The following is a 115,343-nucleotide window of genomic DNA, read 5'->3' as shown; positions in this document are numbered from 1 at the left end:
ATACTGCGCATCATGCAGGGCCTGATGATCGCCCTTCAACCGAGGCGACAGGCGCTCCGTCATTTTGCTCGATCGCGTATCGGCCCAATCGCACCCCGTCGCACCCATGAAAAGCGCCTTGATGTCCAAAGCCGTGAACCCGAATGGATTATCGCCCGTGAACCGATGGAAATAATAATTTACGAATGACCAATCGAACGGCGCGTTGAGCCCGACGAAGACGACCGAGCCGTCTTTTTCAACAAGCGCGTCGAGCCACTGCGCGAAGGCCCGCATCGCCTCCGCCGGTTCGAGCCCGTTCTTGGCAAGCTCATCCAGCGACAGGCCGGAAACCTGCAGGGCTTTCGGATCGGCATTGCGATTGATCGGCTTCAATTCGCAGGAGAAGGTCTTTGCCGGATCGTTGACAACGCAGGCGCCGATCGACAGAAGGCTGTACTCACCGGGGATCGGCCCGGCGGTTTCAACGTCGACTGAGACGAACACTTCGGTTTTACGCCTCATGAGATCAATGGCTCCGCCGGCACGAGCGAGGGTCGCGTGCGGATCGCCTGCCAATGTTCGCGGAAGGCGCGCCGGCGATCCTCGGCCGCGCCGCTGTTCTTCCAATGCAGGCCAGAGAGCGTGGTGATGTCAAACGGCAGGTCCGAGCCCTCACGCGCCGTCACCATAGTAGGCAGCCCGCGACCCAGAGCATATCCCAGCTCGAGGAAACAATTCGATCGTCCGCCGGTAATGTCGGCGATCACGACGGCGCTGCGGTGCAACTTGGCGAAGATTTCCTGATCGATACGGGCATGGTCGTGGGCTTGCCGGCCGTCGATGACGACGAGCCGGTAGCCAAGCTCGTTCTCGATCACCGGCTGCACGACGGTGTCGAAAAAGTCCTGCACGTCGGCATAGTCCGGCAGCGCCGGATTCAGCAGCCGCACCGCGAAGGCCTTTGGTCTTTCCAGGGACTCGAGCAGGTCGACGAGGACCGCGACGCGATCGGGGATGGACTGGCGCGGCGGAAACCGGATCTTGTTGAGCCAGTCATGGGCGTCGCCGTCATCCGCAACCTGGAACAGGCGGCGGGTTTGGCTGCTAGTCAATCCGAAGCTGTAGAGCCGGCGAGCGCCCGCCGTTTCCGGCGACACGGGAAGATTGAGGGGAATGATCGGCTTTCCGGCATCGTGGTAGAGATTTGCGAGGTAGAGGACCCCTTCCGTCCCCCCGAGCGCGACAAGAATATCGCCGAAGCGGGCCTGGGCTTCCATGCGCTTGCTGGCCATGTTCCAGTGCGCGGCGTTCTCGATCTTGACCATTGGCGAGCTGCGCAGCTCGTCCCATAGGTCGGCATACTCAGCCGGGACCTGATCTTCGCTCTTGTGGTGCTGCACGGCGACCGCGAGCGGGCCCGGAACATTCGCCGGGCGTGACGCGAGGCTCTCCCTGAGCGTCTTCCAGATCAGCCAGTCGAAGCAGATCGGAAGCCCGTCGGATTTGCGCAGAGGTTCAGCGTCGACAGGCACGACGAAATTCGCACCGCGACGGGCCAATTCCTTGACCAGCGCAGCAACGAGCTCGCGGGCCTGATTGACGTCGGCGGTCGAGGCGATGGCAAGGTCTTCGACGATGCTGCCGGCAATGTGGATGCGCCGGCCGAACAGAGGGGAGCGCGCCATCAGCGATCCTCCATCACCGGCGACGCGGTGATCGCCGCGGCGGCGAGCTTGAGTTGATCGAAGCGCAGTGGCCCGCTCGGGAAGGCCTTTGCCAGCGCGGCCGGATAGAGCCTCGTCCTGATATCCGAATAGGTCCAGGACGGCTTGCCTGCCCGCGCTCCGGTGGCTTCGACGAGCTGCGATAGCTGAATGGGCGTCAGAGACAACCCGGCCAGATCCATCGTGAGCAATTGGCGGCGCTCGTCGTCCGTTGGACGGCGGAACTCCTCGATGATGGCGGCGCGGCGGCACAAGGCAGGATCCAGGACCGACAGCCGGTTGGTGCACAGGATCACCACGATCCGGCCGCCGTACTGGCGCAGGTCATCGACGCCCTGAATGAGCGTGTTCACCGCTACCTTGTCTTCGTGGTGGCTGTGCTCCTGGGCGCGCGAGGCGGCGAGGCTGTCGCCTTCGTCGATGATCAGGACCGCGCGGCGGTGCTTGCCGGCCGATTGAATGACCTTCTTGAAGGCTTCCGCGATCAATGTTCCCATCTCGCCGACCATGCCGCTGCCGCGGACGCGGTTACTCAGCTTGAACAGGATCGAATCTTCGCTTCTGGCCTCGATTACCAACTTGTTGGCGATGCACTCCGCTGTTGCGGTCTTGCCGGTGCCGACATCGCCGTGAAAGATCACCAGCGGATACTGCTCGGCGACGAGATCGCAGATCGGAAGGCTCTTGCCGTGATTCTTGTGGCTCCAGCCCGCCAGCTCGCGGACATTCAGCAGCAGACGAAGCTGATCGTGGACCCGCGCATATCGGGTATCGAACCCCAGAAGGGTCTTCTCGCGTTTGGCCAGCGTATCGCTGGGCAGCGGCGTCTCGCTGTCGAAGATGCTGGGTTGACTCACGAGGCCCAATCCTTGCGCTGCATGCCATAGGCATTGCTGACATAGTTGCGGCCGCCAGCCGACGAGAGAGCGGCATGGCTGGTATCGTCGTAGCAGGTCACCCAACCGATCTTAAGCTTACCTTTCGTGGCTTCGCGTGCGGCACTGGTGTAGTCGTCGGTGTAGCTCAGCACGACACGAAGCTTGGCCCCTGCGACCTTCGGCCAAAGAACGCCGCCGGGCCGGCTCGTAGACAGCGAGCCGGCGTCGGTATCGACTTCGAACCTGACGGCCTTGATCTCGACCCCACTGCTGATCAGCGTGACGTCGACCCATTTGAGGTAGCCGTCCTTGGCCAGGACCTCGATGTCATGGGCGTAGTTGCGAGCCTCCTCCGGAGTCCAGCAGCCGGTGCTGTCCGCGATCATCACGAGATCGGCGTTGACGCGCCGAACGACGTTCTCGATGTCGACGTAGGTGTAGGTCGCGCTCGCGCTTCTGACCTGGGTCATGCTCATCTTCAGTCCTCCGTCTTGAATCGAGGGCCGAAGATCTCCTTCCAGACCTCATTGTCGTTCTCGGCCGATGCAAAATTGGACGTCTCCCAGGCCTCCTGGGCGGCGGCGACGATCTGTTTCCGCTCGTCCTCGGAAATCCGGCTGGTCACGTTGTTGAGGCTGTAGACCGGATCGAGAATGACCACCGGATCGCAGAACGTCGTGAATGGCGCGACATTCTCGGGAAACTTGATCTCTTCCTTCAACTGCGACTGCGCGACGTAGAGGAGGAAATTGCGAAAGCGCTGTTCGATGCTTGCACCGTTGCCCTGCTTGGCGAGGACATGCGCCATGATCAGCTCGATGGCGAAGGACTTCAGCGGCTTCAGTTCCGCCTGGTTGCGCCACTTCTTGGCCATGCGCACCAAGGTGCGGAAATCCGCGTCCTGGTCCTTGCGATCGCGGACGAACTTGATCTGGCAAGGCGCGCAGGTCTGCGTCTTCGTGCCGTCGTGAATGTCGAACTGCCAACCGTAGCCGGCGCGGTTCTCGTCTTCGATGACCGGCACGATATCAACGCTGAGGCCCGTGCCCACGAAGGTGACGGTCGCCGCCTTGCGCTGGATCTCAAAATCCTCGACCGACTTGTTCGGATACTGCTTGATCAGCAGCGCGTAGATCGTGTCGTTCAGGCTATCCAGCGTCTCCTTGCTGACGTCTCGGCCAGAAATGTAAAAAACGACATCGACATCGACCGGATCGACAGCGGTCTTCCGCAGAATCGTGTATTTGGCGAAGGCCGGCCTTCACGACCTTAGTGATCTTGATCTCGGTCTTGTCGCGAACGGTCTTGCGGAGTTCATCGATCAAGCGATCGACCTGCTCGTGGTATTCCTTGCGCTTGTCGGCAGGCAGGCGCAGCACGTTGCTGTCGTAGTACCGCAGTTGAGTATTGTTCAACATCGCTGCTCGATTCCTGCTGGTCGGTTTCGCCGGCGGCTGGCGCAAAAGTACGCCACAGTGGAACTTGTCCGACCCAGACCGGTTTACAAATCCGGGACAATGGAGCGGTATGCGGGCCATATAGGCTCAATTTTCCGCGCATCAAGGGTTTTTGGTTTACAAATTTGTGCCCATATCGTACTTCTGTAAACTGAGACGCAAAGGAGGCCCAGATGATCGGACACAAGCTTAAGGTCGCACGGTCGGCCTCGGGCCTGTCGTTGCGTGGCCTCGCTGACGCCATGGATGGCATCGTATCGGCCCAAGCCATTGGCAAATATGAGAGAAACGAGGATATGCCGAGCTCGCGGGTGCTGATCGCCTTGGCGGCGACGCTCCACGTGACGGAGGATTACCTGCTCAGCGAGGACGAACTTGCCCTTGAGGGCGTCGAGTTCCGCAAGAAGGCGGGCACGTCGTTCCGGGAAGAAGCCGCCCTCGAAGCCCGCGCGATTCACATGCTGGAGCGCTATCTCGCGATCGAGGACCTGCTCCAGATGCGCAGCATCGATTGGGAGCAGCCACGCAGCGCACCACATCCGGTGGCCGATGTCCGGGACGCCGAAGATGCGGCTCGCTCTGTCCGCGAAGACTGGGGTTTGGGAAACGATCCCATCCCGCAGCTCGCCGAGCTTCTGGAGGAGCGCGGGATCAAGATCCTGTCGCTCGATCTCGACGATATCGACGGGCTTGCCGCCAAGGTGCGACGCAAGGACCGCAACGCTGCGCGAGTAATCGTCATCAAGCAAAGCACGTGGTCGGAGCGGAAGCGCTTCAATCTCGCCCATGAGCTCGGTCATATGGTGCTGGCCCCATCCCCCGGCGTCGATGAGGAAAAGGCGGCGCATCGGTTTGCCGGCGCCTTCCTGATGCCGGCCGACGTCCTTCGGGCCGAAGTTGGGGTCAGCCGATCGTCGATCAGTCTTGGCGAGCTGGTCGCGCTCAAGAAGCGTTTTGGCGTCAGCATCCAGGCCATCGCCTATCGCTGCAAGGATCTCGGCATCATCAGCCAGTCCGCTTTTGGCCGGCTGTTCAAGATCTTCGCGGAACGGGGATGGCGGACGGCGCCCTATGAAGAGCCAGGCCGGATGAAGCCTGAACTCGAGGAGCCGAAGCGCTTCGAGAGGCTTTGCTATCGTGCGCTGGCCGAACGAGTCATCGGCGAAGCCCGGGCCGCTGAACTGCTGGGAATAACGGTTCGCGAACTGGACGCTCGTCTGGATCAAGTTGCGGCGTAAGCACCTTGGCGGTCCTCGTTTCCGATACCTCGGTTTTGATCGATCTGGAGCGAGGCGCCTTGCTCGAGGACCTGTTTCGTCTCCCTTTTGAGTTTGCGGTCCCCGACCTGCTCTTTGTTCGAGAGCTGGCCGGGGACCTGGGCGATCGCCTTACTGCGCTCGGCCTACGGGTCGAAGAGCTGTCCCCGGCAGAATTGACCCGCGCGACGACAGTCCGCGGCAACGCGCTCATCTCTCCACGCCGGACACGTTCGCGTTTGCCATCGCGGAGGCCCGCCAATGGACGCTTCTGACCGGCGACGGAGGGCTGCGCGAGTTGGCGACCTCGGTCGGGCTGCAAATGCACGGCGTGCTATGGATTTTCGACCAGCTCGCCGACGGCAACCACTGCGAACTGAGCCGACTGCACGCGGGTTTAACTGCCATTTCCAGGCATCCTCGCTGCCGGCTTCCAACGACGGAAGTTCGGCGACGACTGACCCGGTTCGGCGCGTGAACGATCCACCACGCCCCCCCCCCGAAGACGACCGCGAAAGCGCCGAGCTCACGCCAGAGGTCGTATCCATACCCCCTGCCCGCCGGGACGGTCTCTGGACCATCGAAACCGGCGGCGCAAAGTCAATAGGCGCAAAATCCCTCGACGCTCGGCCTAGGTCCCGAGGAGGTTGGACCATTCTCCTTCATCAAGAGGAAGAAGTTTCATTTTGCCATCAAGCCCGACATGCAACTCAGACCAAGGGCTGCTGTCGCCCTGGCGCGCCAGCTGTCGACGAGGGAGTTTTAGGTCGATGGCGCGATAGACTCTCGCACTTCAATGCTAACGAAGGGCAACATCGTTCCTGGCGAACGCGAACCTCATAGGCGGCTCGCCGCTTTCTATCGGTCGTAGTGTTTGCCGCCGGTGCTGATTTGATAAAGGGTCGCCGAATAAGGAAGACGCAGGAGAATGGGACCTTCCTTCGTGACCTTGCCGAGGACGGCAGCCTGGCACAGGAGGCTGACACCACCCATTGTTCGGTCGCAAAAGGCGTCCGCGCTGTCGATAAAGTTCAGCTTTGTAAGGCGAGCTATGACGACGGTCCGCCCCTCGGGTAACGCGCCAATAGGCTGGACAACAAAGATGGTGATGAACTGCGCGCCAATGATGAGCGCTAGAAGGAGCGCACCAATACCGAGTCAGGCTTTCACCCTCCCCTCCGTCTACCTTGAATAATCTATTTCGGCATACTCGGCGCCGACCCGGGTCGCCATGATCAGGCTTCTCACCCGAGGTGGCGAATCCGGCTTGCAACATCGACGCGCGTTCAGCGGATAGGCGCATCGCGCGCCTTTTCTCGAGCAAGCTACGATCGGCAAAGACGATGTGGGCAAATCTCGCCAAGCCTGCCTCGCGCATCTTCTTGCCGCCAGAGGCGGTGATAAAGACGAGAACGATATTGCGGTTCATGCCCTCAATGCGCAAATCCGACAAACACAACAGCGAGCATTTCTGAGCGTCTGCTGTTGGAATAGGTGGTAGCCATTTTGGCGGCCGCGTGTCGTATGGTGGAGACCATCATACCTCTAGCCACGGCGGGACTTACATCGGCGGCTCGGGCTCTTCTCATAAAGGCGGCTCCTACCGAAATCCAAGCACCGGAAACGTGTACGGCACGCATAGGTAGGCGCGTCCACTGTTCGATAGGCGGCTGAGCTGAAGCCCGCAAGCTCTGGGCTCGCTGGGTGGCGGGCGTACCCCAAAAATTCTCTCAACAAGTTGCTACGAGCGTGCTCGACTGAGATCCCCTCCTCCGACCTCAGGCATTGCGCAAGACCTTCTCGAGCTGCGCGACGAGCGTCGCCCTGTGCTCGGCAGGAAGCTTGTCCAGATTGATCTGCTTCCAGCGCACCGCCGGCAGGTCCGCTGCGTCAGGGACGCCTAGCAGGTTCCAATCCGGCTCGCCGCGCTTGAATCCCATGAGGAAGTCCTTGCGAGCTTGCCGCATTTTTCCCGCGATTTCGGCGATCAGCGTTTCCCGGGTTTTGAGCAACTCGTCCAGGGTCACTTCATCGGCGGTCATGCCCTCAAAGCCGTGCGTGAATTCGTGCTGGATGTCCTTGCGACGAGGAACCACGACCTCGGAGATCGGCCGGTCATGGCTGATGAGGTAGACAATGAACGCTTTGCGGAGATCGTCCGTGATGCCTTCGTTGGCGAGCAGATCGCGGACATCGAAGAGGTCGCGCGGATGCTGCCGGTCGAGCGCCGCGACAAGCTTGCCGGCGTATAGATCGGCGAACGAAACGACTTTCATCTGCGCGAAGCCGAACGTCTCTTCGACGCTCGGCGACACGTCGCGCAGCTCCGGCTCGAAGACGCAGCCCCTGATCACCGGCGTGATCTCGATCTTGATCTGCGCGTCGCCTTTCTGGACGGTCAGCTTGGTGACGATCTTTTCACGGGGATTGACGACTTCCGTCAGCCGCGCGCCCGGCAATCCTTTCCTTATGGCCTCTGTCATGCGCTTCATCGCCGCATCTATCGCCGCAAGAGATTCGGGACGCGGAGCCACCGGCAGATATGTCAGGTCGATATCGACCGATAGGCGCGGCATATCTCGGTGGAAGAGATTGATGGCGGTGCCACCCTTGAGCGCAAAATCGGGCTCCGCCGCGACGAACGGGATCGTCTCGATCAACAAGGCCACTTGATGCCGATATTTTTCAGACAGGGGCATTGAGGTCGTCTGGGATGGTTATGAGGTATTTGGTGTCGAGTTTGCCGCCCTTGACGAGCATGCGCTTTCCCGTGCCGAGATTGACTTTCGACTTGTCGATCTGTTTGAGCCAAGCGTGCTGATGTCGCTCCGCGAACCAGAAAAACAATCGTTTGACCTTGACGCTTTTGCAGTCGTTCAGAAGCATTTGCAGCCGCCGGGGGCTCAGGCTCCTCAAGCCTTCCGCCAGTGCATCGACGTGATGGAAGCTTTCGTGGCGGGGCAATTCGTCGAGCAGTTCGAGAAACGCGCGTTCGGGCGTCGATACCGTGAGAGGCCAGTCGAATGGTCCCGGTATTTCCCGCGTTGTCCCCGACTCTGATGTGGGCAGGCTCCCGTGCGTTTTGAACAGGCTTTGCGTGCGGTGAACGCGGAATTTCTGTTTGAGCGGAAGTTTGCCGAGCCAGCCGGGAGCAGACCGCGTTCCGTATAGATGTATGGTCGAAGGACCCGTCTGGCTCAGGTAGTGGCCGAAGCCTTGCACTTCGATGGCGGTGCGTCCGCCAACGACGAAGTCGGAGCCGAGCAATCGCTGGAGTGACACGACGGCGCCCTGCCAGGAGAGTTCACCGAGCGGGCGCTTGAAGGTTCCCCGCGCCGGCTGAACGAGCCAGCCGGCCGATACGTATTGGCTGCGCAAGCTGGTGGAATATCCATGTCGTTCCATCCAGGCGGCATCGACCAGAAGTCCCTGCGGAAGGGTCCTTTCGAGCCTGTTTAGCTTTCTGTCCTTTTGCTCAGCCATACTAAGTAAACTAGCGCATATTCAAACTATATCCAAGGTTTAAGTTCTATCCATTTCCCATGGCCAGACTAAGTAAAATCGTCGTCATACAAACTCACCTCGGGATCCAAAGTTGACGCGCGTTCCTATTTTGTTCTATTCTGGACTACATTCGTGCGAGGCTGCTCGTGCACGCGTTCGGGTAGATCGACGTGTCGGTGGAAAACCCGCCGGCCAAGGTCGAAATCGACGACGCGTATGTGGACATGAAGTCGAGCGACATCGCAATCACGCACAGATCATGTTGAATCCGGTTGCAACGATGATGGGGAATTCATGAGTTTCAAAGCAACCGGCGCTTCGCACGAGGCGACCCTACATTGCCCCAACTGCAATCACGAGATCCGTCTGACGGAGTCATTGGCCGCTCCCCTCCTCGCTGAAACCCGTCAGCGCTTTCAACAGCAGCTGGCCAGCAAAGATGCAGAGATGGAGCGTAAGACAGAGGCACTGCGGCTGGAACGCGAGCAGGTCGCTAAGGACCGCGAGCAAATCGAGGATCACGTTGCGAAGCGATTGACCGCCGAACGTGCCCAGTTGGTCGCGGCCGAAAGCAAGAAGGCGCGAGAGGCGGCCGCCGCCGAGCTGCAGGCGAAGGAAGCGGAAGCTGCGGAGCTGCGAGCCAACCTGCTTACCAACAACGCAAAGCTTGCCGAGGCCCAAAAACAGCAAGCCGAACTGATGCGACAGCAGCGCGCACTCGAAGAGGAAAAGCGCGAACTCGACCTGACAATAGAGAAGCGCGTGCAGGCCTCAATCAGCGAAATCCAGATCAAGGCCAGGCACGAAGCCGACGAGGCTGCGCGCTTGCGCGTTGCCGAGAAAGACCAGACCATCGAGTCGATGACGCGCACGATCGAGGAACTTAAGCGAAAGGCCGAGCAGGGATCACAGCAATCCCAAGGGGAAGTGCTCGAACTCGAGCTCGAAGATCTTCTGCGCGGACGCTTTCCGACAGATTCGATTGAGCCGGTGGGAAAAGGTGAGCTCGGGGCGGACGTAATTCAGCAAGTAAATGGTGCTATCGGCCAATCTGCCGGCATCATCCTTTGGGAAACTAAACGCACCAAGGCATGGAGTGACGTGTGGCTCGCCAAATTACGTGACGACCAGCGCCGTTCCGGCGCCGACGTCGCTCTGATCATCTCCCACGCGCTGCCGAAACAAATCGAGCAATTTGACCTCGTCGACGGCGTATGGGTGGCTCATCCGCGTTGCGCATTGCCGGTCGCCGTGGCGCTCCGCCAGGGTCTGATCGACGTGAGCAGCTCACGCCTCGTTCAGCAGGGCCAGCAGACCAAGATGGAGCAGGTCTATCACTACCTGACAGGCACGAAGTTTCGACAGCGGGTCGAAGCTGTCGTTGAGAAATTCAACGATATGCGCGAGGATCTCGACAAGGAGCGCAAGTTTATGGGCCGGCCAATGGGCCAAGCGGGAAACCCAAATCCTGGCCGTCATCGATTCGACCGTGGGCATGGTCGGCGACCTGCAGGCAATTGCCGGCAAGGCCATGCCGGAGATTCCCAGCCTAGATGCTCCGCTGTTGTAGAACGCTGTCGAGGCCGAACGGAAAACTGGGTGATCCGTCCCCTACCCTCTTTGCGCTGCATCCAGCGATTGGGCTCGATCGCCATTGATGGCGAATACTAAAGCGGAAAACGATCAGCTGTTGCGACGATAGATAAAGGTGACCGGCTTCAAACGGTCGTTCTCTGGCTTCCACGGACGCTGCAAGTCGATCTTTCCCCCTGATTTCTTGCGTCGGCCCAAGGTGATACCGTGAAGGACAAACAGCACGCAGTCGTGCAGTGGATTCTGCGCGTGCCCTTACTTCGTTCGCCGTCAGCACGATCTGCTCACCAGCCGTCGTGGTCTAGTCGGCCAGGCAACAAGGTCCTTGCCTCCGAACTGGACCACTTTAGCATAGCTGTGTTCTTTGCGCCGGGTTGGAACTGCGACAAGGGTTCATCGGCATAGTCGTTGCAGCCCAGCCAGATGGGTAGGGTCTACGGCCTCCATCATCGCGATCAAGGCCGCCGTGGCAGCCTTACTCTCCTCCAGCGTCATAGAGGAAAACCCGATTAGGTCATCGATGTTATCGGAGTGCGATTCCAGTTGCACGAGACGTTCCAGCGCGGCCAGGCGCTCGCCGTCGAGCGTAGCATGATCTTTTCGCAACTGGCCCATCTTCGAAGCGAAACCTGCACTTCCCGGGCACCGGAACGCTAAGAAAACGTCGAGCACTCGCCGAAGTACATTCGGCATCATGTAGGCGTATTCGTAGTCTGGATCTGCGCTGGCGTTGAACTTCAGGACGTGATCCACCAAGTAGTGGTATTCAGACTCATCCTCACGGAGCAGCTTTGACATCTCAACAATAGCTGTTGAGCGTCCGTCCAGCCCTTTTGGAATTTTGACATCTAAAAACAGGAGGCTTGCCGTAGGCGGGGTCGCTTCGTTGCGAGGTTTGTGGAAACCCTTCCAGGCTTTCTTGAACTCGTTCATGCAGTTTTGGTTGTGTGTCAAAACGAACACCTGAGCTGCATTCCCAAGCCGACTTAAAAGAAGGGAACACGCTTAGTTCAACGCTCTGCTGTCCAGGCTAGAAATCGGATCATCCACGACGAGGATACGGTCCTTGATCGAACGCCCTTCAGCCTCAAGCCTTGAAAGGAAATAGCAGAGTGCGATCGCCGTCTTCTCCCCTTCGCTAGGACTGCTGTCTATCGGCCTACCGCGACGGTGGATTTCATAGCCTTTTTCTACGCTTGCAATAGAAAGTTCCTTGTGGCCAAGGTAGGCCTCGATCAAGCGATTGATTTTCTCCGCAGCCTGACCGTGCTCTTTGATCCGAGATCGCAAGTCCGTGGCTTGCTCTTGAAGTTGATTGTAACTGAGCGTCCTAGCATCAACGTCCGTTTTGGCTTCGCTCACCGCGTCGCACGCGTTCTGAAACTCCTGGGATTTGTCAGCCAAATGGTGGCGCCTCAGAGCAAGACGGGCTTCATCCTGCCGTTGGGTGAATTGCGCGAAGGTCTCGTTGTGCTGCTTGATGGCAGCGTTGAGCGTGCCCACCCAGGCGTTTACCAAGCCCAACGTCACGGCGATCGTCTCGTCGTCGTTCCACGCCAGTTCCTCCCGTAGCGCAATTGTCGGTCGGGCTAACTTTGCGTCGATGGCGGCAACCGCCGGACTGAGAACTGTCTCGACCGCTTCTAGCAGGCTGCTGAAAAAGTCGTTTCGTGAGGCGGCTGGAGTGTGATTCTGTGCATGCGGTTGATTCCTTTCGATTGAGGAACGGGATGCGCGGCGAAGATGAGCATGCGGAACGCCTTTTTAGCTACGTGCGGCTGGAGACCCGGATCCCGGCGGACCATCCGCTGCGAGCGATCCGGGAACTCGTTGATGCGGCGCTGAAGGATTTGTCGCGGTCGTTTGATCGGCTGTATGCCCGCGAAGGACGGCCATCGATCCCTCCGGAGCGGCTGTTGCGAGCGCTGTTGCTGCAGGCGTTCTACACGGTGCGGTCGGAACGGCATGATGGAGCAGCTTGACTACAACCTGCTGTTTCGCTGGTTCGTCGGCTTGTCTGCGGACGATTCGGTGTGGGACGCGACCGTGTTCTGCAAGAACCGCGATCGGCTTCCCTGCCGCAGCTCTGTTGAGACTGTACGAGCATGCGCACGCTTGAAGTTTGCTAGCTGTTGCTCCTTTGCGCGAAAGAGCGCTTCTGCCGCGATCTTGCGTTCGTTGGCAACCGGTAGCGCTGCCTCCTTCTTTGCAAGCTCGGCGGCTAACTCGGCCTGTTCTCGGCCGATGTAGAAGACGGGTTTGGCCCGACCAGCCGACCATTGCAGATTCAGGTCGATGAAATCTTCATTGAAGACTGCAAGGCGATTGCTCAAGCTATTGCCCGCACCCGCCTTTACCGTCGTTCCTTCGCTTGTCACAAACTCGAACTCGCAACCAGCGGGTACCCGCAGCTATACCCGCTACATGCGTGTCGCTAAGCTGAAGTCGGTCTGATCAGTCGGAGACCGACACTGCTTCAACTGTTCGACAGATGGTTCAATGCTGGCTTACTTGTTGCGATCTCTGACCGCGCGGAATTTCGCAATCGCCGCTTCTCCATGGTGAAGTGTGGCGTCGAGAAGATCGCGATAACCCACGGCGCTCATGATATCCGTGGGAAGCCCCTTATACTTCTCGGTGGGATCGGGAATATTCTTGAGCGGCAGCGGTGGATAACTGCTATGGCGGAGAATCCTCGAATAAGTAGCCATCGACATCGCGAACCAGCCGAGGGGATCGAGCTCATCCTTCAATTGAAGATATTCGTTTTGATCGGCCTCAGGCCAATGGGGAAACGAGGGCGGCAGGAACGGCTCGGAAAAGCCCATCAGCGGATCGAGCTTCGCTGTGATCACCGGAGTGAAACAATTTTCGAGCCAACTCGGCTCGAACGCGTTCTGAAACTGATCCCAGGTGACCAACTCGACATTTGTCATCTGCGCGGCATCGCGGGCTCCCGACTGAAAGCCCGAACTCGAGATGATGTAGCCCTTGTGGGCGCCGACATCCGTCATCACGCTGCGAAAGGAATGAACCACGGTTTGGGGAACGGCGGCCCTCCAATGCTTGCACCCACAAAGGATGATGTATTTTCGTCCTTTCAGAGTTTCCTCGGCATAGACGTCGATTTCCGCTTGGCCACGAACAAGCTTCACCTTTTTTTCGATTTCGACGGCAAACCCGCATTCCGCCAAGATGCGTGCGGACTGTTCCTGAAGATCTTGCCAGCTTGAGGGGGTTCTCGATGTGATCATGCGAAAGGCGATTGAATGAACATAGCCGACGATGGACAGGGCGGCGGCGCATCAATGTCGCTCGTTGGCACGCTTCTGCAAATCTGCGCAGCGCATCATCAGACCGGCAAAAGGCATGGCGTCGCCGAGAAGCAAACCGGCATCGACCATCTTCTGATAGTCGGCCTCAAGTTCTTTGCGCATTTCACCGTCAGGGACGAGCTGGAGTTTGCCGGAAACGGCGGCATGATAGTCAATCACGTTGCCGTCCCGATCTTTTGTGCGAAAGAATTTGCTTTTCCAGTCGGCGACTTCGTTTGCGAGATCCTGATCGTCGAATGCAGCCTTGGCATAGCCAGCATCATCAAGCTTCACAAGGTCATGCCAATGGCGGGAGATGCGATCGCCTTTGATGCCTTGGGCGCAAAGGACGTGGACGGCGGTGGCTTTCTCCCAGAAGGTGCGCTGAGGCAGCATGATCTTGGGCGCCGCTGCCGAAAACGATAATTCCGGCAGATAAGATGCTGCGTCGCATGTGACCTGGCGTATCTCGGCCGGCTCGCCGGTTGATCGAGCACCGAATTCGAGTTTGACGGACGGCGCTACATATTCGGAACCTTCGGAGACTTGGTGATAGTCGATATAGATCACATCCGCATCGACGCGGAATTTTACATTCACACCCGTCGCCGCGGCATGTTGCTGTAGAACCGGCAGGGCTTCATCTTTGACCCACACGACTAACTTTTCGCGCGCAGCCTTCGTCCATTTGTCGGCTTGGGCGCGTGTCTCGGGTATCGGGTGATCGCCTTTGGCGAGTTCGGGAATGATCTGACGAACGTCGTAGGTGAGATCGATATCTTCGGAGAAGCGCTGGATGATGCCATAACCTTTTGAGAGCGAGGTGCCGCCCTTGAAAACGAGATGTTCGCCGAGCTTCGTTTCAAACAGGCCCTGCAAGGCCCATACGACCCAACTATCTTTTTCAAGCAAATGAATGGGTCGGCTGAGGCGGTGGCAGCAACGCCAAGTGCCTCAAGCCGATCTTCGGCAGAAAACGTCAGAAAGGATTCAGCCATAGCTTAGCAGCGATTGGCTGATCGATTTTGACATCCACGCAGGCAGAGCGGGGCGCACGGCGATGAGGTCTTGCAACGTTTCCGCCGACAATTTCTGCTTAAGGACCCGCAGCGCATCGTTCGCTTGCCGTTTGCCGAGCCATTCCAAGGCGCGAATGGCTTGCCCGGCAGCCGGCTTTGCCGGAAACAGCATCCATTCTGGCGCATGCTTCACCTCAACGGTTTGTGCGCCGAGCTTAAGCTCCCGGTCAGGACCAGACGTCAGATAGACGAGTTTCGTTGGCACCTGGGTCGTAAGACCAAGTGCGTTTGCAGCTGCTGCCCCGTGCGGGACGATTGTTTCGGCACGCGTGGCAGCGAGCGCTTGGACGACTTTCTCCGCTTGCGGTGCGCGTACACCGAACCGGGTTTTGACCGGCAGGACGTAGAACCCATGAGCAAGGCGCATCAGCTCGTTGCGCTCAGAAAGCCTTTTCAGAGCTTGATCGACCGCTGCACGGCTCCCCAAATGCAAAGCATCCTTAGCACCAATCAAGGCGCCTTCGGGCAATGTTCGGGCATATTCCAGAATGCGCTCAGCTACGGTCTGCATGCCCCTCCTCCTATCTGTCAGAAATAGATAGTGATTTCTGACAGCCTGCAATACTTAGCATGCTTGCCAAGCAAAATCAGCAGGTTAGCTGCTAAATTCATCAAGCAGGTAGGTCGAAACACGCTGGATTTTGTTCCCGAGCGGGCTGATGGATCGCACGCCCGCACCCTAAGATAGTGTCATGAGGAATCCGTCACGCAAGCTAATTCACCGAGGTTCCGATGACCCGAATTGATCGTTACTCGCTGGCTGTCGTGCCGCTCGAACAGCTCTTCAATGAAGAGAGCCTGGACATTGCCATGGGTTTTATTTGGAGCCGAAACGGACGTTTCTATTTGGTCACGAATTGGCACGTCATCACATGCCGGCGATTTCCGACTGGCGAAAACTTGCATAGCCAAGGCGCGCGGCCGAACAGGTTGCGCGTCTTGTTCAATCTGGGATTTCAGCAATTTGGAAAGCAGGAGCACCTGATAACGATACGTGACGACGACTCTCGCCCTTGCTGGCTGATCCACCCGAACCGGAATGTCGATGTCGCTGTGAGGGGGCAGTTTTCCATGGCGCGCGACATGTTTCCTGCGCTCCCGCGGCATTACGGGTGTCTGGGCGCGCTCAGGGGCGTAACGAGTCTCCTACCACTCACTCCCGCAATCACGTTTCCGGGAACAATCGCGGAAACAGCACATCCAAGGCCTCAACCGGAAAGCGGAGCGATACCGCGCCCTTGGGCGTGTCTGATCCGAGCACGCCGTCGGCAAGCACGTCAGCAAGCACGCGACGCGCGGTGCGCTCAGGCAAACCCGTTATCCGGGCGACGTCACCACGCTCGAACTGCCCGCGAACCAGCGCCTCTTCGAGGAGGCGCTTTGCTTCTGGCTTGAGCGTGTCGCTGCGTTCGACATAGGTGTTTAAGCGCGAGCCTAGGTTATCAAGCTCAAACAGCCCGTCCATGAACTTCACCTGATCAAGACAGACCTGGAGAAACCATAGAACAAACTCGTTGAGCGCCTTCAGCGAAAGATTGCCCCGTCCGTCGAGGTCTCCCTGTCGTGACGAGTCCGCCATATCCATCATGCGCTTGTACTCGCTCGGCGATTTGAGGCCTCGGGCGAGGCCGCGCGAAATCGACCATAACCCGTGTGAACCGATGCCGGCCAGCTGGGCCATAGCGTGGCTCATCAAGCGGCTAACGCGGCCGTTTCCGTCAGGAAACGGATGGATGTAGTTGAAGCGGTGATGCGCCGCAGGGATCGCCATGATTCGGCCGGCTGTTTTCAGCGGCCTGAAGGCGTAGCGTTGCTCGAAATAGCGCATAAAGTCGTCAACACGCTCGCTAGATGGCGGAACGTGACGGCCTATCGCAACATCATGCTCAGGCTTCGACCGCCATTCGCCGGGCACCATCATAAAGGTCGTGTCGTTGCCGCGGATTTGGAGCATATCGCCCGGCGCCCCTCGATAGAATTCACGATGCAACCACTTGATAAACTCCACTGAGGCCGGCTCACCGAGCTCGCTGTCGGCGGTAAGGCGATCGATCTCCGTCTGCACGCGTACATGTGCCGCGGCCTCCAGCTGAAGGTTGCGACGGCCCTCGTCTTGGTCAAGCTCCCCCTCGAGCGCGCGAGCAATGTCCTTTGGCCGCGTGTTATGGCCCTCGATGAGGTTGCTGTAGTAGGTGTTCATCAGCCGCACCAAGTTGGCAAGGTTCGCAGCTGTGCGCTGATGAAGCCCGACACCGAGCCTGGCCGAGGCTGCCGACAGGTCGGCAACCACATCCGCGATGGCCTCGGACGTTTCCTCAAGCCGCGCCGGCTCAATGCGCTGGGGTGTTTCTATCGCCATTGGCCGATCTTATCGCAAATTAACTAGCTGATTTTACGCATGAATTTCCAAATTACAACCGAATTTGGCCCATTTATTGGCCGATCTCCGATTGCGCTTTCGTGACCGCTGGAACTTTCATTCAAGGCATTGACTTTAAAGCATATTTTAGACCTTTAACGTTTCGATTGGCCGGTATTTTGGCCGGTCCTGCGATCTCTACATGAAAGGTTCTTCATAGGCAGTCCTCTCACCCAACGGCCCTCCTCGCTGGCCGGTACATACATATGCCTCGCCGCCCACTACGAAAAATACCAGTCCCGACGTACTGGGATGTTTATAATCTTCGCGCGACATATTCGGCAAACTCGCGCGCCGTGACGTGCGGATAGCGGCCATGACGGCGAGTGCTGCGCTGCGGCGTTCCTACCCGAGTTCGTGCATCGGCCACGGTCTTGGGCAAACGCCTGCGTGGCGCTGACCGATGACGGTAAGGAGGCCAAGTAAAGCGCTGCCGCAGACATCACGTTCGCCGATTTGAAGCGAGCCGGCGTCCGCTGGGGCCGCACTTGGGTCGATGCCCGCGTTACTGTCGTTCGAACCACTGTTGCTCCCCCGAGCGGTTACTCGCGCCCAGAAGAACACGTCGTCGAGGTAGTTCAACGGCAATATCTCGGAGAGTGTCACCCGGTCTCCGGGCTTCAATTGGACGCGCGCGGGCGAGTAGTAGGCGGATCCAGACTCGACGACCGGACAATCGGATCGGAGGTTGACTGCGATATCCGGGGAAAGCCTCGTGCCCATCAAGAATCCACGCTTATCTGCGTCGAGGAGTATCTGCAGAGTACTCAATCCGAAAGGCATGTCGGGCGTATTTTTGGCGAGCCGAGCCGAACGTTTTCCGAGAAAGACGCACCCTGAAACCGCGATTTCGATAGCATCTACGGCCGTGCTCGTCGGCCTGGTTCCGCCGAGCTCGGCCATGCTCGGAATGGCTTTTCGCGCGATCGGTGACGCGGTCGGACCGCTGAGGATCGATGCGAAGCGCGTCACCGGAATTGCGATGCCTTGCGTCGCGCTGCCCGGCTGGTTGGTCGCTTCGATCATAAGTCCGATCACCCGGCCATCCGAATCCAGCACCGGCGAACCGCTGTCCGATCGGACGTAGTCGCCGGACAAAGTTATCTTGTCGGCGGTCTCATCGAGAACGCGCGCGGCCTGGGCCGTCGCTTTCGCACTCTCCTCGCGCAACTAATCTGCTAGCCTAGTGCTTTGCAGTGAGTCTCGGACGACGATGGGGAATTACTATGGTCTACGCAAGGTGCAACTGTGGTGCAGTCATGCTCTCGCTCCCGGAAGAACCGTCCAAGATAGTCGTTGCTTGTCACTGCATCGACTGTCAACGTCGAACAGGTGCGCCGTTCGGCGTGGGAGCATATTACCCCGCGGAGGTTGTTACCGTCTCAGGAACTTCAAAAGAGTTCGCACATGCCGCTGCAAGCGGCGGGGAAATGCATAACTATTTTTGTCCGCAGTGCGGATCAACGGTCTATTGGAAAGTCACCAGCTTGCCTTCGATGATCGGTGTTGCAGTCGGCGCGATGGCAAATCCAAAGTACCCAGCTCCCGGCATATCGGTTTTTGAGAAATCGAAACACGACTGGGTTCAAATTGAGGGTGCCGTAAAGCACTTTCGGGAAAACTACCACCCGGAAAATTCAGGCTGAAATCTCGCCCCGCGCCGACGAGGTGATTGACGCGTCGAACTTGCGGTCCGAGGTCGGCCACCGCCTGCTTAAACCAATCTTCGAGCAGACGAGGGTCGGATTCGATCCACTTGCCTTCCCGAAGAGCGAGCCGGAGTTCGTCCTGATTGAGGCGCTCGTATATCTCGTCATCGAGCGTCTCTGCATCAAGAAACAGCGCGCTGTCAGCCCGCTTGGTCAATGCGGCGTCCTCGGCCAGCCGAACGAACTCCTGATCCGGGATCGCGTACAGCGGAAGGTCGATGTAAGCTTTGCTGTCGAGGACGACGCGGACGCATTTTTTGGCTCGTCTATCCAACGTCCATTTTCGTTTTTCGCAGAGCGGCGCAAGGACCGTCTCGACCAACCGGTAGTAACCTGCGGCCGCGATCACGGGGTTTCCCGTCTTGGCGAGAAACGAGACCGGAAGGTAAACGCCATCGTCGTAATCAATCTGCTGCGGCGGATGTGCCGGATCATTGAGCGTGCGATACGCGGGCGAGGCACTACCCTGCATACGGAACTTCAGACGCAATCGAGGTTCGGTCGCGCCCTTCCGAACGGCAGTCGTTTCCATAACCAAACTACGATCCGCGAAGCGTTGCCAATCCGAAAATCCAGCCTTAAGCGTCTCTCGGATCTCGTCACGTGCCTTGCGGAGCTTTCCCTCGCGCGGCTCCGGTACCGTGAGCCGGGCGAGATAGTCGTTCTCGGTCGCCGCGTCAGTGAATGCGCGATGCAAGTTGAGTAGAGCCATTATCACCCCCAAATCGAGCGGAATATCAACAAAATGTGGTGGGCTGCTGCCCAGACACGAGAGGTGACGTGAACAAATAGGGTCCCGCCGGAACGCGCCTTCTTTCCCAGTTAAAAATGCGAGAGGATTCGGTCTTCCGGTGGGCAAGCCGTGGTTTGTAACAAAACTTCAAAAAAATATAAGTGATTTCAATACGATCTGGCAGAGAGAGTGGGACTCACCCCCTTTCGGGGTCGCGGACCCCTTGTTTACAAGCCTAACCTTCATTTTCAGGGGTTCTTGTACGGCCGGTCCCACACCGAGGTGCTCCACCATGTCGAATTTCAAGATGCCCAAGCCGATCAAGCGACCGACCTCCGAGAACTACTGGATCCGCAAGAAGGTGCCCCTGGTCGGCAAGACCGAGCTCTGGGCCACTCTGGGGACCAAGGACGAACGCCAGGGCCAACATCAAGATCGGCGCCGTCAACGTGGCCATCGAGGCTCAATGGGCCCGCCTGCGTGACGGGGCTGCCCGGGCGGCGAACTCGACCGAGGTAAGTGGCGACCCGCGCCAAGCTCAAGAAGCCTCTGTTCTACGATCCGGAACGTCGTCGCGGCGGAACGGTCAGGGCATCCTCAATTCCACAAGCTCGCGGAGCGGATCGGCGAATGGGTTCACGGTCCCGGAATCAACATACCCTACGACGTGAAGCCCAACCACGGCTGGCGCCATCTGTTCAAGAGCGTGGCGAGGCACGTCAAGATGGACCGCGAGGTCGAAGGCTTCATCACCGGCCACCGTCCCAAGGACTCGAACGCGGGCAACGACTACGGAGACTGCTGGATCGAGACGATAGCGGCCGAGATCGAGAAGTACCCGCGCTACGACATCGCCGCTCTTGATCATCCCCCGGTGCCGCACAAGCGCCGCGGGCGGACCAACTTCGACGTCGCGATCGCGAAGGTGGCGAAGGAAGGGCGCAAGGCAGCACGCGCGAGCCGGAACTCTGGTGCTGGCTAGGCGACAGAGGAGAGCGGGTGGATGGGGCAAGCGGAATTCGCTTCCCAATTTCCGGATTTCTCCGGGCAGGAGTAGCGGATAGTGAAGGAACTGGGGTAAAAACGACCTGTGATGTCGCAAAGCTGTCCACCTTCGCCGGAGTACCCGCCGATCAAGACCGCCGATCTCTACCTCATCGGATGCGGAATCCTGCCTGCGCGAGACGTCACTTTGGAAGCGCTCTCGATCCTGCGTCAGGTGGTCTCATATACGACGCTGCCAAGCCCCAATCTCCGGTCGTTTCTCGAAAGCAACGGGCTTGATTTCGTCAACATCGAGCACCTCTACGAAAAAGGGAAAGAGCGAGCGAAGATTTACGCAGATGTCGCCGCCCATATTTTCGAAAAGGCGACCAGGGAGCGTCCGGTCGCGTATTTGACCTACGGGCATCCGATGTATCTCGACGAGCCCGTTCGTTTGATGATAGCCGGCGCACCGGCAAGAGGTCTGCGGACGCACGTCGTACCAGGTGTCTCATTCGTCGATTCCATCATCGCACGATTGCCGCTTGTGGTCGGCCCGGCCGGCTTCCAGGTCATCTCGGCCGATCCCTTGGTCGAAGGCACAGCCTCGATCAATCCGTGGCGATCGACCCTCGTCGCGCAAATCGGCAGCTTTCGGATCCCCACCGCAGACGGCGAGCAGGCATTGGCTCCCGCATTGCTGGCACCATTGATGGAGCGGCTGCTCGAGCAGTATCCCGCCGACCACCGCATAACTTTTTGCGACCTCGATGAGAGCGGCGCGGAGCCGCTGTTTCTGACCGTTCCGCTTTGCGCTTGGAGCCTGGCGGCGGATGGGGTAAATTACGCGACGACAATCTACATTCCGCCGATCGACCCCGCCAATGGCGGTCGCGAGAACGGCTTTTGAAACGGGACGTTTGCCATGACTACCGGCCCACTTGAGCGCGTGCTCGCCAGAGCGAAGGAGTTGCTGCTGACGGCGCCCGACGATTGCGCCCGTGAAATCAGAGCAATGCCGGAATTCACACAGCTGTCATCAGCCGAGCGGTCGGCTGTCGCGCAGTTGCCCGTGCGCGAGATCGCCGGTTTCCTGGCGACCGCCGATATCAGGCGTGTGGCGTCACGGAAGGCTGCGCAGGCTTGACGCAGACAGGTGAGCCCGAACAGGACTCACCCCCGCCGTACCGCGAAGTCTACGCGGCGGCGATTATGCCGTTCTTGTACCAACCCAATATTCATGAGTTTGGGGGATGCGGGAGCACGAAGCACTTCACGCGAGTAAAGTCTGAAAAAAAGACGGCCAAGGCAGCGACGTCCCCCCAGCAGACGCCCGAAGCGGCGACACCAAGCTGGGTCAAGGCATTCGGCAAAGCTAGAGACAACATCTACAAGGCGCAACCGGCTTGGCGCGAGGTCACTCAGTTCAGCATCGAGGTGCCGATCGAAAAATTCGACCTCTATAAACAAGAGCTTGAAGAGAAGCCTGATAGAGAGGAGGCTAAAAAGCCGCGGAAATTTCCGATTGAGAATCCTCGCTTCAGGGCGATCGTTTCACTCTTCCCTGGGACGGGCGTCGGCACGATCGCCTTCTGGCTGAAAATCGGGTCAATCCATGCGTGCGATGCTTTGCAAGCGGTTGACCTCTTCAAGCTGACCGACCCCGCTGCGGCTTTCGGCTGTCTGAAGGTGGCTCACAGGTCGACCCCCTTTGAGCAGGTCTCGGACCTTGCAAAATTTTACCTGCAGATGTTCCGGGAAGAATCTCCGGCCTTATTCACCGAGCCCCCCGAGCGTCCTGCGGTTCATCCCGAGCTGCGACGATGGAACGAGACCTATAGGCAAGTCTTGGAACGTGCCCGAGCCTACTGGGCCAGATTTCAAGAGAAGTATCCGGATCTTTCGCGCGACTTCAAGGAACCAAGTCAAGAGGGTGATGAACAAGACCCGTCTTTCTCCTATCCTTTCTTGTACGTTTCCTCCGTCGCGGACACGAGAAATGCGGCCGACCTCAAAGAGGGGAAAACAGGGCAGGAGATCGTTTCGATCAACAACCGCTACCGCCTCTTGGACCAAACCATTGCGGCCTCCGAGGTCGAACAGGCGTTCGAGGCCAATCTACTACAATACGACTATGGGGTGATCCTGGTCTCGCGTGCGAGCACGGTCGAAATCCATGCGGAGATGCCGTTCTCAAGGCCGAAGGCCGGGCAGACGGTGCAAGACTCGATTCTCGACGACCTCTTCCAGTTGATGCTCCTCGCCGAGGTCCCGGTCATGCAGTTGTTTTCGCTGCAGCACGTGAATTTACGACTAGGGAGCGATCTCGAGAACGTTCGGACCGAGTTGCATCCTAGGACTTGGCGTAACCCGCTCGCTGTAGCCTTAATTTCGCTGGTGGCTCTCTTTGTTGCAGTAGTCATCATTTACGCATCTGTGCGGGCATCGTGGCCGCTAACACTTTTGAGATGGCCAGCGAGGCTTTTGGAAGTTTGCGCTTCCATCCTCTTCTGGCTGTCGATCTCGGTGGTCGCTTTCAGCTTAGCAGAACCGCTTTGGCAGAATTTGCTGCAAAAGCGGAAGTTCATGAACTTGATCAGCCGCTTCGGCACTGTGTGGGTAGCCGGTGAAGTGATCTACGGTCGATTCAACGATGCCTACCAAAGCGCGTTTCCGATCGCCCAACTGACGAAGAGTTACGAACAGAAGCAGGCGACACTCGATTCGCTGCTTGAGTCCGGGTTCCGTCTATTCGTTACGGTCGTAGGCCTGCTGGTCGGGCTGTTCACTGCGCTTGTTCGATGAGCACAAAGGCGCCGGTCTCGTCTCAGCGAATCCTCCTCGCCGACGATGGCACAGAAAGCATCTTCTCGGCGCCGGAACGACCAAGCTCGCTTACAAAGCCGCACGCCTGATCGCCTGGGCAGACGACACTGGAGGCTCTTGCGGAGCAAGGGGTCGACCGCGCGCTCGACCTCGGTCCGGGACACGCGCTGGCCCAGATGATGCAGAGCACATTCCCCTCGATCCGATGTTATGCTTCCGACGGATTCCACAGCATCAATGGTCTGCGCGACTGGATCGCCTTCAGGAAAGCGATCTCGTCCTCGGACGCTGTCTCGCAGACGTCGATGTACCCAGGATTTGGACCGACCGTCGCTGCCGTCGCTCCCGCGATAGCCGCGCCTCTTGAGTAAATCCTTGAGATCGAACGGGGATTGCTCCGCCCACACCCGCAGCGTCGGCTTGCGGGCGGTCCCGAGCAGGAGCGCGAGAGCAGGCTCTCCTGTTGTCGGCAGGTCGATCGAGAGGATTTCCAATAAAGCGTGGCAATCGTCGACCGCGCGATGCGCATGGTGGAAGAGGCCGGCACCGTTCAACAGGTAGCCGAGACGCGACCCCTCGAAGCCATGCTTCCGCCAGTCGACCTCGGTAGCCGAGCATCCCCAAGCCTTCGTCTCGAAGACCGGCCAACAGCGCGCCGCCATCTCTGCTGCGAATTGCGCCAGCCACGGCAGATCATACCGCGGTTTCATGAAGAGCGGCGATTTGCCTGTCAATCGGCCTGCAAATTTGACCCCTCATCGGCGTCCAATTTTGACCCCTTCGTGCGGCGGGCTTTGCTGGTAGCGCTCGTCTCGTCGGAGCTGGCCGGGATAGCGGAGGCGAGACGAGCGCGGTGGCGTGATCGTCGTCTCGGCTCTTGAACCGCCAGCTATCGTTGCCGGTTTCGACAATGTCGCAGTGATGGGTCAATCGGTCGAGCAGCGCGGTGGTCATTTTGGCGTCGCCGAACACGCTCGGCCATTCGCCGAAGGCGAGATTGGTGGTCACGATGACGGAGGCGCGCTCATGGAGCCGGCTGACGAGGTGGAAGAGAAGCTGGCCACCGGACTGGGCGAAGGGCAAATAGCCGAGTTCATCCAGCACGATGAAGTCCATCCGGGTCAGATGCTCGGCGAGCCGTCCTTGCCGTCCGTTGCGGGTCTCGGTCTCGAGGCGATTGACGAGGTCGACGACGTTGAAGAAGCGGCCACGGGCACCGGATCGGATGCAGCTTCTGGCGATGGCAATGGCCAGGTGGGTCTTGCCTGTGCCGGTGCCGCCAACCAGCAAGACGTTGCGTTGTTGGGCGATGAAGCCGCCGCCAGCGAGATCATTGACGAGAGTCTGATTGATCGGCGTGCCGTCGAACTGGAAGTCGGCGATGTCCTTGGCCAACGGCAGCTTGGCAATGGTGAGCTGGTATTTGATCGACCTGGCTTGCTTCTCGTTGATCTCGGCGTTGAGCAGGTCGCCGACAATGCGCTGAGGTTCGTGCTGGCGCTTGACGGCAGTTGCCATGATCTCGTCGAAGGCAGCCTTCATGCCGTAGAGCTTGAGTTCGCCCATGAGGTCGAAGATTTGGGTTCGTTCCATCAGATGGTCCTCCGGAGGTTGTCGTAGCGGGCACAATCGGCGATCGGCGCATGACGGAGCGTCAGTGCGGCCGGCGTCATGATGTTGGCCGGTGGGGCGGGTTCACGTTGACGGGCCAAGATATTGAGCACGACATCGGCGGAATGGACGCTGTGACTGAGCGCTTCGGCACAGGCCGCTTCCACCGCGGGCAGACCGTCAGTCAGCACCGCGTTGAGGATGTCGATCATTTGCCGATTGCCATCGTCCGTGCTGGCAAGTTTGCGCCGGATCCGCTCGATCGCGGCCGGCAGCACCCAGTCTTTGAAGGGAGCACCGTTGCGCAAGGCGCCGGGTTTGCGGGCGAGCACCGGCACGTAATGCCAGGGGTCGTAGACGGTATCGCCGCGGCCAAAGGATCGCGGGTGCTCGGCAACGATGCGTCCATCCTGACGGATCACGATGCGATCGGCATAGGCTTGAACCTCGACCGGCCGTCCGACTGCGCTGGCTGCGACCGAGTACTTGTTGTTGTCGAAGCGCACCAGGCAGGTCTTCGAGACCGATGCCGTCACCGCATGGAAGCCGTCGAAGCGGCCAGCATAGGGAACGAGTTTGGGGCGTTCGGCTTCGAACACTTCCCAGATCGTCTGATCGACCAGCTCCGGATGGCGATGAGCCTTGGCGTAGGCGATGCATTTGTCGAGCAGCCAGGCGTTTAACTCGTCGAGGTTTTTGAACCGCAGCCGCGGCGTGAAGAAGCGTTCCCTGACCAGCCCGACCTGGTTCTCGACCTGCCCCTTCTCCCAGCCCGACGCTGGCGTGCAGGCGACCGGATCGACCAGATAGTGGCTGCACATCTGCAGGAAGCGGCGATTATAGAGACGCCCTTTACCGACGAAGATCGTCTCTACGGCGGTCTTCATGTTGTCATAGATGCCGCGGGTGCAGGTGCCTTTGAACAGCGCGAACGAACGGTCGTGGGCGTCGAACACCATCTCCTGCGTCTCCCGCGGATAGGCCCGCACGAACAGCATGCGGCTGTGACAGAGCCGAACATGGGCGGCCTTCACCATCACCGTGGTGCCGCTCAGCAAGACCACCTCGTGGCTCCAGTCGAACTGGTAAGCTTCGCCTGGGGCAAAACTCAGCGGGACATAAGCGGCTGCGGTCGATTGCCCGCGTTCCTTGCTCCAGCGCCTGGCGTAACGCCGCACCGCATCGTAACCGCCGTCGTAGCCGCGGCGGCGCAGCTCTTCGAAGATCCGGATCAACGTCAGCTGTTCACGAGCCGGTTTGGCCGCGTTCGCCGCCAGCAATCCGTCAAGCTCTACTGCCCATCGGCCCAGCTTTGGCCGCGGCTGCACCTGCCGCTCGTACTCGAAGGAGGTCTCTCCCGACCTCAGCACCTTCCGGACCGTGTTCCGCGACACCTTCAGGTCACGGGCGATCTCCTTGATCGTCTTGCCCTTGATGAAGTGCTCGCGCCGGATCCGGGCAATCGTCTCCACGATCAGCATCCCCCACCACCTGCTTCGTTCCAAAGCAGGCAGCGCAACAGACCAATCTGTAGGGGGTCAATTTTGGACGCCGATCCCCCGGCTTAGGGGGTCAATATTGCAGGCCGAATGACAGTTTGAGGCCAAGCTTGATCACCTTGCACCGAAGAGCGACACGGCGAAGGCTTTGCGTTACGCGCTGCGTCATTGGAACGGCCTGGCGCTCTACCTTGATGACGGGCGCATCGAATTGGACACGAATGCTGTCGAGCGTGCGATGCGGCCGATCAAGCTCAACGCCAAGAACTCCCTTTTTGCCGGTTGCGACGAAGGTGCCGAGAATTGGGCATTGCTGGCTTCGCTCATTGAGACCTGTAAGCTCAATGGCGTCAGTGCCGAGCACTGGCTCGCTGACGTTCTCGCCAAGCTCGTCAATGGTTGGCCTGCGGCGCGGTTGGACGAACTGCTTCCCTGGGCGTCGACCTATACGATGCATACACTTGATCCGAGGCTGGCGGCATGAACCTGAACACGACCGCGGTCCGGATCAAGGTGACCCTCAAGGATGTGAAGCCGGCGGTGATGCGTCGCCTCGTCGTACCCGTCACCTTGCGCCTTGATCGGTTGCATCTGACGCTTCAGGAGGCATTCGGCTGGACGAACGGTCACCTCTTCGAGTTCTTCGCTGGCGATGTTCATTGGGGAATTCCTGATCCCCACAACGATTACGGCCACCAGCCCATGGATGCGAGCAAAGCGCGCCTCTGCGACATCGTTCGCGAGACCGGCGCCAAGACGATCCACTATCTCTATGACTTCGGCGACAGCTGGGACCATGTGATCAAGCTCGAAAAATGGTTCGAGAACACCACGACGGAGGGACTTCCCTTCTTGCTCGAGGCCGCCGGTCGTTGTCCTCCGGAAGACGTAGGCGGTGCGCCGGGTTATGCCGAATACCTCGAAGCCATCAGAGACCCCGCCCATCCGGACCACGAACATATGCGCCTCTGGGGCCCGGGGCGGTTCGATCCCAACGTCGTCGACCGGAAGGCGCTCGAAGCCGCCGTCAACGCGTTGTCCGACATATGGAAACCGCGGCGGCGCGCTACGCGAACAAAATAGGCGTCAAGCGCCATTCAAAAGGGCCGCAGAGCTACACTTACCATGAATCCGAAGGTAATGCTGTTCGACGAGGTCCTGCCGCGCTCGATCCGGAAACAAAGAAGGAGGATCTGGTCACCATTCGCGATCTCGCCGCAGAAGGCATGACCTGCATTCTCGACACCTACGAGATGGGCTTCGCTCGCGAAGTGGCGGATCATGGCTACTGCACCGATGGCGGCGTCATCGTCAAGCACGGTGCACCAAGTTCGATCTTGGGTACGCCACGCGAAGAACGGACCCGGGTATTTCTCGATAAAGTACTGGGTTGATCTAACCGCCGCAGTATGAAGATTCAGGAAACGCCGGTGGCGTGAAGGAAAGTACGCTTTCCGCGCCAGCAATAGGAGCGCTCACCGACTCCTACGGCGCTGCACCATGAGCGCCTTCTTGGTGTTAGAGATATGTGCTTCGAGAAGATCGACGGCCTTTTCAACGTTCCCGGCGCGGCAAGCTTTTAAGATATCCACATGCTCTTCTTGCGGCGTTTTCTTGCCTGACGCCATAGAGACTTGTGCCCGGACGAACAAGCTCACCTGCCCGTAGTTGCCTTCGATAAGAGACAGCAATCTAGGTAGATTACAGGGGATATAGAGGGTTTCGTGAAACTTCCAGTTCATCTCCGCCCATTGAGCGGGGTCGCTTTTCTTGTCGTATTCCACGAGAATACGTTTGGCCTCATCAAAATCACTCTGAATCATATTAGGAATGGCTAGACGCAACGCGCGGCACTCCAGCGCAATGCGAATTTCCATCAATTCGATCACCTCGGCCGAAGTGAATGAGACTACCTTGGCGCCCCGATTGTTTAGGAGCGTGACCAGACCCTCCGCCTCGAGGTGTCGCAAGGCCTCCCTTACCGGAATGCGGCTCGTTCCGAATTTGTCCGCCAATTCCTCTTGGCGAAGCTGCTCGCCGGGGGCGAATGTCCCAGCAAGAATGTCAGCCCGGAGAAGCTTTCTCACCGTCTCAGTCGCCGAAGGCCTTTGTTGATTGTCCAGTTCTGTCACAAACTTCGCCTCAAATGTATCCTCTTTGCCGAAATTATATACAAAAGGAGGACGAAAGCAATTCGCTCACCCGAACATCAAGCGTTTCTGGGCCTTCCGACCTCCGTTGTTCTCCCTAAATACCCACCACCAGCAGATGTTGATTCTGACAGATTGTATTGACTACTCATCCAGAAGGCTATCGACTTCCGACCACTGCACAGTTTCGAGTTTCATCAGCATATTCCAAAGATCCCTGGCTTTCGGCTTTCCAACAGAAAGCGCTGCACACGTTTCGAATTTTCGTCGGAGCCTTTCAGGCGGAGCCGGATATTGATGGTTGCCGACCGCCACGCTTTGCCGCTTGAGATGGATCTTCCCCGACTTGTGAACCGCTTCGATTTCGGTAAAGGCGGCTCCTTTGGTATAGACCTTTTCGAACTGCTCCTTGGTTGACAGGTCGGGATGAACATAGGCATTGACTTTGCCCATGCGGCCGCGGATCTCATTTCCGGCAACGGACTGGTCGGAAAAACTCCCAAGCGTTACGTCGCCATGCGCCAATGCCGCCGCTATGCAATACGGGATGCTGAACCTCGCCTGCAGTGCATCTTTCGGATCGTTGTATCGCATTAAATTCAAAGCATGGTAGCTGACGCCCACATTGATGACCTCGAGGTCGTCCGCCACGATTTCGCCACTCGCAATACCCTCCGTTACAAGATCCAGGGCCGGATGTACAAGCGAGCATGTCGGATAAAGCTTGGGGTTATTGCGGATGAGTTCGAGGGATAGGCCAAGATCGCGGATTGCTTCGTCCGCGTTCAGCTTTTCTGGATCTGTAAAGAGATCGAAAAACCCCTCGTGCCCCTCGATCGCATTAGGGCTTGATCGCATTCCGGCCTTAGCAAGTTTGGCGGCAAGGACGCCGTTCTGCGCTGCGAATCCTGCATGTAGCGGTTTGGTCATGTATCCGAAGTTTTGACGTAATCCAGATGCAAGCGAGGCTGCAATTCCGAAGGCTTCTAGCATGAGCTTGCCATCAAGCCCCAACAGGTTTCCGGCGGCAGCGGCAGCTCCGAATGTCCCGAGCGAGGAAGTTGTGTGCCAGCCACGACCATTGTGTTCATAGGTTACGGCGATGCCGAGACGGCCTTCCATCTCGACACCGGCCGCATAGGCCGCAATGATATCTGCACCCGAAGCTGCCAGTTCGTCTGCGAGCGCAAGGATAGCGGGCAATACTGGGGCGGATGGATGCCCCACCATCGCATAATTACCGTCGTCGAAGTCATGCGCATGAGCCATAGCGCCATTGGCCAGAGCAGCATTTCGAGCTGTCGTTCGCAGCGCAGTATTCCAGACACGTGCCTTTCCTGGTTCTTCGGCGAAGAACCCGCCCATGACTCCCGCAACTTCCTCAGCTTTCGCCGCTAGGGCAACAGACAACGTGTCGGCAATGCCCCTCTTTGCGGCCTCGACGGCGGCAGCGGACATTGATTCGAACTTCAGCTCCGCGCAGAAGTCAGCAAGGATGCGGCCGACTTCCGGTCGCTGCTTTTGAGAGTCTGACGCTCTTTTCGCGTTCATTTTGCTTCCTTTTGCTTATCTATCGATTATGCCGACCAGACGTTTTTGTCCGGCCAATTCGGTTCGAGCTCGATTGGCATAGGTCCGCCATTTTTCAAATCGCGCCTTCGGTGCGCGGCAGCGCGATCCGGCCGCTTACGCATCCAGTTCGGCGAGAATTCGCCGTACACTTTCGAACCTCCCAATCGTCTTGCGATCCCAAATCTAACTTTTTCTTAGTTCGACACTCCGTCGATACGCAGCGCTGGTTGCAGCGCGTACTATCTTGGGAAGGGCCCCCTCACGCTCCATTTCGATCACGCCAGCCTCAGTGGTCCCTCCCGGACTTATGACGGCTCGCTTGAGCTCGGAAGGCGAGCGCGGATCAGCTGCTAACATCGCCGCCGAACCCAACATCGTCTGCGCAACGAGCAACTGAGCGAATTCTGTATCAAAATCCAGCCTCGCCAGCCGCTTGCGCCGCTGCTCAGCAAAAGCGAAAATATAGCGAGGCGCGCAGGCGTAGAACGGCATAGCCTTGTCAATCAATGCCGCGTCCACCACCCATTCAAATTTGCCGACTGGCGCGAAGACTTGCTCTACGGCCGTTTTTGCCGAGATTGGAAACGTCTGCCCGGTTACGCCGAGGCTCGTCCCTTGACCAACAAACGCAGGAAGGTTGGGCATAACGCGCGCCACTCTCGCACTGCCGCATACCTCCATTAATCGCCCAAGCGGCATGCCGGCCATAACCGAAAGAACCGGACTCTCGGCCAGCAAGCGTCGATGTCCATCAGAGAAAGTTGCAACATTCTGCGGCTTCACCGCCAATACGAGCAGATCGTAGCCTGATGATGAACTCGGAGCGTCCGGCAAGATTGATACGCCTTGAAGACCACGCACAGCGTCTTCCACTCGGCCGACATCCGGATCAACCAAGATCAATTTTAAATTAGGTAGTGCTTGGCGTACTCCTCGGATAAGAGCCGAACCCATATTTCCCCCGCCGAAGAACAGCAGTCGAGTGGACTCCTTCATCACCACCATTTCCCTATCCTGCTGGTCCAACTTTGAGATCAGGTTGCATCTGCACCGGCACGGAATTCCTCGTACATTGCCGTGCCACGCACGCCGACGAATCTGAATGGCTCGGGCGGCAGCCATCCGGGACGGCCGAGCGGTCCAGTCACCGTTTCTTGTGCGACTTTGCCGGCGACTAGTTCGGCAAGACGGCGCCCCAATGCGGTACCTTTCGCGACACCAGAGCCGTTATAGCCGGCACTTATAAAAAGCCCCTGCTCCAGCTCTCCCCAAAATGGAGCGCCTCCACGCGTGACGTCGGTAACTCCGCCCCATACGTATTCGAAGTCGATATCCGCAAGATGCGGATAACGACGGCGAAACCGATCGAGCAATCTTCGTCGGATTACGCTCTCCTTGAGCTCGGCCTCATAGGAATAGAGGCTGCGGATCATACAGCGTCCGTCGGAAAGTCTACGAAGGGTGCTACCACCGGCCCGTTGGGCCGACGTCATGCCCCATTCCGGAAGACTACCGAGCAGACGTGCCCTGTTGCCCAGCCTTTCCGTCACGCCCACATAAGTAAATAAGGAAACCAACCGATCTTTGCCGTATCCCAGCAGCTTAACAAAGGCATTGTTGGCCAGGATGACGTTCCGCGCGGATATCCGCGCCTGCGGACAAGTCAAGTGCCAACGCTCACCTACTTTTTCGATGTTGCTGACAGTGGTTCCTTCATGAAAGACAATGTCAGAAGGTAGATGATCTGCCAGACCGCGCACGAGCGCAGCCGGCTGAAATAGATGTGTAGACTCGGATCGAATGGCCAACCGATAAAAGCATGTGCCGGTTAGCTCTTCCAAAGCATCTTGTTTGTAAACCGGAAGCGTGCGGCCCTGTGTCGATGCGCTCTCGCTCATTCTCAACAGAGCCGCAGCGGCTCGCTCGCTTACAGCGGCCTTGAACGAACCGACCTGTCGAAGCCCGCAATCGATCCCGTACCGGGCCACGAGGTCTTTCAGCCAAGCCAAACCCTCGGCATCAAATACGGCTATGACGTTCTGTTTGCTTAGAGCATCGGCTGAGGCGTCAGCTCTGCTGGCCGATGCCATACTCACCGTTGGCAGATCGCTGCCAGAAAAGCCGGAATTCCGACCTGAAGCATTCTCGCCAACTGTTCCGCCGTCAATGATGAGAATATCAGTTTCGGGTTCCAGCTCTTTGAGCCTTCTTGCAACAGCGAGCCCAGTGAAACCTGCGCCTACAACGGCATGATCGACGCTCAGCTTTCCGTTGAGGGCGGGCCGGCAAATGCGAGGCGGTAGCATCGCGTTCCAACCGCTTCGCATCTGATACGTGCTTGCGCGATACATATCCGTTCTACTGTGCGAAAGCCGGCTGGCGTTTGACGCTCGACAGCCGGTTGAAAGTAAAAGGAGAAGGATCGACGATAGGTTTTTCGGAAGTAACCAGATCAGCCGTCAGATGCCCGGCCGCAGGACCAATCCCAAAGCCGTGACCGGAGTACCCGCTACTGATAAAAAATCCCGGAATGGTGTCCACTGCCCCAATGACCGGCTTTGTATCGGGCATGACATCGATCAGGCCGGCCCAGGTTGCGGCAACTCTCATATTGGCGAATACGGGAAACTCGCGACTGATATTACGCTGCGCCTGACGAAGATCGTATAGTGATGGCACGGGATCCAGGACACGTGTCTGTTCAAAAGGCGTTTGTTCATCCATGCGCCAGCGCGATTTCTGAAACAGCTCCGCAAGCGTGCGCCGCCCCAGACGCAGCCGTACATTGTTTCCACCAGTCAAAATCATCGGCAAATAGTCGACGAGATAGCGGAAACTGTCGGGCACGATTTCCGTTCGATTCCACGCGCCGTAACCTATGGTGAACCCTCCATCGTGCCGAGTGCGGATCGAAAAATCGGGGCCCTTGATCGACGTTTTTGGAGCCCCTTCCAACGGGTACGCTCGGACAAGGCTCGACATTGTCTTGAGTTGCGGCAACCGCAAACCCATATTGTTACAAAAGAGCGAAGACCAAACTCCGCCCGCCAAAACAACTGCTTCGCAAGATACTGGCCCGAGCTCCGTCACAACGCCACAAATGCGTCCCGCCCGGGTTTCAATTCCTCTCACAGCGCATGACACGACAATCTGCGCGCCGAGCGCCCTCGCCGCGCTTGCGTACGCAGCAGCTGCCAATGATGGCTCCGCCCTGCCGTCATTGGGAGAATACAGGCCGCAAGCCCACGGTCTTGACGCGCCAGGCAGCAAGGCTCGCAATTCAGCCCCTGAAACGATGCGAGCAACGATATCGTCGGGACAGGTGTTGGCGAGCCAGCTTTCACAAGCTTCTGCTTCCTCGTCGCGCTTGAATACCGTCAAAATACCCGTCTGTTTAAAGCCGACACTTTGGCCTAGCTGCCGCTCCAGATCGTTCCAGATTCGCAAACTTTCCCGGATCAACGGCATTTCTTGAGCGTCGCGCTTTTGAGCGCGAACCCAACCCTGGTTGCGTCCGGATTGCTCTGCTCCGATAAGTCCCTTCTCGCAAAGCAAGGTTGGAACCCCTCGCTTGGCCAGGTAGTAAGCAGTTGAACTGCCGATAATTCCGCCCCCTATCACGATCACTTTGGTTGAAGCGGGCAGTTGGGACATGACGAACCAGCAAAAAGTCAGGGCGAGAGACTTGGTGCATACTTAACTTAGCTATTGGATACAATCAACCAACTTCTGCGTCGAAAGGTGAGAGGGCGCTTGGATCGTACTCAAGATCAAAGCATTGCTTCGGGTTTTGGCGGAAAATCGCTTCGCGTGGGAACAATCCGGCTATCAATCAGGCGATGCACACGACGCAGATCCTTAGGCCCCCGATGTAGACTGCGAAGCGACGCCAAGTTGTCAGCGTCTGCCCGTACACGGCGGCCATGATGACGCAGATATTCGATCCACGTTGGCGAGTAGTAGCTTTCAACCCAGACGAGTGGCCGTTCAATGTCTCGTAACAAGGCCCAACGACGGGCCCAGTCACGCAAACGGATACGACGCCGTTCTCGCATCAGCTCAAGAAAGCGAAGAGTATCCTCGTGGGCAATTTCATACTCTATTAAGACCAAGACCGGCCCCGAATCCGGCTTGATCTCGACCATAGGCTCGGGCGCTTGGAATGGTCCGATGGGATCGAGATCATCGCCGGACAACGCGTGAAGCGGATATTGAAAGCCCAAGACCGCTCCGATCATCATTACGGTCCCTGCCGCCACGAAGGCGATCGAAAGACCGTGTGAACCTGCAACTTCGCCCCAAAGCCAGGATACAAGGGCCATCCCGCCGAAAGTCGCGGTCTGATAGAAGGAGAGCGCTCTTCCAACCACCCACCGTGGCGTGACAGTTGCACGGTGACGTTGAATAAGGACAATGAAATGACCCAACAGGCACCGGCGACAAGTAGTGCGATGCAGCTAAGGGGCATCGAAGTTGAAGCGCCCAACAAGATGAGCGCGAGCGCAAAATTCGCGAAAGTTGCGCGAATGACAACCTCGTTATTGAACTTGCGGACAATGGCAGCGTTTGCCAAGCCGCCGCCGATCGCACCGAAGCCAAAAGTGCCCAACATCATGCCGTAGGTTAGTGCCGTTCCCTTCAACGTGTCTCGTGCAACCAACGGAAGCAGAGCCAAAACGACGACACCGGCCAAGTTGAAGATCGCCGTTCGTAGGAGAACTCTCAAAAGATGGGGAGACACCCTGATGTAACGAAGGCCGGCACCAATCGCTGCTCCCACATGCTCGGGGGGAGCTCCGGCTTTGGATAGTGCGGCTTCCAATGCAAGAGCGCGCCTATCAGCGGCAGTGTGAGAAGAACATTCGCAGCGAACGCCGCGGCGGACCCTGCCACTACGACGACCAATCCGCCCGAGGCAGGGCCAACGCTGCGCATCATGTTGAAGCTGAGCCCATTCAAACCGACCGCGCCGGCAACATCTTCCTTTGAGATGACATCGCCTATCGAGGCTTGCCACGCGGGATTGTACAGCGCGTTGCCACAACCGATTAGAAATGTAAGGGCGAGAAGAAGCCAAGGATCCAGAACATTGAAGCAGATAGAAGTCGCGAGAACCGCGGATACTAACACCATGCCACCTTGTGCCATGATCAATATGCGACGACGACTATAATTATCCGCCAGCGCACCCGCTATCATCGAGAAGATCATCACGGGAAGGGAATTCATTGTCTGAACCAGCGCCACCATGGCCTGCGAACCCATCATAGTGGCCATGACCCAGCTGGCGCCCACCGACTGCACAAGCGTCCCGAGATTCGACATCATCGTCGCGATCCAGAGCGATCGAAACGCCTTTTGCTTTAATGGAGACAGAAACAGGGGAACCGGCACAATTGTCTCGGTGATGCTTTTGGCAACACTTGTCGCCTTCGCGATATCAAGATCGCTAGTCCTCCGCCAAACTGAGAACGCGCGCCCAATTGCGCGCATCGACCGACAGCATTCCGCTTTCATGCACCGCTTGGCGACGCCGATAGCGGTTATCGGCCGGCATGCGAGTTGATCCTGCGTGTTTCAATTCCGCTATTAGCCTCTCCAACTGTCCCTGGAACGAAGCATTCCCGCCAGCACCGGGATCAAGGGCCAAAATGAATTGCCCGGCATTCGAGGTCTTCGCCCCAGGAAAGTTGGAAGAACAATCTTCAAATCCGAAGGTGCCGCCGGAGAGTGCCGCCACCAGAACCTCGGCCATAAAGGCAAGCGACGCTCCTTTTGCTCCGCCGAACGGCAGGAGCGCCCCCCCGTCCAGTATCGCCGCCGGATCAGTAGTTACGTCTCCGTCCCTGTTAATTCCGACCCCTGAAGGAACGGGTCTACCAGCGGCAGCGTGCAGCAGGATGTCGCCGTGCGACATGATGCTCGAAGCTTGGTCCCACACCAAAGGCGGCGCGTTTGTCCTTGGACAGGCAAATGCGATCGGATTGGTGCCGAGCGTCTTTCGCTTACCCTGCCAAACAGCCATATGGCTGCGACTGTTCACCATCGCAATTGAGATCAGACCGGCGCGCGCCAGGGGTTCCACGTCCTGCCACAAAGCACCAAAATGATGCGAATTGCGGACAAACATCGTCGCGACACCTTGGCTCCGAGCCATACCAGCAAGACGGTTCGAGAAGGCGCGCGTTGCTTGTTGAGCAAACCCGTTGTCAGCCTCAACCGCCAAACAGCCGGGCCGCGTCTGCTCGCAAGCCGGTTTAGCTGCAGTATTAATCCAGCCGCTGGATATGCTTGAGACATAGCCGGGCAAGCGATGGATCCCGTGGCTTCTACTGCCGTCGATTTCGGCGCCGGCAACCGTTTCGGCAATGATTCGTGCGATGGGTTCCGACAGTCCCGCTCTGCGCAAGGCCGAAGCTAATTTGGGTTCGAGGATCTCTAGCGGGATCTGAATTTCGTCGTCCGCTACGGTCAAGTGACGCTCCGCGATGAACGCTGTTCTATTCGACAAGCTCTGTCAGTGGCGTCACTTGTCCACCGCCTCTCTCAATCGTGTCGCGCAAAGTCTTGGCAATCTCGACCGAGCCAGGCGTATCTGAATGAACCAGAATGCTTTTCGCATCCAACTTGATTCGTTTTCCCGTGATAGCTGTCACCGTGCCGTCATTCAAGAACTGGCTTGCTCTCGCGGCGATTTGATCGAGATCGTTGATGACTGCTCCCTGCTTCTTTCGCGAAACGAGCGAGCCGTCTTCCTCGTAGGCCCGGTCGGCATAAATTCGTCCAACAGTCCGCAACCCGATCTTCCGCGCGTAAGCTTGCCAAGGGCTGCCGGGTTCTCCCGGCACGATGATGTCGGGATCATAGGCTTTGAAAGCATCGAAGATGAGCTGAAGATATTCCGGTGTTTCGCGCGACATCATGCCAAAGACGCCATGCGTACCGGCATGTGTCACCTTATAACCTTCAGCCTTGGCGATCGCCGAGAGAGCGCCCAACTGGTAAAGTGCGTGTTTCCGCATATCGTGGGGATCAATCTTCATCGGAACACGACCGAAGCCTAGTAGATCGGGCAGGCCGACATGCGCTCCTAGCGCCACTCCCCGCGCTCTCGCCTGCGCCGCCATGTCGGTCATGATGACCGCATCACCCGCGTGAAAACCGCAGGCCACATTCGCGGACGAAATCAGCGCCATCAGAGCGGCGTCATCGCAAAGCCGCCAACGCCCGAACCCTTCTCCGATGTCAGAATTGATATCGATTTTCATCGTTCGCCATCCCTGCCTCGGTTTCTCGCGAAATGCGCGCTGGTACGCCGCCGTTGTCGGCCGTCGCTATCAGGCAACCCAGCCTGTCCAAATATTTCACGATCTCAGATAGAGCCTTACGCGCTTCGGTTACCGAACATTCCACGAAACGGAACACGCTGCCTGGCCGCGCTTGGGCGACGCGCCAGAGATCGGCTTCTATGACGTAACCAATTTTCGGATAGCCACCCGCAGAGTTGCCGTCGACCAATTGCACGATAGGGCGCCCGCCTGGGGGCACCTGGATCACCCCGGGCGTGATCGGACATGATCGCATTTCTCCGGGGTCGGTACGCATCAGTTCGGCGCCATCCAATCGATAGCCCATTCTATTGCTCTGAGCGGAGACCCTCCAGGGATCACGCCAGAACGTTTGCTGCGACCTAGATGTGAAATCATCATATTCTCCGGCACGAACGACGCGGAGAACAATATCGTCCTGCTCCGCTAATGCGTGAAGTCCGCGTTCGAGAACGTTGTCGGGCGGCAAGACGGAGAGTTCGGGTTGCGGCTGCGCACTCTTTTTCAGAGCGCCTAGCTTGTCGCCTACGCGAAGCATGCGCCCTTCCAGGCCACCAACGCGTTGCCTGAAATAGGTGCTGCGGGATCCCAGCACCTCGGGAACGTCGATGCCTCCGGGCACACAAAGATAGGCTCTAAGCCCCATACGTGCCGGTCCAATCGCCAGCTCGTCGCCCGGCGCAACCGCGAAACGCGACCATGGTGCGACTTGACGTTGGTTGAGAACGGCCTGACAATCGGCCCCACACAGTGCAACCATGATTTGCTGATTGAACAGCAACCGCATGGGACCCATCTGGACCTCAATTCCGGCGGCCTCAGTGGAATTTCCAAGCAAGATGTTGCCCACCGATAGAGCGACCCGGTCGGCCGCTCCCGTTCGGGCAATTCCATGGTGACGTTGCCCTATCCGCCCCAAATCCTGCACAGAATTCAAGGGAAGCGTTTGAAGCACTTCGATCATGTCTCAACCCGTTCGATTCGGAAACGAATGCAGTCTCCCAGGTCAAGAACGTTGGGCGGCGTTTTGCTGAAGTCGAACGGTATGGGCGATGCCGGTGCATGTCCGAGTGCGTACCAGCCGCTTGGAACGAGCGAAGGCTCCTCCCCCGGCTTCAACGGCGGTCCAAGAGACGTCTGCGCTCCCGCCATGCTCAAATTTGGACCATTGGGTACCATTTGAGGTTCAGGCCGGCGTGGCAGGTGCAGCCGTCTATCCAGTCCGAAGAGAAAGCCGAAGCCTGGACCCGTTCCAGGCGCAAAGACAGTGTAATTGCCTGCCGAATGCAATTCAGCCACCCTGCTCGGCGATACTCCGAGACGATCGGCAACTTCGCGCAGGTGCCGACCTGCAGCTCCCCCGTAAACGATCCCGATTTCGAGTGTGCGGCCATTACCGGACCAAGCGGTCGTTCCATTCCATTCCGCCAAAAATCTCATCGCCAAAGGCTCGGTGTCCGTTGTCAAAGGGTCGACAACGATTAAGAGGCTGTTCAATCCCACCTGCGCGTCAGTCACCTCTTGCCAATTCCGGACCGTTCTATCCAACGCCCAAATGCGTTGCTGCGTTTGCAACGAAAGTGGCCCTTCGGCATCGAGCAGCAGAGCCGAAGCACCGCAGTGACTGACCCTCGGTGCATCAAGAACCACTAGCTTTGCGCACATGCCCGTACTTTGTCCGTCACTGCAGCTCTTCAAGGCCCAATAGAATTGGTGTACCGACCCGGTTCAGCCTGTCCAAATGTTGGAAACGTGTCAAAATAAGATCCGACCTGGCGGAATCGAACATTCCATCAGTACACGCCCGATATTTCCGCTCCAGATGTTCCCAACTGACGGGGTCGCTGCTCGAGCCGATATAATTGGATTTGCGCCGTTTAAAGAGACTCCCGTCTCGCCGCATGACATCAACTTCGGTAAAGGCTTTTCCGGCTCTGTAGAGCGGCTCGAAAAGCTCTGGCGTGCTCTGGTCTGGATGAACATAAGGTTCAACCGACTCCATTATCTTGCGCGTCGCGGGATCCTTGAGCGCATCGGGAGTGAAATCGGCTAGCGTGACGTCGCCTTTTCGCAGTGCCACAGCCACGCAATAGCTGTAGCTAAATTTTGCCTGTAAGTGACTTTCAGGCCGATCATAACGCATGATGTTAAGCGTTTGATAGCTGGTGCCGCAACGCACCGAGGTTATATCTGCCAGATCAAGCTCTTTATTTCGGAGGCCTTCGACAAGCACGTCGAGAGCCGGGAGCACCATCGCGCAAACCGGATATAGCTTGACGTTGATGCGCATCACTTCAAAGGGGGCTCCCATGTCGCGCATTGCGTCTTCAAAACAGATCACACTCAAGTCACCGAATAGGTGCATGAAACCTTCATGACCCTCGATGGCAGTCGGGCTTGCGTCGATGCCAGCCAGAGCCAGCTTTGCGGCCATTACGCCGTTCTCGGCAGCACGGCCGGCGTGGACGGGCTTGGTCGACGTTCCAAAGTTCTGACGGATGCCACAAGCCATCGAGGCGGCGATCCCCAACGCATCTCTGGTCTGCTGCGCGTCCAAACCCAACAGCTTTGCCGATGCAGCCGTCGCTGCGAAGGTTCCGAAAGTCGACGTCGTATGCCAACCGTTGGCATTATGTTGGTAGGTCATCGCCCGCGCAATCTTGGCGCCGACTTCCATCCCAGCCACATACGCGGTGATCAGTTGTTCGCCCGAAACGTTGCGCTCGTCGGCCAGCGCAAGAAGCGCCGGAACCATGCCAGTGGATGGATGGCCAAGCATAGTCGCGTTGCCGTCATCGAAATCGTGCACATGAGCTGCCACACCATTGAGAAAAGCCGCCGTTCTCGCCGTCGTGCGCAAGGAAGTGCCGATAACCAGCGATTTGCCGGGTTCATCGACCAAAGCTTGACGCGCCCTGCTTGCGGCCGCCTCGCCTGCGCCCGCAAGCGTCACAGACAACGTGTCTGCGAAAGCGCGCTTGGTCGTCTCCACCGCCTCTGTCGGGATGTCGGAAAAGCGCAGTTTCGTAACCCAATCAGCAAGGAAGGCGGTCACGGGTGGACGTGATCGCGTCGCCTCGGCGGCACTGGAAGTGATCTCGTTCATATTATGATACTTCGAATTTGGTTCAGCGTAAGGCTAGAACCGCGGAGCGGATCGCTGCCACGGCGGTACGCAAGTCGTCGTCCGACGACGCGATGGAGATACGGAAGTAAGGAGAAAGGCCATAGGCCGCGCCTTGTACAACTGCGATGTCGGCCTCGGCCAGTAAGTAATCGCACAGAACGCTATCAGACGAGATTCGGCCGCCTGCCGGCGTCGTTTTCCCAATCAGATCGGTACAGCTCACAAAGATATAGAACCCTCCCTCAGGGCGCTCGGCGGAAAGACCTGGAATTGCCTTGATGATCGGTAAGACAAAATCTCGCCGCCGGTGGAACACAGCTACGCGCTGGGCTAAGAAATCTTGTGGCCCTTCGAGTGCGGCCAGAGCAGCAGCCTGCGCGATTGAACATGCGCCACCCGTCGCTTGCGACAAGACTCGAGTAATGTCCCTGATCAGCCAATCCGGCCCGGCGCAATAGCCGATACGCCAACCCGTCATGGCGTATGCTTTGGAAACGCCGTTGACCGTCAGGATGCGCTCCCGCAAATCGGGCGCAATCTGCGCCAAGGTGTAAAACGGCCGCCCATCAAACCGAATGTGCTCATAGATGTCATCTGACAAAGCAAGGACGTTAGGATGGCGACGCAATATTTCGGCGAAGGAAAGCAATTCCGCCTTTGAGTAAATTGATCCCGACGGATTGTTTGGCGAATTCAAAAGAAGCCAACGCGTCCGAGGTGTGATGGCCGCCTGTAGTTGTCCAGGCTGCATCTTGAAGTCACTTTCGACGCCGCACGCGACTATCACCGGCTGTCCGCCGGCGAGCCGCACCATGTCTGGCATCGGCACCCAATAGGGTGCAGGTATAATGACCTCGTCGCCGTCGTTTAAGGTTGCGGCGAAGGCATTATATATACTTGGTTTCGCGCCCGGAGCGACCACGATCTGATTGACTCCGTATTCCAAGTCGTTGTCGCGTCTCAGCTTGCGCGAGATGGCCTCGCGCAGCTGAATGGTACCCGTATTGATGGTATAGCGGGTTTCTCCAGCTCGGATCGCCGCAATTGCCGCTTCCTGAACGTGCTCTGGCGTATCGAAGTCAGGTTCGCCCTGTGCAAGGCTGATAACGCGCTTGCCTGAGGCCACTCTCAACTTTGCTTTTTGAGCCATGCTCTCGGAGACATCGACCTGAATCTTGCCAACCCGCTTCGATCTGCTTCGTGTATTCAAATTAGTCACCGCTTCCTAGTCCGTGAGAACGACGCCAGGCTTTCGACCCGTCTGCGCGCGGGCTCGGCTGTCGCAGCCTCTTATTTGATGAGCCAAGCGTTGAACATTTCATTCGACTTGGACAAGTTTTCACCCCAGAAGCTGACATCGAGGGGCACGAGCTGCTTAAAGTTGTCAGGCTGCGTCGGGATCAAATACAAGATCTTGGGGTCGATATATTGGTAGGCGCTGATCGAAGCCGTTCCGTTCAGGACGCGCGCTGCACGCGCGGCTTGTCGCTTCGGATCAAGAGTGAATTCGATGAGCTTCTGAACCATCGCCACCTTCGGATTCCCTTTCGGAATCGACCAGCCATATGCGGTGTAATAGCCTTGATTCCATAGGATCTTAAGATCCTCTCCTTGCACGATAAGCTCCGCTGCCCGGTTGACATAGGTCGCGGTAATGTCGATTTCGCCGCTGTGTAACAGCTGCGCGCTCTGCGGCGCCGTCGTCCACCACATAGCGATCCGCGGTTTGATTTGATCGAGCTTCTTGAATGCCCGAATCCAACCGGCATCTGTTTTCAGTTCGTTTATGATGGCCTGGCCGGGCTTGACGCCGTCGGCGCGCAATGCCCACTCGATGTTGTCCCGGCCGCTGTTGCGGAGGGACCGCACGCCAGGGATCGCTTTGTCCCACATGTCCGCAACGCAAGTCAGATCTTTCCCGGTCGCGGAGGTCCGATAAACCGTTGAATAGGCTGATATCGAGTCGGGCACAAAACCGGCGAGGTTCCTCAGCTCCACCGGAAGGTCGTCATACAGGTGTTTTGGAAGGGTGATCTTTTCAACCAAATCCAAAGCCAAATATCGAACTGCTTCGTCCATGCCTGCGCCAATGCAAGCATCGAAGATATAATTCTTCGTGTCGACCATCGACTGCATCTGGGGCAGCGGCTGCGCGGCTCGCACCACGGGAACGACCGTGATGCCGGTAGCCTCCGTGAAAGGAGTGTAAAAGAGCTCCTTATAAATCTGAGATACGGAGCCACCAGCATCTGCAATGTAGAGAGTTTCGCCCGCTGCCGAAGCGCGACCCATGATCGCGGGTGCTGCTAACGTTGCGCCCGCCAGCATTGTGGTCTTAGTAAACTTTCTTCTGTTCATTTCTGGCCTTCCGTTAGCGACTTACGCCGACCGCGGATTTCATCGAATGTCGTCGGAGGCAATCATCCCGGGGCGTTCAAAGGGATGGTCGTTGCCGATAGTGCCGATCATCATTCGTCATTTCACAAGCCACTGATTGAACAGCTCATTCGATTTCGTGAGATTCTCTCCCCAAAAAGCCACGTCCAACGGGACCATCTGCTTGAAATTATCTGGTTGCGTCGGGACGTACTCGAGCACCTTCTTGTCGATAAATTCGAAGGCACTTTTCGAGGCGCTTCCTTGCATCAACTCGGAAGCAAGCGCGGCTTGACGCTTCGGATCCAATGAGAACTCGATGAGCTTCTGCACCAAATGGACCTTTGGATTGCCTTTTGGGATGACGTACCCATAGGCAGTGTAATAACCTTCGTTCCAAAGCACTTTGAGGTTCTCACCTTGCCGGATCAGCGTTGCAGCCCGGTTCGCATACGTCGCTGTAATATCGATCTCCTGAGCTTGCAGAAGCTGAGCGCTTTGTGGGGCCGTACTCCACCAAGTCAGGATTTTCGGTTTGATCTCATCCAATTTTCGAAATGCGCGCTCCCACCCGGCTTTTGTTTTCAGCTCATTGATAATGGCCGGTCCCGCGGGAACGCCATCCGCTCGAAGCGCCCATTCTATGTTGTCGCGACCGCCAGTACGCAGCGAGCGAACTCCCGGAATGGACATGTCCCAAATATCGGCAACTCGTTTCAGATCCCGTTTTGTCGCTAACGGCCGATATACCGTCGCAAACGCTGCAACGGAGTCCGGATAGAAGCCCGGAACATTTCTGATGGAGTCAGGAAGGTCGTCATATATTGACCTCGGCAACTCAATTCGTTCGCTGAGCCCCTCAGCATCGTAGCGGACACCTTCATCGAGACCGGCGGCCCCATGCACATCGAACGTATAGTTCTGCGTTTCCACCATGGTCTTCATCTGAGCCAGCGCTTGGGCTGGCCGAACGACCGGAACGACATCAATTCCCGTGCTTGCAGTAAAGGGCGTATAGATAACCTTCTTGTAGGACTCGGTGTACGCACCGCCCGCATCCGCAACATAGAGGGTCTCACCGGCCGCCGATGCGCGTCCGACGATGGCGGGTAGTGGGAAAGTCGCGCCGGATAGCGCAGCTATCTTGACGAATTGCCTTCTATTCATTGTTGGCCTCCTCACTAACCATTGCCTCGAACTGACGGCTCTAATGTCGGCCCATCCAACCGATGCAAGCGCTACACGCGTCTGGACGTCCCGCCAACGGAATTGGCTATGAGCATAAATCCGAGAATTAACGCCAGGAGTAGCGTCGACACTGCTGCCAACTCCGGTGACGCCCCGTACACTGCCTGTTGGTATAGCTGCTTCGGAAGCGTGGTGAAGCTGCCTCCCGTGACAAACAGAGAAATCGTCACTTCGTCAAACGACTGGATGAATGCGAAAAGAAACGCGCCATAAACTCCAGGCTTGATGATCGGCAGCATGATATATCGGAAGGTCTTGAATTTTGACGCGCCCATCGTCCATGCGGCATAGTCCAACGAACGATTGTAATTTTTGAGCACGGCCATCAGTGACATCGTGGCATAGGGCAGCGCAAACACCATATGCCCCATGATCAATCCGACCCATGTGCCAATCAGCCCGAAGCGGGCATAAGCGTAGAACAGCGCGACCGCCGTGATGATATGAGGCAGAAAAATCGGAATGGTCAGCAGCAGAATTATCAGGAACTTTGCCCTCGTCTTTTGACGAACGAGAAATAGTGCCGCCGGAATAGCGATGGCAATGGCCATCAAGCTGGTGATGGCGGCGATGCCAACCGATCGCCAGAAAGCCAATACCCAGATTGGTGAGCTAAGGACCGACGTGTACCATCGGAGTGAGAAACCCTGGGGCGGCCAGCCGAACAGAAGGCTGTTAGAGAATGAAATCGGAACGATACAGAAGATCGGAAGTATCAAGAACAACGCAATTGCCAGCGAAACCATCGACAGAATGGGTCTACTCACCCTTTGCCTGAGCTTCACCGTCCGTCCCGTCAGTTTTTCGGCGACCAATCCGAAGCTGGCGGTAATCCATGAAATTCCGTTGATTAGTTTCATTCCGCCACGGCGGAGCATTCGGTTCAGTCTCGACGGATGCTGGTCGCCCTCTTCTCCGGTCAGAATGTGCATTCCAACCACCCGATCAAACAGAAAGAAGGAAATAAGTGTTGCCAGCAACAGCATGGCGGATATCGCCGCAGCGAAGTTCCAGTGCAACACCTCGGTAACTTGTTCGATGATCAATTGAGCGATCATCGTTTCCCGAGGACTCCCGAGCAGCTGCGGCGTGATGAAAAACCCAAGAGCACTCACAAAGATCAAGATACCGCCGGCCGCCACTCCCGGTAACGACAGAGGAAAATAGACCCGCCAAAAACCATGGGAGGGGCGGGCACCCAGCGTGCTCGCCGCTTTTTCCAAGTTCGGCTCGATGCCCTCCATTACGGAGTACATCGTAATAATCGCCAAAGGCAAAAGCGAGCTGCTCAGGCCGATCATCACGCCGTTCCAGTTGTAGAGGAAGGCGATCGAATGATCGAGCCAGCTCAACTTCAAGCCGGTTACGTTGATCAAACCGCGGCGACCGAAGATAATAATCAGTGACAGATTGCGGATCAGAAAGCTAGTCCAAAGCGGCACCAGAACGGACGTCAGGATTGCTGCTCGAACCCCTGCATTTGCTTTGGAGAGTGCATATGCAACGGGGTAACCGAGCGTCAGGCAGATCCCGGTGGCCCAAGCAGCGGTTTGAATCGTTCGCACGAGCACGCTAACGTATAGATTGGTCTTAAATACTCGCGAAAAATTCTCTAGCGTCAGCGCACCGTGAGCGTCAAAGAGGCTGAGAACAAGAATTCCGCCGACAGGCAGTACAAATACGACGGATAGAAACGTCAGCAGCGGTGCTATCTGAAGAAACGGCCAGCGCGCTAGCAATTCGCTCAGAGGTAGGCGCCGATCTGATCGCGGCCATGATCCCGGGATGGTCGTCCGATCTGTCACGTTCCTACATCCTTTATTTCTACCGACCGGGAGGCGGCCCAGCTCAAGATGCAACGTTGACCGTTCTCGATATCGTGAGGAGCCTGTGCATTCAGAACAAGGGCTGAAAGGACGCGATCGGACGCCGACTTGAAGAAGTACCGGGTTGTCGGCCCAATATTGATGCGCTCAATAAACGTCGCTTCGGTCCGGTGGTGCGCGGGAACGACGTCGGCGTTGACGCGAACGTATTCAGGTCGAACCATCAGTCGCGTTCCCGCCTGCATGGGCGTCACGTTGCCGCTTGCATCGCTCACTTCGCCAGCCGCCATGATATTGGACTGTCCGATGAAGTTAGCGGCGAAGACCGTCGAGGGGCGATCGTAAATTTCGTTCGGTGGTGCCAGTTGCTCGATCTCGCCACCGTTCATCAGACAGATCCGATCTGACATGGCCAACGCTTCTTCTTGGTCGTGGGTCACGTAGATGATGGTCGTCTTTAATCGCTTATGCAGATGCTTGATTTCGATCTGCATCTGCTCGCGCAAGTTCTTATCCAGCGCGCCCAAAGGTTCGTCCATCAGTACGATCGACGGCCGGTAGACCATTGCGCGTGCGAGAGCCACGCGTTGTTGCTGACCACCCGATAGCTCCTTGGGCACACGCTCGGCAACGTGAGGTAAGCTGATGATCTCCAACATCGACTTTACCCGGTCGCGTATATCAGCCTCCGGCATCTTCCGCATGCGCAGCGGAAATGCGAGGTTTTCCGCGATACTCAAATGAGGAAACAAGGCATAGTTCTGAAAGACCATGCCAATATCCCGATAAAACGCGGGCTCGTTGGTAGCTCGACGACCGTTGATGTAGATCTCGCCGGAGTTTGGAGGGGTTAGTCCGGCGATCATGGTTAGGAGCGTCGTCTTTCCGGAGCCAGAAGGGCCCAATAGAGTCAGAAATTCTCCTTCGGCCACATCGAGAGACGTCGGCTTCAAAGCGTCGAACGCACCGTACCGTTTCGAGAGGTTTTCGATCTTGAGCTTCATTCGTATGCCCGCTCTAACGATGCGCAGGAACTGAGTTGCGGGGCGGTCCCGCCAGGAATGAAATGCTGCGTACAATCGTGTAGTTCAACAACCCCTCAGCCCCACCCTCACGCGCATACCCCGAGTCCTTTGTTCCCCCAAAAGGCGTCTCCGGCAGCGATGACGTGAAGTGATTGATCGCAAGGTTTCCGACCTGCATGTGGTCGGCGATGTAGCCGGCGTAGTCAGCCGAATGAGTCATCGCGTAACCCGCAAGCCCATAGGGCAGTTCGTTGGCGCGCTTGATCGCGTCTGGCAGCGAAGTAACCGAATTTACGAGTGCGACTGGGCCAAACGGTTCTTCCTTCATAATACGCGCATCCGCGGGCACGTCGGCCAATACCGTAAGAGGCCAATAGTAGCCGTTATTCTTGATGCGCTCCCCACCGGCAACAAGCCTGGCACCTTTCGCGATCGCCTCGCTGACGAGTTCCTGTATCGCAGCAAGGCGCCGTGAATTGGCTACGGGCCCCATCTGCGTGGCCGGATCGAGGCCATTGCCGACCTCAATTTTTCGAGCCGCCTCGCCCATGTTGTTGACAAACTCTCCATAAATGGAGTCGTGGACGAACCAGCGTGTCGGTGATGTACAGATTTGGCCCGAGTTGCTGGCTTTAGCGGCAACCGACCTGCTCGCTGAATCGAGCGGATCGACATCGTCACAAATTATGACCGGCGCATGCCCGCCCAATTCCATAATGCAGGGCTTCATATGCATTCCGGCTTGCGCGGCAAGTCCCTTGCCAACTGGAACGGAGCCAGTAAACGCAACCAGTCTGATTGACGGGTGTCCTATCAAATAGCGCGAGATATCTGCGGGAATGCCGAATACCAAATTCAACACGCCATCTGGCAGTCCGGCTTTCACAAAGGCTTCCGCCAGATGCACGGCAGCCGCCGGTGTTTCCTCAGAAGCTTTCAGGACGAGACTGCAGCCTGCCGATAGCGCACCGCCAACCTTCCGGGCGACTGAACTTAAGGGATAGTTCCAAGGACTAAAGGCCGCTACAGGGCCAATCGGATAGAGTTGCACGGTGTTTCGATACCCGGGCTCGGACGGAATGGTCCTGCCGTAAAGTCGGCGTCCTTCTTCCGCATCCCATTCCAACACCTGACATGCCCGCCGAACTTCGGTCTGCGCGTCGCGTAGCGGCTTGCCTTGCTCCAGAGTGATATCGCGGGCCACCACATCGGCATTCGCACGCAGGTTCGCCGCGGCTTGACGAATTATCTCGGATCGCCGGGCCGCTGAGGTCAGTGACCAAACGTTGAAGCCGTTCGTTGCAGCATCGACGGCAGCGGCAAGATCGGCCTCCCTTGCCATAGGAACGATCCCCAGCACGGCTTCGTTTGCGGGGTTCAATATCGGAGCGCCGTTACGTTCGATCCATTTTCCACCGATAAACAGCCTTATTGGGGTGTGCCCAGTCATCGGGTCACTCCGAGGAATTTTCGTGTGTCGGCCACCACTTTTGCCGGACTACGCTTACGCCACGGCGCGCGCTGACCTGGCGGACGGTTTTCGATTTCTGGGTGGATCTTATTCCAGACGAAGACGGGCCCGTCCTTCGCCAGGATTTCTGGCAGGGCGGCAGTATATGTGGCTAGATCATCGAAAAAATAAGTGCGATTGATGCCACATCCGCGAGCCACAAGGTCATAAGCAACGTTCTTCGCGTTCGGTACGGGCTGTCCACCAGTTGTGGCATAGCATTCGTTGTCCATCAAGAAGTAGTAGTAGTTTCGAGGCGCCTTTTCGGCGATCGTTGTCAAGATGCTGAGGTTCATTAGTAGATCGCCCTCAGAATCGAAAACGACTACCGGCTTCTCAGGTTGGGCCAATGCGAGCCCAAAACTAAAGCCGGCATGACCGCCCATGGAAGGATCACCGACTGGAAGGTCCGCACCTCCTTCGCTGATGTCCAACCAATATTGACCCGAGCGACCCGAGACGACGAGCGCATTCCTGCGATGAGGTGCGAAAGCGTGGACAAGATCTTTTGTGTAAATCATCGACCCGCGCCTCAATTAAAACCGTGAAATTCGTCGGCGATCAGTACGACGACTGGGCGCTGAGTTAGTTCAGACTCGGTGAAAGCGAGCGAGATGCGATCGGCGTCCGCATTACTTTCCACCATGTAGAACTTGATTCCGAAAGCGAGCAGGAAGCGTTCTGTATATTCGGCCGCGCTATCGTGATTGACGCCGTGCCGCGTGTAACCGCGGTAACCAACCAAGAAGACGACCGGAACGTTCAGATTGAGCAGCCAGCCGCGCATGGAATCTCCCGATTCCATCATGCCGGTATTCTGCACCAACACGATCGGCTTTGCTCCTCCTGCGAAAAGTCCGGCCGCTATTGAGCAGGCATGCCCTTCGCGGGCGACGCCGACCAAGCTCAGCGATTGCTCCTCCTGCATTTTCAAGAACAGCCAGTTCGTCTCGCTATCTGGCAGCCAAACAACATGCGACACGCCGTTTTGCTTCATTTGCGCAACGACCGATTCGGGACTCAGTGCCGCGGCTTGCTCGTCACTCATCATCGTCCTCTTTTCGCCGGCCGCCATGGGAGCGAGGGCCCGCGGCCCAATTTGTATCCGAGACGTTAATTTAGGATACGATTAAAGGGCCTCCGGCACATTCGTGTCAACCTGAATGTGACGAAATCGTAATTTCCGAATGGAATCCTCATTTTCAGAAAGCCACGAACAATGCCCGAAACTCGGCAAGCCCCCCAAAAGGGCTCGGTCTGCGACAAGTCATTGGGGGGATCGCGAACGGTTTCATATGTATCCGGGAGGGATTGCTACGGCGCCCCCTCGTTCGCGGTCAAACGCTTGCGCAATCCGGAAGGCCGTTGCATCACCAAAACGGCGGACGGTAATTTGCAGACCTACCGGCATAAGGGCTGCGAGCCCCATGGGTATCGATATAGCGGCCAAGTCCATTAGATTGGCTATACGGGCGAGGAGACCAAAAGGTGCGGTTTGCTCGTGCGCCCCCTCGATCTCTGGAGTCACGATCGGAGCCGAGGGCAAGAGAAACGCTGCTGCGCCTTCCAGATAACGATCGAATTCCACCTGCATTTCGCGGCGGGTTGTAAGCAGGCCGAAATAGTCCCTCGCGCTGATGCCACTGCTTTTGCGCATTCGCTGCGCTATCAAACGATCAACTCGACTGTCGAGCCCCTCGATGTATTGCGATAGCCCATTCCAGCCTTCGGTCCCCGTGATACCGGATGCGTGAGCCGCATATTCTTCGTGACTCCGAGGCATGGGACGCACATCTATGTGAGCGCCTAGTCTCTTGAGGTCGCCCAGTGCCTTATGGAAAAGGTCCATAATTCGGGGGTCGACGAATTTGAGCTGAGAGTCAGTTGGCGCTCGCAAGATCAAGCCCTCGACGCCAGCCGTTAACTCGCCAAGAGGATTTATGCGCCCAATTCCGTAGGTCGAGGGATCCTGGGGATCCCGCCCTTGCAAGGCATCGAGTACCAACGCGGCATCCCGGATGCTGCGGGCCAACGGACCCACAGTGTCAAATGTCGGCGCCAATGGAAAGACGCCGCCCCGGCCGACCAAGCCGAGCGTACTCTTGTGGCCAACAATTCCACAAAGCGATGCGGGGGTACGAATTGAGCCGCCGGTATCGGTCCCGAGCGCAACCGGCACGAGCCCCGCCGCGACCGCGACTCCCGATCCGCTGGATGATCCGCCGGGTACTCTCGCAACCGAGGTATCCCAGGGATTCACCGGCGTACCGCAGACGGGATTGCACCCCCAACCACCAAAAGCGAATTCAACGGTGTGCGTTTTCCCGATGAGAACCATTCCTCGATCGAGGAGGCGCTGAACAGCGTGGGCTGTGTTCTCCGCAGGGGTCGATGCGGTCGCAAGCGATCCGGCCCGGGTCGGTCTCCCCTTGACATCAAATAGATCTTTGACCGCGAAAGGTATCCCGTCCAGCATATGCAAAGCGTTGCCGCCCGCACGCCGTGCATCGGCGGTCTTGGCAGCTACGCGAGCCGAATCCGCGTAGATTGCGACGAAGGCATGGAGCTGCGGGTCGAACTTCGCAATCCGCGCCAGAAAACGCTCCGTGATCTCGAGCGACGTGACCTGCTTGGTGGCCAATGCGCGCGAAAGCTCCCCGATCGTAGCGAACGCGACGTCACCAAGGGGCAATGTATGGCTGTCACTCATCGGAGTTCCCAACTAGTCCAACGCTAGGCGCGTATCTCTCAAGCAATGCATCAATCGGTCGGGCGCAGACATCAAAGCAGCCCCGCGCCCACCGAGCCCAGATCAGGGATCAACGAAGGATCCGTGAACCTGTCCATTGTGAAGACAGCCGATCCGGGCAACGGCTTATCCGCAACCCATGCGGCCGTTTGCTCTCCGACAGCGCAAGCCATCATCGTGCCAAAGCCGGAAAGACCGACGCACATATAGGAGCCTTCCGGTCCCATGGGCCCGACCAGCGGCCAATTGTCGTGGGTCCGCGTATACCAGCCGCTATAATGATGCAGACCGCGCGTCAGCCGTCCGATATAGGTCCTGAGTCCGGGGTTGAGCCTCGAAGCCCCTCGAAGCACAATTTCGGGAAAGCGGTCGTCCAGCGGAACGTCCCAGGTCGCGTTTACCTGCGCCCTCTCGTTGTAGGCCCATCCGAGCCGTAGCCAGCTGCCGCCGTCTCCTCCGTCGGGACGGCAATGAATTGCGCCGGTCATTGGTTGTGTGAGCCAGGCAGTGTCTGCACTGGCCCGAAGCAGGCTAGCTTCTTCTTCCGTCCAATTGATCATTTGATCATCGAGGTCGATCGAAAACGGCATGTCCCGAGGAATGACCTTGTGAACATCCTCGAAGGCGATTTTCTGCTGCATCACATTGAATAGGGGCAACTCGACGTCGAGCATGGCGGCAATGTCGTTCGCAAAGGGACCCGCACAGTTAATTAGCTTGACCGCTCGGAGAGTCTTAGAGGTCCCCTCGTCCTTAAAAGCGATAGTAAACCCGCCTTCTCGCTCCGCCTTAATGCCGTCGACCATGCCCTGCATGCGGTGCGCGCCGACGCTGCCCGTGTATTCCAGCATGAAGGCTCCCATCTGCTGCCCCGAAATGTCGCCGGCTTGGCGTACATGCAGGATTGTTCGCAGGTCGCGATCATAATTGGGAAACAGCGATTGGATCAGCTCGGGATTGCGAAGCAGATCGAAGCCTCGTGGCGCCAGCGTCCAGTCAGCGTCTGCGGGTCGTTGATAACTGCGGCTCGTGGTACCCTCATGGATCCGTACCTGCTCATCGAATTCCGCACCCAAGCTGAAGCGCAATCCCTCGATCAGCTCGGAGGCATCTGTCTTTCGCGACGCCAAGACATATCCGCGTCGAGTCATGTTCAGCCGATTGCCCGACTCTCGCGCGATGTCTTCCATGAGCTGGATGGAACGATCAGAGAGACGAACCATCAGTGGATGGGTCCACCAATTTCGATAATTCTCGCCAGACTGAGCGGACGTGAAGGCCATCGGAGGGCCTTGGTCGATGAGCGCGATATCAGTGATGCCGTGGTGTTTGGCCAGATAGTAGGCGACCGCGATACCAATCGTACCGGACCCGATGATAGCGACCTCGGCGCTTTTCACGCTCGCCATATTTTGCATCCCTTCTATTGTTTTTGGATACATTTTATATTGCCACACCGCAACTGATTTCGCATCGCCGATCGCGTTTTACGGAAGGGTTCCAAAGCGCCGTTTCGAGGTCACACGGTCCGTGGCGCGTGGCGCCTCAAGGAGAACGGCCTCGCGGTCACATCGGAAGGTCTTGGAAGGCAAAGCTCCCAAATCCCACAGGCAGGGGAAAGCGTTGAAACTATATGATGCCGCGCTCGGGCAGAGGGGCGTCGTCGATCAGTCGCTGCCAACCGAAACGAGTTAAATCCAGCGTTTCGTATCGTCCCTTCAGGATAAGTTCGGAAATCGCCAGACCACAGCCGGGCGCATGCATCAGGCCGTGACCTGAGAAGCCCGCCAGCATGTGGAAATTGCCCAGACCATCGGCCCCCGGCCCGATGATGACATTGCCGTCGAAGTCGTTCTGATCATAGAGACCCGGCAAAGTTGAACGGCATTTCGTCCGTTCGAACTGCGGGAAACGGTGCGCCAATGCTGGCCACACAACTGATTCGAAATAGTCGTAGTCGACCTCGAAATTATAGCCCCGCGGTTCCGCGAGCGTCGGAACACCGCCTGAATAGCCGGCGCCTTCGGGACGGAAAGCTAATCTTTCGGGGTCTTTGAGGTAAGGCAGCGGCTCGATGGGTTCTTGCGTTTCGAAGTAATGTTCGAAACGCCGCAGCGGGGTGATTGGAACATCGAACCCCAGTTGCTTGCAGATTTCCTTTGCCCACGCTCCTGCGCAATTGATGAATTGATCCGCTTCAATCTGAGCGCCGGATGCCACTCGGGCATGCGTTACAGCATGAGCGGCGCGGTCCATCCCCACCACATCGTCGGCAAGATATTTGACGCCGAGAGATTGCGATTTCTTACGAAAACCCATCAGCACACTATGCGGATCCAGCCAGCCGTCATCGGGAGAATGGACGCCGGCGCCAAGGTCCGAAACGTTCATCGAAGGGAATTTCTCTTTCAGACCGTCCGGCGTCAGCCATACGACATTGCAACCTTGATCTCGTTGAGCGTCGTAATTTTGACGCAACATCCCCGTCGCACTAAGGGGCACGATGAAGAGGTAGCCATTTTTCTTAAAGCCGATCTCGGCATCCACGCCTTCGATCGCCATCGTCTTCGGAAATGACTCAAAGAAGGGGATTGAGAAATTTGAAAGCTGGATATTCTCGGAAAGCGCGAAAAGACGTCGGACGCCACCAGACGCCCGTGGCGTCGAGGCTATCGCATAGGTCGGATCGCGCTCTATCACTATGACATCTGAAGCCGGCGCCATGAGCTTGAGAAAATAGGCAGCCGCGGAACCGATGGCTCCGCCCCCAATAATTGCGACATCATATTTCATTTTCCTACCTGCCCGAGTAGAGTAGATGGTGTGATACTATGCCAACGCCGTGCGCCGATGCCGTTCGTAGATGCCGCCTACTCCACGTCTACCGGAAGGATCTCGAACAAGGGCGCGCCGTAACTAACCGCGGCGCCTTCTTCGATAAGAATTGTGACCAACCGCCCCCGCTGCGGCGTTCTGATCGGGATTAGAATCAAATCATCCTGTAGGTAGCCGAGGATATCATCCGAGTTTAAAGACGAGCCCATCGGCACCGCCGCTGAAGCCGCCGCGGGATGCCTTGGTAAGAATCTTCCCGGCCCAACCGCGCGAACAACAATATTTGCCGTAGCCGGCGGCGCCGCTCGCACCTTCTCGTCGGTCGTCGCCGCAAGCTCAATGTTTATAAACTCGCCGCCTTCCTCATATTCCAGCCGGATCAAGCCATGGCGCCTCATGATGGCAGTCAATTGCGGAATGTAATCGCAAAGACCCGTCATGATGCCACCGCAGAAGTGGCTCTCTTCAGCCTCAGCCCAGCGGCCAACCAATTCTTCAGAAACCGGATGTCCGCGCTGCCGGCTTTGAACGCTTCAATGGCACCGCAGGCGCGCTCCATTCTAACGGCTATTTCCCCACGGTTGGCGATCAGCACCTTGTCAAACATTTGCTCACTCGAGAACGAGAAGAGTGTCACCCGCGCAAACCACCTGGCCGTCGTCGGGTAGGATTGCTCGCACCGTCCCCGCTCTGTCAGCTTCGACACGGAACAGTGTTTTCATGGACTCTACGACAGCAACGATCTGCCCCTTGGTGATTGTCTGCCCTACTTCAACCGCAGGAGAACCACCCTGGACATCCGAGCGATAAAACACTCCGTCGGTCAAAGCTCGTATCTTATGACCTTCTTGATTCGAACCGAGACTGTCAGCTTTTTGCAGTGACAGCGGCGCGCTGGTGAAAGCGGATGTCACTTCAGCGGCGGCGATCAGCAGCAGCCGAATGTCCCCTCTTTTCAGCTCAATCTTCTGCAAATTGAGCTCAGCCGCCTTCCGGCAAAAAACTTCGATCTGCTTCAGGTCCATGAAGGCCGCGGTCTCCCGAAGAACGAACTAATCGGCAACCGAAGACGGGGCTGACAGCATCAAACTGCGCCGGGCCGTTTGCGCCGATCGCGAGACAATGAGCACGACGCCCATAACAGTCAAGCACAATGTATTCTATTGCGGCCCTTTTGGATACATCATCATGTTGCGATAGATGCTGGCCGGACATATCGACCACCCAATGTTACTCAAGGATGGCATTCACGGCTTCATCAAGAGCTTTAGCGGCGCGTTCGCGAACACAACGCAGCTTTTCCTGCTGCTCCGCATCTCTGGTCTGGCTCTCGCGAGCGAGCTTTATCTGCGCGCACACATTGGCGGGCGCCGGGCTGCCGTAAGTCGAACGTCGGCCAACGAAAGCGAGTGGACTAAGGCTTTCCCGAAACAGTTGGGGGTCAAGGCTTGGTGCAGGAAAACCGAGCTGATTTGCTGCTGCATCCAAGTCGGCACTTGTCACCGTGTTTGGCATCATTCCGCAATTGAAACAGTGCGCCACGAATCCGGCGACCAATTCATGCGCTTTACGCCACCCCAACGCAGTCTCGCGCGCTATGGCCGCAGCAAGGTCCGTTGCGGTGCACCAGTTGGCACCCGCCAAATAGCTCATTCTCGCGACATCAAAGCGCACATCGCCCACAAGGCGCGACAGAGTATCCAGTCGTGCGGGAATCATTTCACCAATGGCCTTGAGCTGACTGTCCGTATTGACCCGCTCCATGGTGGTAAAACCAGTAGGTCCGCGTTCGGACATGCTTACAGCCAGGAAGGCCGATGATGCTTGCGTCGCCAAACTCTTGATGTCCTCCAGCCCATCAGGATTTTTCTTCTGCGGCATGATCGAGCTAGTACCACACAGATAATCCGGCAATTCGACATAGCCATATTCAAATGTCGACCATAACTGCAGATCATCGGCCAAGCGAGCGAGCGAATGCGTTAAACCTGCCATGAGACCGGCATATTCGATCTCCATGTCGTGGCTGATGATCGCATCGAAAGTGTTGGGCAAGGGCCCATCGAAGCCGAGGAGCTCTGACGAGCGCCGACGATCGATCGGAAAATCGCTCCCAGTCATGATGGCAGCGCCAGCAGGCGACTGATTGATGCGAGCATGAGCTTCTTGATATCGCTGCTGATGCCGGGCTGCGACCAGTTCAAACATCAGAGCCCAATGCGCCAGTGTTGTTGGCTGGGCGTGCTGGCCATGCGTGTTGCCCGCCATGACGGTCTCGATGTGTTTCGACGCCAATTCTATGAGAGAATGGCGCAGCTTCATCATGCCATCCAAGGCTGAACAGATCTGAGCCGCAAACGCCCTCCTTCGAGAAACGGCATTCAGATCTCCCGAACTGCGCCCGGTGGCGATCTGCCCACCAATTTCACTGCCATAAAGCTTTGTTAGATATCGTTCGCCCGCGTGCAGGCCCGAGTTCATCTTAGAATGAACATTTAGAACACCTTCTGCCTCCATCTGTCGCAGGCCGGCTAGAAGTTGCTGTCCGATTTTACGCTTAATTGCGCCCCCTTCGGTTAGCGCAACTAGATGGGCCTTGTCGAACGCATGAATATGCGGAGCCGTTATCGCATCGAACCGAGACTTGTAGTTGTCAAGATAATCTAGAGGAACTTGCTTCAAACGCGCTCCGGGGTTGGCGGCGCTGCGATAAGTTTGCGGAGCGTGGGTTTCCATTTAAGGATCTGCCTTAGCTTCGGGCCCGAACGAGCCGGTTTGCCGGCCACCGACACAACCAAGCAAGCCTGATGTATGCATATTAATTATACTGTATCCAGTCGCGCTGCCTGTCAATAACATGACACTGGGCGTGGCCGATAGCCTCCGGCGAAGCGGACGAAAAATCGATGGCGAGGTGGCCGCTGAGGTGACGGGTCAGAAGACAAATGGCTTGAGACGAGTTGTGCTGCGTGTTCACTTCAGTCATTGTCATTGATGCCAAGCTGCTTCTCGACTGCCGCCAGCAGAATTGAGATTGCAATTGCCTCAGCTGCAATCCGCACGTCTTCCAACGATGCAAAACTTGGCGCAATGCGGATATTGCTGTCCTTGGGATCATGCCCGTTTGGAAAAGTCGATCCTGCTGCAGTGAGAGAGATTCCCGCGTCGCCCGCCAGCCTGACAGCTCGTTGCGCTGCGCCTGCAATAGTATCGACGCTGATGAAATAACCGCCCTCAGGCCGAGTCCAGACGGCAGCACCTTTGCCTGCGAGACGTCTTTCGAACGCTTGGAGCACTGCGGAAAACTTGGGAGCAAGAATAGCGCGGTGTCTTTTCATGTGTCGTGTCACGCCCCCTGCGTCCTTGAGGAAACGCGCGTGACGAAGTTGATTAAGCTTGTCTTGACCAGCTCCACGCCGCTTGGCGCAGTCAAGAAACCAACGAACGTTCGCGGGAGAAGCTGCGAAGAAGCCGATACCGGCTGTGGCGAAGGTAATCTTTGAGGTAGACCAGAACATAAGCGGTCGATCCGCATTCCCGGCGGCCGCGCAAGCAGGCAAGATCCGTTTAGCTGGCTTGCTGTTATCGGCTAAGTGATGGACGACATACGCATCGTCCCAGAAGAGCCGAAAATCTGTGGCCGCAGCCTCCATCGCAGCCAGTCGATCAATTACTTCATCGGACCATATTTCGCCCGTCGGATTGGCATAAGTCGGCACGCACCACATGCCCTTCACACGTGGATCCCGCACATGATGCTCCACCACCTTCATGTCTGGCCCCTTGGGCGTGACAGGGACCGGAATCAGATCGATGCCATACTCGATGCACATGTTATGATGCAGTTCATAACCAGGCACGGGGCTAAGGAACGCGATTCTTCCCTGTTTCATCCAAGGGGTCGCAATTGCTGTCACACCCTTTAGAAGAGCCCACACAATTACATCATGCATGATCGCAAGGCTGGAGTTACCTCCTACCACGACTTGCTCCACTGGAACGTCTAGGATGGGAGCGAATATGCGGCGGAGTTCGACAAGTCCCTTCGGATCGCCCCCGTAATTTCGTGCATCGTCCCCAGCTTCCGTGATCCAATCATCGGGTTTCGGTAGCGAAAGCAGTTCGTTCGACAGATCGAGCTGCTCTTCTCCCGGGCGCCCGCGCGCGATGTTCAGCTTCAATTTGCGCGCGCGAATAGCATCGTATTCCGCCCTCACGTGGCGGAGCATCTGCTGAAGTTCGTCGGCGCTCATCTCGGCAAGCCGCATCATGATCCTCTCTCGCACCTGGCGAAGATGAGGCCTGTGGGACGATCCGATCCCGAGGTCTTGCATCATCGCACGTACGGCTTAGCTCTTCGCACTAATGCCATTTCGACGCCTGAGCCGATCTACTGCTCGCCTCTTGGCCATCATCGCGTGGTCTCATCCAGTTGCAGGCGAAACCCAGATCGCGCGTCACCACCAACATGGTCACGCGCTTGTTCCTCCGCATGGTCCATCCGTCGCCTCAGGCCAAAACGCAGCACTTCTGGTCGTGGCGGAGACACGGAGTTTCGGGAAGCACCCAGTTGCTCCAGCCGGCCCACAGCCGCCGCATCTTGCCGGAATTCCACCTGGAGGATTCGATCTCAGAAGCTCGGCAAAGCTGTTGATTATACACTTGACGGTGTTTGGATACGAAAATAGCGTCTGGTAGTCAAGCAGCGCTGGCGACCGCGAAGCGGAATGCCAGACTTGCGCGCCAACAGCAAGAAACCCGGAGAAGGTTGGCGATGGCAGCTCCCGTAACACGGCAACTCACAAAAATCTGCGCCTCACGGCGGCACCTTCGTCGCACTGCCCAAGCAGCTTTGGGAAGAAGCGATTTACCGCGCGACCCCTTCTCTTGCCGCGGTCTCCGCTTGGCTTCTGCTGGTCGTGCGCTCTGTGATGCTTATCGCTCACGTGACCGCAACGAGAGCCAACGCGACAGTGGTAAGGGCAATCAGGAATTCTAGGAACGCCATGAACAGAAGGACGTTTTTAAAATGGACGGCGCGCGCAACTGCCTCGTTGGCCGCGCCCACAGTCTGGAGTCCGGCGCACAGACATTATACGTTGCGGATACCGGAGGAGCGATGACTGAAGTCAATCGTGAGCTTCTCTATGGGCCATTTGAGAAAGCCACAGGAATCCAGGTCGTCCCCGTAATCCGTAGCGCTAGTCCGACCACCCAGATCAAATCGATGGTAGAGACCAAGAACTACATGTGGGACTGTGTTTTCGGGGCCGGCGCCGATGAGTCGCTGCAGTGGCAGCAGGCGGATTTGCTAGAACCGCTCAACGTGAGTGGCGAATTCGTCGATCAGATTCCCGAGGAGATGCGGCACAATCCAAGCTTTATGCCAGATATATCTCTGCCATTGCTCTGGTATGCCTTCCCTCTGCCACCAAGAAGGAGCTGACGTCTTTCGCCGACATGTGGGACTTTTCGATCCCAGGAGCTCGTTCACTTCGCAATGGCGGCCGCGACGACAGCGAAGTTGCCTTGCGGGCTGACGGGGTGCCCGGAGGCGAGGAGATCTACAAGGTTCTTGAGACTGACGACGGCTGGAAGCGCGCCTTCAACAAACTCGACAAGATCAGAAGATAGTGACTTGGTGGACGACTCCGCCACAAGGCGCTCAGCTGTTCCACAGTGGCGAGATCGATATTATGCCAACTTTTTCGAACCGGGCCTATCAATTGATCGCGCAAGGGGATGGGCTGGCGATTTGCTGGAATCAGGCATTTTACAACTCTTATGGCTGGGTCATCCCGAAAGGTAATCCCAAAGCCGAGCTGACTCGACGTCTCATCGTTTTCTCGCTGGAACCAGAGAGTCAGGCAGCTCGTTGCGCCAAGATCGGTGCCGGACCGTCTAATGTGAACGCATATCAGTTTATGAGCAAAGACGTCAGTCGATAATGTCCACCTATCCTGACAATCTGAAGCAAATGGTGCCGGTCGACAACGAATCTTGGAGCAAGAACCTTGCCGAAGGCGAGGAACGATTCAGGCAGTGGATACTCCAGTGAGCTGGCGTAACTTCGGAGCAGGCTCTTACAGGCCGGCAGTGCCGAAGGGCGTCAGAAGAGTGACCATGGTTCAGAAGGCATGGACGCAGCTACCCTGGCTTGGACCCTCCACAATCATCGGAGAAAAAGCATCCCTTTCCCCCGCAAACAGCTGAGGCGAGCATGTCACTACCATTAGTATATGTATTGACGACTGGCGGCACGATCGCGGGCAAGGGCGACTCGTCGGTTCGCCCTGCCGACTACGAGGTCGGTCTTCTTACCGGCAATGACCTCGTTCAGGCCATCCCCGAACTCGCTCAGTTAGCGGACACACGGGTCATCGAGATTGCGAACATTGGCAGTCAAGACATTTCGTTCGGTCATTGGAAAAAGTTAGCTGAGACTGCAAACGGTCTTCTCAGTTCTAAAGAAGAGAACATTGCGGGCATTGTGGTTACCCACGGAACCGATACCCTGGAGGAGACAGCCTACTTTCTGAATTTAACGATGAAATCGGACAAGCCGGTGGTCCTGGTCGGATCGCAGCGTCCCCCAACTGCAATGAGTACGGATGGACCCTACAATCTCTACAGTGCAGTTCGCGTTGCCATTCAGCCAGAGGCGGCAGGCAAGGGAACTCTGGTGGTCATGAACGAGCAGATCAACGCTGCTCGCGAGGTTGTCAAGACCAGCACCTTCCGGCTAGAGGCCTTTAAGTCGGGAGACTTTGGCCTTCTAGGCTATGTCGATACGGATAGGATTGTTTTCTATCGGGCACCTGTCCGTCGTCATGGCAACAACTCTGAATTTGATATCAAGAACATCAACGAGTTGCCGACGGTGCATATTGTTTACTCCTACGCCGATGCACCGGGAACACCGATCCGGGATGCTCTCGCTTCGGGCGCGAAAGGAGTTGTCATTGCCGGCGCGGGTGCCGGGACCCTATCCCAAAATGAGAAGGCGGCCGTCGCGGCTTATCGTAAGACAGGTGGTGAAGCCATCATCATGCGTTCCAGCCGCACTGAACGGGCGCGTCATTGAACGCGACCACTACCTAGAGCTTGGCGTCCTCAACGCAGACAATTTAAGTCCGCAAAAGGCTCGCATCCTCCTTGCGTTGGCCCTAACCAGGACCAACAAGCCGCATGAGATAAAGCGAATCTTCTCCGAGTATTGACCGACATGGACGAGTGCGCATGTCCTAGATGGCTACCTTGTCCCTCTGCGACGCGCCAGTGCGCTCATCGGATGAAGGGGACGGGTGGTGCATCATTCATGAGGGTGCTGAGACGTTCCTTGAAGCAGGCAACGTCGCACGGCACTTCTGGCGGTCATCTCAACGACCAGCATTCCCGACCACCCGCTTCATTCCAAGCCGACGGCGCAACAGCCCAATATTAGGAGGCATCCGCGCATGCTTCGCATCCCAAACGGCTTTCTCGCCATCCCAAATCCTGGGCGAGAGGCATCCCCGGCGACGGGGGTCTTTCTGTTGTGGCTTCGCGAGGTCCTGGCCGAGAGTTCTTTGGCCGCAGTCGAAAATCGCTGAAAGACCCGACCCGCCGGCTGGTCCGCCTGGTCAATATGGCGATATCTGCATAATGCGCATGGCCAAGGGCTTTGAGAAGATTACTGATTGACTCGATGCAGTCATTGACAACAAGCGCGCCGAACGACCCGAACAATTGACTTTGGGTGCTACCGTTGCGCGGAAACCAGAAGCATCATCGGTCGCTCCAACTCTTCTTCCAGCTCTGGCGTTTGTGTGATCTGCTCGGGGGACGGGGCAAACTCTTCGACGGCTAAGATCCGGAAGCCAGCACGGATCAAGGTGTTAAGCGTCGTGCCGATGGTCCGGTGATATTTGATTACGCCTTTCGCAAACCAGTCAGTCTGGCGCTCACCCTCGATCGAATAGCAATTGACTGGCCAAGTCTTGCGCCCGTCCTCGTCGGCGATCCAATGCGGATGGACCGCTGCCATAAAGATCGGATGCTCGATGGTGAATACGATATGCCCGCCGGGCGTGAGCGCTTGGTGGACCATGCGCGCGAGACGGCTGAAGTCCCTGATATAGTGAAAGGTGAGTGCACTATAAGCGAGATCGAAGGCTGCCGGCGGCAACTCCACTGTCTCCAGGTCTGCAATCCGGTATTTAATTTCTGGATCGTTGGTATCCGCCTTTGCCCGGCTGATCATGTTTTCGGAGAGGTCCAGGCCGAGCACCGAGTTTGCGCCTTGCTTGCGCATCCAGCGCGACGTCCAACCAAGGCCGCACCCCAAATCGAGGACGCGCTTGCCGAAAATCGCTGGCAAAATCGCGCGTATGGAGGGCCATTCAGGCGCACCGTCCAGACCGCGAATTTGTCTCGGAAGCTGGCTGTAACCGGCGAAGAAATCGGGATTGTCGTAGATATTCTGTGCCATGGTGTTCTCTTGTCCGGCGTAATGGGATTCGGATCATACGACAGACCGAGATTCCTTTTGTTCCCCTTTCGTCGCGTTTACGGCGCGAATTGGTTTCAACCAATTCTCACTATTTGGGGCAGTGGCGGCGGCGAGCTTCCCCTTGAACCCAGCGATGCGGGGCTCAATCTAGACCTAGGGGATGCAGCCGACACTCTGCACGCCCAAAGCGGCTGGAAGAAACGTCGGATGATGCCGGGATTATTGGGCGTCAAAAAGAACAGAGCGACTTGGAGACTCTAGACCCCATCCCGGACGCTCTATTGCCCGTCGCCAATGAGGTTTGGCAAAAGCAAAATCTGTCTCGCCTTCTCATTGCTGACTTTGTCGCCCCGGAAACGGGAGAGGTCTGCCTTACGTAAATGACGCGGTTCAAACGCTTCCAACCATTCTGCCGCCTGACATCACTCCGGAGTATTACCGTCGTCTCCAAGGGCCGCTCAACAGGAACTATCAGGACAACCGAGGCACGGCTCGTATTACTCTTCATAGCGCAAGTGTTACTCAGTAAGGCTCTAGGTAAGCCGCTTGGAAAGAGAGCTCTGGTGGGCATCACCAAAGGACCGGGTATCTCAACAGAGCGCCGTCAATTCAGATGAAGCTTGCTTTGGACTACGTGGTCATAGAGCGCTTTCGTGGAGCGGCCTGGAAGTCGCCGCCCCGTTCGCTTTCGGCTTCGCAATTCAGCGATGGCCCCCCTGACATCGCAATGCGGGACTGAGGCCGGCGTTCGGATCCGAATTGCAGTTCTCCATGGATCATTGGACTCTCGGCAGAGACTTCGCGAAATCGAGCACCCGTCCGCTTACGCTGGTATCCACCGTATTGTACGAGCTGAATTGAGAGATATGCCCATGGCCCAACAACCGGAGTAGCAGGGGGCAATGGGACGCCCGCAGCGCCAAGGTGGCGAATAGTTCTCCGGCTTGCACCTGCATCGGAACCGGATCGTATTCCGCGTAGGTGATCAAGGTCGGCACGTCCGGGGCATCTATCAGACGGGTCGTCGACATCTCCAAATATCGGGCAGTCTCCTCGCCGAAATAGGCCTGATTGCGCAGGTCGGGAGAAGGTATACCGAAAGCCGCAGCCGCGACGCGTTCGAGAGCGACGTTGTAAGACCCGGACTGCAGAACCACGCCGGCCGCTCGGAGAGGTCGCCCCTTGTGGAAGGTGGAGACGAAGGAAGCGAGAGCGACGTGCGCGGCTCCCGCCGATTCTCCGAGCAGACATATTCGTCTCGGATCTCCTCCATGATCTTGCGCATTCTCCTGGGCCCACCTCAAGGCAGCAATCACGTCGCGTGCCCCAGACGGCCACTTGCATTCCGGGGCAAGGCCATAGTTCGCGATGAAGGCCGTGACCCCGTTGCGGGCAAAGAAGTAACCCACATTGCTCCTATCGGACTTGTCGCCGCGACTGTAGCCGCCACCGTGGAAGAACAGCACCACAGGCACCGAACCCGATGTCGCAACCGGCCGATAGACGTCCAACGACTGCCTGGTCCCGTTTCCGTAGCGGATGTTGGGAATGACGTCGACTCCGTCGGTCGGCTGGTGAGCCAGGATGTCTGCGTAGATCCGCGCGGTTCCGGGCGGATCTATCACCGGCCCCAAGGCTCTTATTCTTTCTGCTATCTCGTTCGGCGGCGAAGACATCCAGCGATTGTTTTCGAATGGAGCGGTCATGCCTCCCCCTTTGCCCTTTCATCCAAAGTCCAGCCTCCGAACCTCTGCCGGCAGGCGTACGTCAGCACGCCAGCTATCAGGACGCCGAATACGAGAGGCAACGCGGCGGTTTCGAAGAAAGCGGTACCGGAGAGTTGCTTGGACATCAGGAAGCCTCCGAACAGAGGGCCTCCGATCGCTCCGAGGCGGCCGATCGCCATTCCCCACCCGACGCAGTTCGACCGGATGGTGGTTGGATATAACATTCCGAAAGCCGAGTTGATCGCGGATTGGGTACCGGCAACGCATATGCCGGTCACAAGAACCAACCACGGCAGGACTCCGCGATCGACGAACGGCTGGCCGATGAGCGCCATCGAGGGGATCGCGACGATGTAGAAAGCGACGATGACGAGAAAACCATAGCGATTGAACCCCACCGTAAGCATGAAGCTTCCGATCAATCCTCCGAGACCGAACAGGGTCGCCGTGAGCGCGGCGGCTTCGGGTGAAAGTCCAATGTCACGCAAGACCGTCGGAGCCCAGCTCGCCATCAGAAGGGTCGTGAACAAATTGACCACCGCGAGTAGCCAGAGGAGCGGTGTGATGATGTGCATGCCGTTTCGAAGCGGCACGAGCGGGGACAAGGCTCCCCTCGAGCCCGTGGACTTCAAGGCGAAAACCGCGTCGTCCGGAAGGTGGCCCCTCGGGTCGAGAGCCCTGGCGATCCTGAGAAGCTCCGCTCGCTTCGATGGAACGAGCGACAGGTACTTGATGGACTCGGGCAGTACGAAAACGAGCACCGTCGCCAGCACCACCGGAGCGGCGCCTCCTATATGGAAAAGTACTTCCCAGCCGTAGCGGGAGACCAGATACGCGGCGACGAGGCCGGGTACTATGCCTCCGATCTGCACGCCGAGCTGTACGACTATGAGGAAGGCACCGCGGACGCGGCGTGGAATGAACTCCGATACGAGCGCGGTCGCGTTAGGGATGATCCCGGCAAGGCCGACTCCCGCGACGAAACGAAGAGCGCAGAACTGCGCGACGGAAGCGGCCAGCACGGTCGAGCACGTGGCTAGGCCGAAAAGCAATGTCGACAGAACGATCAGAGGCTTCCTGCCAAAACGGTCGCCGAGATAGCCGGCTATCGGAGTGCCGATCAGCATTCCGACCAGGCTGGAGCTCAGGATGACGCCCATCGCGCTCCGATCGAAGTTCAATATCTTGATGATCTCGGGGGCGGCATAGCCCATTACGACAAGATCGAAACCATCTGCGATCGTGACCAGCAGTGGCCAAAGCACGACATTGAGGTGGAAGGCGCCGATCGATCGGCCTTCCACGAATTCGTCCAAGTCGATCCTGCGGCCGTCCGGTCGGCTATCGACCGGAGCGGACCCATCGAACGGAACGACGACTTGTCCTCCGATTCCCATATTCCCTCCCGCTTTTTCGTTCGTTTTGGTTCGTCAAGCTCCGCGCACCCGGTCGATCACAGCCGTCGGATCCTCCGGTGGAGCGTTTCCGTGCCATGCGATGTGCTGGTCGGGCCTGACCAGAACGAGTTTGGATTGGTAGGGCTGGCCAGGAGCGGGACAACGGACCACCGACAGCGGGAGCCTCCGCAGCTTCGCGGCCTCGAGCAACGCCTCGAGAGGTTCTCCGCTTTCGAAATCGACAAGGGTGTAGTCTCGACCCAACAGATCGTAGAAGCCGCGTCCGGGCGACGGCCAGAAGTGGGGCGAACGCGCTCCCGGAAAGTCGGCGGGCTTGTAGTTGCTCCATGTGTCCGGAGGCGCGGCAGTGCCATTGGCACAAACGATGGGGGAGGATTCGTACCGCTCGCCCAACTGCAGTCCGGACGTGTCGTATTCGTCGAGATCGTCTACGACCACGAAATCCCCGAACGTCTTCCGGGCACGCGCACCGGCCTCGCCTTCATCCTCGATGGTCGGCGGGATCAGCCACTTGCCTTTCCGTTTCGAGCAGTGGATGCCGATCTTCGAGTTCCTCAAACCGATGGATCTCCGCTCGGCCTCGTACGAATCCAGGAGGTTGGGACCGGCCCACCCCGAGTATGCTGCCGCAAGCTTCCAAGTCAGGTTCAGGACATCTCCGATGCCCGTGTTCATGCCGAAGCCACCTAGAGGTGTGTAGAGGTGCGCCGCGTCGCCAACGAGGAAAGCGGGACCTGCCCGGTATGCCGCGGCAACCAAAGACAAACCGCCGGTCCACGGCCCCTCCGCGAGGATTTCGTACGGAAGGTCTTTGCCGAATATCGACCGCATCACCTCGTCGCTGCGGACCTGCTCCCAGCCGAGGCCTTCCGGAACCTGATAATGAATGATCCAGCGCTCGCGGCCGTCCTGGGCAAAAACGAACGCGCGGAGGTCGTGATTTATGATCCAGGTGATGGTCGCCGGCGCACGCCTGCTCTCCTCCAGCAGAGTCGGGGCCCGAACGAAATACGTGATCATGGTGCCGGAGACGAACGCATTGTCGATGCGCCCGTCGTCGCCCGCCATGGAAATGTTGAAGTGACGACGAACCGGACTCCGAGCCCCATCGGCACCGATGACGTACCGAGACCGGATTCGTTTGCGCACTCCCGTGCGCACGTCTTCGACCGTTGCGATCGGAGCGCCGTCCTCCCCACCGAGCGCGACCAGGCGTGTACCGAAGCGCACGTCGACCGACTCCGAGGCCTCGGCATGTCGGCGCAGCAGCGGCTCCAGAAAGAGCTGGGAGATGGACAGGCCGGACTCCGGTCCGAGCTGCCCTTCACTAAGGCGCGTCTTCAGCAGATCGATGTTACCGAATTCGTGGCCGCAGAAGCGCGTGACGAAGGCTACGCGCGGATGCATTTTGGCAAGCGGCGCCGCCGCGCGAACTTCCTCCGCCAGTCCGAGACGACGGAAATGCTCCATAGTGCGTGCATTCACGAAATTGCAGCGGGGCTGGGTCGCCGTCTCGAGGTTTTCCGTAATCAGAATGCAAGGTACCCCCCTCTGCGCGAGATCGATCGCGGATGTCAGCCCGACGGGTCCTCCGCCTACGATAAGAACGAACGTTTCCTCGAAATCGCCTGTCATTTCCTCTCTCTTCGGCTTCTTGTTTGTTTTTAGGAACGCTGCCTAGCAAGGCGTTCGCGTCACGACACCGGGCTGGGCTTTTCCCTGCAACAGCAGTTGCTGCCGGCAGAGTTCGGCGGTCTCGCTGAAGTGTCGTGTCAGCAGGACGACCGCCTCGTCCGGACGGTGCGCGAGCACCGCGTCGGCGATCATCTTGTGGTCGGCGGTGCGGGCTCCGCCGACGTGTGCGGCGCGAGACATGAACCGATACCTGTCGGCGCTGTCGAACAACTGATCGCAATACGCCAGAATGCGCGGCGCGCGGCACGCGGAGAGAAGCGTGGCGTGGAAGACACGATGCGCGCGCTCCCATTCCGGGTCAACGGAAGCCGGCGTAAACGGAATGCGGGACAGCCGGTGCCATGAGAGCAGGACCTGCTCCTCCCACTCGGCCCCACCGTACTCGAACGATTTTCTGAGAGCGAACTCGTTGAGCACGATCCTGGTCTGCAAGAGGTCGTCCAAATCCTCGATGCTCAACGGCGCGACGGAAAAGCCGCGCTGGTCGGAATGCATGATGAGGCCGTCTTTGGCCGCCCGGGTCAGAGCCTCGCGCATCGGAGCTGCGCTGACCCCATAACGTTCGCACAGCGAGCGGATCTTCAGCTTTTGGCCGAAGGAAAACATCCCTCCGATCACGTCCATACGGAGCTTCTGGTAGGCGGCCGTTGCGAGCGTCTCTGATGCGTCCGACAAACTACCCCTCCTGAAATAGAAATTTCTTGCCTTGACGTATGATAATCTTTATTTAAGTCGGGCAAGTCAAATAATATATTGTTTGGAGCCGAAATGGACCTCGGTTTGGCGGCTAAACGGGCCCTCGTATGCGCGTCCTCTAAGGGGTTGGGTTTTGCATGCGCGACTTCGCTCGCCCGCGAGGGCTGCGAAATCACACTGAACGGCCGGGATGAGGAGCGCCTTCGCCTGGCCGCAAAGTCCATCGAGGCCCTCGCGGGTAAGCCAGTGGCGTTCGTCCAGGCGGACATCGCGGAAGAATCGGGTCGCCAAACGGTTATCGAGGCCTGTCCCGAACCCGACATCCTCATCAACAACAATCACGGGCCGGCGCCCGGAAATTTCCTCGAGTTCGGCCGCACGGAGTGGTTGGAGGCGATCGAGCAGAACATGCTCGCGCCCCTTCACTTCGTAAAAACCTTTCTTCCTGGAATGCGGGACCGGAAGTTCGGGCGGATCATCAATATCACGTCTGCCATGGTGAAGGCGCCGCATCCCAAGATGGAACTCTCGTCAGGCGCGCGCGCCGGGCTCACGGCGGCCTGCAAGTCGCTTGCCCGGCAATACGCCGCCTACAACGTCACCATCAACAACATGCTGCCCGAGCGCATCGATACCGATCGTCAGCGCTTCATGGCGGAAAGGATGATGTCGGAGCTGGGAATATCGCTTGAAGAGGCACGCACCAGGATCGCCGACTCGCTTCCGGCGAAGCGATTCGGAAAGCCAGAAGAATTCGGGGATGCCTGTGCCTACCTCTGCAGCGTACAGGCGGGCTTCATCACCGGCCAGAATCTTCAACTGGACGGCGGCTCCTACCCCGGCCTGATTTGAACGAAAACCAATACAAGGGAGGACTTGATGGCGATACCGCGACCCGTATTTCGTCCACCGTTCAACATGACCCGAGCAAGCCATGTCGTGCTCGCGGTGAAAGACCTGAAAGAGAGCAAGCGCTTCTACGTCGACGCGCTCGGATTCGTAGTCAGCAGCGAAGACGAAAACCGCCTCTACCTCCGAGGACTCGAAGAAGGTTGCCATCATTCCCTCGTTCTGGAACAGGGCGGCAAGCCGAGCGCGCAACACATTGGCTTTCGCGTTCTGACCGAAGAGGATTTGGATGCTGCAGAAGCTTTCTTCCGGGATCTAGGTCATCGTCCGACCTGGGTCGAGGTACCTCATCAGGCTCGTACGCTGCGTGTTTCCGACGCCGCGGGTGTTCCTCTCGATATTTGCGCCTCCATGGAAACGAGGCCTCGTCTGATCTTGCAATCCAGCCGTTTTAGCGGCGCCTGTCCGCAGCGGCTCGACCATTTTCAGATTTTGACACCACACGTGGACCGGGCGCTCGAATTCTACACTCGTCTCGGATTCAGACTGTCGGAGTACATTACGCAGGACGGATCGGAAGAACCGAGCTTCGTTTTCCTGCAGAGAAAGGGCAATCCGCACGACATAGTGTTCGCCCCAGGTCCGGGCCCAGGACCTCTCCTTCATCACGCCGCCTTCACCATCCCGGAGACCTACCATCTCATGTTCATCTGCGATCTGCTCGCCGAGATGGGCTTCGGTAGGTCGGTGGAGTACGGCCCGGCGCGCCATTTCGCTCCCGGATATGCCCGCTTCGTTTATCTCCGCGACCCGGACGGACACCGCATCGAACTGTTCAACACTCACTACCAGACGATCGACATCGAGGACGAACCGCTCAAATGGGAGATGGCGAAGGTATTGGCCGGTGGATGGGGCCCCCCTCCTCCCCAATCGTGGATGACCGAGGCAGCTCCGTTCGGCGCGGCAGAATAGTCCGGCCAAACTGGCTGCGGCAGAGGGCCACCGGCTATTCCGAATAGTACCTCTAGAAGAGGCGCACCCGGGTGGAATTCAGGACTGAAAAGCTAGAGCGACGCGAGGTTAACCATCAGCGCGCCGACTGCCTGCGTCGGGAGCTCGGTGATCAACTTGGAGCCCTAGCCTTCAAAGGGTGTATCCGACGTGCTATATAATGATACACGGCAACGGCTAGAGGATCCGGATGGCTTTCCATATTAAGAATCCTGATACTGACGCGCTGGCCCGCAGGATCGCGGCGCTCAAGAAGATCGGCCTCACCGAGGCCGTGCATACGGCGCTCACCCATGAGCTGGAGCGTGAGCAGGGTAAGCCTACCTTGGTCGACTTGGGCGTACAGTTCTGTCGCGATCTCCGGGCCAGGGGCAATCCGCAAAAAAGTAGGCCGGCAGACAAGGTGTTTCGCGACGGCCTTTACGAAGTTGACTGATGTTTATCGATGCCTCGGCGTTGACCGCGATGTCGATCGATGAAGACGAAGCGCGGGAGCTGTTGACGCGCCTTCAACAAGCGGCCGCGCGTTGACACTCGCCGCTGGCAGTGTGGGAGGCGGTGATCGCCGTAGCCCGAATACTTGGTCTTCCAATCTCGGACGCTAGCGAAGCAGTCGAGAGCTATCTGGCGCTAATGGAAATCAAGATGGTGCAAGTGCCGCCCGAAACGGCCCGGATCGCGCTCGACGCCTTTGACCGTTAAGGCAAGGGCCGACACCCAGCACGGCTGAATTTCGGGACTGTTTTGCTTATGCATGCGCCTGCCATTTAGGAGAGCCTTTGATGTTCAAAGGCACCGATTTTCCGCAGACTAATATTGAAGCTGCATGATGCCGTCCGCGCAGGAGTGCTCACGGCAAGTGTAGGCCAGGACGAGAGCTACAAATCCCGGTCAACGACCGGCCAGTGACTGGAAAGGGCAGGTGGCTTTCCGAAGAACGCGGGCAGTCTCATCTTCTTCCCGAAGAGTGGTGCATTGACTTCCAGAGCGGACGCGCCACCCTAGACTCCGTCGAGACAGAACTGTTGCAGCTCTCCCGAGTTTCCAACTCGTTCACCTCCGCGGTGGCTCATAAATATGCGCAAAACGCCTGTCGGAATACACATTCGACGCAACCATGGATGCCATCATGGAGCTCGACATGCTCACGACGGCGTTTGTCGTAGCCTATGTGCGTCTGCATCAGGGCGGAAACGGCAGCGGATTCGATCGCCATAACCTTCCTTAAACGTTTCACAAAGTTCATGATGAAATCATCGAGATGCGCAACAAGATTCGCGCATAAAGACAGCCACCTTCACGAACTCATGGGGCTCGATTTTTATGGCGAACGCTTCTTTCTTAAATGCGGCGGAGAGGATGAAGGAGGCTGCATCCGACAAGTCCGCATTGCACGATGACGTCGACCGAGGAGAGCAAAGTGAGGAATTCAAGCGCATCACCGGCGCAGCTAGTGAACGATCGGAACGACCATGCTCGGCGCTGCCGCCGAGCATCTGAGGACCGAGGTCAAATTGACCGGCATTTAGGGCAACCGGGTGCAACGCTGCCATGTCCAAGCGGCACGCCGCCTATTCGCTGGATAGTTTCGATTGTCGCACGGTCGAACGACGCCTCCTATGTCGCGACGCCGGCGGTTGTAACCGCGACACGGATTTATCACGGTAAGCGCCTTGAAGGATCAGCTCGGTTTCCCGCGGGCACCCGTGTTGGAGCGCCGATGGCGTGGCGGCCTTCCCCGATCCCGTGTTCCTGCCGACTCCGCGCTCATTTGCGGAGCACACCTACCGACATGCCAACAGGCGGCCATTTCGCAGCGATGGGAGAGCCAAAGCTGATGCTGGCCGACTTGCGAGCTATCAACGGCAGAGTCTTGGGAGAGCGCTGCTAAAGTCGGAACTCTCGCTTTCCGAAGCGCGGCGCATCACGCTTGCGGCCCAGGGCTTCAATATCCCTCGTCGCGGCGGAGCCACCAGAGCGGCGCGGCTACAACGAGCGATCAAGCGGCTCTGCCTGCTTCAAGGGGCCCATTGGTTCAGCGTTGTTTGCTCGTCCACCTGCGGCAGAGACATCGTCGATGTCCTATCTCTTGCGACGCCGCCTTCGACAATTCGCGGACAGCTATAAGCATGACCTCACTGGAAGCCCACCGAAGGCATGCCATTCACCACCAGAGGGCCAACATCGACCTTGGTTGACATGAGAACGATCTCGGCAACTGGGATCTTTCCGTCACCGATGTCGCACAGCGCCAGCGTGCGAGCCACATTTCCGAGACAAATTGCTTGACCTAATGCGCGAGCGCGCTATCCGCGATAGTTGCTTCGTGTCGGCGGCGGCTGCTACGGAGCACCACGCATATTCTCGCAAAGAAGCATCAGAACCCCGCCTTTCCGATCGCATCAGCAAACGAACGATCGACGATCTCCGCCGCAACCAGCTTCTGCTTGATGAGGCCCCAGCGGAAATACAGATCAATCGTGCCCTGCTCGTCCGCAACCACGCCGTCGTCGATCGGCGCGATCCGGATTTTTGCGCGCGAGAGCCAGTTCTGCGGTACTGATGTCGGGATGTTCATCCACTTGCCCCAGGTCGCGGCATAGCTGTCGATATTGTTCAGCGACCACGCGCGCGCCGCGGTGAGGCGACGGATGAAGTCGTTGAGCTCGGTGCGCTTGTCCCTGATGGCATCGGATCGCGCCACCTGGAAGCTGAGGCCCGGCGTCAGGCCTTCCGAGGTGATGATGCGGCGCGATTTGAACAGCACCTCTTCCTGGCTGACGTACGGCTCCCAGGTCGACCAAGCATCGACCGAACCTTGCGTGTAGGCGATTTTGGCATCGGACGGCGCCAGGAATGCGATCTGCACGTCACCGGCACTCCAGCCGTTCTTTTCGAGCGCGGCCAGGATCAGCTGATGCCCGATCGAGCCACGGCCGGTCGCGATCTTTTTACCGCGCAGGTCGGCGAAGGTCTTGATCGCCGAGCTCTCGGGCACGAGGATCGCGAGCCCCTCGCGCGTCTGCCGGATCGCGGCGATCGCCTTGACGGGCGCGCCGGAGGCGGCGGCGAAAGTGAAGGGCGCGTCTCCGACCAGCCCGGTCTCGATCGCGCCGGCGCTGAGCGCTTCCAGCAGCGGCGCCGCGGCCGGAAACTCCTTCCATTCGATCTTGTAGGGAACGTCGTTGAGCAGGCCCGCGGCTTCCATCACCGCCCGCGCATTGCCCTTCTGGTCACCGACGCGCAGCGTCGTCTGCGCGCTGGCGAGACCGGCGCCCGCAAGGGCGAGCGCCAAAGCAGCGATGAGCCGGATCATTCCGCCGCGATGCCCCGTTGCTGGTCGCGTGTCGCGATCAGCTTGCGCGTCAGCGGGATCAGCTCGCGGCCGTAGTCGATGGCATCGGGCAGCGGATCGAAGCCGCGGATCAGGAAATGGCTGACGCCAAGATCATAATAATCGGCGAAGACCTCGGCGACCTGCTCGGGCGTGCCGACCAGCGCGGTGGTGTTGCTGTTGGCGCCGGTGAGCTTTGCGATCTCGGTCCACAGCCGCTTGTCAATGCGCGCGCCCTGGTCAGCCAGCGCCAGGAGCCGCTTGGCGCCGTCGGTGGCGTGGTTTGGCCGGCGATAGCCGGTCTGGTCCTGGAGCGCAGTTGCGCGTTCGAGGATGTGCTCCGCCTTCTGCCAGGCCTTCTCCTCGGTCTCAGCGAGGATCGGCCGCACCGACAGGCTGAAGCGCGGACTCGGCCGCCCGTGTTTCGCAGCCGCTGCGCGCACCCGCGCCGTGACGTCGCGCACCTGCGCATAGGACTCGCCCCAGAGCGCAAACGTGTCGGCATACTTGCCCGAGACCTCGATCGCGGCATCCGAGCCGCCGCCGACGAAGGTGTAGATGCCGCCCTTCTGCAGCGGCTTCACCTGGGAGAAACCGTTCTCGACGGTGTAATATTTGCCGCTGTAGTTGAACGGCTTTTCGCTGGTCCATTCCAGCCTGACCACGTCGAGGAATTCGCTGGTGCGGGCGTAGCGTTCGTCCTTGTCGTCGAAGGTGTTGCCGTCCTGACGCAGCTCGGCGGCATTGCCGCCGGTGATGACGTGCAGCGAGACGCGGCCGCCATAGAGCTGGTCGAGCGTGGCGAGCTGGCGCGCCAGCAACGTCGGCGCGGTGAAGCCCGGCCGCTGCGCAATCATCACCTTGAGCTGTTTGGTGATGGTCAGCACATGCTGGGCAACTTGCAGCGCATCCGGCGTGGTGGAATGAAACGCGAGCAGCGCGCGGTCGAAACCGGCAAGCTCATGTGCTTTTGCCACCGTCTCGATATAAGCGGGATCGAGGATCGGTCCCTGGCGCACGATGGTCTCGGAAGCATTGCTGTTGGCGATAAAGCCGATGAACTCGACCGACATGATAATCTCCCTGTTGTTTTCGGAAAGGCTAGAGGCCCAATGCGGCGCGGCCGAGGCCGGTGCGCGTGGCATCGTCCTGCGGCGTGTGCACGCGCCCGCACAGGACATCGCGATAATGCCGCTCCAGCGGATTGCTGCGGGATAGGCCGTGATTGCCGGTCAGCGACAGCGCGTCCTCGACCGCGGCGACCGCATTGTTGGTGACCGTCAGCTTGATGACGTTGGATTCGCCGTTGGAGAGATCGACGCCGTCGTCGAAGTCGCGGGCGAAGGTGTCGAGCAGCCGAGCATTAACCGCGAGCCTGGCCTCGATCGCACCGAGGATTTCCTGCGCGCGCGGCAGCGTGGCAAGCGGCGCGCCGAGGCTGGCGGGCACGCGCTGCTTCAGGAACTGGACGAACCAGTCGCGCGCCGCACGGGCAATACCATCATAGATCGCGGCGACGAAGACGGTGTGGACGGTCGCCTGCGCGACGTCGGGGGCGCGCCAGTCGGCGGGCTTGCGGACATCGACCTCGGCGTCGAGCGGGATCACGACGTCGTCGAAAATGACGTCATGGCTGCCGCTGGCGCGCAGGCCGTGATGGTCCCAGGTCTCGACGATCCGCGTTCCCGGCAGGCCTGCCGGCACCAGGAACTGGCCCACCCGCGGCTCGGCTTCGTCGGTCCGCGCCCATACCAGATACCATTTCAGGATCGGCGCGCCGGTCGAGTAGATCTTGTGGCCAGAGAGCCGCCAGCCGGTCTCGGTGCGGCGGGCCACTGTCGCCGGCAGGCCGCCCCGCGCGGGCGAGCCGAGTTCGGGCTCGACCCGGAGCGCATTGATGAGCGCGAGGCCCTCGACGCTTTCGCGCGCAAGCTTGCGCGACAGCCGCGCCGGCCAGGTCGGGCTGCGCGCCATCACCAAATGATTGATGTAGTGCATCGACAGCACCAGCGCGGTCGACGGATCGGCCTTGCCGATGATGCCGAGCACACGCGCGGCATATCGTGCGCCCGCGCCGGCCCCGCCGAGAGCCGCCGACACCGTCAGTGACAGCAGGCCGGCTTCGGAGAGCTCGCGAAAGTTCTGGAAGGGAAAGCTGGCGGCGCGGTCGTGCTCGGCTGCGCGCACGGCAAAGCCCGGCGCAAGCGCCTCGGCGCGCGCGATATAGTCGGGTTCGCCATGCGCCACCCGTCCCTGAGCGATAGAAGTCACCATGTTGCATCCAATCCCAGCAGGCCAAGAATCTGGCGGCGCAGGTCCGCAAGATATGGATCGCCGCGATGGCGCGGATAGGGACGGTCGACGCGGATGTCGGCCTTCACGCGCGCCGGACGCTCGCTGAAGACGATGACGCGGTTGGCGAGCACCAGCGCCTCCTCGGCATCATGCGTGACGAGGAGCGTGGTAAAGCCCTTGCGCTGCCACAACGAGACCAGCTCGGCCTGCATGGTGATGCGGGTCAGCGAGTCGAGCTTGCCGAGCGGCTCATCCAAAATCAGGATCTTGGGATCGTTCACCAGCGCCCGCGCCAGCGCCACGCGCTGCGCCATGCCGCCGGAGAGCTGGTGCGGATAGGCATTGCGGAACGACGACAGTCCGACGAGATCGAGCGCATCATCGACACGCTGCCGCTGGCTCTTCAGAATGCCCTGGGCTTCGAGGCCCAGGGCGACGTTGTCCCAGACCGACCGCCAGGGAAACAGGGTCGGATCCTGGAACACGACGACGCGTGACGGATGCGGCCTGACGATGCGGACTTCGTCCTCGCGCAGACTTCCCGCCTTGGGCTTGTCGAGCCCTGCCACCAGCCGCAGCAAGGTCGACTTGCCGCAGCCGGAAGGCCCCAGCAGCGCGACGAACTCGCCGGGCTCGACGGCGATGCTGACATCGCTCAGCACCGGCAGCGCGGCGCCGTCGATGTCGAAGGCATGGCCGACCTGCTCGATGTCGAGCGCGGCACCGGCGGCCGGATGCACGATTGCCTCTACCATTTCACGGTCCCCTTCTGCCAGACCAGCAGACGGTCGCGGATCGCAAACAGCAGCGTGATCGCGCCGGAGCAGAGCAGCGACATCACGATCAGCGCCGCATACATGTTGGCATAGGCAGCCCAGCCCTGCGCCCATTGCAGGTACCAGCCGAGACCGGCCTTTACGCCGATCATCTCGGCGACGACGAGCACGGCAAAGGAGGCGCCGAGCCCCATGAACAGCCCAACGAAGACGTGCGGCAGCGCGGCAGGGATCGCGACCTTCAGCACCAGGAAGGACGGTTTTTCCCCGAGCGTCCGCGCGACATCGTAATAAGCACTGCTGACACTCGCGACGCCCGACCATGTCAGCACCGTGACGGGAAAACCGGTCGCGAGCGCGATCAGAAAGGTCGACGCGCTCCAGCTCGAGGGGAAGGTGAAGAACGCGATCGGCAGCCAGGCGGTTGCCGGCAGCGGCCCGATGAAGCGCAGCACCGGGTGCACCCAATAGCCGACCGCGCGCGACCAGCCGATCGACACCCCCGTCAGGAAGCCGACCGCAGCGCCAATGATGTAGCCGCCGAGCTGCAGCTTGACCGAGGCGAACAGGCTGTCGAGCAGCTTCGGCAGATCGTCGGTATAGACCTCGATGATCGCCTGCGGCGGCGGGAAGAACGGCAGCGGCAGCCAGGCAAACTTGGCGGTCGCGACCTCCCACAGCGTCAGGAACGCGCCGAGCGCGATGAGCCAGGGCGCGCGCTGGCGCAGCGCCCTGCCCGCCGTGCCCAGATAGTCGGCGCCGACGGTCCCGAACAACACGACCGCGGCAATGACGAGCGCCGCGATGCCGAGCGAATGGGTGCGCGACCAGTCGCCGACATCCTCCCACCACAGGCAGGAGAGGCCGAAGGCAATCCACGCGATGCTGGCGAAAACCCCGGCGCCGGACTCGCGCACCCAGCTGGCAAACGCCGTCGTGGTCCGCGGCGCGCCGGAGGCGAGCCCGTCAGACAGAGAATACGTCGACATAGATGCGCTCCGCGAATTTGGTCGTATCGGTGCTCTGCTTGAAGACCTGCACGCTCTTGAGATCGTCGGCGTAAGCCTTCAGTTCGCGCTTGAGCACCTCACCGGTCGGATGATGATGGTGGGTGTGGTAGCGCACCATGCCCTCGATATCGGCGAGCGTTGCGGCCTTCGGTGCGTAGGGCTGGAATGACTTTGCCGCGACGGCCGGATTCTGCGAGGTGAACATGGCGGCGTCGAGCAGCGCCTGAGTGATCGCACGCGCGACCTGGGGTTCTTCGCGAACCAGCGAGCCGCGCAGGCCGACGATGCAGCAGCTCTTGTCGCGATAGTCGCCATCGAGGTTGGAGGCGACCTCCCTGTACTGGGTGTCCTTGAGCCAGAGATAGGCAAGCGGGTCGGACGACAGGAAAGCCTGCACCTCGCCCTTCTGGACCGCAACATCGAGCAGATTGCCGGGATAGGCGCGCCAGTCGACGTCCTTGTTAGGATCAATGCCGAGTTTTGCCAACTGGATCGAGAAGAAGTTCTTGTCGGGACCAGCGAGATCGCCGACCGCACCGATCTTGCCCTTGAGATCGGCAAGCTTGTTCACGCCGGAATCGGCGCGGCTCAGCACGCGCATGCAGCCGCCATGGGTGCCGGCGGCGATCTTGACGTCAAAGCCCTGCTCGAGCGGTTTCAGCCAGCGCAGCGCCATGCCGAGACCGGCATCGCTCTTTCCGGTCGCGATGGCCTCGAGCAACTGGTCGGTCGAACCGGAATAGTTGACGAGCTCGACATCGAGATTCTGCTTCTGGAAGAAGCCGTGCTCGATCGCAACAGGCAGCGGCGCAAGGCACACCGCGCCGGCATTCCACGAGAGCTTTAGCTTGCGCGGGGCTCCCGTGAGCACAGGACCGTCCGCGGCCGTGCGGCATAGCGGGAATTCCGAGAAGTCTATGCCAGGCGCGGGCGCCTGCGGCACAAACGCCTGTGCGCCCAGGGCGCCGAACGGGGCCGCAAAGGCCGCCGCCAGTCCCGCCTGAAGCAAATGACGCCGGTCGAGGCTCGATCCGTTGCGCTTAATGTCGTTTCCCATCAGCCCCACTCCTGAGTTGGCACGCTCCGCCATCGGCACAACTGTTCGCGTTGCGGATGTTCCTGAGGGAGCTGCGTAGAGAGAATATTTTTCGCGGGTCGCTTCCTGCGTCCACGTTGATGCGATGTGCAAATCATGCGGCGCGGGTACCGCATCGTCAATGAAATGGAATTTCGAATCTGGCGCGATGCGAAGTCATTCTCTCCATCGGCACACGCAACAACGATGAAACGATTTTCGCTGACGCATCGGCTCCCAGGCAGCTTCACGACTCTGCGAGAGGATCACTGTCACCCAGTCTGAGGCATGCGCACGCCGCTTTTCTGAAAAGCACACATTCATTGAAATGTCCTTGCTCATCGCGCGCGCAATACGGTTGGCCATTTCATTGACTGCGTATCACGCGGTCATAGACTTGATCGTCTCGCCGCATCACGCGCCCACGTGTCGTAACAGGCAAGCAACAAGACAGATCACATGAGCATCAACTCTTCGGACCATTCGATCACGCACCGCCTGGCGGCCTCTCTGTTCGCCGCGGTCGTCACCTTGTCGACGGCAGCCGCGTCGTTCGCGGCCGATACAGTCGTGCTGCGCGTCGGCGACCAGAAAGGCGGTAAACGCTCGCTACTCGAGATCTCGGGTTATGCGAAGGACCTGCCTTACAAGATCGAATGGTCGGAATTCCCGGCGGCAGCTCCCATTCTGGAAGCGCTCAACGCCGGCGCGCTCGACGTCGGCTACACGGGCGATCTGTCTTTCCTCTCCGTCTATGCAGCGGGCGCGCCGATCAAGGCGATCGGCGGCACGCGGTCGGATGCCAAGACGCAGGCGATCCTGGTTCGTCAGGATTCACCGATCAAGTCGGCCGCCGACCTCAAGGGCAAGCGCCTCGCTGGTACGCGCGGCGGCTGGGGCCAGTTCCTGATCGATGCAACCCTGGAGAAGGCGCAGATCAAGCTGGACGAGGCGACCTTCGCGCCTCTCGGCCCTGTCGATGCCAAGGTGGCACTGGTGGCGGGGTCAGTCGACGCCTGGGCGGTGTGGGAGCCCTATGTCTCATTCGCGACGTTGAAGGACAAGGCGCGCGTCATCGCCGACGGCGACGGCCTGACGCCGACCATCACCTTCATCGTCGCCTCCGACAATGCCATCGCCACCAAGCGCGCCGCGGTTCAGGACCTCGTGCAACGGCTGAACAAGGCACGGCTGTGGTCGCTGGACCATATTGCGGAATACGCCAGGAGCACGGCCGAGCTGACCAAGCTGCCGGAGGACGTGCTGATCTCGGCCTACACCGCGCAGCGCACCAGCCCGATTGTGATCGACGAGGGCGTGGTGAAAGAGGTGCAGGAAGCCTCCGACCGCTCGACCCGCTACGGCATCCTGCCGAAGACGCTCGACGTCAGCAAAGCCGTCGACCGCAGCTTCACGGCTGCTGCGGCGGGATCGAATTAGGTTGGCTCAGGTGGCGGCCGTCCGGACGAACATCACCACCGATTCGCTTGAACGCGGGCGCAAAGACGCAGTGTTCGAGCTATCGGGACCTTGAGAAGGGCTCCAACTTCATCTCGATGTTCCGACTTCAAACCAGGATAAGGTAGCTTGACGTAGAGAGCGGAAAGCCTTCCTGATGAGCCTCGATCACGGCGAAGGTACGCTATTGTTGTACTATGGAATACTGCAATTCTCGGAATAGATTCGAAATACCTTCGGATTACTTTGACATACTTTAATTGGAGATTTTCTCCAGATCAGACCGCTTGCCGCACGTCGCAGCCGGCTCCAAGCGAAAGTGCCGCTGTACGTAACCACGACGGGTCTTGCGCTTGAACCAGGACTCAAGCGCCTCTGCACGTGCCCATCGAACAGATCGAGCCGCCGTTGGCCGTGCCCACCGAGGCGGCCCCATTCGCGCACCAATGCTGTATCGCCAAACAGCGTCGGCTCGATCGTCAGCACGTAGAACTTTGCGGGCTTATTGCACGGTGAGTTCGGACATGCGCCAGAATCGCAATTCCCGAATCAACCGTCCAATTAAATAAGTGAATCGACCAGGGCCGACGATTCAGAAATTTCATAACGGCATTTGTGGCAATCGCTGCTGAGCTCGCGATAGGTGACCGAGGCGAAGCCCGCAAGCTCCGGGCCTGTCGGACTTCAACGAAAACGGCGAACGCACCGCGAAACAGCGCCGCGGGTACGACAGGCACGATTTTCTGAACTGCCCCGGGCAAGCGCTGGATCAAGATCATGGCGCCCCTACTCTTCATCTACATCACTGAATATCTCGATCAACGCTCCGGAGATCTTCGGCGAAGATTTGAAAGTTTCGCTTCGCCGCGGGGAGGCCGCTGGTCCTCATCCTCGTAGATCATCTCGTCCATCCGGCGCAAAGCCGTTGACAACGCCGCTTGCAACGCGTCATCGTCCCAAAAATACTTTGCGGCGGCCTCGAGAGAATCGCGAAAGTCACGATACATTCCTGCCTGATCGCTCGAGCTGTAACTTCTTCGCGTGCGACCGACCGACGCACCAAGGTCGGCAAGCCATTCCCATTTCACGTCGGCGCAGAGCCGTTCGAATTCGTCAGAAGGCAACAGTGATCGCACACGTCCATCCTGGAAAATCGACTCGTCGAAGCATTCCAGCGTATTCCCGTATCTCCCTCATCAGGTTTCAATGTCCTCTTCGGACAAAGGACGATTTGTTTGAATCGGGCAAGCAAGCGGATGTTATTGCCGTCAGCCATCGGAATATGCAGGGGAACTACCAAATCTCTGGGCGCGCCTCGACGAAAGTGCGCAGAAATCTTCATCACAGCGCTCGGCTAGGAAGTAATGAAGGACGCTATTGATCGGCACGTCCAATAGTACCTTCTGCGCTCTATGGCGTTCTGACGCATCGACATCGCTGCGACGTCCGCAAAACACGTACGCCAGCAGTCGCTCGGATTTGGCTCCGGGCAGGTATATCTCGACGAGGTCGGGGCCTCCCGCGACGAATAGGCATCCGCGATCGTCGGATGACGAAAGGTCCACCTGTCGCCTTCCTCGTGCTCGGCTATAGCAAGGTCATCCAGCGCGCCAAGAGACGATATCGCCGCGATCATCGATTTGCCGGAAGCCGGATCCCGCGAAGCAAGACGAACCGGTGATCCAGCAGCGCTTCCACGCTCCGTCTATGCGCGTCCGTGGTCGCGAAGCAGCGCAGATTTGTCGCCCATCGCGCCGAGTAGATGTCATGCCTGAAGATAGGCTCCGCCGTCGATGAATTGTCGGAGATGCGTGAGGTTGTAGATTCGCGGAATTAGCATCCTCGGGGACGGGCGGCTCCGAAGCTGGGCCGCGACCCAGTCGCCTCCAAACACGCGACAACGCTGCACACCGGCCTTTTCGAAAGCCTGCAGATGCTTGCCTCGGCAGCTCCCGAAACCCCGGCGTTCGTAATGAAGATGTAATCGCCTGCGCGCCCCCTGGGCAGCGAGCTCCTTGGCATTGCCCGGCTGTCGCGCGCCATGGAAAACTGCCCCCTCAGTTCCGGATGGCGTTTGACACCCGGCTTCTTGGTGAGGTGCGACAGAGATAGACGGGCGGCGGCATTTCCGAAATGCTTGATCTGGATCGTGCACTTTCCGGCGCGGGGCGGCCTCGCCTCCTTCCCAAGCGCCGGGAAATGCTCGTCCGACCGCCATCGTGGGAGGCCAAAAAGTTCTGTATCGGGGACTTCAAATCTTCCGCCACGATGGCGAGGCACAAATCTTGGAATGCCTCCCGTCCGATACGAGGCAAATCGTCGATCGTACCTAAGTGGATAGGGCAGAGGGAACCCGGCCGCGCCTTCGCAAGTCTCTGGCGCATCACTACGTAGTAGTCAAATATGATATATTGAAGCAGATAACATTTCATATATGATGAATTATAGACCAAGCGCTGTGTCGCTCTGATCATGGACGAAGGCGGCTTCGTAGTCGCGCGATTGGGCACGGCCGACCCCTGCCCGTCGGAAAGTTTCCCGCCATCCATCGGACACGCGTTGAGCTGTATCTCGGATGATCTTTCGCGCGTTGGCGTCGGTGATTTCGAAAAACTCGCAGGCCTCGAGGGCGAGCTTGATTGATCGGTCGTGCGTGCCACCTTCCATGATCGCCGTCTCGAGATGCGGGTTGCGATCGGGCGCCGGGTTCACATCGAACATCGGCGACAGACGCCACCGTCCCGAACCGACGTACAGGAAGCCATGGTTCTTCAGATGATCATCCTTGTTCGAAACAAGGATAGTGAAGACCATCCGCCGATAGAGCTCCTCAAAATCGACTTGCGGATCCGGAGCTGACGTCCGCATGAAATCGACAATCTCCGTGTACGAACCGAGCTCTAAGCCTGTCTTCCCGAGCGCCGTTCGGGCGGAGATGTAGGGAATGCGGGCGCGGCCGCGTCGATCGAAACGCTGGACCAGCGCGACCGGAAATTTCGTGTCAGCGAGTTCCAGTCTGACCTCTGGAATGCGGATGCCGCACATCCTGGCAAGGTTCAGCGTCGCGACCTCGACCTGTTCGATCGGGTGCTGATCGTGGACGGAAGTGAACTTGGCAAGCCAGAGAACGTCGCCGTCACGAACGTTGGCTTTGGGCCGAGCCCCGCCCGAGCCGCCGGCTCCGGCAAGAGCTTGCATGTCCGCAGGGGAAATCTCCTTGCCTTGTTCGTAGGCGCGGGCAATCGCCGTGATCGCCTCTAGATCAAGAAGACGCGGTACCGCTTCGTTGGCCTTACCGGTAATGATCTTCCCATGTTCATCGATGAAACGCAGAGCACCTTGCCGGCATGTATCGTCGGACAGTGTGAGATATTCGAATTCAGAGAGGCCATTGCCATAGGCACGTTCAAGCAGTCTGCGCCCCCAGCTGTCGGGCGCAGCATCGGAGAAGACGCCAGCAAGCGCCTCGCGCGAATTGCCAGACTGCGCCGACGCATGAAACGGCCCGCCCTCAAAGGGCATGTTCGGCTGCAATGCGAAAGCACGCGGATCCTTCGCCCAGGCCGGGTCATAGGTGAAGATCGAAAATTGACGAGGCCCGGTCTGCGTGAAGCGTAGTTCACCGACTCGCGTTAAGCCTTCGCCAAGGGCTACTTGGGCGTAGTATTCAGTCATCAGAAGGCCACGCCGTTCGGATCAACATCGTCCGGTTCGTTTTTCCCGTCCTTGTCGCCCTGCCTCTCCTGCTTGCGCAGCCTTGCAGCGTACGATCGACCGCGCTGCGGCAACCGCTCCGACGTCAACGCCAAACCCAGATCGTCTTTCCGTATATCGACGAGATCGGCGAGATTCTCGATAAGCCCGAGAGAGACGAGCACGTCCGCGAGCGTGCCTACGGCGACTCCCGGATCGCCTTTTTCCAGGCGTGCGATGGTGCTAGGCGACGTACCCGCGCGCGCAGCCAAGTCGGCCACAGCCACACGACGGCGCAGGCGAGCCGATCGAAGGTCGTGACCAAGACGTTCAAGCGCGGCATTGGATTTGGGCGAACTCATAATATCACCATATGTGGCGACTAACACTTGTTTATATGCCATATATGACGAATTGGTTTACTTGACAACAGCCTGAGCAGCTCCATTTGGGTCCGGAAGCCGGACATTTCTTCGACGCTCGACGAGACATCGCGCAGCTCTAGCTCGGCCCTGATCACCGGCGTGACCTCGATCCTGACCTGCGCGGCGCCTCTCTGGACGGTCAGCTTGATGACAATCTTTCACCGGCGCTGACGACTTCCGTCACCCGTGCTGCCGGCAATCCTTTCCTGATGGCCGCCGCCATGCGCTCCATCGCCGCATCGATCGGGGCCAGAGATTTGGGGCGCGGAACCACCGGCAGATAGGTGTGGTCGATATCCACCGACAGGCGCGGCATGTCGCGGTGGAAAGGATTGATGGCGGCGCCGTCCTCGAGCGCAAAAGTAGGCTCCGCCGCGACGAATATTTGCTAAATGTAAGCTACTCAAAGACGCCTGGGTCCGTCGACGATCTTGTGTGTGATGAGACCAAACAAGCGGAGTAGGCCGGCAAGCAATATCTCGTCAGATTGTCAGACGTCGCAGCTACCATCTCAAAAGAAGCGATGGTGACCGACCGGACGAAACGTTTCGAAGGTCAAATTGTGGCCGGCCCGAGGTAACATCGTTCACGCTGATTGTTCGGCGAGGTTAGATCACGATCCTATATCAAGGTGACGTGACGGGCCAGATCGATTGGCTTGCCGTTCGGTATGATGCTATTCTTTCCTTTAGGCCGACCTGCGAAGCGGACGCGATGAGCCTCAGCATGTCGAAGCCGTCACCCGTTTCTCCGCGAACGCTGCGAGCACTCGCTGCAGCCATCCAAATCGATTGATGCGTCGAACTATCTAGCCGACAGGCGCGAGCGGTCTCGCTAGACACTGCCCTTTCGATGTCTTCGTAGCCAATTTGTTTCATAGCCAAGCCGGATTCCAGCGCGGATTGCGCATCGACCGTCGCCCCTCCCATGATCCATTCCGCGGCCGTCGCGGCGCCGACGATCTCGGCGAGCCTTGAGGTACCCAAGACAAGGCCGAAATTCGCTCCCGGAAAGACGAACGACGACCCCGGTAGGATCCAACGGATGGCACAGGCGCAGAACAGGTCGGCCCCGGCTCCGATCGCTCGCCCTCGGGCTATTGCCAACGTCGGGAAAGGTGCATTCTTGATCGCCTGGAGACAATATTCGATACGGACGAATCTTGCCAATAGCGTATCGTCTGTTTCCTCCTGGAGTCGCGACAGATCAAAGCCAGTGCAGAAGTTGCGCCCACTCGACTCGACGATCATAAGCCTGGCGCACGATCTTCGTGCCTCCTCTACCTCGCGCGTGAGGGCCGCGATCAAACCTGGGTTCAAGGCGTTGCCTACTTCCGGTCGGTTCAGGCGCAATCGCACGACACCGTCGGCGCGACCGACGAAAAGGTCTTCCGTCCCACTCACTGCGCTGGCGCCCAGAGGTTGGGAGTGAGAGCATTGGAATAACCCGAGACAAACTCTTGGGTCTCACCGAGATCTTTGAAGACATGACGTCGGATTCTCCCGATATTCCCACCGTAGCAGTGGATACTAATGGACACGCGGTCATCGAACGCATTTCGCACTTGATGAATGTCGCCAACCGCTTCCGACACGATTTCCACGTCGCCTGGCTCCAGTCGCTCGGAACCACCGATCGGGTCCATCCCATAGGCCGTCCGGCCGTACCTCTGGTTGATCTCGGATCCTCGCAACATGCCGATGACACCCCACACGGAATGGTCATGGACCGGCGTCTGCTGGCCCGGTCCCCAAACGAAGCTCACGACCGAAAAGCGATCAAGAGGGTCTCCATATAGCAGATGTTGCTGATAGAATTTGGGATCGGACAGCGCCATCGTCTCAGGCAACCAGTCATCCGTTGACACAAGCTCGCTCATCGCCTTCCTGACGCGCGAAACGACTATGACTTCGTCCTGAACGTTTTCGACACAGCGTGTCACCTCGGCCACAAATGCAAGCAGCTTTTGGCTCACCTCAGTCCTCCGACCTTGTTGAAACTCGGTTGAGGTCCGGCTGCCTGCGGCTGTAGGCGTCACGGAACTCCTTTGTATGTTCACCCAGCAGGGGCGGTCGGCTCCGGATTTCAAAGCTTTCGCCGCCGAACTTCAGGGGCGATGCGAAAGTCTGCGTCGTTCGTCCACCCGGCAACTGGAGTTCTTTGATCCATCCCATGTGGCGCGTCTGAGGATCTCCAAGGGCCGCGTCGTAGCTATTAATCCTTGCATGAGGCACACGAGCCTTCGCGAAGGCTCCGATCCAGTAATCGACCGGCTGGGTTTCGAATACGGCCTCCAGCAGCTCCTTGAGGGAGTGCTGGTTCGAAGCCCTGTCAGCGGTGGTAAGGAAACGCCCATCGGTGACGAGATAGTCGCGTCCGACGACACGACAGACCTCGCGCCACAGTCCGTCGTTGCCAGCCGCAATCGCGAAGAAGCCGTCCGCCGCTCGATAAGCCTGGTAGGGCGCATTACGCGGGTGGGCGGATCCCAATCTGCGGGGGAGCAGACCAGTCCCGAAAAATTCACTTGTCTGTAACGCGGCTATACCCAACGTGCAGCCAAACATCGGAACGTCTATGTGAGCGCCGTTGCCCCCCGCCCGAACCCGCACCAGAGCGGAGGTCACGGCAAAAGCGGCGTATAGACCCGACGCAAAATCCGAGATCGGAACTCCGCATTTGACCGGCGCTCCATCGCTTTCGCCCGTTACGCTCATCACGCCAGCAGCGGCCTGAATGGTGAGATCAAACCCACCTTCGTCGGCTCGAGGTCCGGTTTGACCATATGCGGATATCGAGCAGTAGATAAGATCCGGCCTCTCCGCGGCGAATTGCGGATAACCGAGCCCCAAGCGCTCCATCACGCCGGGACGATTGTTCTCGATCAGCACGTCGGCATCGAGCACAAGCCGCCGCGCAATGTCATTGTCCTCATCATTCTTGAGATCCAGGACGATCGATTTCTTGTTGCGATTGAGTGAGGCAAAGTTCTCGCTAAATCCTTCTGTCAACGGCGGCCATTGGCGTAAGCCATCTCCATTTGGCGGTTCGACCTTGATGACGCTCGCTCCCATATCCGAGAGCAGCATGGACGCGAAAGGCCCCGCTGCCGTCGAGCAGAATTCGACTACGCTAACCTGATCCAGGGGAAGTGGCTTCGACGACATATTTTTTTCCGGTCGCAGTCGTTCTGCGCTGAATGGATCACGTGAGGCCGGATGCGTGGTCTTCCGGCCGCACTCACGCGAAGCTCGAAGTGCGGAAAGCGTGGTTTGCCTTTGCTCCGAATCGCAGCAAACCGGTGAACCGGGACAGATGCCCTTCGCTCTCGATATTGTTGATGGCCTCGAAGAGCCTATCGGAGGATACCTTGTCCAATCTAGATTTGCAGCAATCGTCGAATTTTGCTTTGCGGTCGTCGAGGCTAAACGGGTATTTGAGGGTACCGACCGGAAGATCCCGCGACCGTTCCAGCGACCGGCCATTCTTCAACTTGACGGTAATGACATGAGGACGCATTAGGTCGACGTTCTTCTGCTCCTCCGCAGGATCGTAGCAACTGACGGTTGTCAGTCCGAAAAGTCGACGGTATTTTTCCTGCTTGACGGATTGCGGCGTGAAGTGACTGAGCTTCGGAGCACCGTCGACAAGAGCCACGGCCATGCAATATTGCATAGAGAATCTAGCCTCCATTTCGGAGACTGGATTTGTGTACATCAGATTTCGCGAGTTACCGTATCCAATTAGCGTGTTGATGCTTTCGACCTCGTCGGCCTCGAACTTCTCTTGCGCCCTTAGCTCGAAGAACGCGTCTAGAACCCGGTGCGTCGAGGCGCAACACGGATAGCGTTTGAACATGAGACCGCGAGACTCCGCCGTCATCGGCGCGCCCAGTTTCTCGATGTTTTTTCCCCAGCCAGCCGGTCCTTTGCCGCCGAACAATTCGAGAAAGCCCATCCCTCCTTCAAGCGCATTCAGCCGTCCCTCGACGCCGGCCGCGGCCAATTGGGCCGCCTCGATGGCGTGCTGAGCGGCAAGCCCGGCGTGCAGAGGCTTTGCCATGCTGCCAAACTGGACCTTGCACCCAGACGCCATACTCGTCCCGAGGCTGAGCGCATGCGCGAAGCGCCTGGCATCCAGCTTGAGAAGCCGCGCGCAGGCGCCGGCGGCTCCGATGCACCCGATCGTCGAAGTGGAGTGCCAACCAAAATCGTAGTGGCTACGCATCACACCGCTGCCGACCGCGAATTGGAGCTCTAGACCGACCAAATAGGCATCGATTAATTCGGCGCCCGAGGATCCCGCTTGCTCGCCAAGCGCCATGAGGGCCGAGACGAGAACCGAACTGGCGTGATTGACGCCCGGAAGGAACGTATCGTCATAGTCCAATGCATGGCCGGCCGTTCCATTTGCGAGCGCCGCCAGCTGCGGCAACACGGCCTTCTCCTCTCCGACGACCGTGCCAGGACCGGCACTATCGGAGGCGTACACCATCTTGCGGACGTTAGAGGCGCCGAGATCGTTGGATCCCGCTATGATGCAGGCAATTACGTCTTCAACAGCGTGCCGAGCGACGTCTCGCGCTGCCCTTGAATGTTCGAAGGGCGCTTCGGACCCCCACTTTGCAAGATGCTCGATGACCGTCATTGAATATTCTCCTCTCTCGGTGTCCAGTTGTCGATTTCCTCTATTGCGGTTTCCAAGCGCGGGCCTGCGCCCGGAGCTCAGCGGGATCGAAACCGCCACAATCGTTCTTGAACCGTTGGTCCGCGTACTTTGATATTTCCATCCGCTCCGGAAGGATTCCGTTCTCGTACAGCTTGTCGACGGTGTGCTGAACGGTCGGCAGTTCCTGGTAGCCGATGATGCCACCGGCTCCTCTGTGGTTCACGACGTCGAGCTTGGCTCTCAGGATGACCTCGCCTTCCCGGACCGCTTCATCAAGTGGTTTGTTCGATGGGAGCTGGCCAGGATAGACCTTAAAGTGATTGCGCACGGTCCCTTCGATGTTTCCTTCGGCGAAGAAGAACGATTCGTAGAGCGCACGGCACAGGCCTGCGACCACCTTCGGATGCTTTTCGATTTCACTGCGGGTGACAACCATACCGACCATACCAACGAGATCGTTCAGCGGGGACGGCACGTCTCTCATCTTCACGCCGAGGAGATTTCCGATCACCGCGTTCGGGCTATCGAACCCCGCGAAAGCCTGGATCTTGCCGCTTTTCAAAGCGTCCGCCGCTGGTGCTCCGAGACCGACCGGCAGGAAGGTCACGTCCTTGTCGGGATCGAGGCCGGCTTCCTTGAGGATAGCCTTGCCATACGGATAGGCCGCCGTGCCAAAACTACCGACTCCAATAACTTTACCTTTCAGGTCTAAGGGACCCTTCACCGGACTATCGGGGGGCACAATCACCCGGAGAGAATTGCCGGGGTCGAACGAGACGATAACAAGGTTCGGGTCTTGACGGGCGAGCGGCAAGAAGGACGCTAACGCCACCAAAGTATAGAATGCATTGCCGTTGCTTACGGCCTGCACCGCAGCCGTCGCGCCAGCGGTAGGTTGAAACTTGACCGTCACCCCCGCGTACTTCTCCGGCAACTTCAAGGTGGGCTGGAGCGATGAGTAAGGCGCGGACCCGATGCTCAATGCTGTATCCGAGGATGCGAAGGTCACTTCCTTCAGACTCTCGGCTTGCGTCGCACCACAGACGAAGACGGACAGATTGGCTGCAACCGCCAAACAACCTACTAAACGCAAGGACTTCCTCCATTCAATCGTGCCGAAAGGCATTGCGTGCCCATACCTGCAATCAGCCCCACGCCATTGACTGAAGAGCTCGGGTCACCGTCCTGACGATGCTTCTAAGGCTTATGCCGATTGCGGCCGTGAGAGCGAGGACCGCATAAACGGCCGCTATGTCGCCCGTGAACGACTTTTGTTGAATGACCTGCCCCAGACCTGCGGCTCCGCCGACCAGTTCGGCAGCGATTGCTCCGAGCAAAGCCAGCACGATGGCCACATCGAGAGAAGGCACGATGAAAGCCATCGCGAAGGGCAGCCTCAATTTGCGAAGTTCTTGTAGCCGCGTCGCCTTCATCGATCGCAGCAGATCGATCATGTCCGAGTTCACTTCAGTGAATCCGGCAAGTGTAGCGGTGAATACCGGAAAGAAGGCGAGTAGAGCCGAAATGATGACCTTCGGTCCTATGCCGTATCCGAACCAGGCTATCAGCAAGGGAGCGATAGCGATCTTCGGGAACGTCTGAACAGCAATGACGTAGGGATAGCCGGCACGCCGCAGGAGCCCCGAATATGCGAACGTCGCCCCCAGAGTGATGGCGACGACCGTTCCAAACAGGAAGCCAAGTACGGTTTCGTTGAATGTCACGAGGATGTCGTTCAGGAAGCGTCCGCCGACCACGCCTTCGTAGAGCGCGCCCGCTACCAGAGCTGGGCTCGGGAGGATCAGAGCGGACACAAGTCGATATTGGGACGAGAGTTGCCAGATAGCGAGAAGCAGCAGCGCAATGCCGAGCGCTAGCAGTGCTGCTCCGAATTTTCGGCCCCCCTCTAGGATCGAGGGGACTGAGCCGATCTCGGATTCGCTTCTCACGGCCTGGCTGGACACTTGCATTCTCCGTTTACAACATCGAACGATAGGTCCCGAGTCACAAATGAAGCCTATCGAAGGCATCCCGGGCTCTCGCCACCTCCCGGAAAAATTCTTGCTTCTTCCGGAGTGAGGCGTCCCTCACAGCGGGAAAGCCCTGCGCTTCGATGATGCTGTCTAAGCGCCCGGGTCTTGGGGCCATCACTCCGATGCGATCAGACAGAAAGACCGCTTCGGATATGTTGTGCGTGACGAAGATGATGGTCTTTTGCGCGCTCTTTTGCAGACCCATCAGTTCATCGTTCAGGCGCTCACGCGTGAATTCGTCGAGCGCGCTGAAGGGCTCGTCCATGGCCAGGATTTCGGGATCTGTGATCAACGCCCGAGCTATCGCCGCTCGTTGTTGCATGCCGCCGGATAACTCGTCTGGCGAGCGATTTTTGAAAGCGGCAATTCCCATCATCTCAAGCAGGCGATCGGCCCGCGATCTCGCCTCTTGCATCGAGCATGATTTCGTCACCTCGACGGGAAGGAGAAGATTCTGAAGAACCGTTCGCCAGGGTAGAAGCGTGGACTTCTGGAAGACCATACCGATCCGTGAATCCGGTCCGGTCACTTGCGTGCCATTTATGAAAACGCCACCTGTCGTGGGGGTGGTGAGGCCGGCGATGATGCGGAGCAAGGTTGTCTTGCCGCATCCCGACGGTCCGATGAAGCTGAAGAACTCGCCCTTCCGGATCGTGAGGGAAAGCGGCTTGAGCGCCACGGTCTGTTCCGAAGCGCCGAGCGCGAAGATCTTCGATACATCGCGAACGTCGATGCCGGTAGCCGACGGCGCGGCGTCTTCGCTGCGTGCCGTCGGCACTTCGCGCCTCTTCGACTCAGCCGCCCGCACGAGCTGCATCCGCCAAAGCAGCCTTGAAACGGACGCGGCACACGGCCGGATCCAGAGTTCGCTTAAACTTCGGCGGATCGGTGGGCTTGACCCGCATCAAGATGAAGACGGCATCTTCAGATTCCCGCAGCAACTTGCTGCCTTTCGGTAGCTCGGCTGCTGTACCGATAGTCAGGGTGCGCCTGATGCCGGACCCGACGGCGATCTTCTCAAGGTCTACGCCCAAACTCGTATGGCTGCGCTGGTAGCCGGTTTCGCCGTAGTGACCGTTGTCGACACAAACGATTCTCAAGTTGGGAGGATTGCGGACGCCGATGGTGGCCAGGGACCCGACGTTCATCAGCAACTCTCCGTCACCGCAAAAGGCGATGACGGTACGATCGGGACGAGCGAGAGCGAGACCCAACCCCATCATCGTCGCCGCCCCCATGGCCCCTCCGAGACCATAGGCGGACGGACCATCGTTCACCAGCGAAGTCACATCGCGCGCGGTGCCAGCCAAGCCCGCGATGAACAGGAACTCCTTGTGACCTCCCACTAACGCTGGAACGGCCTCACGTCGATCAAGGACGTAGCGCTCGTCGAACTCCGGATTGCCAACATTTGCTTTCATGATCATGCCCCCTAGAACGCCTTCGCGCCGATGAGTTTTTGAGTGAGGAGGACCGCAACTGCCTCGCCGCCTTGGAAGGCCATCGTGATGGCAGCCGAGACGACAGGCACGACGTCCTCAGGCCGGTCTACACGCAGACATCGAACCGACATCGCTTCCAGGACCGGCTCGACGGCCCTCCCCATCGGCATCTGCCAGGGATTACCCTCGCCGAAATCTCCGCGCATACTCAGGAGCGTCAAGAAAGGGAAGCGTCCGCCCGCTATCAGGGAGAGAAGGTTGACGCAATTACCCGCGCCGCTGCTCTGCATAAGCAGCACGCCACGGGCGCCGCCCAACTCGGCACCCGCCATCATCGCGACACCTTCTTCTTCGGTTGTAAGCGCGATCGACTCGACCTCGGCATCTGCGAGCGACTCGTTGATGAGAACGGTGTGGCCGGCATCCGGGACGTAGGCAAACTGCGTGAAGTTGTTTCGTCGGAGCAGGTCGTACAACTCATATTGCCAGCCCGCCCGGGCGGCTTCCTTCGCCTTAACGCGGCTCTCTGCGTGCACAGCTGCTGACAATGAACGATCCTCCTTGTATCTCCGACCAACCCGGCAACCGGGACGACGTCGTAGTGATTGCTACGATCAGTGAGCCGGAGACGTCAAGGCGAGATCGACAGCCGGTCGCTTCCCGCGCTGCACCAAACCACGGCCGTCGCGACAAATTTACTCGAAGTCCCCGAAGCTTACGCGCAGGACAAGCCTCCTCTTTCATTTTGATCATACTTCCATAACAGCTGCTGTCGTTGCCCATGCTGCTACCTCGATCTATTGAGCTGCTTGTTGCGAACGCTCAAACGGAGGAGATGGAATGCAGCACTTCGAGATGGTGATCGGAGGAAAAAAGCGCGCGTCAAAGAGCCAACGGCGATTGGAAACACAGAACCCTTTTACATCAGAGACCTGGGCGACTGTCCCGCAAGCCGATGCTTCCGACGTGAACGACGCAGTCGACTCCGCACACAGGTCATTCGTCGAAGGACCTTGGCCTCGGCTGACCGGAAAGCAGCGAGGGGTTATTCTTCACCGGGTTGGAGATCTCGTGCTGAAGAACATCGAGAGCCTGGCGCGATGGGAGATCCGCGACAACGGAAAGACTATTTCCGAAATGCGGACCCAAATGCAGACGATGGCGCAGTGGTATCACTACTACGCCGGCCTTGCCGACAAGGTCCACAGCTCCGTTATCCCCGTCGATCCGGAGAATTATTTCAACTACACACGATACGAGCCGATCGGCGTCGTCGCCGCGATCACTCCGTGGAATTCGCCGTTGAGACTTCTTTCCTGGAAGATTGCCCCGGCCCTCGCCGCCGGCAACACGGTGGTCGTCAAGCCATCAGAATTCACATCCACATCGACACTGTTGTTCGTGGATCTGCTCGAAGAGGCTGGAGTGCCGCCCGGCGTCGTGAATGTTCTTACCGGCTACGGCTCCGAGATCGGACCCGCGCTGGTCCAGCACCCACTAGTCGCCAAGATCTCCTTCACTGGTGGTGTCGACGCCGGTCGCAAAGTCTACGAGCTCGCCGCTCGCCACCTCAAACCGGTAGCCCTGGAACTGGGCGGGAAATCGCCTAACATCATTTTCGAGGACGCCGATCTGGATGCTGCGGCAGCCGGTGCCGTCGGAGGTATTTTCTCCTCGACCGGGCAAACATGTGTCGCGGGCTCCCGCCTACTCGTTCAAGAGACGGTGCTTGAACAGATCCTTGAAAAGCTGGTCCGGCGTGGAAGCGGCATGCGGCTGGGCGACCCGTTGGATCCAGCGACCGACATCGGCCCTGTCGCGACGGAACAGCAATTCCGCAAGATACTTTCGATGATTGACACAGCCAGCTCGGAGGGCGCGCGGCTAGTGCTTGGCGGCAAGCGATCCCACGCCCCGGAATGCGGCAAGGGATGGTTCGTCGAACCGACGATCTATGCCGATGTGAAGAACACGATGACGATTTCCCAGCAGGAAGTCTTTGGTCCCGTTCTTTCTGTTATCGCGTTCAAGGATGAAGAGGATGCGATCCGCACGGCTAATGCGACCAACTTCGGCTTAGCCGGGGGATTCTGGACCAAGGACGTAAGTCGCGCTCACCGCGTCGCAGCCCGACTCCAGGCCGGAACGGTCTGGATCAACATGTATCGGAAGACTGATCCTGCCGTTCCCTTTGGTGGTTACAAGACATCCGGCTTGGGGCGTGAAAGTGGGATCGACGCGATGAAGGATTTCCTTCAGACGAAGAGCGTGTGGCTCCGATTGCAGTAGACATCCCGCTGCTATTTCGGGCCTGCGTGCTTGCACGCCCGCAAGTTCTCACGTGATCGCCGGCGCTGCGAGACAGCCGCGCGTCCTCCATCCGCTCGCGGGCGCTTAGTCGATTGCTCCCGGGCCGTCGCTTATTGATAAATCGGAGCCAAAATGAGCATCTATAGTGGGCCCGTCTTCGAGATGGCTTCACGACAGTTCACCGTGATTGCCGATCATCTGGCAATTCCCATCGACGAACGCAGCCGCTTGCTTCTTCCCAAGCGCGCCATCTCGGTTTCTTGCCCCATCCATTGTGATGACGGGTCGATCTCCGTATTCGAGGGCTATCGAGTCCAGCATCACCTTACACTCGGGCCGACCAAGGGAGGAACGCGCTTTGCCGCTAGTGTTGATATCGGCGAAGTCGCCGCCCTCGCGATTTGGATGAGCTGGAAATGCGCACTGGTCGGACTACCCTATGGCGGCGCGAAGGGCGGTATTCGTGTCGATCCAGCGAAGATTTCCCACCGAGAGCTTGAGGCGCTCTCGCGCCGCTATATGCAGGAGATGATTCCGTTCGTGGGTCCGCACGTCGACGTCATGGCTCCCGATATGGGCACCAACGAGCAAGTGATGGCGTGGTTCATGGACACGTATTCCATGTACCAGGGGCGTACCGTAACGGAGATCGTAACCGGCAAGCCTGTTGGCGCGGGAGGCACCTTAGGGCGTCGGGAGGCGACAGGACGCGGCGTCGCCCATCTGGCCAAACGAGTTTTGAAGGATCTGTCGATCGACTGGTCGACGGCGACCGCGGTGGTTCAAGGCTTCGGCAACGTCGGCTCGTACGCGGCACTGGAGTTGAGCAGGAGCGGCGTCAAGATAGTAGGTGTCGGCGACCACACGGGCGCATTTTACGACCGTGCAGGCCTCAACGTCACACAGTTGATCCGTCATGCGGCGAGGCACGGAAGTCTGTCTGATTATCACGAAGCGCCCCGTCTCGATCCAGCCGAGCTCCTGCAGCTTCCTTGCGACGTCCTTGTGCCAGCAGCCATGGAGCGGGTGATCGATGATCGCGTGGCGCGGGATCTGCGATGTCGCGTGCTTGCTGAGGGCGCCAACGGCCCGACCACTCCGGAGGCTGATCTGGTCCTAGAGAGGCGCCGCAACGAGATATTCCTCATACCGGATATTCTCTGTAACTCGGGCGGCGTGATCGTGAGTTATTTCGAGTGGCTTCAAGACCTCCAGCAATTGTTCTGGGAAGAAGAAGAGGTTATGCGGAGGGAATATCAGATCCTCGATCGCGCATTCAACGATATGGTTACCCGCGCCGCTCGTGACAACGTCTCTCATCGAACCGCCGCCATGGCCATAGGTGTCGAACGAGTGCGGGCAGCGAAAACGACCCGAGGGCTTTTCCCATAATAAGCTCACCATTCTTCGCTAACGGCGAGCGGCACTCTGCCCATCCTCATCTCACGAAAATGCCGAGACCTTTGAAGGCCTCGGCGAGTCAGGGAGGAAACGCCTCATGCGAGGCCGAGATCTAAAGCGCACGCGGCGAACTCTTTGTAAACTCGTTTCTGCCGAAAGCCGCCCTCGCGGTGGGCGAACACTGGCTGATTATGTCCGCAGGGGGCCGGCATCTCCGCCGATTTCGGCGAATCGAGACCTAGTAGACCTCGCTATGTCCGCTATTAGTCTCTGCACCAGATCTGATACGGGACGATCGACCGGGAGGCAGACCACAAGATTGCGTTGGGCCCAGTTATCCGACAACTCGACAGCCCGCGCTCCTGCGTCCTTCACCGAAGAAGAGATGACGCTTACTGGGACGACGGCAACGCCGGCGCCCGCAGCCACCATGCGGCAAACACTTTCAAACCCTCGCAAACGTATGCGGATGACCAGCTCTCGACCGAGCCTTCGCGCATGATCGGCGAGATATGTCTGAATGGATGCCTGCTCATCTAGGCCGATGAAGTGCTCGTTCAACACCTCGGCGAACCCTATTGAGGTGTAGTCGGCGAGCCAATGCCCCGGAGGAACCAGTACGACAAGGCGGTCCACTCCGAATGGCTCCGTTCGCAGCCCTTCAAACTGCGCATTCTCGGCGGCAATTCCGAGGTCTGCTTCACCCGCTCTTACCGCCACCGCGATGAGATCCGACGTCTGCTCCTGGAGATCGACCGTCACGTCGGGATGCCGGGCGAGATAGCTCGCCAAGACATCCGGAAGGAAGCTTGCGATGGCATTCGAATTGGCCCGCATCCGTATCAGGCCCCGTTCGCGCTTTCTCCACGATCGGACCGCCCCGCTCAGCCGCTCTGCCTGCATAAGTATGCTGCGGGCGTGCCCGGCGAACTCCAGTCCCGCTGAGGTCGGTCGTGTCCCTTTGACCGTACGCTCGAACAACTGCAGGCCAGCCCGCTCCTCTAGCGATTTCATGCGTTCGGACAGCGCAGAAACAGAGAGGTTGGCATGTCTGGCTGCCGCGGCAAGCCCACCTCTGTCCACGACGAGCACAAGCAGCCGCAGATCCACCAGATCGAAATGCATGCCTTTCTCCAACTCCGAATGCTGTTGCTGGATAATACGACTGTTGGTCCACCAGCGATATCCAATAGGTTCGACCAGAACGAGAGGTCTAGATGGTTGACGGACACGACTACCAGGAATGGATCGGGCGCACAGTAACCCAGGAAGACATGGTGACAGCCAGTCCGATTGAGCGTCTGGATGCGACCCTCGAAACCGACCACCAGCTCTATTCAACGGGGGTTGCGCTGCCTCCGCTGGCCCACTGGTTGTATTTTCTACCTAACGAACGGCAATCGACATTAGGGCCTGACGGGCATCCCAAGCGCGGGGGCTTTCTTCCTCCCATCCATGACCTTCCCCGGCGGATGTGGGCGGGCAGCAGGCTCACCTTTAAGAGCCCGCTGCGCGTGGGCATGCATGTCAAGCGGACATCGACGATCGAAAGCGTGACGTCCAAACAAGGTACGACCGGCCCTCTGGTGTTCGTCACGGTAGGGCACGCCGTCCACGACGAGAACGGCCATCTACTTCTGACGGACCATCACGACATTGTCTATCGAGATGTCACAGCGCCCGCCGACAGAGCGAGATCAACTGCACCGAAAGGACCATGGCATCGCAGCATCGTGCCGGATACCGTCATGCTGTTTCGCTATTCGGCTCTCACGTTCAACGGCCATCGTATTCACTATGACCGAACGTACGTCTTTGCGGTGGAAGGTTATCCAGGCCTGATCGTCCATGGTCCGCTCATTGCTACTCTCCTGATCGATCTCGTTAGGCGCAGTCTCCCTTCCTCAGTGGTGGTGAAGGCATATTCCTTCCGCGCGGTGTCGCCGCTTTTCGACGGCAGCGAACTTCATCTGAATGGCAGTCCGCCGGACGAAACCGGAAAAATCCTGCTGTGGGCCACGAACGATCGGGACGAGCTTATCATGAAGGCGGAAGCTACAATCTAAGGTCGGAGGTGTCGTGACGCGGCCACTGGACGGGGTATTGGTCATCGCAATCGAGCAGGCAATCGCGGCTCCCTATTGCACGCGTCAGCTTGCCGACCTCGGCGCCCGAGTCATAAAGATCGAACGGCCCGATGGTGGCGACTTTGCTCGGGCCTATGATACGCGTGCGCGTGGTCTTGCCAGTCATTTCGTCTGGACCAATCGGTCGAAAGAGAGCGTCACCTTCGACCTGAAACGGCCGGGAGCGTTGGAAGCCGTGCAACGGCTCATCGCGCACGCAGACGTGTTTGTGCAAAATCTTGCTCCAGGGGCAGCTGCCCGCCTAGGGCTCGCCGATGGCGTGCTGCGCTCCACATACAAGCAGCTGATTACTTGCAACATATCTGGATACGGTCCGAATGGGCCGTGGGAGAAGCGCAAAGCATACGATCTACTGATTCAGGCGGAGGCCGGCTTTTTGTCAACGACCGGCACGCCGGACGCCGTTGCAAAGGCCGGCATCTCGATTGCTGACATCGCTGCGGGCACAATGGCTTTTCAGGGCATTTTGGCCTGCTTGCTGCGTCGAGCCAAAAGCGGACAGGGCGATCATGTCGAAGTCTCGATGCTGGAGGCCATGGTGGAATGGATGGGATATCCGCTTTACTATGCGATGGACGGAGCACAACCTCCGGCTCGGGCGGGAGCTGGCCATGCCACGATCTTCCCATATGGGCCCTACGAAACTGCTGATGGCATGGTACTTTTCGGACTTCAAAATGATCGCGAGTGGGCCGCGTTCACGACGATCGTCTTACAACGGCCCGAGTGGGCCAGCGAAGCACGCTTTAAGGGCAATGCGGGCCGGATGAAAGAGCGAGCTGAGATCGATGCCGTCATCTGTGACACGTTCCGCAAGCTGCCGTCGAACGAAGCCATCTCGCGCCTCGAGACCGCCGGGATCGGTACGGCTCGCGTGAATGACATGTCCGCCGTGTGGGATCATCCGCAACTGCGCAGCCGCAAGCGCTGGGCTTATATCGAAACCCCGGCGGGCCCGATGCCATCTTTGCGACCAATTAGCGGTGAGTCCTGGCAGCCGCGTATGGACCCGGTGCCGTCCCTCGGACAACATACCGAGGCCGTCTTGAAGGAATTCGGTCTGACCGAGTTCCGCGAGAGCTGATATCTTCCTGGGACCCGAGCCCGAAGTCATCGACTCGATCGGACGCGATCTCGCACTGCACGAATTCGCCCAAGGCTGCCCGCCTTTGATGCGTGCTCGATTGCACATTAGGTTCGACGGGCCGTCGCCTATCACGCTCACCGTCGATCGGACGAGGCGCGCCGTCGAAGGATGTCTTCCAAGGAGTGGATGCTAAGGCGCGCGTCCCGAAAGGACGCGTCCTTCAATACCACCGAGTGAAGCTCGGTGTTCAACCGGATACCCTCTGCGCGCAGGTCTGCCAAGGCCGAAAGCATGCGCTCGATACACTCCGAACGATCCTCGCCCCTAGCGATCACCTTGGCTATCAAGGAGTCGTAGTGTGAAGGGACTTCCGAACCTGCCACGATATGGGTATCGACCCGAATTCCCGGTCCGCCCGGAGCCAGCCAGCTCTCAACACGACCAGGAGAAGGAATGCCGTCGAAAGGATGTTCCGCATTGATCCGGCACTCAATAGCATGGCCTCTGCAGGTGACCTCGGATTGACGAAGTCCGAGCGGCTCGCCCAATGCCACCCGAATCTGCTCGCGCACGATATCGATGCCGCTGGTTTCCTCGGTTATTGGATGTTCGACCTGTATGCGCGTATTCATCTCGATGAAAGCGAATATCCCGTCCTGGTAGAGAAATTCGAAGGTGCCTACGCCGCGATAGCCGATCGCCCGGCAAGCGGCTACACAGCGCTCCCCAAGTTCGGCGATATTGGCCTCAGGCACGCCTGGCGGCGGCGCCTCTTCAATTAATTTCTGGTGGCGGCGCTGCATCGAGCAGTCGCGGGCGCCGAGCCATACTCCCTCGCCTCCCCCATCGCAGATGACCTGGATCTCGACGTGCCTCGGGTGCTCCAAAAATTTCTCCAGGTAGATCGTCGGATTGGCAAATGCCCGCCTCGCCTCCTCCCGCGTGGCTCCGATCGCTTGGTGGAGACTTGCGCTGTCTCGTACGATCCGCATGCCGCGACCGCCGCCGCCGCCCGCCGCCTTAATGATAAGAGGGTACCCAACCTCGGTCGCACACGCTTGGCAGAGCTGCGGATCATCGGGAAGCGCGCCATGACTTCCCGCAACGCAAGGCACGCCGAGCTCGCGCATTTTCGCCTTCGCGGCGATCTTATCCCCCATTAGCCGGACAACATCGGAGGTCGGACCAATGAAGATGAGCCCAGCGCCTTCGACCGCTTCCGCGAAGTCTCCGTTCTCCGACAAGAACCCGTATCCGGGGTGAATTGCGTCGGCACCAACGGCGGCTGCTGCGAGCATCACCGCCCCAATATCCAGATAGCTCGTATCTGCCGCCGCGCCGCCGATGCAGACCGCTCGATCGGCAAGAGCAAGGTAAGCCGCCCCTCGATCTGCCTCGGAGCAGACAGCGATTGTTCGCAGCCCCAGCGTCCGACACGCGCGAATGATCCGGAGCGCTATCTCGCCTCGATTAGCGATCAATATGGACCGCACCGACATTACGCCGCAAGCTCCGTTAGCGGAACGATACGTCCTCCGCCGTCTTCGACCACCGTCCTTACGGCTCTCGCGATTTCCACAGCGCCCGGAGTATCGCTATGGACCAGGACACATTTTGCGTCGACCTTGATCCGCTTTCCCGACACGGACGTGATAGTCCCGTCATCGAGGAACTGGCTCATTCTCCTCGCAACCTCGGTCAGATCGGTGATAAGTGCGCCCGGATGTCGCCGATTAACCAAGCGAGCCTCGTCGTCGTATGCCCGGTCAGCAAAGATCTTGCCTACCACCCGCAATCCGAGCGACTTCGCGAATGTGCCTGCGTGACTCTTGACCGAAGCCGCGATGATCAGATCCCTGTCGAACGCCGCGAACACTTCGAGAATCTTCTCGATATATTCCTTGTTTTCCTGTGCCATCTGGCCCAGGGCGCCATGGGTCCCCGCGTGGGTAACCTTGTAGCCATTGACCTTCGCGATAGCAGAAAGCGCACCCAGTTGATAAAGCGCATGCTTCTGCATGTCACGCGGATCGATCTTCATCGGGATACGCCCGAAACCGAGTATGTCCGGCAGCCCGACATGTGCGCCGAGAGCTACGCCGTTCTCTTTCGCTGCCTCGACCATGCGCGTCATGATGACCGCATCGCCCGCGTGAAAGCCGCAAGCGACGTTCGCTGATGAGACCAGCTTCATCAGCGCCTCGTCGTCTCCCATCCTCCAACGGCCAAGGCCTTCGCCAAGATCAGAATTGAGATCAATCTCCATGGGTGCTCCTTTCGGCAGGACCTTCGTTTCAGCCCGATGCCATTATGCGGTATAGCGTCGTTCCGTATTCGACGTCGCTCTCACTGCGGCAGACCTGCTCGATCACACGACCGGCGACGGGCGCGATCACCGGCCTGAAGATTGGTCCGATAGCGATCACCCCGAGCAAGTCACCTTCTTGAACGTGATCTCCTACGGTCGTCGCCTCTCCCAACGGGTGTCTATTCGAGAACCTACCCACAGCAGGAGCCCGAACGAACGTGGCTGCGTCGGTCCGCTCGACGCCAGCCAGCTCTAGCGCTCTCGTCCCCACCATTTTGCGGTTGTGCCGGCCCAGAGAGAGGCGGATCGAACTCTCTCCGCGTTGCGCCTCCAACTCTTTCACGCCTGCCCGTTTCATTTGGGCGATCAACTCCGCTAATTCCCAAGACTCGATGCTCATGGGAGCTTCGCTCGCGGGGAACACCTACAAAACTTTGCCAACCGTCGGATCTCCTCGATGTAGCTGCGCGTCACCCTCTCGACATCGCGAGCTTCGGCGAAGCTGCACCGAACGAAGTGAAGACACTGGCCTGGCCTTGCTTGCCCAATCCGCCAAAGATCGGGCTCGATGACGACACCAATCTTCGGGTAACCGCCCGCAGAGTTACCGTCCGCCAGTTGTATCACCGGATCACCGGAAGGCGGCACCTGAATGACGCCAGGTACGATCGGGTGCGACCTCATTTCCACGTCATGCGTCCGGCACAGTGTCGCGCCCGTAAGATGATAGCCCATCCGGCTGCTTTTCGTGGAAATCGTCCAAGGTGTGGTCCAAAAGGCGGTTTTGGAGGATTCGTCGAACAGGTCGTACTCCGATGCCGTAATGACGCGGAGGATGACTCCCCCCGGGCTGCTGCCCGCCCACGTCGCCGACGGCAGCTCAGACAAGGCTGGACTGGCGCCATATCCTCCTAAATCCCGCAGAGTGACCGGAGCGGCGTGCCCTACCTCCAATTGGTCTCCGGCCTTAAGCGAGCGCCCTTCAAAGCCGCCGAAGCCATCGCGCAGCTGCGTACTGCGAGATCCGAGTATTACGGGAACTTCGACGCCACCGGCGATCGCCAAATACGTCCGCAAACCGTCCACCGGCTCGGACACCACAAGCTTTTGGCCGCCGCGAGCCGGCGTCACCCACCAAGGAAGTACCGCCACGCCATCGAGCTTTGCACGAGCTGTCGCGCCTGTAAGCACAAAAAGAGTGTCAGAATGAAACTTCACCGCGAACGGATACAATTGCAGTTCGATGGCGGCCGCGTTCTCCTCGTTTCCCAAAAGCGCATTGGCCGCCGCCAAGGCCACGTGATCCATCGCCCCGGATCGTCCAATCCCAAATCCTCGAAAGCCGACACGGCCGTCATCCTGCACGGAGTTGAGCGGCGGAGTCTGAACAACCTCAATCATCTCTCTATGCGCTCCACGCGGAAGCGAATTCGATCACCGACATCGAGAAGATTTGGCGGATTGCGACTTAGATCAAACGGCACCGGCGCCTCCGGTACGTGCCCGATGACGTACCAGCCGGTCGGAAACGTCGGTGGCCCACCGGCGCCGCGAGGATTTCCAAGATTTGATTGCCCGCCCCCGATCGTCACATTTCCCCCAAACGGACGCACCACGGGCACCTTTCTTCGAGGTGTGAAGAGACGTGGGTCTAAACCGAAGAGATAGCCGAATCCCGGCGTCGTGGAGGGCGCGAACACGACATATTCCGGAGTGGAATGCAGCTTTACGACGGTCTCCGGATCGATACCGTGATGAGCAGCCAGTTCACCAAGGTCCATGCCGCGATCGCCTCCATAAACGACACCAACCTCAAGAAGCTTCCCTTGTGGACCGCCCGGTTCAACTTTCCTCCAGCTCTCCAGAAGTCTCGATGCAAGTGCTTCCGGATCGGCCTTCGAAGAGTCGAACAGGACGAGAAGATTATTCATACCGACTTGAGTATCGACAACCACGTCCCATTGACCGACCTGCTTGCTAAGAGTCCAGATACGCTCCTGTGTGGGTAGACACATCGGCCCCTCCGCATCGAACAAGAGCGCCGCACTTCCGCACAAGCTCACCTGCGGGTTTGCAAACTCTATCGGCCTGGAAGGCTTCATGTCGCTTCGCCATCGCTACTGGTATTGCTATTGCACTTCACCTTGAACAATGGCCGTTCGGCCTGCACTTCCACTCCGTTTTCCACCAATATTTGCTCGATTACACCGGCTGTCGGAGCGAGCAGTGGAGTGAAGAGCTTCATCGCTTCGATGATGCCGACCTGCTGACCTGTGGAGATCCGGCTTCCAACTACTACGAAAGGTTCGGCACCCGGCGCGGGCGCGCGATGGAAAATGCCCTGCATTGAAGCGCAGACGAACGACGTCGTTTCGTCGACGGCTTCGTTCGACACGGTCGCATCAACTGGCGGATCGGAAGGCGCCGCCCCATGCATTTCCTGCCTACCCTGTGCGGCCGCAAACATCGTGATCTTTACGCGCAAGTCTCCGTCGGATGCTTCCAGCTCCTCGACCCCTGATCCATGCATCAAGCCAATGAGCTTTGAGATCATCTTGAAGTCTTCGCTTTTCATGGCTCCTTTTCGTCTCCAAGACTCATCTTCTTGCGTCGCAAACGTCGAAGCCATTCAGCCATCGATCCTCGATGGAGCTGCGTGCCAGCCATATGCTGGGCAACACTAAAAACAGTTCGCCAAAACAACGCCAATAACAAAAGTACCTACTTTCATGCATATGATGCATATAGCCCCGGCTGACGGCAGCTTCTTTTTTCCGCCGTCAAGCACCTCCTGTCGGAAGAGACCGGACGCCTTCTACACAGCAGCCGTTGCTATCGCCGGCCTGGCCCTCCCTCGGCCTCAGCAAACGCCTCCAAGCCAACCAACCTCTGCACAGCGATCAGTACAAAGACGGTTGCTCCGATCAACATCGTCGAAATTGCCGATATAATCGGACTTGCGTCCTCCTGTATCGCGGCAAAAATCTTGACTGGCAGAGTTGTGGCGTCGGGTCCGATTAGGAAGAGCGTCACGGTCGACTCGTCGAACGAAATGATAAAACTGAAGATGAGTGCCGTGACAATGCCCGGCCGCATCAGTGGAAGAATAACCTTGAAGAACATCACGACGGGCGTCGCGCCCAGATTCATCGCCGCCTCCTCGACATCCTTCTCAAGGCTCCGCATGTTGTTCAGGATCGGTCGATAAGCGAAGGGTAACGCTAGGATTGTATGGGCCAGCACAATGCCGCTATACGTTCCATTCCAGCCGAGCGATCCGATCACGGTCAGCATCACGACACCCATTGCGGCGTGCGGCAATACCAGCGGCACCAAAATCATGAACTCGAATGATGCGCGGCCCCAAAAATGGCGGCGCGCGGTCACCAATGCGGTTGTCAGCGCTAGGGCAGTGCTCGCCACCGCGACAACAAAAGCAATGACGACGCTGTCGGCCGCCGTTAAAATCCACTCGTCGCTACTGAAGAATTGACTGTACCACTTCAGTGAAGGCTGGCTGAGCGGAACTTCGATGAATCCCGACTCGAAGAATGAGGACAGCACCACGACCACAATCGGTGCGAGCAAAAAGGCGAGCACTAGGACGGCGACTATGCGGCAAGCGACTTTCATCCTACCTCCCTAAGAGGCCGCACTTTTCTTCGCACGAGCCTCGAGTAGCTGCAGAGGCAGCACGACCGCCAGGGCAGCGACGCAAAGAATCATCGCTAGCGCCGCGGCCTTCGGAAAATTGAAGAGTTGAAAGACATCTTGATAAATTTGCGCACCAAGCATCTTGTCACGCATGCTGCCGAGCAACAGAGGAGTGACCACCGATCCCATTGACATCAGAAACACGATGATGCTGCCCGTCACGATCCCAGGAAAGCTCAACGGCAACAGTACCCTGCGGAACGTTTCAAACGGTCCCGCGCCGAGACTGGCTGCCGCCTCCTCCAGTGATTTGTCCAGCCGGATCAGAACTGTCACTATCGCAAGGATCATGAAGGGTGAGAATACATGAACCAGCCCGATCACGATGGCGGTCGGACTGAACAGGATTTCTAATGGACCCGCGATCAGGCCTGATGACATCAACGCCTGGCTAATGACCCCTTTCTTGCCCAGGATCACTATCCAGCCGTACGTTCGCACGACGACGCTTACCAACCAGGGCATCATCAGAATGATGAGAAAGATGTCGCGCCTTCCCGGATATCGCGCGATCCAGTAGGCAGTGGGATAGCTTATCAGGAGCGAAATCGAGGTCGTGAGACCGGCCAACCAAATCGTTCGATAAAGAGTCTCAATGTAATCTTTACGCGCCAAGACTGCCTGGTATTGCGCGAAGCTCAATTCGTTGTTCGACGTGAACGAGCCGACCACGAGTGAGATGACACCGATCGCCAGAAGCATCAACGGTACGCTAGTTGGAACGAGAAGAAGAAATTGGGAGTCGACTTTTACCGGCCGCGCCTTGAACAACATTCCGCTGCCGCTGTGCCGCCGGGTCGTCCTCTCAGTTCCGACATCCGTCATTGACCCGCCGCTTTCCAATTTATTGCTTACTTGACCTGAGAGTAGATTTGTTCGACCAAATTGACCCGCTTCTCCTGGTTCGCGGCAAGCACCGAACAGTCTGGCTGGTAAAGTTTCGAACGCAACGATTGCGGCGAACCAACCTCCTTGAGCTGTTCCTGGCTAAGCGCGGCAGTTTGATTGAGCGGTAGGAAGCCAGACGCATCAAGCATGGCCAATTCTGGTGCTGGCCTTAAAGCATAGTTTATCCAGGCTTTCACGGCGTCCAGATTCTTCGCGCCTTTCGGCACGATCAAGAAATATGACAGCAGCAATCCTCCTTCGGAGGGTATTGTGATATCGACGTTCTTTACACCGGAAGCCCGCATGGTCCAGACGCGGCTCGAATAGTAGGCTCCCGCCGTGACCTCTCCGCGCGACAGCAGGGCATTCATCTGAGCAGTGGAGTTCGTGACAGTCAGAGCATTACGCGCGATCGACGTAAGCAGAGGAATGCCGGGCTGAATGTTGTTTTCGTCGCCCCCTCCGACTTTCGCAAAGAGAACCAAATCATTGGGAGCAGCATAGATCGGCCGGGCGATAGCGACTTTATCCTTGAATTTCGGGTCGGCCAATGCCCGCCAGGACTCGAAGTCTGACGCTTTTGCCTGATCGCTGTTGAATGCGGCCCCGTAATACTGAAAGTAGATGCCGAAAGCGTAAACTTCGCCGTTCTGGTCTATCAGATAGGACGACTTCTCGAAATTAGCCAGTTCGGGGAAGTCTTCCTTCTTAAAGCTTTCCAGCAATCCATCCTTTTGGAGATTTGCGGCGTTGTAGCAGGTGCCCAGTGCGACGTTGAACTGAGGTTTTCTCGCTTGGGCTCTTAACGTCGGCTCCGGATCCGACCAGTCGCGGATCTTGACCACGATACCGGACGACGCGGAGAACGGCTTGCCGACTTTCTCTCGCCACATCTCGCTGTTGCCTCCTCCCCAGGTGCCCATGACAACTTCTCCGTCGGCGGCGCACGCAACCGTCGTCGAAAGGCTGAACAAGCTCAGGGCCATCAATAGACCGGCAGCGTGCTTCACTTCCGCACCTCCTTGTTCGCGAAAACGATGGCGTCCTCCAAATCCCATGCCAACTTGACCTGAGTTCCCGGAAGCAGGCCTTGCTGCTGCACATGCCGGGCCGTCGTATCCACCACCACGACCTTGTCGTCGACCACAACGCTTTGACGGACGGTCGCGCCCATATAGATGTTCGCCACGATCTGGCCGACCATAAGACAACTGTTACCCCACACTTCGCGTCCCACACGTACGTTCTCGGGACGAATCGATATCGCGACTTCTGCGCCGATTTTCATCTCTGGAGTTGCCACTATCAGAGCGTCGGCCGAGACCTCGCTCAGGTGCAGACTCGCACCGTTTTTCTCGAGAGACTGCACGTGGCCGACGAAGATGTTGATATCCCCGAGGAAGCCTCCGACGAATGCATTCTTCGGGTTCTCGTAGACCTCACGCGCGCTGCCCAATTGTTCGAGCTTTCCATGATTGAAAACGGCTATCCGATCCGACAGGATCATCGCCTCTTCCTGATCATGAGTCACGAATACGAATGTTGTGCCGACTTGGTGCTGGATACGCTTCAATTCGATCTGCATCTGGCGGCGCAGCTTGAAGTCCAGTGCACCGAAGGGCTCATCCAGCAGGAGAACGGACGGGCCAGTGACCAGCGCGCGCGCCAGGGCCACGCGTTGACGTTGACCGCCCGATATCTGTTGTATCCGACGTCGTCCGAGCTCGCTCAGATCCACCAACGCGAGCGCCTCGCGTACTCTTGCTACGATTTCGTCGCGTTTGACCTTTTTCACCGCCAGCCCGAAGGCGATGTTCTCCTCGACAGTAAGGTGCGGAAATAGCGCCAAACCTTGGAAGACCAAGCCGACGGGACGCCGATAAGGCGCAACGCCCGTCATCACATGGCCGCCGATCTTGATTGATCCCGCGTCCGGCTGCTCGAACCCCGCGATCATGCGCAAGGTCGTTGATTTACCGCAGCCTGACGGTCCCAAAAATGTCAAAAATTCGCCCTGCTTGACCGTCAATGACAAGTTGTCGACGATCGAGTTATCTCCAAATCGTTTCGACACTTCGATGATTTCGAGCGCGGCCACTCTATCCGCGTCGGAATCGATCGAGCATGCTGGCGGTTCGACGATCCTGACGGCGCGGTTAGGCATTGCTCAACTCGAATACCGGTGCTTCTTGTGGCCGCCGCTCCTTGAACAGGCGGCCTACCCCCGTTGAGGTGACATCGATCTTCATCCTTCGGAGTGCCGCCCAAAGAGAGGCTTGGTTCGAGGTGACAACCGGCAGGTTCAATTCCCTTTCCAATCGGTCGATTTGATCCATCACCAGCAAATTGGTGCAACTGACAAACACGGCGTCACACCTTGAAATGACCTCACGGCTTGAGAGCACCTTGGAGGCAACGTCCGCCGACGAGATGGTCAGGATCTGTCGTCCATCTGCGCAAAAGAAGGAATCGACGGCCTCCACGCCGAAGCCATAGTGCTGCAGAAAGAGGGCCTCTTCCTTGTTGATTAGATCCGGATAGGGAGTGAGCATGAATACTCTGGTCGCCCGAACGGCCTTCAAGGCTTCGATGACGGCTGTTGAAGTGGTGACAGCGGGAATTCCGGTCAACATCGTGATGCGGTCGGCTAGCTTGGCTTCGTTGCCTAGCCCCTCTAGGAAGCTGGCACTCGTACATCCGTAAACTATCACCTCCGGATTCGCCTGTGCGAGATCCGAGGCCGCTCGATCCAACGAGTTGGCCATAGCGAGCTGCGCTTCCTTCGCTATAGCGGTGCCGGGTTTGGTGAGCCTGTTGTGATTGAGCTTGACATTGGGAGGAACGTAGGACGGTAGCTCGGTTTCCATAGCCACATTTATCGGCGGCGCGAGGATACCTATCCGTCGAATGGCGGCCATTACTTCCTCCCTTGTCGATCGCTTTGAGGCTAGCCATTTGGTAGTATTATTTCAAGCTACCAAATACCTCGACTTTCGTGGAGGCGGTTTTGCAAGACCAGCTCAGCGGCCAGCTCGATGAGTTGATCTTGGCGGTTCGCCCGTTTGGCCGCGATACAGAACGCTGGTTAGAGAGCTCATGCGGCCCTGGAGCAATGATGACATCATGTCGCAGATCTCCATTTCGCATCACGGACCCGATGAACCGCAAAACGATATGAGCTGCTCGAATGTGGTCCGACATCGCTCCACACGTATTGTCAGGGCAGCGAGCTGCATCAACTCAGTCGACTGCATGCCCGGGCTATGCGGACACAGGCCTCCTTTAAGGTTTCGTCCGCAGTAGCATATGAGATTCTGAAGTGGGGCGATAAGCCATAGGCCGCTCCGTGCACCACCGCCACCCCTTCGGCATCGAGGAGATACTTGCAAAAGTCCTTGTCATCGGCAAGGACGGTTCCGTCCGGGGTCCGCTTTCCGATCAGGTCGCGGCAGGAGGGGAAGACGTAAAAGGCGCCGGACGGCTTGTCGCAAGCCAACCCGGGCACGGACGCGAGTCCTTCCAGAACCAGATTGCGCCGTCGTTGATATTTCTCTGCTCGCTCTCGAAGCCCCTCTTGCGGCCCGTTCAAAGCCTCGACGGCCGCAGCTTGGCTGATGGACGATGGATTGGCCGTGGCCTGAGATTGCAATTTCGCCATTTGGGATATCAACTTCGCCGGACCCGCGGCATAACCGATGCGCCAACCCGTCATACAATAGGCCTTCGAGACGCCATTGACGACCAGGGTTCGCTCCGCGACGGACTGATCGATCGCCGCCGGCGTACAATATTCGAGCCCGTCATAGACAAGATGCTCGTATATGTCGTCGCTAAGGAGCCAGACGTGCGGATTTCTTCGCAATACATCGATGATTGGCTCCAGCTCCCTGCGCGTGTATACGGCCCCCGTGGGATTAGAAGGCGAGTTCAAGAGGAGCCACCGAGTCCTCGACGTGATCGCACGTTCCAAATCGATCGGATCGAGCTTGAAGTTCCTCGCCGCCGGGCAAGCGACGATTTTGGGTACCCCACCGAAGAACGACACCATTTCCGGGTACGACACCCAGTACGGAGCCGGGATGATGACCTCGTCTCCGTGATCCAACGTCGCCGCCAACGCATTGAATAAGATTTGTTTGGCGCCGTTGGCGACCGAAATTTGACTGACCTTGTAGGAGAGGCCGTTCTCACGCGCGAATTTCTTCGCAATTGTCTCTTTCAGGACTGCCGTACCATCCGTGTTGGTATACTTCGTCTCGCCCCTCTTCATGGCGGCGAGCGCAGCCTGCACGACATTATCGGGTGTGTCGAAGTCGGGTTCACCCTGGGTCAGATTGAGAATTGTTCGCCCCTGAGCCTGCAATTCCCGCACTCGCTGGGCCGCAGCACCACTCTGCGACGGTTGAATTCGATTCACGCGTGCGGCAAACTCGGAGCGGTTGGACGCAGACGCGGCGTCGAAGACTGTCATTGGTAGTTCCTCTCGTCGTTGTCATCTGCCGGATGTGCAGCAGGCCATTCGCGAGCCGATTTCGATTTCAAACCTATCGGCGCAGGAGCGGCCCCCTCATCGATATCGTCCGGATGCACAGGTAATCGCGTCCGTAAAACGGTCCGCACACGCTGGATCAGATTTGCCGGTCTCTCGATCTCGTATGTGCAGAACACCGTTCGCAATCTCGAAATACGATCCATGCAACGTGAGCTGCTTGCGACCTACGCGATCGCACACCACGGAAAACTCATTAGATTGAGCAAGGACTGATCGATCGCAGCCAGCTCCAAGTCGGTGTGATCGTCGTCCAGGCCGCCGCAACACGGCCAGCTCTGTGCGCCACCGGGACCAGACGTTGCATCCATGGAGTCGTGAAGCTTTCTGGTGAGGCCGATACCTTGCCTTTGGCATAAGCGGGGACGCCCCACACCGGGCGTGACCGAGCACAACCAGAGCAGCCCCGGCGGCGTGGAATTCTCCCTCGACACCGAAGGGCGGTACGCGCTGCAACGTTTCTGATGACGAAGATTTCCTCGGGTCTCGCATTGAATATCAATTCGGGTGAAACGCGGCTGTCGCAACATCCGATCACCAGGGCTTCCGGTGACTGCCCCGCGCGCGGCCAATGAATCGAACCTTTGTCGTTCCTGAGGAAAGCGGTCCAACATGAAAGCGGCGTAGCCCTGCATCAATTGTGCGGGAAAGCTCGACACGTCACTGGACATTCCGGATCCTACCACCGATGAGCAATTGCTGTCGGCCTGGCCACAGCGGACAGGATTGACCGATCGCTTATGGGGCCAAATTATCAATCACGCCTCGCCACGACGCCAATTACTAAAGCGCCTGCAACCATGCATGACGAGAATAATCTCGAAATTCGCTGTCGCGGTTGCACTTCAAACCCAAACGCGGCGTCAACTTGGCACGGCTGACGCCATTCCGGTCGGCGCCTAGCTGCCGACGGTATTTCCGAGCGCCTTGATGTTAATCGGCTCTTACAATGCGCTCCGCAAATCAGCTCATCCCGTGCTTGCCTTTGTAGGGCGAGGGTTCAGGCGACTTCCAACCATTCAGCGCGCCCTTCGCGGGACGAAGGATTTCCACCTTCAGGGGATAGCACTTGGGGGTCTGCCCTGGGACCCGCGGCCCACAGTCGCCGCCGGGACAGGCGGATAGCGCACCAAGGAGATTGATCTCCGCGAAGAATTCGATGAAGTCGCCTGGACGAACCGGGCTTGCCTTTTTGATATACTCGTGACTTTCGACATCGAAGCCTGTGCACATAAAGACGTTCATGACGTCGTGCACGTAGCCCTCGGCTTCCTTCGCCGAAATCTTTCTGAAGGCAGATAGGGCTCGAACGAGATTGGAATGGCAACAGTGATCGTAATCTTCACCGGTTATCATTCTTCTCGTGTAAGGGTCGCAGCGTGTTCCGATCACATCGTGAATTCCACAACCATCGGAATCCCACCCATACCATCCCAGACTGTCGTAAGTGATAGTCGCCATCGGCCTCAGGTATGGCATGCTGCTCCACAGGCGATCACCAGTAGAAATGTGCGTCGCATGAATCGCCCGCGTCTTACCGCTGTAGAAGTGTTCAGAAAGATTGTCGCTATTCCAAAGATTAAAATCACCAACCTGCGATCCCTCCACGCTCACGATCCGAAAGAGGTGCCCGGCAGGCACTTCGAACGCGCCGCCATCCCGAGCAGGGATCGTCAACTCCGACACTTTCTCAGCACCGGACCCAACGTTCTGGTAGAATTCCATATCGAGCGCCGGAATTTGTCCGACGGCGTAGACCGTTTCTTTGCGCGCCGACCGGCGAGTCTGAGCATTCTCCGGCTCGGGCATCGAAATGGATCTGGAAGTCATTTGAGTGTCTCCTAAGAGGAATTCGACTGCTGAGACTAAGATCGTCAGGCGTCCAGGACCGACTTTAGAAACGCCTGGGTTCTCGCGCTTTTCGGTTGAGAAAAGAACTGGTACGGCTCTCCTTCCTCGACAATTCGGCCGTGATCGAAGAAGCAAACCCTGTCGGCGATCTCTCGCGCGAAGGACATCTGATGCGTTACCATGATAACCGTCAGTTCCTTTTGGTGAGTCAGCTCCCGAATGACCGCTAGCACCTCGCCAACGAGTTCAGGATCGAGCGCCGAGGTCACCTCGTCGAATAGGAGTATTTTCGGTCTCATCGCCATTGCTCTCGCGATCGCAACCCTTTGTTGCTGACCGCCTGACATCCTCGCAGGGTAGTAGTCGCACCGATCTTCCAGTCCCACCCTTCGAAGCAGCTCCTTTCCGAGGCTCACGGCTTTCTCCTTCGGCATCTTGAGGACGCGAATCGGTCCCTCGGTCACGTTTTCAAGCGCCGTAAGGTGAGGAAAAAGATTAAAGCTCTGAAAGACCATGCCGACATCGCTCCGAATCGTACGTGTTTGCCGGGCCGATGCTTGGCGTGCTGCGCCGGTCGAATCGCACGACCACAACTCACGGCCGCAGATAGAGACACTGCCTCTGTCGATTCCCTCCAATGTCATGAGAACCCTGAGGAGAGTTGATTTTCCCGATCCACTCGGACCGATGACCACAAGCTTTTCACCCTGTCCGACTTCGAGATTTAGGTCATTTAGGACCGTGGACGCCCCAAAACGTTTTGTAACGTTCCTTAGCTGTACTGAGAACGGTCCGGCCGACATTACCGCCATCCCTTCTGGGACAGTCGCTCGAGCCTGTTGATGAGAAACGCGCCGGCAATGCTGAGGACGAGAAACATTATCCCAACCATCGTTATGGGTTCAAAGTACTGAAACCGCCTGGCTCCTTCCGCCTGAGCAACGGCCATGAGTTCCCAAACGGATATGGATGCGAGCAGCGGCGTGTCCTTCAGCATGTAGACGAAGTAACTTCCGGCATTTGGAATGATGAATGGGATCATCTGTGGAACAATGATCCGCCGATATGTGTCGAACGTTGAGAGATTTATGGATGTTGATGCCTCCCATTGCCCGGCCGGAACACCGATCATTGCGGCACGGTAGACCTCGGCCATATACGCACTGTAGTGCAAGCCGAGAGCAATGACGCCGGTCACCAGCGGGCTGATCACGACGCCTGCCGAAGGCCCCACGAAGTACAGAAAATAGATCAGGACCAGGAGCGGCACCCCTCTTGCGAATTCGACGTAGCCGCGAACTAAGATTTTGGTCAGACGGTGCTTAGCGCTGTACAGCGCAAAGAGAAGGAGGCCGCCAAGCAGGGAGGCGATAAAACCGAGGACGGCGGCGAGCAATGTGGTTTGCGCCGCGACCACGAGTTGCGGAAGCAACTCCCAGGCATATTGGAAATCGACCTTCATGCCGACCAGCCCCTGGTTGCGCCGTGCGTTGGCTTACCCTGCCATAACCCGAGACGTCGCTCTGCGTACGCGATTGCCGCTCCTATCAATTGCGCCGCAGCCACATAGAAGATCATGACAACGAGATAGATCGGCACGGTCTGAAAGGTTCTGATATTGAGAGAGTAGGCTTCAAAAGTCAGTTCCGGAACGGTCGCCAAGGCGGCAACCGAGGTGGCTTTCAATACCAGGATGCTGAGGTTACCGAGAGGTGGTATCATCGACAGCATTGCTTGAGGAAGAATGATCCGGCGCATCATCATTGATGGCACCATATTGATCGCCAAGGCGGCGTCATACTGGCCCCGCGGGATAGCGCCGATCGCCGTCCTGACGACCTCAGCTCCATAAGCCCCGAAGCACATGCCTATGGCGAGTGTGGCCGCCCAAAAGGCGGAAATCGCAACCCCGAAGAACGGCAAAACAAAGTAGAGCCAGAACAGGACGACCACCAGAGATATGCCCCTGAAGATCTCGACATAGAGCAAACTGATGGTTCGGATCCACCAGCTCTTGGATGTCCTGGCGATACCGAAAACGAGCGCGCAAGCGAACATCAATACTGTCGAGAGCGCGTAAAGGGCCATCGTCGTTACCGCACCAGAAAGGAGCAGCCATCTACCCTCGTAGAGCGCCGACATCTGTCACCGTCCGCTTCGGGCACGAGTCCTACTGCTTACAAAGAGTATCGAGCTTGACGTCGGCCGCCGGCACTTCGTTCTGCGTCATGCCGTACTTTTTCAGGATCTCAACATATTCCGAAGAATGCACGATCTTGAGCATCTCGGCATTAAATGCGTCCCGAAGCTCCGAATCCTCCTTACGGAAGGCAAATGCGCCGTAGTCTTGCTTCGGCTTGCCATCTATGAGCAGGCCCGTGTATGGTTCGGCGACTTCCAGGGTCGGATCGTTCTTTGCGTTCCAGCGTGCAGTTACCGATATAAGCAATGCCCCGTCGATCCTGCCCGCTTTCAGGCTCGCGACATTGGAGGGGATGTCCGGAAAACGCGTGATTTGGCTATCCTTCACGCCGGCCTTGACTGCATTCTGTGTCGGCTGGCCACTTATGTTGCCACCAACCTTGATGTCCTCGTGTTTGACGATGTCGTCAAGACTATGGATTTGCTTGGGATTGCCTTTGCGAACGAGAAGACCTTCCTGAACGGTGAAGTTG

At 58.3% G+C, this 115,343-nt stretch carries 104 protein-coding genes and 12 pseudogenes (2 of these 116 cut by a window edge); 25 read left to right on the top strand and 91 right to left on the bottom strand.

Translation table 11 applies throughout. The annotated features are described in order from the left end of the window. The 5 genes and pseudogenes from XH89_RS37420 to XH89_RS37400 all read right to left on the bottom strand — a co-directional run. A protein-coding gene (locus XH89_RS37420; RefSeq protein ID WP_128929587.1) for a 3'-5' exonuclease crosses the window boundary here: on the bottom strand, positions 1 to 504 show its 5' portion. Its footprint begins 51 nt before the window's first position; the window shows 504 of its 555 coding nt (coding positions 1-504); its start codon is at positions 502 to 504; its stop codon lies beyond the left edge, outside the window. Next, a complete protein-coding gene (locus XH89_RS37415; protein ID WP_128929588.1) occupies positions 501 to 1,667 on the bottom strand; it encodes a hypothetical protein in 1,167 nt (388 codons plus the stop codon). Before XH89_RS37415 ends, XH89_RS37420 begins: the two co-directional genes overlap by 4 nt. Continuing rightward, on the bottom strand, positions 1,667 to 2,563 hold the full coding sequence (locus XH89_RS37410) for an ATP-binding protein (RefSeq protein WP_128929589.1): 897 nt from the start codon (positions 2,561 to 2,563) through the stop codon (positions 1,667 to 1,669). Before XH89_RS37410 ends, XH89_RS37415 begins: the two co-directional genes overlap by 1 nt. Then, positions 2,560 to 3,060, bottom strand: coding sequence for a hypothetical protein (locus XH89_RS37405; protein ID WP_128929590.1), 501 nt, complete (start codon positions 3,058 to 3,060; stop codon positions 2,560 to 2,562). The genes XH89_RS37410 and XH89_RS37405 overlap by 4 nt, the downstream gene beginning before the upstream one ends. 2 nt (positions 3,061 to 3,062) lie before the next feature. Continuing rightward, positions 3,063 to 4,002: pseudogene (locus XH89_RS37400) on the bottom strand (CBASS oligonucleotide cyclase). A 212-nt stretch (positions 4,003 to 4,214) separates the two neighbouring features. On the opposite strand from XH89_RS37400, the gene XH89_RS37395 reads away from it, so the two are divergent. Beyond that, a complete protein-coding gene (locus tag XH89_RS37395; RefSeq protein ID WP_128929591.1) occupies positions 4,215 to 5,279 on the top strand; it encodes an XRE family transcriptional regulator in 1,065 nt (354 codons plus the stop codon). Between the two features lie 1,796 nt (positions 5,280 to 7,075). Here XH89_RS37395 and XH89_RS37390 read toward each other — a convergent pair. Together XH89_RS37390 and XH89_RS37385 are read right to left on the bottom strand one after the other, a co-directional pair. Continuing rightward, entirely contained in the window at positions 7,076 to 7,996 is a 921-nt protein-coding gene (locus XH89_RS37390; RefSeq protein WP_128929592.1) for a nucleotidyl transferase AbiEii/AbiGii toxin family protein, read from the bottom strand. Further along, the gene (locus XH89_RS37385) at positions 7,983 to 8,780 is read right to left on the bottom strand and encodes a type IV toxin-antitoxin system AbiEi family antitoxin (RefSeq protein WP_128929593.1); all 798 of its coding nucleotides are present in this window, start codon (positions 8,778 to 8,780) and stop codon (positions 7,983 to 7,985) included. The genes XH89_RS37390 and XH89_RS37385 overlap by 14 nt, the downstream gene beginning before the upstream one ends. A 315-nt stretch (positions 8,781 to 9,095) precedes the next feature. On the opposite strand from XH89_RS37385, the pseudogene XH89_RS37380 reads away from it, so the two are divergent. Continuing rightward, positions 9,096 to 10,371: pseudogene (locus tag XH89_RS37380) on the top strand (DUF2130 domain-containing protein). A 416-nt stretch (positions 10,372 to 10,787) separates the two neighbouring features. Here the strand turns inward: XH89_RS37380 and XH89_RS41495 are convergent. Next, positions 10,788 to 11,999: pseudogene (locus tag XH89_RS41495) on the bottom strand (AAA family ATPase). Between the two features lie 125 nt (positions 12,000 to 12,124). Here XH89_RS41495 and XH89_RS37365 point away from each other — a divergent pair. Continuing rightward, positions 12,125 to 12,467, top strand: a pseudogene (locus XH89_RS37365) (transposase); the annotation flags it as partial. Here XH89_RS37365 and XH89_RS37360 read toward each other — a convergent pair. The 7 genes and pseudogenes from XH89_RS37360 to XH89_RS37330 form a co-directional block, all read right to left on the bottom strand. Continuing rightward, positions 12,377 to 12,772, bottom strand: coding sequence for an AAA family ATPase (locus XH89_RS37360; RefSeq protein WP_164935606.1), 396 nt, complete (start codon positions 12,770 to 12,772; stop codon positions 12,377 to 12,379). The pseudogene XH89_RS37365 and the gene XH89_RS37360 overlap by 91 nt on opposite strands. 129 nt (positions 12,773 to 12,901) lie before the next feature. Continuing rightward, positions 12,902 to 13,648: a restriction endonuclease gene (locus tag XH89_RS37355; protein WP_128929596.1), complete on the bottom strand. Its 747-nt coding sequence runs from the start codon at positions 13,646 to 13,648 to the stop codon at positions 12,902 to 12,904. 51 nt (positions 13,649 to 13,699) lie between these two features. After that, positions 13,700 to 14,706, bottom strand: a pseudogene (locus XH89_RS37350) (nucleotidyl transferase AbiEii/AbiGii toxin family protein). Further along, on the bottom strand, positions 14,699 to 15,298 hold the full coding sequence (locus XH89_RS37345; protein ID WP_128955174.1) for a DUF6088 family protein: 600 nt from the start codon (positions 15,296 to 15,298) through the stop codon (positions 14,699 to 14,701). The pseudogene XH89_RS37350 and the gene XH89_RS37345 overlap by 8 nt, the downstream one beginning before the upstream one ends. 179 nt (positions 15,299 to 15,477) lie before the next feature. Further along, positions 15,478 to 15,894, bottom strand: a complete 417-nt coding sequence (locus XH89_RS37340; RefSeq protein WP_128929598.1) for a hypothetical protein — start codon at positions 15,892 to 15,894, stop codon at positions 15,478 to 15,480. A gap of 58 nt (positions 15,895 to 15,952) precedes the next feature. Then, the gene (locus XH89_RS37335) at positions 15,953 to 17,146 is read right to left on the bottom strand and encodes a Fic family protein (RefSeq protein ID WP_128929599.1); all 1,194 of its coding nucleotides are present in this window, start codon (positions 17,144 to 17,146) and stop codon (positions 15,953 to 15,955) included. Positions 17,147 to 17,551: 405 nt separating this feature from the next. Then, positions 17,552 to 18,376, bottom strand: a complete 825-nt coding sequence (locus tag XH89_RS37330; protein WP_128929600.1) for a hypothetical protein — start codon at positions 18,374 to 18,376, stop codon at positions 17,552 to 17,554. Between the two features lie 56 nt (positions 18,377 to 18,432). Between XH89_RS37330 and XH89_RS37325 the strand changes: the two genes are divergently transcribed. After that, complete coding sequence (locus XH89_RS37325; RefSeq protein WP_128929601.1) at positions 18,433 to 18,852, top strand: GFA family protein; 420 nt, start codon at positions 18,433 to 18,435, stop codon at positions 18,850 to 18,852. Between the two features lie 52 nt (positions 18,853 to 18,904). On the opposite strand, the pseudogene XH89_RS42010 reads toward XH89_RS37325, so the two are convergent. Continuing rightward, positions 18,905 to 19,627, bottom strand: a pseudogene (locus XH89_RS42010) (CBASS cGAMP synthase); the annotation flags it as partial. Positions 19,628 to 19,940: 313 nt separating this feature from the next. On the opposite strand from XH89_RS42010, the gene XH89_RS37315 reads away from it, so the two are divergent. The 5 genes from XH89_RS37315 to XH89_RS37295 all read left to right on the top strand — a co-directional run bounded on the left by XH89_RS37315 (position 19,941) and on the right by XH89_RS37295 (position 23,437). Then, complete coding sequence (locus XH89_RS37315; protein ID WP_128929603.1) at positions 19,941 to 20,132, top strand: hypothetical protein; 192 nt, start codon at positions 19,941 to 19,943, stop codon at positions 20,130 to 20,132. A 240-nt stretch (positions 20,133 to 20,372) separates the two neighbouring features. After that, complete coding sequence (locus tag XH89_RS37310; RefSeq protein WP_128929604.1) at positions 20,373 to 20,630, top strand: hypothetical protein; 258 nt, start codon at positions 20,373 to 20,375, stop codon at positions 20,628 to 20,630. 111 nt (positions 20,631 to 20,741) lie between these two features. Continuing rightward, the gene (locus tag XH89_RS37305; protein ID WP_194408521.1) at positions 20,742 to 21,542 is read left to right on the top strand and encodes an SAM-dependent methyltransferase; all 801 of its coding nucleotides are present in this window, start codon (positions 20,742 to 20,744) and stop codon (positions 21,540 to 21,542) included. A 15-nt stretch (positions 21,543 to 21,557) separates the two neighbouring features. Then, positions 21,558 to 21,779: a hypothetical protein gene (locus XH89_RS37300; protein ID WP_128929606.1), complete on the top strand. Its 222-nt coding sequence runs from the start codon at positions 21,558 to 21,560 to the stop codon at positions 21,777 to 21,779. Next, the gene (locus XH89_RS37295) at positions 21,776 to 23,437 is read left to right on the top strand and encodes a hypothetical protein (protein ID WP_128929607.1); all 1,662 of its coding nucleotides are present in this window, start codon (positions 21,776 to 21,778) and stop codon (positions 23,435 to 23,437) included. The genes XH89_RS37300 and XH89_RS37295 overlap by 4 nt, the downstream gene beginning before the upstream one ends. Before the next feature lie 280 nt (positions 23,438 to 23,717). On the opposite strand, the pseudogene XH89_RS41490 reads toward XH89_RS37295, so the two are convergent. The 3 pseudogenes from XH89_RS41490 to istA form a co-directional block, all read right to left on the bottom strand. After that, positions 23,718 to 24,117 (bottom strand): annotated as a pseudogene (locus XH89_RS41490) (hypothetical protein); the annotation flags it as partial. A 211-nt stretch (positions 24,118 to 24,328) separates the two neighbouring features. Then, positions 24,329 to 25,051, bottom strand: a pseudogene (gene istB / locus XH89_RS37290) (IS21-like element helper ATPase IstB); the annotation flags it as partial. Between the two features lie 8 nt (positions 25,052 to 25,059). After that, positions 25,060 to 26,550 (bottom strand): annotated as a pseudogene (gene istA / locus XH89_RS37285) (IS21 family transposase); the annotation flags it as partial. A 115-nt stretch (positions 26,551 to 26,665) separates the two neighbouring features. On the opposite strand from istA, the pseudogene XH89_RS37280 reads away from it, so the two are divergent. The 3 genes and pseudogenes from XH89_RS37280 to XH89_RS37270 form a co-directional block, all read left to right on the top strand. Then, positions 26,666 to 27,052 (top strand): annotated as a pseudogene (locus XH89_RS37280) (transposase); the annotation flags it as partial. Then, positions 27,049 to 27,651, top strand: a complete 603-nt coding sequence (locus XH89_RS37275; RefSeq protein ID WP_128929609.1) for a plasmid pRiA4b ORF-3 family protein — start codon at positions 27,049 to 27,051, stop codon at positions 27,649 to 27,651. The pseudogene XH89_RS37280 and the gene XH89_RS37275, both read left to right, overlap by 4 nt. Next, a complete protein-coding gene (locus XH89_RS37270) occupies positions 27,615 to 27,962 on the top strand; it encodes a hypothetical protein (protein ID WP_371746379.1) in 348 nt (115 codons plus the stop codon). Before XH89_RS37275 ends, XH89_RS37270 begins: the two co-directional genes overlap by 37 nt. Positions 27,963 to 28,043: 81 nt before the next feature. On the opposite strand, the gene XH89_RS37265 is transcribed toward XH89_RS37270, so the two are convergent. From XH89_RS37265 to XH89_RS37135, 27 genes and pseudogenes are all read right to left on the bottom strand, one after another. Further along, positions 28,044 to 28,700 carry a GntR family transcriptional regulator gene (locus tag XH89_RS37265; protein WP_128929610.1) on the bottom strand — a complete coding sequence of 219 codons (657 nt, stop codon included), beginning with the start codon at positions 28,698 to 28,700 and terminating at the stop codon, positions 28,044 to 28,046. Between the two features lie 162 nt (positions 28,701 to 28,862). Beyond that, positions 28,863 to 30,269: an MmgE/PrpD family protein gene (locus XH89_RS37260; protein ID WP_128929611.1), complete on the bottom strand. Its 1,407-nt coding sequence runs from the start codon at positions 30,267 to 30,269 to the stop codon at positions 28,863 to 28,865. A gap of 204 nt (positions 30,270 to 30,473) precedes the next feature. Beyond that, complete coding sequence (locus XH89_RS37255; protein ID WP_164933845.1) at positions 30,474 to 31,295, bottom strand: pyrroline-5-carboxylate reductase; 822 nt, start codon at positions 31,293 to 31,295, stop codon at positions 30,474 to 30,476. A 29-nt stretch (positions 31,296 to 31,324) separates the two neighbouring features. Further along, the gene (locus tag XH89_RS37250) at positions 31,325 to 32,641 is read right to left on the bottom strand and encodes an FAD-binding oxidoreductase (protein WP_128929613.1); all 1,317 of its coding nucleotides are present in this window, start codon (positions 32,639 to 32,641) and stop codon (positions 31,325 to 31,327) included. A 7-nt stretch (positions 32,642 to 32,648) separates the two neighbouring features. Next, positions 32,649 to 33,944, bottom strand: coding sequence for an FAD-binding oxidoreductase (locus tag XH89_RS37245; RefSeq protein ID WP_128929614.1), 1,296 nt, complete (start codon positions 33,942 to 33,944; stop codon positions 32,649 to 32,651). A gap of 116 nt (positions 33,945 to 34,060) precedes the next feature. Beyond that, a pseudogene (locus XH89_RS37240) lies at positions 34,061 to 35,615 on the bottom strand (MFS transporter). A gap of 124 nt (positions 35,616 to 35,739) precedes the next feature. Continuing rightward, positions 35,740 to 36,765: an Ldh family oxidoreductase gene (locus tag XH89_RS37235; RefSeq protein ID WP_164933844.1), complete on the bottom strand. Its 1,026-nt coding sequence runs from the start codon at positions 36,763 to 36,765 to the stop codon at positions 35,740 to 35,742. A 25-nt stretch (positions 36,766 to 36,790) separates the two neighbouring features. Further along, entirely contained in the window at positions 36,791 to 37,558 is a 768-nt protein-coding gene (locus tag XH89_RS37230) for a LamB/YcsF family protein (RefSeq protein ID WP_128929616.1), read from the bottom strand. Next, positions 37,536 to 38,582 (bottom strand): biotin-dependent carboxyltransferase family protein, encoded by a 1,047-nt coding sequence (locus XH89_RS37225; RefSeq protein WP_128929617.1) that lies wholly within the window; start codon positions 38,580 to 38,582, stop codon positions 37,536 to 37,538. The genes XH89_RS37230 and XH89_RS37225 overlap by 23 nt, the downstream gene beginning before the upstream one ends. Continuing rightward, positions 38,579 to 39,283 (bottom strand): carboxyltransferase domain-containing protein, encoded by a 705-nt coding sequence (locus XH89_RS42195; RefSeq protein ID WP_128929618.1) that lies wholly within the window; start codon positions 39,281 to 39,283, stop codon positions 38,579 to 38,581. Before XH89_RS42195 ends, XH89_RS37225 begins: the two co-directional genes overlap by 4 nt. A 16-nt stretch (positions 39,284 to 39,299) precedes the next feature. Beyond that, positions 39,300 to 40,724 carry an MmgE/PrpD family protein gene (locus XH89_RS37215; RefSeq protein ID WP_128929619.1) on the bottom strand — a complete coding sequence of 475 codons (1,425 nt, stop codon included), beginning with the start codon at positions 40,722 to 40,724 and terminating at the stop codon, positions 39,300 to 39,302. Positions 40,725 to 40,746: 22 nt separating this feature from the next. Next, entirely contained in the window at positions 40,747 to 41,964 is a 1,218-nt protein-coding gene (locus XH89_RS37210) for a pyridoxal phosphate-dependent aminotransferase (protein WP_128929620.1), read from the bottom strand. 71 nt (positions 41,965 to 42,035) lie between these two features. Continuing rightward, positions 42,036 to 43,103, bottom strand: coding sequence for an extracellular solute-binding protein (locus tag XH89_RS37205; protein WP_128929621.1), 1,068 nt, complete (start codon positions 43,101 to 43,103; stop codon positions 42,036 to 42,038). A gap of 117 nt (positions 43,104 to 43,220) precedes the next feature. Beyond that, positions 43,221 to 44,288: an extracellular solute-binding protein gene (locus XH89_RS37200; protein ID WP_128929622.1), complete on the bottom strand. Its 1,068-nt coding sequence runs from the start codon at positions 44,286 to 44,288 to the stop codon at positions 43,221 to 43,223. Positions 44,289 to 44,359: 71 nt separating this feature from the next. Beyond that, positions 44,360 to 46,174, bottom strand: coding sequence for an ABC transporter permease subunit (locus XH89_RS37195; RefSeq protein WP_164933842.1), 1,815 nt, complete (start codon positions 46,172 to 46,174; stop codon positions 44,360 to 44,362). Further along, the gene (locus tag XH89_RS37190; RefSeq protein ID WP_128955179.1) at positions 46,171 to 47,199 is read right to left on the bottom strand and encodes an ABC transporter ATP-binding protein; all 1,029 of its coding nucleotides are present in this window, start codon (positions 47,197 to 47,199) and stop codon (positions 46,171 to 46,173) included. Before XH89_RS37190 ends, XH89_RS37195 begins: the two co-directional genes overlap by 4 nt. Before the next feature lie 13 nt (positions 47,200 to 47,212). Continuing rightward, complete coding sequence (locus XH89_RS37185) at positions 47,213 to 48,670, bottom strand: NAD-dependent succinate-semialdehyde dehydrogenase (protein WP_128955180.1); 1,458 nt, start codon at positions 48,668 to 48,670, stop codon at positions 47,213 to 47,215. Next, positions 48,667 to 49,251 (bottom strand): thiamine pyrophosphate-dependent enzyme, encoded by a 585-nt coding sequence (locus XH89_RS37180; RefSeq protein ID WP_128929626.1) that lies wholly within the window; start codon positions 49,249 to 49,251, stop codon positions 48,667 to 48,669. Before XH89_RS37180 ends, XH89_RS37185 begins: the two co-directional genes overlap by 4 nt. Positions 49,252 to 49,262: 11 nt before the next feature. Then, positions 49,263 to 49,778, bottom strand: coding sequence for a thiamine pyrophosphate-binding protein (locus XH89_RS37175; RefSeq protein ID WP_164933841.1), 516 nt, complete (start codon positions 49,776 to 49,778; stop codon positions 49,263 to 49,265). 243 nt (positions 49,779 to 50,021) lie between these two features. Beyond that, entirely contained in the window at positions 50,022 to 51,440 is a 1,419-nt protein-coding gene (locus XH89_RS37170) for an amidase (RefSeq protein ID WP_128929628.1), read from the bottom strand. 71 nt (positions 51,441 to 51,511) lie between these two features. Beyond that, positions 51,512 to 52,888 (bottom strand): FAD-binding oxidoreductase, encoded by a 1,377-nt coding sequence (locus XH89_RS37165; protein WP_128955181.1) that lies wholly within the window; start codon positions 52,886 to 52,888, stop codon positions 51,512 to 51,514. 220 nt (positions 52,889 to 53,108) lie between these two features. Further along, positions 53,109 to 54,272: an FAD-binding oxidoreductase gene (locus tag XH89_RS37160; protein WP_128955182.1), complete on the bottom strand. Its 1,164-nt coding sequence runs from the start codon at positions 54,270 to 54,272 to the stop codon at positions 53,109 to 53,111. 77 nt (positions 54,273 to 54,349) lie between these two features. After that, positions 54,350 to 54,754 carry a biotin/lipoyl-containing protein gene (locus XH89_RS37155; protein ID WP_128929630.1) on the bottom strand — a complete coding sequence of 135 codons (405 nt, stop codon included), beginning with the start codon at positions 54,752 to 54,754 and terminating at the stop codon, positions 54,350 to 54,352. Beyond that, positions 54,751 to 54,921 carry a biotin carboxylase N-terminal domain-containing protein gene (locus XH89_RS37150; protein WP_164933826.1) on the bottom strand — a complete coding sequence of 57 codons (171 nt, stop codon included), beginning with the start codon at positions 54,919 to 54,921 and terminating at the stop codon, positions 54,751 to 54,753. Before XH89_RS37150 ends, XH89_RS37155 begins: the two co-directional genes overlap by 4 nt. A gap of 4 nt (positions 54,922 to 54,925) precedes the next feature. Beyond that, complete coding sequence (locus XH89_RS37145) at positions 54,926 to 55,339, bottom strand: biotin/lipoyl-containing protein (RefSeq protein WP_128929632.1); 414 nt, start codon at positions 55,337 to 55,339, stop codon at positions 54,926 to 54,928. A 205-nt stretch (positions 55,340 to 55,544) separates the two neighbouring features. Further along, the gene (locus XH89_RS37140; protein ID WP_128929633.1) at positions 55,545 to 57,050 is read right to left on the bottom strand and encodes an argininosuccinate lyase; all 1,506 of its coding nucleotides are present in this window, start codon (positions 57,048 to 57,050) and stop codon (positions 55,545 to 55,547) included. Between the two features lie 242 nt (positions 57,051 to 57,292). Beyond that, positions 57,293 to 58,585 (bottom strand): aminotransferase class I/II-fold pyridoxal phosphate-dependent enzyme, encoded by a 1,293-nt coding sequence (locus tag XH89_RS37135; RefSeq protein ID WP_128929634.1) that lies wholly within the window; start codon positions 58,583 to 58,585, stop codon positions 57,293 to 57,295. Between the two features lie 848 nt (positions 58,586 to 59,433). Between XH89_RS37135 and XH89_RS37130 the strand changes: the two genes are divergently transcribed. The 4 genes from XH89_RS37130 (at position 59,434) to XH89_RS42190 (ending at position 61,534) form a co-directional block, all read left to right on the top strand. Then, on the top strand, positions 59,434 to 59,760 hold the full coding sequence (locus XH89_RS37130) for a hypothetical protein (protein ID WP_128929635.1): 327 nt from the start codon (positions 59,434 to 59,436) through the stop codon (positions 59,758 to 59,760). A 187-nt stretch (positions 59,761 to 59,947) separates the two neighbouring features. Further along, on the top strand, positions 59,948 to 60,262 hold the full coding sequence (locus tag XH89_RS37125; protein WP_164933840.1) for an extracellular solute-binding protein: 315 nt from the start codon (positions 59,948 to 59,950) through the stop codon (positions 60,260 to 60,262). A 272-nt stretch (positions 60,263 to 60,534) separates the two neighbouring features. Next, positions 60,535 to 61,398 (top strand): asparaginase, encoded by an 864-nt coding sequence (locus tag XH89_RS37120; protein WP_128929637.1) that lies wholly within the window; start codon positions 60,535 to 60,537, stop codon positions 61,396 to 61,398. Beyond that, the gene (locus tag XH89_RS42190; protein WP_371746378.1) at positions 61,310 to 61,534 is read left to right on the top strand and encodes a hypothetical protein; all 225 of its coding nucleotides are present in this window, start codon (positions 61,310 to 61,312) and stop codon (positions 61,532 to 61,534) included. The genes XH89_RS37120 and XH89_RS42190 overlap by 89 nt, the downstream gene beginning before the upstream one ends. Before the next feature lie 521 nt (positions 61,535 to 62,055). Here the strand turns inward: XH89_RS42190 and XH89_RS37115 are convergent. The 5 genes from XH89_RS37115 to XH89_RS37095 form a co-directional block, all read right to left on the bottom strand. Continuing rightward, positions 62,056 to 62,784, bottom strand: coding sequence for a bifunctional 2-polyprenyl-6-hydroxyphenol methylase/3-demethylubiquinol 3-O-methyltransferase UbiG (locus XH89_RS37115; RefSeq protein WP_128929638.1), 729 nt, complete (start codon positions 62,782 to 62,784; stop codon positions 62,056 to 62,058). Positions 62,785 to 63,581: 797 nt separating this feature from the next. Next, complete coding sequence (locus XH89_RS37110; RefSeq protein WP_206733167.1) at positions 63,582 to 64,511, bottom strand: alpha/beta hydrolase; 930 nt, start codon at positions 64,509 to 64,511, stop codon at positions 63,582 to 63,584. Then, positions 64,508 to 65,848, bottom strand: a complete 1,341-nt coding sequence (locus XH89_RS37105; protein WP_164933839.1) for an MFS transporter — start codon at positions 65,846 to 65,848, stop codon at positions 64,508 to 64,510. Before XH89_RS37105 ends, XH89_RS37110 begins: the two co-directional genes overlap by 4 nt. A gap of 114 nt (positions 65,849 to 65,962) precedes the next feature. After that, positions 65,963 to 67,585, bottom strand: coding sequence for an FAD-dependent monooxygenase (locus tag XH89_RS37100; protein ID WP_128929640.1), 1,623 nt, complete (start codon positions 67,583 to 67,585; stop codon positions 65,963 to 65,965). Positions 67,586 to 67,627: 42 nt separating this feature from the next. Continuing rightward, the gene (locus XH89_RS37095; RefSeq protein WP_128929641.1) at positions 67,628 to 68,320 is read right to left on the bottom strand and encodes a GntR family transcriptional regulator; all 693 of its coding nucleotides are present in this window, start codon (positions 68,318 to 68,320) and stop codon (positions 67,628 to 67,630) included. A gap of 93 nt (positions 68,321 to 68,413) precedes the next feature. Here XH89_RS37095 and XH89_RS37090 point away from each other — a divergent pair, with 93 nt between their 5' ends. From XH89_RS37090 to XH89_RS37075, 4 genes and pseudogenes are all read left to right on the top strand, one after another. Beyond that, on the top strand, positions 68,414 to 69,193 hold the full coding sequence (locus XH89_RS37090; protein ID WP_128929642.1) for an SDR family oxidoreductase: 780 nt from the start codon (positions 68,414 to 68,416) through the stop codon (positions 69,191 to 69,193). 27 nt (positions 69,194 to 69,220) lie between these two features. Beyond that, complete coding sequence (locus XH89_RS37085) at positions 69,221 to 70,165, top strand: VOC family protein (RefSeq protein WP_128955087.1); 945 nt, start codon at positions 69,221 to 69,223, stop codon at positions 70,163 to 70,165. Positions 70,166 to 70,394: 229 nt separating this feature from the next. Then, the gene (locus tag XH89_RS37080) at positions 70,395 to 70,640 is read left to right on the top strand and encodes a type II toxin-antitoxin system VapB family antitoxin (protein WP_128929644.1); all 246 of its coding nucleotides are present in this window, start codon (positions 70,395 to 70,397) and stop codon (positions 70,638 to 70,640) included. Continuing rightward, positions 70,640 to 71,034: pseudogene (locus XH89_RS37075) on the top strand (type II toxin-antitoxin system VapC family toxin). The gene XH89_RS37080 and the pseudogene XH89_RS37075 overlap by 1 nt, the downstream one beginning before the upstream one ends. A 423-nt stretch (positions 71,035 to 71,457) precedes the next feature. On the opposite strand, the gene XH89_RS37070 reads toward XH89_RS37075, so the two are convergent. The 7 genes from XH89_RS37070 to XH89_RS37040 form a co-directional block, all read right to left on the bottom strand. Then, positions 71,458 to 71,763 carry a hypothetical protein gene (locus tag XH89_RS37070; protein WP_164933838.1) on the bottom strand — a complete coding sequence of 102 codons (306 nt, stop codon included), beginning with the start codon at positions 71,761 to 71,763 and terminating at the stop codon, positions 71,458 to 71,460. An 818-nt stretch (positions 71,764 to 72,581) separates the two neighbouring features. Then, positions 72,582 to 73,520 carry an ABC transporter substrate-binding protein gene (locus XH89_RS37065; protein WP_128929645.1) on the bottom strand — a complete coding sequence of 313 codons (939 nt, stop codon included), beginning with the start codon at positions 73,518 to 73,520 and terminating at the stop codon, positions 72,582 to 72,584. Continuing rightward, positions 73,517 to 74,611, bottom strand: coding sequence for an LLM class flavin-dependent oxidoreductase (locus XH89_RS37060; RefSeq protein ID WP_128929646.1), 1,095 nt, complete (start codon positions 74,609 to 74,611; stop codon positions 73,517 to 73,519). The genes XH89_RS37065 and XH89_RS37060 overlap by 4 nt, the downstream gene beginning before the upstream one ends. Before the next feature lie 28 nt (positions 74,612 to 74,639). Continuing rightward, complete coding sequence (locus XH89_RS37055) at positions 74,640 to 75,812, bottom strand: acyl-CoA dehydrogenase family protein (RefSeq protein WP_128929647.1); 1,173 nt, start codon at positions 75,810 to 75,812, stop codon at positions 74,640 to 74,642. Then, complete coding sequence (locus tag XH89_RS37050) at positions 75,806 to 76,588, bottom strand: ABC transporter ATP-binding protein (protein WP_128929648.1); 783 nt, start codon at positions 76,586 to 76,588, stop codon at positions 75,806 to 75,808. The genes XH89_RS37055 and XH89_RS37050 overlap by 7 nt, the downstream gene beginning before the upstream one ends. Further along, entirely contained in the window at positions 76,582 to 77,598 is a 1,017-nt protein-coding gene (locus XH89_RS37045; RefSeq protein WP_128929649.1) for an ABC transporter permease, read from the bottom strand. Before XH89_RS37045 ends, XH89_RS37050 begins: the two co-directional genes overlap by 7 nt. Further along, complete coding sequence (locus XH89_RS37040; protein ID WP_128929650.1) at positions 77,576 to 78,676, bottom strand: ABC transporter substrate-binding protein; 1,101 nt, start codon at positions 78,674 to 78,676, stop codon at positions 77,576 to 77,578. Before XH89_RS37040 ends, XH89_RS37045 begins: the two co-directional genes overlap by 23 nt. 477 nt (positions 78,677 to 79,153) lie before the next feature. Here XH89_RS37040 and XH89_RS37035 point away from each other — a divergent pair, with 477 nt between their 5' ends. Next, positions 79,154 to 80,134 carry an ABC transporter substrate-binding protein gene (locus XH89_RS37035; protein ID WP_128929651.1) on the top strand — a complete coding sequence of 327 codons (981 nt, stop codon included), beginning with the start codon at positions 79,154 to 79,156 and terminating at the stop codon, positions 80,132 to 80,134. A gap of 213 nt (positions 80,135 to 80,347) precedes the next feature. Here XH89_RS37035 and XH89_RS37030 read toward each other — a convergent pair whose 3' ends face one another. From XH89_RS37030 to XH89_RS36965, 14 genes are all read right to left on the bottom strand, one after another. Beyond that, positions 80,348 to 80,638, bottom strand: coding sequence for a WGR domain-containing protein (locus tag XH89_RS37030; protein WP_232995584.1), 291 nt, complete (start codon positions 80,636 to 80,638; stop codon positions 80,348 to 80,350). Positions 80,639 to 80,970: 332 nt separating this feature from the next. After that, a complete protein-coding gene (locus XH89_RS37025; RefSeq protein ID WP_128929652.1) occupies positions 80,971 to 81,288 on the bottom strand; it encodes a hypothetical protein in 318 nt (105 codons plus the stop codon). Between the two features lie 1,306 nt (positions 81,289 to 82,594). Then, entirely contained in the window at positions 82,595 to 83,827 is a 1,233-nt protein-coding gene (locus XH89_RS37020) for a type II toxin-antitoxin system HipA family toxin (RefSeq protein WP_128929653.1), read from the bottom strand. Continuing rightward, positions 83,827 to 84,207: a helix-turn-helix domain-containing protein gene (locus tag XH89_RS37015; RefSeq protein WP_128929654.1), complete on the bottom strand. Its 381-nt coding sequence runs from the start codon at positions 84,205 to 84,207 to the stop codon at positions 83,827 to 83,829. The genes XH89_RS37020 and XH89_RS37015 overlap by 1 nt, the downstream gene beginning before the upstream one ends. A gap of 202 nt (positions 84,208 to 84,409) precedes the next feature. Further along, complete coding sequence (locus XH89_RS41485; RefSeq protein WP_232995585.1) at positions 84,410 to 84,586, bottom strand: hypothetical protein; 177 nt, start codon at positions 84,584 to 84,586, stop codon at positions 84,410 to 84,412. Positions 84,587 to 84,896: 310 nt separating this feature from the next. Then, complete coding sequence (locus XH89_RS37005; RefSeq protein WP_128929655.1) at positions 84,897 to 85,673, bottom strand: enoyl-CoA hydratase/isomerase family protein; 777 nt, start codon at positions 85,671 to 85,673, stop codon at positions 84,897 to 84,899. Further along, positions 85,670 to 86,245 (bottom strand): cysteine dioxygenase, encoded by a 576-nt coding sequence (locus tag XH89_RS37000; RefSeq protein ID WP_164933837.1) that lies wholly within the window; start codon positions 86,243 to 86,245, stop codon positions 85,670 to 85,672. Before XH89_RS37000 ends, XH89_RS37005 begins: the two co-directional genes overlap by 4 nt. Position 86,246: 1 nt before the next feature. Beyond that, positions 86,247 to 87,437 (bottom strand): CaiB/BaiF CoA-transferase family protein, encoded by a 1,191-nt coding sequence (locus tag XH89_RS36995; protein WP_128929657.1) that lies wholly within the window; start codon positions 87,435 to 87,437, stop codon positions 86,247 to 86,249. 73 nt (positions 87,438 to 87,510) lie between these two features. Next, positions 87,511 to 88,917, bottom strand: coding sequence for an MmgE/PrpD family protein (locus tag XH89_RS36990; RefSeq protein ID WP_128929658.1), 1,407 nt, complete (start codon positions 88,915 to 88,917; stop codon positions 87,511 to 87,513). Between the two features lie 40 nt (positions 88,918 to 88,957). Further along, entirely contained in the window at positions 88,958 to 90,064 is a 1,107-nt protein-coding gene (locus tag XH89_RS36985; RefSeq protein ID WP_128929659.1) for an ABC transporter substrate-binding protein, read from the bottom strand. 19 nt (positions 90,065 to 90,083) lie between these two features. Continuing rightward, on the bottom strand, positions 90,084 to 90,902 hold the full coding sequence (locus XH89_RS36980; RefSeq protein ID WP_164933836.1) for an ABC transporter permease: 819 nt from the start codon (positions 90,900 to 90,902) through the stop codon (positions 90,084 to 90,086). Positions 90,903 to 90,942: 40 nt separating this feature from the next. Continuing rightward, the gene (locus XH89_RS36975; RefSeq protein WP_164933835.1) at positions 90,943 to 91,749 is read right to left on the bottom strand and encodes an ABC transporter ATP-binding protein; all 807 of its coding nucleotides are present in this window, start codon (positions 91,747 to 91,749) and stop codon (positions 90,943 to 90,945) included. 16 nt (positions 91,750 to 91,765) lie between these two features. Next, positions 91,766 to 92,398 (bottom strand): thiamine pyrophosphate-dependent enzyme, encoded by a 633-nt coding sequence (locus XH89_RS36970; protein ID WP_206733166.1) that lies wholly within the window; start codon positions 92,396 to 92,398, stop codon positions 91,766 to 91,768. 5 nt (positions 92,399 to 92,403) lie between these two features. Continuing rightward, entirely contained in the window at positions 92,404 to 92,961 is a 558-nt protein-coding gene (locus XH89_RS36965; RefSeq protein WP_232995587.1) for a phosphonopyruvate decarboxylase, read from the bottom strand. A gap of 292 nt (positions 92,962 to 93,253) precedes the next feature. On the opposite strand from XH89_RS36965, the gene XH89_RS36960 reads away from it, so the two are divergent. Further along, complete coding sequence (locus XH89_RS36960) at positions 93,254 to 94,702, top strand: aldehyde dehydrogenase (RefSeq protein ID WP_128929662.1); 1,449 nt, start codon at positions 93,254 to 93,256, stop codon at positions 94,700 to 94,702. Positions 94,703 to 94,855: 153 nt separating this feature from the next. Continuing rightward, positions 94,856 to 96,115 (top strand): Glu/Leu/Phe/Val dehydrogenase, encoded by a 1,260-nt coding sequence (locus XH89_RS36955; RefSeq protein WP_128929663.1) that lies wholly within the window; start codon positions 94,856 to 94,858, stop codon positions 96,113 to 96,115. A 198-nt stretch (positions 96,116 to 96,313) separates the two neighbouring features. Here XH89_RS36955 and XH89_RS36950 read toward each other — a convergent pair whose 3' ends face one another. Then, positions 96,314 to 97,249, bottom strand: coding sequence for a LysR substrate-binding domain-containing protein (locus tag XH89_RS36950; RefSeq protein ID WP_128929664.1), 936 nt, complete (start codon positions 97,247 to 97,249; stop codon positions 96,314 to 96,316). 92 nt (positions 97,250 to 97,341) lie between these two features. Between XH89_RS36950 and XH89_RS36945 the strand changes: the two genes are divergently transcribed. Together XH89_RS36945 and XH89_RS36940 are read left to right on the top strand one after the other, a co-directional pair. Continuing rightward, positions 97,342 to 98,190, top strand: coding sequence for a MaoC family dehydratase N-terminal domain-containing protein (locus XH89_RS36945; protein ID WP_128929665.1), 849 nt, complete (start codon positions 97,342 to 97,344; stop codon positions 98,188 to 98,190). A gap of 13 nt (positions 98,191 to 98,203) precedes the next feature. Further along, on the top strand, positions 98,204 to 99,355 hold the full coding sequence (locus XH89_RS36940) for a CaiB/BaiF CoA-transferase family protein (protein ID WP_128929666.1): 1,152 nt from the start codon (positions 98,204 to 98,206) through the stop codon (positions 99,353 to 99,355). 137 nt (positions 99,356 to 99,492) lie between these two features. On the opposite strand, the gene XH89_RS36935 is transcribed toward XH89_RS36940, so the two are convergent. The 18 genes from XH89_RS36935 to ehuB all read right to left on the bottom strand — a co-directional run. Next, positions 99,493 to 100,857 carry an acetyl/propionyl/methylcrotonyl-CoA carboxylase subunit alpha gene (locus tag XH89_RS36935; RefSeq protein ID WP_128929667.1) on the bottom strand — a complete coding sequence of 455 codons (1,365 nt, stop codon included), beginning with the start codon at positions 100,855 to 100,857 and terminating at the stop codon, positions 99,493 to 99,495. After that, positions 100,857 to 101,624 (bottom strand): LamB/YcsF family protein, encoded by a 768-nt coding sequence (locus tag XH89_RS36930; RefSeq protein WP_128929668.1) that lies wholly within the window; start codon positions 101,622 to 101,624, stop codon positions 100,857 to 100,859. Before XH89_RS36930 ends, XH89_RS36935 begins: the two co-directional genes overlap by 1 nt. 28 nt (positions 101,625 to 101,652) lie before the next feature. Further along, a complete protein-coding gene (locus XH89_RS36925; RefSeq protein WP_128929669.1) occupies positions 101,653 to 102,066 on the bottom strand; it encodes a biotin/lipoyl-containing protein in 414 nt (137 codons plus the stop codon). Further along, positions 102,063 to 103,067: a biotin-dependent carboxyltransferase family protein gene (locus XH89_RS36920; RefSeq protein WP_128929670.1), complete on the bottom strand. Its 1,005-nt coding sequence runs from the start codon at positions 103,065 to 103,067 to the stop codon at positions 102,063 to 102,065. The genes XH89_RS36925 and XH89_RS36920 overlap by 4 nt, the downstream gene beginning before the upstream one ends. Then, a complete protein-coding gene (locus XH89_RS36915; RefSeq protein WP_128929671.1) occupies positions 103,064 to 103,768 on the bottom strand; it encodes an allophanate hydrolase subunit 1 in 705 nt (234 codons plus the stop codon). The genes XH89_RS36920 and XH89_RS36915 overlap by 4 nt, the downstream gene beginning before the upstream one ends. After that, positions 103,765 to 104,241 carry a biotin/lipoyl-containing protein gene (locus XH89_RS36910; protein ID WP_164933834.1) on the bottom strand — a complete coding sequence of 159 codons (477 nt, stop codon included), beginning with the start codon at positions 104,239 to 104,241 and terminating at the stop codon, positions 103,765 to 103,767. The genes XH89_RS36915 and XH89_RS36910 overlap by 4 nt, the downstream gene beginning before the upstream one ends. A 257-nt stretch (positions 104,242 to 104,498) precedes the next feature. Then, positions 104,499 to 105,299: an ABC transporter permease gene (locus XH89_RS36905; RefSeq protein WP_128929673.1), complete on the bottom strand. Its 801-nt coding sequence runs from the start codon at positions 105,297 to 105,299 to the stop codon at positions 104,499 to 104,501. Positions 105,300 to 105,308: 9 nt separating this feature from the next. Then, the gene (locus XH89_RS36900) at positions 105,309 to 106,205 is read right to left on the bottom strand and encodes an ABC transporter permease (RefSeq protein ID WP_206733165.1); all 897 of its coding nucleotides are present in this window, start codon (positions 106,203 to 106,205) and stop codon (positions 105,309 to 105,311) included. Between the two features lie 26 nt (positions 106,206 to 106,231). Next, the gene (locus XH89_RS36895; protein ID WP_164933833.1) at positions 106,232 to 107,278 is read right to left on the bottom strand and encodes an extracellular solute-binding protein; all 1,047 of its coding nucleotides are present in this window, start codon (positions 107,276 to 107,278) and stop codon (positions 106,232 to 106,234) included. Continuing rightward, positions 107,275 to 108,432 (bottom strand): ABC transporter ATP-binding protein, encoded by a 1,158-nt coding sequence (locus tag XH89_RS36890; RefSeq protein ID WP_128929675.1) that lies wholly within the window; start codon positions 108,430 to 108,432, stop codon positions 107,275 to 107,277. Before XH89_RS36890 ends, XH89_RS36895 begins: the two co-directional genes overlap by 4 nt. After that, a complete protein-coding gene (locus tag XH89_RS36885) occupies positions 108,425 to 109,186 on the bottom strand; it encodes an aspartate/glutamate racemase family protein (RefSeq protein WP_128929676.1) in 762 nt (253 codons plus the stop codon). The genes XH89_RS36890 and XH89_RS36885 overlap by 8 nt, the downstream gene beginning before the upstream one ends. A 317-nt stretch (positions 109,187 to 109,503) precedes the next feature. Beyond that, on the bottom strand, positions 109,504 to 110,739 hold the full coding sequence (locus tag XH89_RS36880; RefSeq protein ID WP_128929677.1) for a pyridoxal phosphate-dependent aminotransferase: 1,236 nt from the start codon (positions 110,737 to 110,739) through the stop codon (positions 109,504 to 109,506). Positions 110,740 to 111,013: 274 nt separating this feature from the next. Further along, the gene (locus XH89_RS42005; RefSeq protein ID WP_283810013.1) at positions 111,014 to 111,355 is read right to left on the bottom strand and encodes a carbonic anhydrase; all 342 of its coding nucleotides are present in this window, start codon (positions 111,353 to 111,355) and stop codon (positions 111,014 to 111,016) included. Positions 111,356 to 111,780: 425 nt separating this feature from the next. Next, a complete protein-coding gene (locus tag XH89_RS36870) occupies positions 111,781 to 112,647 on the bottom strand; it encodes a DUF1989 domain-containing protein (protein WP_128929678.1) in 867 nt (288 codons plus the stop codon). Between the two features lie 44 nt (positions 112,648 to 112,691). Then, complete coding sequence (gene ehuA, locus XH89_RS36865) at positions 112,692 to 113,471, bottom strand: ectoine/hydroxyectoine ABC transporter ATP-binding protein EhuA (protein ID WP_188637407.1); 780 nt, start codon at positions 113,469 to 113,471, stop codon at positions 112,692 to 112,694. Continuing rightward, entirely contained in the window at positions 113,471 to 114,130 is a 660-nt protein-coding gene (gene ehuD / locus XH89_RS36860; RefSeq protein ID WP_128955088.1) for an ectoine/hydroxyectoine ABC transporter permease subunit EhuD, read from the bottom strand. Before ehuD ends, ehuA begins: the two co-directional genes overlap by 1 nt. Further along, positions 114,127 to 114,810 carry an amino acid ABC transporter permease gene (locus tag XH89_RS36855; protein WP_128929681.1) on the bottom strand — a complete coding sequence of 228 codons (684 nt, stop codon included), beginning with the start codon at positions 114,808 to 114,810 and terminating at the stop codon, positions 114,127 to 114,129. Before XH89_RS36855 ends, ehuD begins: the two co-directional genes overlap by 4 nt. A 28-nt stretch (positions 114,811 to 114,838) precedes the next feature. Further along, positions 114,839 to 115,343, bottom strand: the 3' portion of a protein-coding gene (ehuB, locus tag XH89_RS36850; protein ID WP_164933832.1) for an ectoine/hydroxyectoine ABC transporter substrate-binding protein EhuB. The gene runs 341 nt beyond the window's last position; only the last 505 of its 846 coding nucleotides appear in the window; its start codon lies off the right edge, out of view; its stop codon occupies positions 114,839 to 114,841.

This window comes from Bradyrhizobium sp. CCBAU 53340, from assembly GCF_015291645.1.
GTDB lineage: Bacteria > Pseudomonadota > Alphaproteobacteria > Rhizobiales > Xanthobacteraceae > Bradyrhizobium.
The sequence above is the reverse complement of the archived record's forward strand: the minus strand, read 5'-3'. Positions and strand labels throughout refer to the sequence as shown.

Bases quoted from the DNA above. Each gene is read 5' to 3' on its own strand.
- XH89_RS37415 (WP_128929588.1), bottom strand. From the start codon at position 1,667: ATGGCGCGCTCCCCTCTGTTCGGCCGGCGCATCCACATTGCCGGCAGC.
- XH89_RS37405 (WP_128929590.1), bottom strand. From the start codon at position 3,060: ATGAGCATGACCCAGGTCAGAAGCGCGAGCGCGACCTACACCTACGTC.
- XH89_RS37395 (WP_128929591.1), top strand. From the start codon at position 4,215: ATGATCGGACACAAGCTTAAGGTCGCACGGTCGGCCTCGGGCCTGTCG.
- XH89_RS37390 (WP_128929592.1), bottom strand. From the start codon at position 7,996: ATGCCCCTGTCTGAAAAATATCGGCATCAAGTGGCCTTGTTGATCGAG.
- XH89_RS37385 (WP_128929593.1), bottom strand. From the start codon at position 8,780: ATGGCTGAGCAAAAGGACAGAAAGCTAAACAGGCTCGAAAGGACCCTT.
- XH89_RS37355 (WP_128929596.1), bottom strand. From the start codon at position 13,648: ATGATCACATCGAGAACCCCCTCAAGCTGGCAAGATCTTCAGGAACAG.
- XH89_RS37345 (WP_128955174.1), bottom strand. From the start codon at position 15,298: ATGCAGACCGTAGCTGAGCGCATTCTGGAATATGCCCGAACATTGCCC.
- XH89_RS37340 (WP_128929598.1), bottom strand. From the start codon at position 15,894: ATGCCGCGGGAGCGCAGGAAACATGTCGCGCGCCATGGAAAACTGCCC.
- XH89_RS37335 (WP_128929599.1), bottom strand. From the start codon at position 17,146: ATGGCGATAGAAACACCCCAGCGCATTGAGCCGGCGCGGCTTGAGGAA.
- XH89_RS37325 (WP_128929601.1), top strand. From the start codon at position 18,433: ATGGTCTACGCAAGGTGCAACTGTGGTGCAGTCATGCTCTCGCTCCCG.
- XH89_RS37315 (WP_128929603.1), top strand. From the start codon at position 19,941: ATGTCGAATTTCAAGATGCCCAAGCCGATCAAGCGACCGACCTCCGAG.
- XH89_RS37310 (WP_128929604.1), top strand. From the start codon at position 20,373: ATGGACCGCGAGGTCGAAGGCTTCATCACCGGCCACCGTCCCAAGGAC.
- XH89_RS37305 (WP_194408521.1), top strand. From the start codon at position 20,742: ATGTCGCAAAGCTGTCCACCTTCGCCGGAGTACCCGCCGATCAAGACC.
- XH89_RS37300 (WP_128929606.1), top strand. From the start codon at position 21,558: ATGACTACCGGCCCACTTGAGCGCGTGCTCGCCAGAGCGAAGGAGTTG.
- XH89_RS37275 (WP_128929609.1), top strand. From the start codon at position 27,049: ATGAACCTGAACACGACCGCGGTCCGGATCAAGGTGACCCTCAAGGAT.
- XH89_RS37270 (WP_371746379.1), top strand. From the start codon at position 27,615: ATGGAAACCGCGGCGGCGCGCTACGCGAACAAAATAGGCGTCAAGCGC.
- XH89_RS37260 (WP_128929611.1), bottom strand. From the start codon at position 30,269: ATGAACGCGAAAAGAGCGTCAGACTCTCAAAAGCAGCGACCGGAAGTC.
- XH89_RS37255 (WP_164933845.1), bottom strand. From the start codon at position 31,295: ATGGTGGTGATGAAGGAGTCCACTCGACTGCTGTTCTTCGGCGGGGGA.
- XH89_RS37250 (WP_128929613.1), bottom strand. From the start codon at position 32,641: ATGTATCGCGCAAGCACGTATCAGATGCGAAGCGGTTGGAACGCGATG.
- XH89_RS37245 (WP_128929614.1), bottom strand. From the start codon at position 33,944: ATGTCCCAACTGCCCGCTTCAACCAAAGTGATCGTGATAGGGGGCGGA.
- XH89_RS37230 (WP_128929616.1), bottom strand. From the start codon at position 37,558: ATGAAAATCGATATCAATTCTGACATCGGAGAAGGGTTCGGGCGTTGG.
- XH89_RS37225 (WP_128929617.1), bottom strand. From the start codon at position 38,582: ATGATCGAAGTGCTTCAAACGCTTCCCTTGAATTCTGTGCAGGATTTG.
- XH89_RS42195 (WP_128929618.1), bottom strand. From the start codon at position 39,283: ATGTGCGCAAAGCTAGTGGTTCTTGATGCACCGAGGGTCAGTCACTGC.
- XH89_RS37215 (WP_128929619.1), bottom strand. From the start codon at position 40,724: ATGAACGAGATCACTTCCAGTGCCGCCGAGGCGACGCGATCACGTCCA.
- XH89_RS37205 (WP_128929621.1), bottom strand. From the start codon at position 43,103: ATGAACAGAAGAAAGTTTACTAAGACCACAATGCTGGCGGGCGCAACG.
- XH89_RS37200 (WP_128929622.1), bottom strand. From the start codon at position 44,288: ATGAATAGAAGGCAATTCGTCAAGATAGCTGCGCTATCCGGCGCGACT.
- XH89_RS37190 (WP_128955179.1), bottom strand. From the start codon at position 47,199: ATGAAGCTCAAGATCGAAAACCTCTCGAAACGGTACGGTGCGTTCGAC.
- XH89_RS37185 (WP_128955180.1), bottom strand. From the start codon at position 48,670: ATGACTGGGCACACCCCAATAAGGCTGTTTATCGGTGGAAAATGGATC.
- XH89_RS37180 (WP_128929626.1), bottom strand. From the start codon at position 49,251: ATGATTTACACAAAAGATCTTGTCCACGCTTTCGCACCTCATCGCAGG.
- XH89_RS37175 (WP_164933841.1), bottom strand. From the start codon at position 49,778: ATGAGTGACGAGCAAGCCGCGGCACTGAGTCCCGAATCGGTCGTTGCG.
- XH89_RS37170 (WP_128929628.1), bottom strand. From the start codon at position 51,440: ATGAGTGACAGCCATACATTGCCCCTTGGTGACGTCGCGTTCGCTACG.
- XH89_RS37165 (WP_128955181.1), bottom strand. From the start codon at position 52,888: ATGGCGAGCGTGAAAAGCGCCGAGGTCGCTATCATCGGGTCCGGTACG.
- XH89_RS37160 (WP_128955182.1), bottom strand. From the start codon at position 54,272: ATGAAATATGATGTCGCAATTATTGGGGGCGGAGCCATCGGTTCCGCG.
- XH89_RS37155 (WP_128929630.1), bottom strand. From the start codon at position 54,754: ATGACGGGTCTTTGCGATTACATTCCGCAATTGACTGCCATCATGAGG.
- XH89_RS37150 (WP_164933826.1), bottom strand. From the start codon at position 54,921: ATGTTTGACAAGGTGCTGATCGCCAACCGTGGGGAAATAGCCGTTAGA.
- XH89_RS37145 (WP_128929632.1), bottom strand. From the start codon at position 55,339: ATGGACCTGAAGCAGATCGAAGTTTTTTGCCGGAAGGCGGCTGAGCTC.
- XH89_RS37140 (WP_128929633.1), bottom strand. From the start codon at position 57,050: ATGGAAACCCACGCTCCGCAAACTTATCGCAGCGCCGCCAACCCCGGA.
- XH89_RS37135 (WP_128929634.1), bottom strand. From the start codon at position 58,585: ATGATGCGGCTTGCCGAGATGAGCGCCGACGAACTTCAGCAGATGCTC.
- XH89_RS37130 (WP_128929635.1), top strand. From the start codon at position 59,434: ATGACTGAAGTCAATCGTGAGCTTCTCTATGGGCCATTTGAGAAAGCC.
- XH89_RS37120 (WP_128929637.1), top strand. From the start codon at position 60,535: ATGTCACTACCATTAGTATATGTATTGACGACTGGCGGCACGATCGCG.
- XH89_RS42190 (WP_371746378.1), top strand. From the start codon at position 61,310: ATGAGAAGGCGGCCGTCGCGGCTTATCGTAAGACAGGTGGTGAAGCCA.
- XH89_RS37115 (WP_128929638.1), bottom strand. From the start codon at position 62,784: ATGGCACAGAATATCTACGACAATCCCGATTTCTTCGCCGGTTACAGC.
- XH89_RS37110 (WP_206733167.1), bottom strand. From the start codon at position 64,511: ATGACCGCTCCATTCGAAAACAATCGCTGGATGTCTTCGCCGCCGAAC.
- XH89_RS37100 (WP_128929640.1), bottom strand. From the start codon at position 67,585: ATGACAGGCGATTTCGAGGAAACGTTCGTTCTTATCGTAGGCGGAGGA.
- XH89_RS37090 (WP_128929642.1), top strand. From the start codon at position 68,414: ATGGACCTCGGTTTGGCGGCTAAACGGGCCCTCGTATGCGCGTCCTCT.
- XH89_RS37085 (WP_128955087.1), top strand. From the start codon at position 69,221: ATGGCGATACCGCGACCCGTATTTCGTCCACCGTTCAACATGACCCGA.
- XH89_RS37080 (WP_128929644.1), top strand. From the start codon at position 70,395: ATGGCTTTCCATATTAAGAATCCTGATACTGACGCGCTGGCCCGCAGG.
- XH89_RS37065 (WP_128929645.1), bottom strand. From the start codon at position 73,520: ATGATCCGGCTCATCGCTGCTTTGGCGCTCGCCCTTGCGGGCGCCGGT.
- XH89_RS37060 (WP_128929646.1), bottom strand. From the start codon at position 74,611: ATGTCGGTCGAGTTCATCGGCTTTATCGCCAACAGCAATGCTTCCGAG.
- XH89_RS37055 (WP_128929647.1), bottom strand. From the start codon at position 75,812: ATGGTGACTTCTATCGCTCAGGGACGGGTGGCGCATGGCGAACCCGAC.
- XH89_RS37050 (WP_128929648.1), bottom strand. From the start codon at position 76,588: ATGGTAGAGGCAATCGTGCATCCGGCCGCCGGTGCCGCGCTCGACATC.
- XH89_RS37045 (WP_128929649.1), bottom strand. From the start codon at position 77,598: ATGTCGACGTATTCTCTGTCTGACGGGCTCGCCTCCGGCGCGCCGCGG.
- XH89_RS37040 (WP_128929650.1), bottom strand. From the start codon at position 78,676: ATGGGAAACGACATTAAGCGCAACGGATCGAGCCTCGACCGGCGTCAT.
- XH89_RS37035 (WP_128929651.1), top strand. From the start codon at position 79,154: ATGAGCATCAACTCTTCGGACCATTCGATCACGCACCGCCTGGCGGCC.
- XH89_RS37020 (WP_128929653.1), bottom strand. From the start codon at position 83,827: ATGACTGAATACTACGCCCAAGTAGCCCTTGGCGAAGGCTTAACGCGA.
- XH89_RS37015 (WP_128929654.1), bottom strand. From the start codon at position 84,207: ATGAGTTCGCCCAAATCCAATGCCGCGCTTGAACGTCTTGGTCACGAC.
- XH89_RS41485 (WP_232995585.1), bottom strand. From the start codon at position 84,586: ATGCCGCGCCTGTCGGTGGATATCGACCACACCTATCTGCCGGTGGTT.
- XH89_RS36995 (WP_128929657.1), bottom strand. From the start codon at position 87,437: ATGTCGTCGAAGCCACTTCCCCTGGATCAGGTTAGCGTAGTCGAATTC.
- XH89_RS36990 (WP_128929658.1), bottom strand. From the start codon at position 88,917: ATGACGGTCATCGAGCATCTTGCAAAGTGGGGGTCCGAAGCGCCCTTC.
- XH89_RS36985 (WP_128929659.1), bottom strand. From the start codon at position 90,064: ATGCCTTTCGGCACGATTGAATGGAGGAAGTCCTTGCGTTTAGTAGGT.
- XH89_RS36970 (WP_206733166.1), bottom strand. From the start codon at position 92,398: ATGATCATGAAAGCAAATGTTGGCAATCCGGAGTTCGACGAGCGCTAC.
- XH89_RS36960 (WP_128929662.1), top strand. From the start codon at position 93,254: ATGCAGCACTTCGAGATGGTGATCGGAGGAAAAAAGCGCGCGTCAAAG.
- XH89_RS36955 (WP_128929663.1), top strand. From the start codon at position 94,856: ATGAGCATCTATAGTGGGCCCGTCTTCGAGATGGCTTCACGACAGTTC.
- XH89_RS36950 (WP_128929664.1), bottom strand. From the start codon at position 97,249: ATGCATTTCGATCTGGTGGATCTGCGGCTGCTTGTGCTCGTCGTGGAC.
- XH89_RS36945 (WP_128929665.1), top strand. From the start codon at position 97,342: ATGGTTGACGGACACGACTACCAGGAATGGATCGGGCGCACAGTAACC.
- XH89_RS36935 (WP_128929667.1), bottom strand. From the start codon at position 100,857: ATGTCGGTGCGGTCCATATTGATCGCTAATCGAGGCGAGATAGCGCTC.
- XH89_RS36930 (WP_128929668.1), bottom strand. From the start codon at position 101,624: ATGGAGATTGATCTCAATTCTGATCTTGGCGAAGGCCTTGGCCGTTGG.
- XH89_RS36925 (WP_128929669.1), bottom strand. From the start codon at position 102,066: ATGAGCATCGAGTCTTGGGAATTAGCGGAGTTGATCGCCCAAATGAAA.
- XH89_RS36920 (WP_128929670.1), bottom strand. From the start codon at position 103,067: ATGATTGAGGTTGTTCAGACTCCGCCGCTCAACTCCGTGCAGGATGAC.
- XH89_RS36915 (WP_128929671.1), bottom strand. From the start codon at position 103,768: ATGAAGCCTTCCAGGCCGATAGAGTTTGCAAACCCGCAGGTGAGCTTG.
- XH89_RS36910 (WP_164933834.1), bottom strand. From the start codon at position 104,241: ATGAAAAGCGAAGACTTCAAGATGATCTCAAAGCTCATTGGCTTGATG.
- XH89_RS36905 (WP_128929673.1), bottom strand. From the start codon at position 105,299: ATGAAAGTCGCTTGCCGCATAGTCGCCGTCCTAGTGCTCGCCTTTTTG.
- XH89_RS36900 (WP_206733165.1), bottom strand. From the start codon at position 106,205: ATGACGGATGTCGGAACTGAGAGGACGACCCGGCGGCACAGCGGCAGC.
- XH89_RS36890 (WP_128929675.1), bottom strand. From the start codon at position 108,432: ATGCCTAACCGCGCCGTCAGGATCGTCGAACCGCCAGCATGCTCGATC.
- XH89_RS36885 (WP_128929676.1), bottom strand. From the start codon at position 109,186: ATGGCCGCCATTCGACGGATAGGTATCCTCGCGCCGCCGATAAATGTG.
- XH89_RS36880 (WP_128929677.1), bottom strand. From the start codon at position 110,739: ATGACAGTCTTCGACGCCGCGTCTGCGTCCAACCGCTCCGAGTTTGCC.
- XH89_RS36870 (WP_128929678.1), bottom strand. From the start codon at position 112,647: ATGACTTCCAGATCCATTTCGATGCCCGAGCCGGAGAATGCTCAGACT.
- ehuA (WP_188637407.1), bottom strand. From the start codon at position 113,471: ATGTCGGCCGGACCGTTCTCAGTACAGCTAAGGAACGTTACAAAACGT.
- ehuD (WP_128955088.1), bottom strand. From the start codon at position 114,130: ATGAAGGTCGATTTCCAATATGCCTGGGAGTTGCTTCCGCAACTCGTG.
- XH89_RS36855 (WP_128929681.1), bottom strand. From the start codon at position 114,810: ATGTCGGCGCTCTACGAGGGTAGATGGCTGCTCCTTTCTGGTGCGGTA.